Raw genomic sequence first — 108,568 nt, 5'->3', positions numbered from 1 at the left:
TCCTCGGCATTCGAGATGACCCAGTCGATGTTGCTCTCGAGGTCATCCGAGCCGTCCACGAGCCCCGCGGCGAGCTGGCGCCCGAGCGGTGTGAGCTGGCCGTCGATCTCGACGCCCTCGTCCTCGTTCACGATCGCGGCCGACATGTTGTCGAGCCGGTCGGTCGGGTGCGCGAGCGCCGCGACGAGGATCCCGCCGATGAGGGCGGGCAGCAGCAGCACGCCCAGCACCGTCACCCAGGTCACGGGACGCTTCGTCCCTGCGCGTTCGATGTGCGTTGTCATGCGATCACCTCAGGAGTCGTCGCCGCGACCCGCGGCGTGACGTCGAGAACGTCGGCGCCGGGCCATCCGGCGTCGGCGAGGAGCTGTTGAGCGTCGGGAGCGTCGGCCGCCGAGGCGACGACGGTGAGCGGATGCGCGGAGTCCGTCGCCGCCTGTCGCAGCAGCTCTCCGACGGCTGTGCGCTGGATCGGCGCGATCTGGTCGATCCCGTCGATCATGACGAGACGCGTGCCGTCCGCCAGCGCGGAGCGCACGGTGCCGACGGGATCCGGTGCCCCGTCGAGGAGGGCGACGCCGACGTGCGCGCGCACCCAGGAGCCGCGCCCGGGAAGCAGGTGCCCGGCGACGCGGAGGAGACTGTCCTCGTCGGGCGTGATGCGGCCGGCGAACGCCAGCATCGTCAGGCGCGCGGAGCGGGCATCGTCCGCCGACACGACGAGTGCCTCGCCGGGCTCGACGCGCACCGCGACGTCGCGGGCGACCGGTGCGCCGTCGAGCGTGATCGAGAGCTTCTCGGCCGCGATCTGCGCCGTCGTGTGCGGCTCGGGCCAGTCGGCCAGCTGATCCTCTCGCTCGACGGCCTCGCCCTCGATGTCGAAGTGGGGGAGCCGCTTCGCCAGCCATCGCGGCAGCCACCACGCCTTCGCGCCGAGCAGCGCCATGACGGCGGGGACGAGCGTCATGCGCACCAGGAAGGCGTCGACCGCGATGCCGACCGCCAGCGCGAGTGCGATGGGCTTGATGTTGCTGTCGCCCTCGGGGACGAACGCCGCGAAGACGGCGAACATGATGACGGCGGCGGCGGTGACGACGCGGGCCGAGGCGGCATAGCCCGAGCGGACTGCGTCGACCGCGACGTCCCGTGTGGCGCCGAGCTTGCGCGACGCATGCACGAAGTCCTCGCGCATGCGGGACACGAGGAACACCTCGTAGTCCATCGCGAGCCCGAACAGCACGCCCATGACGACGATCGGCATGAATGCGATCACCGGTCCGGTCTTGCTCACGTGCAGGAGGTCGGCGCCCCAGCCCCACTCGAACACCATCGTCACGACCCCGAACGCGGCGAGGATCGACAGCAGATATCCGAGCGCCGCCTTGAGCGGCACCCAGATCGACCGGAACACGATCATCAGCAGGAGGAAGGAGAGCCCGACGACGAAGACGCCGAAGGGCAGCAGCGCGTCCTGGAGCTGGTCCGCGATGTCGATCGACACTGCGGTGAAGCCCGTCACGCTGAGATCGACGCCGAACTCGTCGAGCCACTCGTCGTGGTGGGCGCGCAGCTCGCGCACGAGCTCGCTGGTCGCCGGATCGGACGGTCCCGTCTCGGGCACGATCTGCACGATCCCGGTGTCGGCGGTCTCGTTGGGCGTCGCGAGGGCGACCTCGGCGACGCCGTCGATCTTCTCGACCTCCTCGCCCAGGTCCTCCATGAGCGTCAGCGGATCCTCGCTGGTCACGATCGTCCCCGTGAGGATCAGCGGGCCGTTGAAGCCGTCGCCGAAGTGCTCGCCCGTGAGGTCGTAGGCCTGGCGCGCCTCGCTGTCCTCGGGGAGGACTCCGGCGTTGGGGAGGGCGAGCTGCAGCTGCGCCGCGGGGATCGCGACGATGCCGAGGCCCAGGACGACCGCGACGGTCGTGACGACCGGATGCTTCGTGACGAGGCCGACCCAGCGGCGGGCGAAGCCGACCTTGCTCTCGCCGTTCTTCGCCGGTCTCGGCGGGCGCCCCGCGGCGCGGCCCTTCACGAACCCGAGCAGTGCAGGCGTGAGGGTCACGGCGATGGCGACGGCGATGGCGACGGCCACGGCGGCCGCGATGCCCATGGTCGTGAGGAACGGGATCCCCGCGAACCCCAGCCCGATGAGGGCGATGAGCACGGTGACGCCCGCGAAGACGACGGCGGATCCGGCGGTTCCCGTGGCGCGCGCCGCGGCGTCCTCGGGTGCCACGCCGTGGCGCACCTGATCCTGGTGGCGGGCCGCGATGAAGAGCGCGTAGTCGATGCCCACGGCGAGGCCGAGCATGAGCGCGAGCATCGGCGTCGTCGAGCTGACGGTCGTGAACGCCGTCGCCGCGACGATGCCGAGCATCGAGACGCCGACGCCGATGAGCGCGACGGCGAGCGGGAGACCGGCCATGACGAACGCGCGGAACGTGACGATGAGCACGAGGAGTGCGATGACGACGCCGACCACCTCGACGATCGAGAGCGCCGGAAGCTCGGTCGCGTAGAGGTCGCCGCCGAGCTTCGTCGCGGATCCCTCCGGCAGCTCGTCGCCGAGCGCGTGCACCTCGTCGGAGATCGCGTCCTTCACGTCGTCGCCGATGTTCGTGGCCTGGCCGTCGAGCTGCATCTGGACGATCGCGGCGGACCCGTCATCCGACACGAGGCCGTCGACCGTCTCGCTGTAGGGCGATGTCGTCGCCGCCATCTGGTCGAGCTCAGCGACCTCGTCGACGGCCGCGTCGATCGGCTCGCGGTAGGCGGCGTCCTCGATGCTGTCGCCGTCGGCGGCGACGACGATGAACTGCGCCGCGGTGCCCGAGACCTGCGGGAACGTGCGGTCGAGCTGCTCGAGCCCCTCCTGCGATTCGGTGCCGGGGATCGAGAACGAGTTGTCGAAGCCCTTGTTGAGGGCCGCGGCGCCGCCTCCCACGATCACGAGGATGAGCAGCCAGGATCCGAGCACCCGCCAGGGGTGACGGTACGACCAGCGACCGAGTGAGGACAGCAGAGTGGACACGGACAGGCCTCCGGACCGGGGACGACGGGAAGGGGAGTTCGATACGACTCTGTATCCGATACAGGAGTGTATCGTAACGCGGGTGAGCACGAGTGGCGCGCCGGAGGCGCAGAGTTCCCCCCAGGTCCGCAGTCGAGAGGCGACGACGTCGCGTCTGCTCGATGCCGCCGCCGAGGTCTTCGCTGAAGTGGGTCTCGGTGCCGCCTCGGTCGAGGCGGTCTGCGAGCGAGCCGGGTTCACGCGCGGCGCCTTCTACTCGAACTTCGGCTCGAAGGACGAGATGTTCCTCCGGCTCGCGAGCCGTTTCGCGCGCGAGCGCACGGCGGCGGTGCACACGCGCATCGCGGAGAGCGACGCAGAGATCGATGTCGAGAACGCCGAGGCGCTCGTCGCGATCCTCGGCGGGGCTGGCGACGACCGGTTCGGGGCGCTGCTCACGGCCGAGATCTCGGCGCACGCGATGCGCGACGCGCAGTTCGCCGCGACCCTCCGTGTCGAGCAGGAGCACATGGTGGCGGAGGTCGCGACCATCGTCGACGAGCTCGCGGGGCGCGGCGGGCTGCGCCTGCGGCTGGCGCCCCTGGAGGCCGCGCGCCTCCTCCTCGCCGTGTGGGGTGACGCGAGTCAGCGTGCCGCGATGGAGCACCTCGATGCCGACGCGATGATGGCGATGTGCGCCGCCGAGATGGGGCGCATCGTGCGCCTCATCGTCGAATAGTCGACGACTCTCCCGACGGGCCGAGCGGATGGATCCGCTCGGCCCGTCGTCATGCGTCAATGTGTGAGTTGCAATACTGTGTGACGCACAGTATTGTTTTGGGCATGGACCAGAGCTTCGACACGCACCGGCAGGAGCTGCGGCGCGGCACCGTCGTGCTGGCCTGCCTGCTCCTGCTGCGCGCTCCTGGCTACGGCTATGGCCTGTTGGAGCAACTCGCGGCGCACGGCTTCGAGACGGACGCGAACACGCTGTACCCCCTGCTGAGGCGCCTGGAGAAGCAGGGGTTCCTCACGAGCGAGTGGGACACGGGGCAGTCGCGCCCGCGGAAGTTCTATCGCACCTCCGAGGCGGGGAAGCGCCTCGCCGACACACTTCTGCAGGACTGGCATGCGCTGGCTGACGCCTTCGCGGCCGTTGACGACTGATTCGGGGGATCAGCCATGATCACCAAGGACGACTTCACAGAGCGCTACGTCGAAGCCGTGATCCGCTCGCTTCCGGTCGACCAGCGCGTCGACCACGCCGAGGAGCTTCGGGCGTCGATCGCGGACCAGATCGAGGCGCGCGTCGAGGACGGGGAGAGCGAGGCGGCCGCTGAGCGGGCCGTGCTCGCCGAGCTGGGCGATCCCACCCGTCTCGCCGCCGGGTACGCGGGGCGGCCGATGCAGCTGATCGGCCCCGCGGTCTATCCCGATTGGAAGCGCCTGCTCGTGCTGCTGCTGTGGATCGTCGTGCCGATCGGGATGGTCGGCGGAGCGATCGGTCCGGCGATCGACCGCGAGATGGGCGGCGCCATCGCCGGCGCGGTCGTGACGGGCATGATCGCCGGGCTGCACGTCTGCTTCTGGGTCACCCTGGTGTTCGCGATCGTCGAACGAACGGGCGGCACGACCTCCTGGAAGGTCGAGCTCCTGCCGCTGCGAGAGAGGCGTCGCGCGGGGATCAGCGAAGCGATCGTCGGGTTCGCCGTGATGGCCGTGTTCGTGCTGGCGGTCGTGTGGGACCACCTGATCGGGTTCGTCCAGCTCGACGCCGAGCCGCTGTCGATCCTGTCGCCGGAGATCTGGCCCTGGTCGGCGATCGGCGTCGGTGTGCTGATGGGCCTGCGGGCGCTGATCGAGACGATCGGCCTCACCGGGCGCCGCACGGCGCTGCTCGCGAGCCTCGCCACGATCGTCACGGCGATCGGTGCCATCACGATCGTGTGGCTGATCGCCGAGGGGCGGGCGATCAACCCGGCGTTCGTGGAGTACACAGGGATCCCGGACGACGCCGCGCATGTGATCGCCGTTCTGCTGATCGTCCTGACGATCGGTCTGGCCGTCTGGGATGTGATCGACACCCTCCGTCGCATCCGCCGCCGCGCGTGACGCGACGGTGAATTCCCTCCCGGCCGCGCCCGTCCCCGCGGATCCGCAATAGCCTGGCGCCATGCCACTTCTCGAGACTCCCGTGCGCCTCGGCGTCCAGCTCCAGCCCCAGCACTCGTCGTACGAGACGATCCGCGATGCCGTCTTCCGCCTGGAGGACATGGGCGTCGACGTGCTGTTCAACTGGGATCACTTCTTCCCGCTCAGCGGCGAGCCCGACGGCCTCCACTTCGAGGCCTGGACGATGCTCTCCGCCTGGGCCGAGCAGACCGAGCGCGTCGAGTTCGGGTGTCTCGTCAACTGCAACAGCTATCGCAACGCCGACCTGCAGGCCGACATGGCCCGCACGATCGACCACATCTCCGCGAAGGGCACCGGCACGGGCCGATTCATCTTCGGCACGGGGTCCGGTTGGTTCGAGCGCGACTACGACGAGTACGGCTACGAGTTCGGCACGTTCGGCACGCGCCTCGATGCACTCGGCGAGGCGCTGCCGCGCATCGAGGAGCGCTGGGGGCGGCTGAACCCCGCGCCGACGCGTGAGATTCCCGTCCTCATCGGCGGCAAGGGCGAGCAGAAGACGCTGCGCTTCGTCGCCCGACATGCCGACATCTGGCACAGCTTCGTCGGCGCGGACGAGATCGGGCACAAGCTCGACGTCATCGCGAAGTGGGCCGACACCGACGGCGTCGACGCGTCGGACCTCGTGGTCTCGAGCGAGCTGCGCGGCCGCGAGATCGCCGACGCCGACGCGCTCTACGACGCGGGCGCGCGCCTGTTCACCCTCGGCATCACGGGACCCGACCTCGACTTCGGGCCCGTGCAGCGCTGGCTCGACTGGCGCGACGGCAAGAACTGACGCGAGCTCAGACGAGCTCCGCGTAGCAGTTGCGGATCCGGGCGAGCCACCAGTCGCGGCGCTCCGCGCTCGCCGCGTGGCGGGCGAGCAGATCCGGATCCGGCGTCACCCGCGCGACGGGAAGGGATCCGTTCGCCGCGACGAGCGGCGTCGACGTGACGTCGGCGGCGAGGAGCGAAGCGGTCGCGAGTCCGCAGTCATAGCGGAGTCCCGGCAGCGCGGCCGCGAGGTGGGCGCCCTGGGCGAGGCCGACGCTCGTCTCAAGCGCCGACGAGACGACAGCGGGCAGCCCCGCGTGCTCGACGATGTCGAGCACGCGGCGGACACCGCCGAGCGGCTGCGCCTTGACGACGAGGAGATCGGCGGCCCCGGCCCGGGCGACGGCCAGCGGATCCGATTCTCTGCGCACCGACTCGTCGGCAGCGATCGGGATGTCCCAGTCGCGCAGACGCGCACGGATCTCCGCGAGCTCGTCGATCGTCGCGCACGGCTGCTCGGCGTACTCGAGGTCGAACTCGGCGAGAGCGTGGAGCGCGTGCTCGGCCTCGTCGACGTTCCAGCCGCGATTCGCGTCGACGCGCACCCGGCCCTCCGGCCCCATCGCCTCGCGCACGGCGGCCACGCGCGCGAGGTCGTCGGCGAGCGTCTGGCCGCGCTCGGCCACCTTGACCTTGACCGTGCGGCAGCCGTCGTAGCGGTCGAGGATCTCGGGCACGCGTGCGGCCTCGACCGCCGGCATCGTCGCGTTGACGCCGATGCGATCGCGATGCGGCAGCGGCTGCGGCTCGTACGCGAAGTCGATCGCGGCGGCGAGCCACGCCGACGCCTCGTCCGGCTCGTACTCGACGAAGGGCGAGAACTCCGCCCACCCCTCCGGCCCCTCGAACAGCGCCGCCTCGCGGACGTCGACGCCGCGGAAGCGCGTCGCCAGCGGCAGCGACACGACGTGGACGGACTCGAGGATCTCGCTCAGCGGCGGGGGAGGCAGGCGGGTCATGGACCCATCATGTCGTGCGCGAGCGCGGCTCGCGAGCCCCGCAGAATCGGGTGATCACGGGGTGAAAACGAGCGTCGGTGCTGACATCGCGCCCACAGCGGGACAGGATATCGGTGATGATCACCGGAATGACGAGCACGGTCGCGCCCCGAGCGGTGCGCGCACCGGCGAGCCGCCTCGGTCTCGCTGTGCTCGGCGCGGTCTTCGTCCTCGTGCTCGTCTGGACGATCCTCGACCTGTTCTTCGGGATCGCGGGCGTCCAGGACGAGGAGGGGGCGACCGTCTCGCTCCTCAATCCCGGGCTCTGGCCCTTCGGGCTCGTCGCCGGCCTGATCGGGATCCTCGTCGTCGTCGCGATCACCTTCATCGCCGTCCATCGCGGCGGGTGGACCGCCCGGCTCGCGGGCTGGCGCGCCGCCGTCACCCTGACGACGAGCATCGCCGCCTCGATGGCCCTGTCTGCCGGATTCGTCTTCAATCCCGCGTTCGTCGACATCGTGCTCGCGACCGCCGATCACGTCGCCATCCGGCTCGTCGGCATCGGGATCGGCGCGGTCACGATCGCGGGCGGGATCGCCGTCGCCGCGCTGCCGTACGCGCGCATGCACCGCGCCGAACGCGAGGCGGCCGCGGCGTAGGGTGGAGCGCGTGACCGACGCATTCGTCTCCGAGCTGTTCGACGCCGACCTGTGGGATCCCGCGCCCGGATCGAGCGAGTACCGCGACATCACGTCGCACGTCTCGACGGACGGCCGCATCGCGCGCGTTGCGTTCCACCGGCCCGAGGTGCGCAATGCGTTCCGGCCGGCGACAGTCGACGAGCTGCACCGCGCCCTCGAGATCGCCCGCACGGACCCGCGGATCGGCTGTGTGCTGCTCACAGGCAACGGCCCGAGCCCCAAGGACGGCGGCTGGGCGTTCTGCTCGGGCGGCGACCAGCGGATCCGCGGGCGGGACGGGTACAAGTACTCCGACGACGACGCGTCGGTGTCGGATCCCGCGCGTGCCGGTCGCCTCCACATCCTCGAGGTGCAGCGCCTGATCCGCTTCATGCCGAAGCCGGTGATCGCCGTCGTGCCCGGGTGGGCGGCCGGCGGCGGGCACTCGCTGCACGCCGTGTGCGATCTGACCATCGCGTCGCGCGAGCACGGCAGGTTCAAGCAGACCGATGCGGATGTCGGCTCGTTCGACGCGGGCTACGGCTCCGCGTACTACGCGAAGCAGATCGGCCAGAAGCTCGCGCGCGAGGTGTTCTTCCTCGCCGAGGAGTACTCGGCCGAGCGCGCCTACGAGATGGGCGCGGTGAACCGCGTGGTCTCCCACGAGGATCTCGAGATCGAGGCCGTGCGGATGGCGCGCACGGTGCTTACCAAGTCGCCGACGGCGATCCGCATGCTCAAGTACGCCTTCAACGCGACCGACGACGGCATGGTCGGCCTCCAGCTGTTCGCCGGCGAGACCACTCGCCTCGCCTACGGCACCGATGAGGCCGTCGAGGGCCGGGATGCGTTCCTCGAGAAGCGCGATCCCGACTGGTCCGGGTTCCCGCACCACTACTGATGAAGCTCGAGCGCGTCGCGAGCGAGGATCCGCGAGAGCTGCTGCGGGCGCTGCGCGGGGCCGTGCTCGGCGCAGGCCCTGCGGTCGCGCTCGGATCCGCGCCCGAGCTGCCCGAGGAGGTGCCCGCGGGAACGGGCGTCGTCCTGACGACGTCGGGGTCCACGGGGACCCCCAAGTCCGTGGCGCTCTCGCGGTCGGCCCTCACGGCGTCGGCGATGGCGACGGCCGCGCGGATCGGAGAGGGGCACTGGCTGCTCCCGCTGTCGGGCGGGTACATCGCCGGCGTCCAGGTCATGGTGCGGGCTCTCGTCGCGGGCCGTGAGCCGGCGATCCTCGCCGGGCGCTTCTCCGCGCAGGCCTTCGCGCATGCCACGTCGGGCATGCGATCCTTCGCCGACGGCGCGGCCGTGCCGCGGTTCACGTCTCTTGTGCCCGCTCAGCTGCAGACGCTCGTCGACGCAGGCGAGCAGGATCCGCGCGCCGCCCGTGCGCTCGCCGCCTTCGAGACGATCCTCGTCGGCGGACAGCGCCTGCCCGAGCCGCTGCGTGAGCGGGCGCTCGCCCTGGGCGCGCGCGTCGTGCGCACCTACGGATCCACCGAGACGAGCGGCGGATGCGTCTACGACGGCATCCCGCTCGATGACGTGCGGGTCGAGGCACACGACGGCGAGCTGCGGATCCACGGCCCGAACCTCGCCGACGGCTACCTGGGCGACCCCGAGCGCACGCGGGCGACGTTCGTCGTGGATGCCGACGGATCCCGGTGGTATCGCACGGGCGACACGGGCACCGTGATCGATGGCGTCGTCTCGGTGGCGGGCCGCATCGACAACGTCATCGTCTCCGGTGGCGTCAACGTCTCGCTCGACCGAGTCGAGCGCGTCGTGCAGGGTGTGCCCGGGTTCGCGGACGCCGTCGTCGTCGGCGCCCCGCACGAGCGGTGGGGTGAGGCGCCGGTGATCGTCGCGACCTCGCCGGCATCCCTCGACGAGGCGCGGGCCGCCGTCGAGCGCGAGATCGGCGCGCCCGGCCGGCCGGATCGCGTGGTGCGGGTGCCCGAGATCCCGCGTCTCGCCAGCGGGAAACCGGATCGTCGCGCGCTCACGGAGCTGGCCGTCCGAGAAGACTGACGCCGCGCAGAAGACCCGCGCCGACGGAACGATGGCGAGAGCGGAGCGGATCGACACGGACGTGCACGGCGTGGGAGCCGCGTCAGTCCCTCCTCGACACGATCGCCGTGAGCAGGCGACGCAGCTCGGCGCGGTCGGCCTCGCCGAGACCGCCCGTGACGATCGTCTCGATCGACTCGACGCGCGGACGCAGGGTGCGCAGGACCTCGGATCCACGGCCGGTCAGCGTGAGCATCTTGCGGCGACGGTCGCCGGGATCCGCCTCGCGCGCGATGAGGTCGTTCCTGACCATGCGCGCGACGAGGTCGGCGATCGTCGAGCGGTCGAGATCGAGCTGCGTGCCGAGCTCGGCCTGACTCGCTCCGGGGGCCGCCTCGAGCACGGTCAGCGCCGCGAACTGCACACTCGACACATCGCGCGAGACGTGCGCGACCCACGCCGCCACGTGCACCTGCTGCGCGCGCCGGATCAGGTGCCCGGTGTAGTGGATCGGGGTGGCGGGTTCGGTCACGCCGTCACGCTACCGGCTGACGAAGACGGATCCGAAGAACTCCGCGATCGCGTCGAACGCGTCGAGCGGGAGCACCTGCGCGATGTACTGGTCGGGTCGCACGATCACGAGCGCGCCCTGCGTGCGATCGATGCCCCGCAGATCGAAGATGTCGACGCCGCGGTGGTCGGGCGCGAACGCCTTCGCATAGTCGACGAGCCCAAGGCGTCCCGTGCGGGGGCGCAGGATGCCCGGCAGCTCGCTGAATTCCACGTCATGCAGGTGGTCCTGCAGGACGCCGCGCACGTCGATCAGTGCATCGACGTCCCTGCTTGCACCGAAGCGTACGACGGGTGACGTCTGGTCCTCTTCGAACCACGTGCACAGCGCGCGCAGTCTCTCCTGCGACGCGTCGGAGAATGCATAGGCACGCCAGCGTCCGTCGGCGATGTGGCAGTGGCCGAGTTGCAGTGGCTTCGCATCACCGACCCGCACGACGGGAGCCGAGTGGAAGCGCATGCCGACGTCGAAGCCTATGGCGAGGTGCTGGTGATCTGAGCACCCCGTGAGCGTCGAGACCTCTGATGTGTACTGCGCGGCGACGCCCGCCGTGTAGCGGCCCTGGCGCTGGAAATAGGCGGAGAGCTCCTCTGGCGAGATGCCGCCGTTCTCAGGGTGCGCTGGGTCGAGGGCCGGCTTCGCGAGCATCGCCGACCACTCCTTGTCGAAGTCGATGAGCTCACGTGCGATGGGGCGGCGTTCGGCGTCGTAGGTTTCGAGCAGCGACGCGGGTGAGCGCCCCTCGACGACGGCGCCGAGCTTCCATCCGATGTTGAAGGCGTCCTGCATCGACACGTTCATGCCCTGGCCCGCCTTTGCGGAGTGCGTGTGGCAGGCGTCACCCGCGATGAAGATGCGCGGGCCATCGACGCCGTCGCGCCCGGTGGCGTCGTCGAAGCCGTCGGCGAGGCGCTGCGCGACCTCGTAGACGCTGAACCACACGGTCTCCGCCGACTCGATCGCAAACGGATGCAACACGTCGCGTGCGACGTCGAGGACGTCCTCCTGCGTCATGGCGCGGATCCGGTCACGGTTCTCGTCGGTCACGGTACCGAGGTCGACGTACAGGCGCACGAGGTTCCCACCCTCTCTCGGGATCGTGACGATGGATCCCTTGCCCGCCGACTGGATCGCGTTCTTGAGCCGGATATCGGGGAAATCGGTCACCGGGAGGACGTCCATGACGCCCCACGCGTGGTCGGCGCGGTCGCCCGAGAGCGAGCGGCCGATGGCCGTTCGCACGCCCGACCGAGCCCCGTCGCCGCCCACGAGATAGCGCGCGGCGACCGTTGTGATCTCGCCGTCCGTCGTCTTCAGAGCCGCGGTGAGCGGTCGCTCGGCGCTGTCGTCGCGCTCGACGCCGACGAACTCGTATCCATAGTTCACCGGGAGGCGCGAGGGCGCCCTCCTCATCGCTTCGGCGAGGTAGGCGTGCACACGCGCCTGGTTCATGATGAGGTGCGGCATCTCGCTGATGCCCTCTTCGACGTCGTCGATGCGCTGCGTGCGCGTGATCTCGTCGCGGTTCTCGGGATTCGGGCGCCAGAATGCCGTCTCCGTGACGTACGCCGCTTCGTGGAGAATCTTGTGGGCGAAGCCGAACGCCTGGAACATCTCGACCGTGCGGCATGCCACGCCGTCGGCCTGGCCGAGCGCGAGCGGTTCGGTTCTGCGCTCGACGACGGCAGTCGTGACGTCTGGGAACTGCGCGAGCTGCGCGCCCGCCACCAGGCCGGCGGGGCCGGCGCCTACGACGAGCACGTCGACCTCGGCGGGGAGCTCGGATCGACGGGCGTTCGGGTGGGCTGGGGAGATGGAAGGGTCTCCGGCGTGGAAGCCGTCGCGGAAGAACTGCATGCCGAACTCCTTCGTTGGGGTACGTACAGAATATGGTTCGTACTCCAATGAATGCAACGGCGCATCGTCTTCCGCTCAGCGCCCCCGCGGCCTAGCCTGTCCGGACACTGCGCAGCGACGCGAAGGGGGATCACGGTGCGGCTCATCATCACGCAGAACGTCACGCTCGATGGATCCATCGAGATGCTGGACGACTGGTTCGATCCGGTCATCGACGACGGCGTCGATCAGTCCGACCTCATCGCCGAGAACCGGCGGCAGGACGCCGAGTGCGATGCGGTGCTGCTCGGCAGGCAGACGTTCACGGATTTCCGCGGGTACTGGCCCCATGCGGATCCCGCCGGCGATCCCGTGGGCATCTCGGACTTCCTGAACGGCGTGCAGAAGCACGTCGTCAGCGGAACGCTCACGGATCCGGAGTGGGAGAACAGCACGATCGTGTCGCAGAACCCGCTCGGCCGCATCGCGGCGCTGAAGCGCAGGCCCGGTCGGAACCTCGTCGTCACGGGGAGCATCACACTCTGCCACCACCTCATCCACGCGGGTCTCGTCGACGAGTACCGCCTGTTCACGTACCCCGCCGTGCAGGGGCGCGGCCGGCGGCTGTTCCCCGACGGCTACGCGATCCCGTCGCTGCGCCTCCTCGACGCGAAGCACTTCGCGCGCGGCATCACGTACACGGCGCACGAGCCGGTTCCTGTGGAGGGCTGACGCCGCCCTCGGGATCCGCCGTTCAGCCGCGGGCGCGGTACGCCTCGCGCACGGACTGGGGGATCGCGCCGCGCTCCGAGATGGCATAGCCGTTCTGCTTGGCCCACTTGCGGATCCGGGCGTTCTCGCCCCGCGGGCGCGTCGTCGGCAGGTGCGTGACCGTGTATTCGGCCGTGCGGCTGCTGTCCTCCGACCGCCGCGCGGCGGCGATGAAGGGCTCCAGCGCCGTGCGCAGCGCCGCGGCGTTCTGCGCGCTGAGGTCGATCTCGTAGTCTCGCCCGTCGAGGCCGAACTCGAGCGTCTCGCCCTCATCGGCAGGAAGAGCGGATCCGTCGAGGTCGTCGACGAGCAGGTGCACCGTGCGCTTCATGCGGCCAGCCTAGGCGCGAGCACCCGCCGTCGAGCGCACCCGCGTACGATGTTCCATCGTGGCGAAGGCGAAGCAGAGCAAGAATGTCCCCGGGAATCCGGCGAAGCGCGGCGGACCATCGTCCCCGGCGCCGAAGCCCGTCACGGTCGGCGACTGGATCGGCGCGGCACGCCTGCGCACGCTCCCGCTGGCCGTCACGCCCGTCGTGATCGGCACGGGCGCCGCGGTGCTCGCCGACGCGGACCGCGTCTTCCACTGGGTCCTCGCCCTGTGCTGCCTCGTGGTCGCGGTCGCCCTGCAGATCGGCGTGAACTTCGCGAACGACTACTCCGACGGCGTGAAGGGCACCGACGACTTCCGTGTGGGTCCGGCCCGCCTGACGGCCTCGGGACGGATCCCCGCTCAGCGCGTCCTGTACGTTGCGCTCGCGTTCTTCGCGCTCGCCGCACTCGTGGGGCTCGCGATCGTGATCCGCACGCAGCAGTGGTGGATGCTCGCGGTCGGCGCCGTGTGCATCGTGGCCGCCTGGTTCTACACGGGGGGCCGGCGCCCGTACGGGTACAACGCGCTCGGCGAGGTCTTCGTCTTCGTCTTCTTCGGCCTCGTCGCGACGCTCGGGACCACGTGGGTCCAGGCGTTCTATCTGCCGCAGGAGGCGTGGTTCGGCGCCGTCGCGGCCGGGTTCTTCGCGTGCGCGGTCCTGCTCGCGAACAACCTGCGCGACATCGACCAGGACCGGCAGGCGGGCAAGCGCACGCTGTCCGTCGTCATCGGCCCGCTCGCCACGAAGATCCTGTACACCGTGCTCGTGCTGGCCGCGTTCGGCATCGCGGGCTGGCTCGCGCTGTTCTACCCGTTCGCGTGGCTGTCGTTCTTCGCTCTGCTCGCGGCGGGGCCCGCGATCGTCATCGTCTGGGCCCACAGGACCCCGCGCGAACTGATCACGGCGCTCGCGCTGACGTCGATCAGCTCGCCGATCTACGGCATATTCCTCGCCTGGGCCTTCGTCGGCTGACCTGCGTGCCGCGGGTGCGCACCCCGCGGCGGATCAGTCGTTCTGCGCGGCCTCGTTGGCCTCGTCCTCGATCTCGGCGTCGACCTCGCGCGCCGACTTCGTGCGCTTCGCCTGCTGGCGCTCGTGGATGCTCTCCGACACGTCGCCGAGCGGCTTCCGCAGGAAGATGATCGAAAGGCTCAGGCCGATGAGGGTCGCGAAGATCACGGCCAGCCACCACAGGTTCCAGAACACGGGGAACAGCAGCATGATGCCGAGCGGCACCACGAAGAACGCGAGGCGCAGCAGCGAATAGACGACCAGGGAGCGGATCTTCACGGGTCCGATCCTACGGATCCGCGCCTACGTCACAGCTGACAGGAAGTCCTTCGTCCGCTGTTCCTGCGGGTTCGAGAACATCTGCTCGGGCTCGCCCTCCTCGACGATGCGCCCGCCGTCGAACATGAGCACGCGGTTCGACACGTCGCGCGCGAACTGCATCTCGTGCGTGACGATCAGCATCGTGACGTCGGTGTTCTCGGCGATGTCGCGCAGGATGCCCAGCACCTCGCCGACGACCTCGGGGTCGAGGGCGCTCGTCACCTCGTCGAGCAGCAGGATCTCGGGATCCATCGCGAGGGCGCGGGCGATCGCGACGCGCTGCTGCTGACCGCCCGACAGCGACGACGGGTGCGCATCGGCCTTGTCGGGGAGCCCGACCTGGGCGAGCAGCTCGTGCGCCCGCTTCCTGGCCTCCGCCTTCGGGACGCCGAGAACGTGCACGGGCGCCTCGATGATGTTCTCGATCACCGTCATGTTCGGGAACAGGTTGAACTGCTGGAACACCATGCCGATCCGCTTGCGCATCTCGGTGCGGTGCTTGTCCTTCAGCGCGACCCGCTTGCCGCCCTGCTCGATATGCGTGAGCGGCTTGTCGTCGATGAGGATGTAGCCGTCGTTCGACTCCTCGAGTGTCATGACGAGGCGCAGGATCGTCGTCTTCCCGGATCCGCTGGGACCGATGAGCGTGACGCGGTCGCCCTTGCGCACGGTGAAGTCGAGTCCGTCGAGGACGACGTTGTCGCCGAACTTCTTCACGACCTGCTCGAACCGGATCGCGGGGACATCGCCCTCCGCGAGCTCGATGGCACCGGTGTGGGTATCAATATGACTGGGCAAGGCGCTTCTCCAATCGCCCGATGAGCAGAGAGGTGGGGTAGCTGGCGATGAGGAACAGCACGCCGGCGAGGGTGATGACCTCGATGTAGCGGAAGTGGTTTCCGCCGTAGCGCTCTGCTGCCGCGACCATGTCGATCACCGTGATGACCGCCAGGAACGGCGTCTCCTTGAACATCGAGATGACGTAGTTGCCGAGAGCGGGTACCGTCGCGCGCACCGCCTGCGGGATGATGACGGCGACCCACGTGCGCTGCTTGGACATCGACAGCGCGGTGGCCGCCTCCCATTGGCCATTGGGCACCGACTCGATGCCGGCTCGGTACACCTCGGCCATGAAGGTCGCGTAGTGCACGCCGAACACGATGATCCCGATGGTCAGCGGAGGGACGCTCGCGAATGCGTAGTAGATGAACAGCAGCTGCACGACGAGCGGGGTCATGCGGATGAAGTTCATGACGAACGTCAGCACCGCGGCGATCGGCTTCGGCGCCGTCCGGCGCGCGAGAGCGATCAGCAGGCCGAGGACGGCCGCGATCGCGCTGCCGACGATCGTCACGACCAGCGTGACCGTGACGAAGGCGTAGAGCATGTCGGGCAGCGCGGCCCAGACATGGTCCCAGTTCCAGAGGAGGTCCTGTTCGTCTCTCACGCGCCGGCCCCCTTCGTCTCAGCGGCCGGGGCCGCGAGGACACGCTTCGGCTTTCCCCGCCCGAGTCTGTGCTTCGCGCGGGCCTCGAGGCCGTTCATCGCGGCGGCGAGGATCGACGCGAGGATGAAGTAGACGACGAGCCCGAGCGAGTACGCGAAGAAGACGTCGGTGTCGACGCGCAGCCTGTTCAGCTCGGCCGTGAGGTCGACGATCGTGATGAGGTACACGACCGCCGTGCCCTTGAGCAGCTGGATCAGCAGGTTGTTGAGGGACGGGATCATGAGGGCCCATGCCTGCGGGAAGATGACCCGCCACATGCGCTGGGTCCGCGACATGCTCAGCGCCGTCGTGGCCTCCCACTGCCCTCGGGGGACCGAGTTGATGGATCCGCGGACCACCTCGGCGCCGTACGCGCCGTAGTTGAGCCCGAGGCCGACGATGCCCACGAGCACCGGGGGGAGCTCGATGTTCAGCGGCGGAAGGGGCAGCACGAAGAAGAGGAAGAAGAGCTGCACCACGAGTGAAGTGCCGCGGAAGAACTCGATGACGACGCGAGCGAAGCCGCGCAGCCACCGGTTGTCGAACCGGGCGAGGAGCCCGAGTCCGACGGCGATGAGGAACGCCAGGAGGGCGCCGCCGACCGTCAGCTCGATGGTGATCAGGAGGCCATCGAGGATCTGCGGCAGCGCCCGTCCGAGCGTGTCGAGGTTCTCTGTCACGAGAGCGTGAGGTGCCCGTTACTCAAGCTCGCCCGCGCAGAGCTGCTCGGTGGTGAGGTCCTCGGGCGGGAGGTTCTCGGCGGTGAACCCGAACGGCTCGACGAGGCCGAGGTACGCCTGCTCGTCGCCGGTGATCTTCGCCAGCTCCTCGTTGTAGGCCTCGAGGAGATCGGTGTCGTCCTTGTGGAACACGGTGGCGCCAGCGCCGACCTGCTCGACGCCGTCGAGCTCCTGGACGAACGCCTCGGTTGTCTCGAGATCGTCCATGTCCTCGGTCATCCAGTTGAGGGAGACCGCCGTCAGCGCGAATGCGTCGGCGCGTCCGGACTGCACGGCCTCGAGGCCGGAGCTCGCCGAGTCGACCGCGATGGTGTTCTCGATCCCGAGGTCCGACGCGTACCCGTCCTCGATCGCACCCGACTGGATCGCGAGCGTGACGTCGCCGCCTGTCTCGACGACGGAGTCGAGGTCGCTGAGGTCCTGCGGGTTGCCGGTGGGCACCGCGAGCGTGGTGGTGTACATGATCTCGGGGTCGCTGAAGGAGGCCTCGGCGCAGCGCTCGGGGAGGATCGACATCCCCGCGCTGACGGCGTCCCAGCGGCCGGCATTGAGTCCGGGGATCAGGTTGTCCCAGGCCACTTCCTCGACCTCGATGTCGTCGATGCCGAGGTTCCCGAAGATCTCCTCGTGCATCGCGATCGTGGCGCCGGTCGGCTCGCCGTCGTCGCCGACCCACGAGTACGGCTGCTCGGACGCGATCGCGAGGGTGATCGAGCCCTCCTCCTGCAGCCGCTCGAGCGTGCTGCCCGCCTCCTCCTCGCCGCCGCCGGAGCCGCCGCCGGAGCCGCAGGCGGTGAGGCCGAGCGTGAGGACTCCGAGCCCCGCGAGCCCTGTGGTCGTGATGGTGCGTCGGATCATCGTCATGCTTCCTCTCCCTTGAGTGCCGGCGCGCGGAGGTGCACGCGTCGACGAAGAACGCGCCAACCTTGTCACAGGCGTCGATCACAAATCAATCCGACTGTCTGACTGTCGACAATCGAACAGGGGAAGATACGGTGTGACGAGCGCGCGGCGACGAGGCGGCGCCGAGAGAGAGGAAATCGCGGTGAATCCAGTGGCGGACGGTGACGCGATGCGGTCGGTCATCCCGGTCTCGCGCATGTCGACGGTCGACCTGATCGTTATCGAATTGCGAAAGGCGATCCTCGCCGGGGCGCTCCCCACGGGAGGATCCATCGGCGAGGTCGAGATCGCCGCGCAGCTGGGTGTGAGCCGCGGTCCCCTTCGTGAGGCCGCTCAGCGCCTCGTGCAGGAAGGGCTCCTGGTGTCCGTCCCGGGTCGCGGTCTGCGGGTGCGCACGATCGGCCCCGGTGACATCCCCGATCTCTACGAGGCGCGCTGCGCCATCGAGGCGCACGCGGCGCGGCTGCTCGCCGCGGATTCCGACGCGCGCGCCGTGGGGGAGCTGGAGGCGTGCTTCGCTCGGCTCGTCGAGGCGAGCGATGGCGAGGACGCGGTGGCGATCGGCGATGCCGACATCGCCTTCCATCGGCATCTCGTCGACCTGGTCGGCAGTCGGCGGCTGTCGGCCGCGATCGACACCCTGCTCGCCGAGACGCGCATCGCGAGTCTGAGTGACCCGGACGGATACCAGGTGCGGCGCACGGTCTCGCCGACGTACCGCGCTCTGCTCGACGCCATCCGCGCCGGCGACGCCGCTTCCGCCGCGCGCGCTCTCCGTCGGCAGTTCGGCGATGCGATCGCCCGCCTCACAGGAGAGGATGACGGAGTCGAGACGATCGAGTCGTCGCTCGGCGAGGAGCCCCCGGCCTTCCCTCGCATCGAGCCCGCGCACGGCGTCTGACGCGCCGCGTGGCTCGTAGGATGGAGACGTGGCCCGTCTTCTCCTCATCCTCGCCGTCGCGGCCGTCGTGTTCACGGTGTTCACCATCGTCGACTGCGCGACGCAGCCGGAATCTCGTCATCGCGGTGTCTCGAAGGGCACGTGGGTCGTCATCACGCTCGTCCCGGTGATCGGCGGAATCCTCTGGCTGACCATCGGTCGCGCCCGCAAGGGCCAGCAGCGGCCCGCGACCGCATCGGGCCCGACCGGACCCGACGACGACCCGGGCTTCCTGACGGCGTCCGACGAGCGGATCCGCAAGCTTGAAGAGGAGCTCGCGATGCTCGACGCCGAGGAGCAGTTCGACGCGCCCGGCGACGACCGGCCTCGCGCAGCCGATGACGAGAGGAACGGCGATGACGAGGTCCTCGCGGGCCTCGACGCGCAGTTCCACAGCGATCGCGACGACGACTCGTCGGCCGACGAGACATCCGACGACGAGGGCGCTGACACGGACGGCACGTCTGACGGCGACGAGGGCGAGAACGACGACCCGCGCGATGCCCGCGGCTGAATCTCCCGCGACCGAGGCCGCCTGCGCGCTCCTCGACGCGCTCGTCGCGCTGGGTGTGCGGCACGTCGTCGTGAGTCCGGGATCCCGCTCGCAGGCGCTCGCGCTCGCCGCGGCCGACCTCGAGCGGCAGGGCCGCGTCTCGCTGCACGTGCGTCTGGACGAGCGGAGCGCGGGCTTCACGGCGCTCGGCATCGGGCGTGAGACGCGCGTGCCCGCGGTCGTCGTCTGCACGTCGGGCACGGCCGTGGCGAATCTCCTCCCGGCGGCGCTCGAGGCGCACCACTCGGGTGTCCCGCTGCTGCTGCTGACCGCCGACCGGCCGCCGGAGCTGCGCGGCGTCGGCGCCAACCAGACGACGGCTCAGCCCGGCCTGTTCGCCGGCGCCGCGCGATTCGCCGTGGATGCTGAGACTCCCGACGGCTCCGCGGGAGAGGCCGCGCGCATGCGCTCGCTCGCGGCGCGCGCGTTCGTCGCGGCCGCGGGAGAGACGGTGCAGGGCGTCGCACACGTCAACCTGCCGTATCGCGAGCCCCTCGCGGGTCCGCTTCCCCCGTGGTTCTCGGAGGGATCCGCCGACTCCGAGCAGGCGCTCCGGGAGGCGCAGGCGCTGCTGCCGGATCCGCCGGAGCCCGTCACGCTCGCATCGGGACCCCGCACGGTCGTCGTCGCGGGCGCCGACGGCGGCGAGGACGCCGAGCTCATCGCGCGTCAGGGCGGCTGGCCGCTGCTCGCGGAGATCGTCAGCGGATCCCGCTTCGGCCGCAGGGCCGTGCTCGGCTACCGGCAGGCGCTCGCGGATCCGCAGCTCGGCGGGCGCATCGAGCGCGTCGTCGTCGTGGGGCACCCGACGCTCGGCCGCGAGGTCACGGCGCTGCTCGCACGGAGCGACATCGACATCGTCGCGCTGCGGGCGACCGACGAGCCGCTCGACCTCAGCGGCGCGACGCGCTCCGCCGCCGCGGTCGCCGTCGCCGCGGGGGAGCAGGATCGCGAATGGCTGGGTGCGTGGATGCGGTGGTCCCGTGAGCACGCCGCCGACCTCGAGACGCCGGCGCCCGATATCCACGGCCTCGCGTCGACCGACCCGAAGGCCCGTCTCGGAGCGGTCCGCGCCGAGATGGACGCGGTGCGCACGCCGCTCGATCGCGAGCAGCTCGTCGCGGGCGTCTGGCGCGCGACGTGGCCGCACGACCGCCTCGTGTTCGGCTCCAGCCGGCTCGTGCGCGTCGCCGACGACGTGCTCGCCGGCAAGAAGGTGCCCGTGCACGCCAACCGCGGCCTGGCCGGAATCGACGGCACGATCGCCACGGGCCTCGGCATCGCGCTCGCGAGCCAGCACGAGGGATCTCCCGGCGTCACCCGCGTGCTGCTCGGCGACCTCGCGTTCCTGCACGACGTCGGATCCCTGCTCCTCCCCGAGAGCGAGGAGCGGCCGCGCGTCCAGGTGATCGTCGGCAACGACGGCGGCGGCACGATCTTCGACGGCCTCGAGGTCGCGCAGACGGCGTCGGCCGAGGCGATGTCGCGCGTGCAGTACACGCCGCAGGCGGCCGATCTCTCGGCCCTCGCAATCGCCTACGGCTGGGGGCACGTCCGGGTGACGACCCGCTCCGAGCTCGACCAGGCGCTGACCGCAGCCGTCGCCGGACCGCAGATCATCGAAGCGCCGCTCGGGCGCTGAGCGCGCCGCTCAGCGCGCAGGCGGCGGGCCCGTCGTCTCGCGCACGACCAGGGTGGTCGGAAGAGGAGCCACGGTCGGAATCGGCTCGCCCCTCAGCTGCGCGATGAGGAGCTCCGCCGCGAGTCGGCCCTTGAGCTCCACATCCTGGTGAACCGTCGTGAGACGCGGGCGGATGCGGACCGCAATCGGGTTGTCATCGAACCCGACGACGGAGATGTCGTCCGGCACACGCAGGCCGCGGGCGTGCGCGCGATCGATCACGTCGACGGCCGCGAGATCGGAGAACGCGAGGACGGCGGTCGGGGCGTCGTCGAGCATGCGATCGACGCGGTCTGCCAGCACCTGATCCAGGTCGGAGGCCGGGGTGCCGACGTAGCGCGGTTCGATGCCCGCCGCGTCGAGCGCGTCCGTCCAGCCCTCGATGCGGCGAGCCATCGGCGCGTGCGGCGTGGGCGGGGCGTCGCCGTATCGGGCGTCATCGGCGTCGACGCCCGTGACGATGCAGGCGATGTCGCGGTGTCCCAGGTCGATCAGGTGTCGAGCGGCCTCCCGCGCACCGGTGCAGTCGTCCAAGGAGACATCGGCGATGCCTGTCATCGGAAGCCCCTCCACGCGGACGGCGGGGAGCTTGCGTCGGAGCAGGTTCTGCACCGCGTCGCTCTGGGGCGTGCAGGCGTAGACGATCGCACCGTCCATGGCGACGTCGCGCGACGGCACGCTGTCGGCGGTGCCGCCGTGCAGGAGCGCGAGCGAGTAGCCCGCCTCGGCGAGCCGCTCCGTCGCGGCTCGAACGAACCCGATGGCGATGTCGTCGCGAAACGCGTCGCGCGGATCCTCGGTGAGCACCACGCCGATGACCCCCGTGCGCCCGCGGACGAGGGCGCGCGCCGACGGGTCGGGACCCGCGTACTCGAGTCGTCGCGCCGTCTCGAGGATGCGTGCGCGCAGATCATCCGAGAGCTGGTCGGGCCGCGAGAAGGCGTTCGAGACCGTCATCCTGCTCACGCCGACTTCGTCGGCGACGGTCTGCAGCGTCACTCGTGACAGGGGAGCCTCCTCGTCGGGATGGCTCCATTGTGTCGCATGAGCGCGCGCAGGCGTGTCAGCGCTCGGCATCGTCTGCCGGCGGGACGAGGGGCTCGATCGACCGCGCCGCGCGTCTCAGCAGCCGCGCGATCGCTCGGCGCAGGCGACGGCGGGGCGGCGGCATCTCCCAGCCCTCCTCGTGTGCCAGCTGTGTCACGGCGCTGACCATGAACGGATCCATGAGACTCCTTTATCGGTAAAGTCTGTATCGGTACAGTAAAAGACGACCGGGGCGGGGTCAAGGGCTCGCGGTTCCGGAGCGCCTCCGCTTGAATGGCCGCATGACCGCGAAGAGCCAGGTGAAGTGGAAGCAAGACGCGTGGGAGTCCCTGCGGGCGGGACCCGACGTCCTGATCGCCCGCGTGGACCCTCACTCGACGCCCGGCTACGACGGCGACAAGAAGGACGGGCGCGCCGATCTCGACGCGGGGCTCGCCGAACTCGCCGAGTACCAGGAGCGCCTGTTCGCGGCAGGGCAGCGGGGTGGTCGTGACGCCGTGCTGCTGGTGCTGCAGGGCATGGACTCGGCGGGCAAGGGCGGTGTCGTGCGGCACGTCGTCGGCGGCGTCGATCCGCAGGGCGTCGAGCTGGCGGCGTTCAAGGCGCCGACCGACGAGGAGCGCGCCCACGACTTCCTCTGGCGCGTCGAGAAGCGTGTCCCGAAGCCGGGGTTCATCGGCGTCTTCGACCGCTCGCACTACGAGGACGTCCTGATCGGCCGTGTGCGCGAGCTCGCGGACCGCGACGAGATCGAACGTCGCTATCAGGCGATCGTCGACTTCGAAAAGCGGCTCGTCGATCAGGGCACGCGGATTATCAAGGTGATGCTGCACGGATCGTACGAGGAGCAGGGCGAGCGCCTCATGGAGCGCCTCGAGCGACCGGACAAGCACTGGAAGTACAACCCGAGCGACGTCGACGAGCGCGCTCTGTGGCCGGCGTACCAGGACGCCTACCAGGTGGCGATCCAGCGCACGTCGACCGACCATGCACCGTGGTTCGTCGTCCCGTCCGACCGCAAGTGGTACGCGCGGCTCGCAGTGCAGGCCCTCCTCCTCGAGGCGCTCGAAGACATCGACCCGCAGTGGCCCCCGGCCGACTTCGACGTCGAGGCCGAGAAGGTGCGGCTGCGCGCGACCATGTGACGAGGTCCGTGTGCGGCAGGATGGATCCCATGACTCGCCGCATCGTCGTCGCCCCCGACAGCTTCAAGGGATCGATCACCGCCGCTGACGCGGCCGTGGCGATCGCGGAGGGCTGGGTGCGCACGTCTCCGGCCGACAGCTTCGCGCTGCGCCCCATGGCCGACGGCGGCGAGGGCACGCTCGACGCGTTCGAGAAGGCGGTACCCGGCGCGAAGCGCATGCGCGTGCGCGTGACGGGGCCCGCGGGCTTCGGCGTCGACGCGACGTGGCTGCGCCTCCCCGCCACCGACGACCTTCCGGGCGGCACGGGCGTCGTCGAGCTCGCGAGCACGTCCGGCATCGAGCTGCTCGGTGACGAGCGCCGCCCCTTCACCGCGTCCACGCTGGGCTTCGGTCAGGCGATCGCCGCGGCGCTCACGGCGGGCGTCTCGCGCCTCGTGCTCGGCATCGGCTCGAGTGCGTCGACCGATGGAGGCGCGGGAATGCTCACGGCGCTCGGGGCGCGCGTGCTGAACGACTTCGGCGCCTCTGTCACGCCGGGAGCGGGCGGGCTCGACGAGATCGCGTCGGTCGACATCTCGGGCCTCAGAGGGCTGCCGGACGGCGGCGTCACGGTTCTGACCGATGTGACGAATCCGCTCACGGGCGACGAGGGCGCGGCTCGGATCTTCGGCCCGCAGAAGGGGCTCGACGAGGCGAGCGTCGCGCAGGCGGACGCGGGGCTCCGGGCGTTCGCGCGCGTGCTCGACGCGGAGGCGCTCGCCGCGGTGCCGGGCGCGGGTGCGGCGGGCGGCACCGGCTTCGGTCTTCTGCTGTGGGGCGCGGAGCTCGTGCCGGGAGCGGCCGCGATCGCCGACCTGACCGGGCTCGCCGCCGACATCGAGGGCGCCGACCTCGTCGTGACGGGGGAGGGGCGCTTCGACGGCCAGTCGGCCGCGGGCAAGGCACCCGCGCACGTCGCGGCTCTCGCGCGCGAGGCAGGGGTGCCCGTGGCGCTCATCGCGGGGGCGATCGACGGCGACACGAGCGCCTTCGCCGGGAGCGTCTCGCTCACGGAGGTCGCGGGGTCGACGGATGCCGCCCTGGCGGATCCGGGGCGCTGGCTGCGCGACGCCGGCGCGCAGCTCGCCGGCTAGAGGTCGAGGGCGTCGAGCACGTCGAACCAGGAGCGTGTCGTCTCCTCGTTGAACGGCGGAGTGCGTTCCGTCACCCGCTGCGTGAGGTCCTCCGTGACCTTCTCGAGCCGATTCACGACGTGCAGGGGGTAGCCGTACTCGACGCGGTGCTCTTCCCACTCGTCTTCGTCGTCGACGTAGATGCCGCGCTGGTCGGTGCGGCGGACGACGTCGAGGTCCATGTCGATCGCCGACGGCTCCTCGCCGTCCCACTTCGCGTCCCACGCGACATCGATGTAGACGCGCGTGCGCTGCGGCGGCGCGTTCACGGTGAGGATCCACTCCGCCCCGTGATCGCTGGCCGGGGCCGGATCCGGCAGGAGCATGACGCACGACGTCTTGAGGAGGGTGTCGCGACCGGGGCGGTGGCTGCGCCACCCCGGGCGCTGGCCGAACCACGCGCCCCACTCGTCCCGACCGAGGTACACGACCTCGTGCACCCAGTGCGGCCCGCCGTCCCATTTGCGCCAGTTGATGTGCATCTTGGTGCCGGGACGGGTCGAGGTGGTCATCACTCGACCATATTCCGTCGCACGACCTCCCAGCCGGAATGAACCCCGCCATCAATAGGATCGGAAGCGTGACTGAATCGCTCTCGCTGCCGCGTCTCGTCGCCACGACGCGCGAGATCGCCGCCGCCGACGCGCTGCCGTTCGCCGATCCCGCGTCTCCGCTGGCGTGGACCCGCAAGGGCGACGGGCTCGTCGCCGCGGGGCCCGACCTCCTGCACATCGACGTCGCCGAGGAGGGGCGCATCGGCGCCATCGCCGACCTCTGGCGCGCGATCTCGCAGGCGACCGACGTCGACGACGAGGTGCGGATCCCCGGCACCGGTCTCGTGGGATTCGGCGCTCTCGCCTTCGACGACACGTCCGCCGCGCCCAGCACGCTCATCGTCCCGACGACCGTCCTGGGGCGTCGCGGCGACCGCGCGTGGATCACCAGGATCCGCATCGCCGACCGTCCGGATGAGCTTCCCGCCGCCGTGAGGATCCCACTCGGACCGTCGTGGTCGGCGACCCTCGGCCCCGGCGCCATGGACCCCGAGGCCCACGATGCGGCCGTGAGGGATGCGCTCGCCGCGATCGAGTCGGGCGAGATCGGCAAGGTCGTGATCGCGCGCGATCTCGCGGGCACGGTTCCCGCACAGGCCGACCTGCGCCGACTCGTGAGCTCGCTGGCGAGCGAGTACCCCGACACGTGGACGTACGCCGTCGACGGCCTCATCGGCGCGAGCCCTGAGACGCTCGTCACGGTGCACGGCGGCGAGGTGTCGGCGCGTGTCCTCGCCGGCACCCGGCCGCGCGGAGCGAACGTGTCCGAAGACGATTCCGTGCCATTCGAGCTGTCGACGAGCGACAAGGACCGCGCCGAGCACGCCTTCGCGGTCGACAGCGTGCTCGATGCGCTTCGTCCGCACACGAGCGAGCTGACGGCGGCCGGCGATCCCTTCACACTCGAGCTTCCGAACCTCTGGCACCTGGCGACCGACGTGCGCGGCACGCTGAACGACGGGGCCTCGGCACTTGACATGGTGCGGGCGATGCACCCGACGGCCGCCGTCGCGGGAACTCCCACCGACCGCGCGCTCGATGTCATCCGCCGGATCGAGCCGTTCGATCGCGGCCGCTACGCCGGCCCCGTCGGCTGGATCGACGGCGACGGCGACGGCGAGTGGGCCATCGCACTCCGGGGCGCTCAGTTCGCGCCGGTGGCCGACGGCGCCGCGACGCGCGCCGTCACGGCGCACGCGGGCGGCGGCATCGTCCGGGGCTCCGTTCCCGAGGCGGAGCTTCTCGAGACGCGCGTCAAATTCCGTCCCATCGTCGACGCTCTGGCGTAGATCGCTCACGATCCGGCCCATCGTCGTGCGCGCAGGCTCCCGTCCTTCCGCGCGGAACGCCGACGTAGACTCATCGCGTGACTTCGCACAACCGCGCTGACCTCAGCAAGGACCCGACCACTGTGAGCGGCATGTTCGATCAGGTCGCCGAGCGATACGACCTGACGAACGTGGCGATGACGTTCGGAATGGACGCGCAGTGGCGCGCGGCGACGACGCGCGCGGTGAGCCCGCAGCCAGGGGAGCGGATCCTCGATCTGGCGGCGGGCACCTGCCGTTCGTCGGCCTCGCTGGCGCGATCGGGTGCCGAGGTCGTCGCGGCCGACTTCTCCCCGGGCATGCTCGCGGAGGGACGCCGGAACTTCGGCGACGTGCGCGGCCTGAGCTTCGTCGAGGCCGACGCGACGGACCTGCCCTTCGACGACGGCGAGTTCGATGCCGTCACGATGTCGTACGGCCTGCGCAATGTGAACGAGCCTCGGAAGGCGCTCGTCGAGCTGCATCGCGTGACGAAGCCGGGCGGGCGCATCGTGATCAACGAGTTCTCGACGCCGCCGGATCCGCGCTTCCGTCGCCTCTACCGGTTCTACAACGACCGGGTGCTGCCGAAGGTGGCGCGCATCGTCGGGTCCCACGGCGAGGCGTACGACTACCTCAACGAGTCGATCCAGGCGTGGCCGGACCAGCCCACACTCGCGGCGTGGATGCGCGAGGCGGGATGGAGCGATGTCGCCTACAGGAACCTGTCGTTCGGCATCGTCGCGCTGCATCGCGCGCGGCGTCGCACAGCGTAATGGCCGGTGCGTGCGCGGGTAGGGTAGACGAGTGACTTCGAGCCCCGCCGCCTCGGGCTCGCAACTGGCGAGCCGATTCGGTCTCAGCGACCGCATTTTCGCCGGCCCCGCCGCGCGAAAGCTCGCGGCGACCCTGGAAAAGGGGCTGATCGAGGTCGAAGAGGCTCTCGCGGCCGAGCTGGGATCCGCGGATCCGCTCGTCGACGCGATGAGCCGGTACCTCTACGAGGCAGGCGGCAAGCGGGTGCGCCCGATGCTCGTGCTGCTGACGGCGCAGCTCGGCGAGGGCATGACGCCCGCGGTGCGCGACGCGGCCGTGTCTCTCGAGCTCATGCACATCGGATCGCTGTACCACGACGATGTCATGGACGGCGCCGACCGTCGCCGTGGTGTTCCCGCGGCGCACAAGGTCTGGGACAACTCGACGGCCATCCTGGCGGGCGACCTGCTGCTGGCGCGCGCGAGCCGAGTCATGGGGCGCAACGGCGATGTCGCCGTCGACCTGCAGTCCGAGACGTTCGAGCGGCTCGTGCTGGGTCAGCTGCACGAGACGGTCGGCCCCGGCGAGGACGACGACCCGATCGAGTTCTACATTCAGGTGCTGGCCGACAAGACCGGATCCCTCATCGCGGCCGCGGCGCAGGCCGGGGCGTTCTTCGGCAACGCCGAGGAGGACTTCCGCCCGGCGCTGCGCGAGTACGGCGAGAGGGTCGGCGTCGCGTTCCAGCTCGCCGACGACGTGATCGACCTCTCGGCGAACCCCGAGGACACGGGCAAGGTGCCCGGCACCGACCTGCGTGCAGGCGTCGTCACGATGCCGTACCTGCTGCTGAAGGCGAGCGATGCGCCCGCCGATCGCGATCTCGCGCAGCGCATCGACGATGGCGTGGTGCGCATCCGCGCGGGGGAGGATCCTGCGATCCTCGACGGCCCGCTCGCCGAGCTGCGCGATCACGCCGTGACGAACCGCACCCATGAACTCGCGCTCAGCTGGACGAAGGAGGCGACCGACGCGCTGTCGGTCCTGCCTCGCGGCGCCGTGCGCGAGGCGCTCACGCGCTTCGCACGTCAGCTCGCCGATCGCTCCGGCTGAGCCTCGACGACGACCCTCGAGAGAAAGATCCGCACCACATGACCAAGCTCCGCCTTGCCATCGTCGGCGCCGGCCCCGCCGGCATCTACGCGGCTGACATCCTCCTCAAGACCGAGCGCAGCTTCGAGGTCTCGATCGACCTGTTCGAGCACCTCCCCGCGCCGTACGGTCTCGTGCGCTACGGCGTCGCCCCCGATCACCCGCGCATCAAGGGCGTCGTGAACGCGCTGCGTGATGTGCTCGACCGCGGTGACATCCGGATCTTCGGCAACGTGCACTTCGGCGAGGACATCACTCTCGACGACCTGAAGAAGCACTACAACGCGGTGATCTTCGCGACGGGTGCCGTGCGCGACGCCGATCTCGACATCCCGGGCATCGACGCGAAGGAGTCGTACGGTGCGGCGGACTTCGTGAGCTGGTACGACGGTCACCCCGACGTCCCGCGCACGTGGCCGCTGACGGCGCAGCACGTCGGCATGATCGGCAACGGCAACGTCGCGCTCGACGCGGCGCGCATGCTCGCGAAGCACGCCGACGACCTCCTCTCCACCGAGGTGCCCGGCAACGTCTACGACATCCTCAAGGCGTCGCCGGTGACCGACGTGCACGTCTTCGGGCGCCGTGGTCCGGCTCAGGTGAAGTTCACGCCGCTGGAGCTGCGCGAACTGGGCGAGCTGCGCGACGTCGACATGGTCGTCTACGACGAGGACTTCGACTACGACGAGGCCTCGAAGGAGGCGATCGCGTCGAACAAGCAGGTCAAGGTCATCGACCGCGTCCTGCAGAAGTGGCGCGACCGCCCGAGCGCGAACGGCGCCGGCGGCGAGGCGTCGCGTCGGCTGCACCTGCACTTCTGGGCCAGGCCCATCGAGGTCAGGACCGACGACGAGGGCCGGGTCGCCGCGCTGGTCTACGAGCGCACGAAGGCCGATGGCGCCGGCGGCGTCGCGGGCACGGGCGAGATCCGCGAGATCCCGATGGGGCAGCTCTACCGCGCGGTCGGCTACTTCGGGTCGCCGCTCGAGGGCGTGCCGTTCGATGATCACCACGGTGTGATTCCGAACCATGAGGGTCAGGTGCTCGAGCAGGATTCGAACGAGCGCGTCCCCGGCGTGTACGCGACGGGCTGGATCAAGCGCGGCCCCGTCGGCCTCATCGGCCACACGAAGTCCGACGCCATGGAGACGATTCAGCACCTGGTCAACGACCAGGGCGACTGGTGGCAGCCCGAGGACGCCTCCGACGGCGCGATTCCCGCGCTTCTCGAGTCGCGCGGCGTCGCGTGGACGGATCTCGCGGGCTGGCACCGCCTCGATGCTCACGAGGTCGCGCTCGGCGCGCCCGAGGAGCGCGAGCGCGTCAAGGTCGTCCCGCGTGACGAGATGGTGAAGATCTCGCGCGGCGAATGACCGCCTGACGAAGAACGGCCCCGACCTCGTGAGAGGTCGGGGCCGTTCTTCGCGATGGGTGTCAGCGGACGTTCGTCCCCGGTGCCGACGCGCGGCGGGGACGACGGCGGCGGCGCGCGTTCGGGGCGTCGGACGACTGCTGCTTCTGCGGCTGGCCGCCCTGACGGGACTGGCCCTGGCCCTGCTCGCGGGCGGCGCGCTTGCGGCGCGCGTTCGCCCCCTGCGACGTTCCACCGCCGCCGGCCGGTGCCGCGGCGGGCGCGTTGCCCGCACCGGGGCCGCCCGGGCGCGGTGCGACATGCTCGGCGACCTCGCCGACGAGCGCCGCCACGGCGGGGCTGTCGGCGGTCACGGTCTGCGGGCGCACCTGGATGCCGGCACGACGGAGGAGCTGCTTCACGTCGCCGCGCTCGTCCGGGGTCATGAGGGTGACGACATCGCCCGAGGCGCCGGCACGCGCCGTGCGGCCGGAGCGGTGCAGATAGGCCTTGTGGTCGGCCGGCGGATCCATGTGCACGACGAGATCGATGCCGTCGACGTGCACGCCGCGCGCCGCGACGTCGGTGGCGACGAGCACCTTGACCTCGCCCGACGTGAGCTGGGCCAGGTTGCGGTCGCGCGCATTCTGCGACAGGTTTCCCTGCAGGTCGACGGCGGGGATCCCGGAGGCGGTCAGCTGCTTCGCGAGGCGCTTGGCCTGGTGCTTGGTGCGCGAGAACAGGATCCGCTTCGAATTGCCCGCCGCGAGCATGCGGATGAGCGCCTTCTTCGCGTCGGGGTCGGCGGCCTCGAAGACGTGGTGCGTCATGTCGGGCACGTGCGACTCGGCCGAGTCGATCGCGTGGCTGACGGGGTTCGAGAGGAACCGCTTCGCGAGCTTGTCCACGCCGTTGTCGAGCGTCGCCGAGAACAGCATGCGCTGGCCGTCGGCGGGCGTCTGCGAGAGGATCCGCGTGACGCCGGGCAGGAAGCCGAGGTCGGCCATGTGGTCGGCCTCGTCGAGGACGGTCACGGCGATGCGGTCGAGCGAGACGACCTTCTGGCCGATGAGGTCCTCGAGGCGACCGGGGCAGGCGACGACGATGTCGACGCCCTTGCGGAACGCGTTCTCCTGGGGCTTCTGCGAGACGCCGCCGAAGACGGTCGTGACGCTGAGGCCCGCGGCGCGGGCGAGGGGGGTGACGACATTCGCGATCTGCGTCGCGAGCTCGCGCGTCGGCGCGAGGACGAGGGCGCGCGGGTGGCCGGGGCGCGTCTTCTGGTCGGCCGCGGCGAGGCGCGCGACGAGCGGGATCGCGAAGGCGAGGGTCTTGCCGGATCCGGTCTTGCCGCGCCCGAGGACGTCGCGTCCCGCGAGCGTCGACGGCAGCGTCTCGCGCTGGATCGGGAACGGGGTCGGGCGGTCGACGGCGACGAGCGCGTCGACGAGGTAGGCGGGAACGCCGAGATCGGCGAACGAGGAGGTCTGCGTGTCGGCAGAGGTCATGGAGTATCTCTCGGTGAGCACCGGCGGGAATCGCTCAGGACAGCACGACGAAAGGCGTGCGGGAAACCGGTGAAAGGGGGCGAACGCGGCGGGTGCCGAATCCGATTCGCCACGGAAAGCGGAGCGGGCAGGAGCCCGAGACAGCCGCGACGACGAACGCACGAATGCGTTCCCGAGCAAGTCTAGTGGGTCTTGTTGTGTGCTGCGTGCACGGGCACACTGGCCGGGTGGCGCATCCGCCGATGTTCGATCCCGATGAGCCGGATCTCGCGAGGGTCCGGGATCTCTGCCGCGTGTTCCCGGGGGCCGACGAGAAGGTGTCGCACGGACGTCCGGCCTTCTTCACGAAGAAGGTGTTCGCGTACTACGGGTACTCGGTGAAGGTCGGGGCCGAGTGGGTGCAGCACCCGAGGTCCGTCGTCGTCCTCCCGGCCGACGGCGAGCGCGACGCCGTGCTGTCGCTCCCGAACGTGTCCGTACCGGCCTACCTCGGCCCGACCGGGTGGATCGGATACGACCTCGCCGAGCCGCCGGGCGCGACCGACTGGGACGAGGTGTGGGAGCTCATCGCCGACTCGTTCGCGCGCACCGCCCCCGCCGCGCTGCGTCGAGAGTGGGAAGGGCGCTGAGCCGCGCCGATCCCCCTCCCGACGACACCGGCCAGGCGCTCAGCCCGCGGGCGCGCTCTCGGTCACGAGCGGATACACCCCGTTCTCGTCGTGCACTTCGCGCCCCGTGATCGGCGGATTGAAGACGCAGACGCAGTGGATCTCCTCGCGGACGCGCACCCGGTGCTTGTCGCTGTCGTTGAGGAGGTACATCGTGCCGGGCCGCAGGGGGTGCACCTCGCCCGTGGCGAGATCCTCGATCTCGCCGTCGCCGGCCGTGATGAAGACGGCCTCGATGTGGTTGGCGTACCAGAAGAAGCTCTCGGTGCCCGCGTAGAGCGTGGTCTCGTGCAGCGAGAAGCCGACGCCCTCCTTCGCGAGCACGATGCGCCTGCTGCGCCACGTCCCCGATCGGATGTCGGACTCGGTGTCCGAGATCTCGTCCAGTGTGCGCACGATCATGGTGATCTCCTCTCGTGTCAGTCGGCCAGAGCCACGGTCGTGGAGGCGTCGATGATCTCGATGCCGCGGTTCAGCTCATCGTCGGTGATGGTCAGCGGCGGGAGCAGCTTGAGCACCTCGTCCTCCGGTCCGGAGGTCTCGACGAGCAGCCCCTGGGCGAAGGCGAGCGCGGCGACCTGACCCGCCGTCTCGCCGTCGGAGAACTGCAGACCGCGCGCGAGGCCGCGCCCCTTCGGCACCAGGCCGGCGACCGGGTGGGCCGCAGCGATCGCGTTGAGGCGGCTCTCGATGTAGGCGCCCTTGTCGCGGGTCGAGTTCTGCAGCGCGTCGTCGCTCCAGAAGGTGCGGATCGCCTCGGCGGCCGTCACGAATGCGGGCGCGAGGCCGCGGAAGGTGCCGTTGTGCTCGCCCGGCTCCCACACGTCGAGCTCGGGGCGCACGAGCGTCAGCGCCATCGGCAGCCCGTACCCCGAGATCGACTTCGACAGGCACACGATGTCGGGGACGATCCCCGCCTCCTCGAAGCTGAAGAAGCCGCCCGTGCGTCCGCAGCCCATCTGGACGTCGTCGAGGATGAGGAGGATGTCGTGCGCGCGGCAGAGCTTCTCGAGACCGCGCAGCCACTCCGCTCGTGCCGTGTTGACGCCGCCCTCGCCCTGCACGGTCTCGACGATGACCGCAGCCGGCTTGTTGAGCCCGCTGCCCGTGTCCGTGAGCAGCTTCTCGAAGTAGAAGAAGTCGGGATAGTCGCGGTCGAAGTAGTCGTCGAAGGGCATCGGCGTCGCGTGCACGAGGGGAACGCCCGCCCCGCCGCGCTTGAGCGAGTTGCCCGTGACCGACAACGCCCCGAGCGTCATGCCGTGAAACGCGTTCGTGAAGTTGACGACCGACTCGCGCCCCGTCACCTTGCGGGCGAGCTTGAGCGCGGCCTCGACCGCGTTCGCCCCACCCGGTCCGGGGAAGATGACGCGGTAGTCGAGGTCGCGCGGTTCGAGGATCTGCTCGCTGAAGGTGTCGAGGAAGTCGCGTCTGGCCTCCGTGAACATGTCGAGCGAGTGGACGATGCGGTCGCTCGCGATGTAGTCGACGAGGACCTGCTTCAGTGCGGGGTGGTTGTGGCCGTAGTTGAGCGCGCCCGCTCCCGCGAAGAAGTCGAGGTACGAGGTGCCGTCGGTGTCGTACAGGTGCGCGCCCTGCGCGCGATCGAAGACGACGGGCCAGGAGCGCGAGTAGCTGCGCACGCCGGATTCCTGGCTGGTGAATGCGGAGATGGACGGGTCTTCTGCGATGGACATCTGTGTCCTCCTTCAGAGTCGCCCCGGCCGGGGCACGTTCACGGGACGCGCTCGCGTCTCGCGGCTGGGACCGTCGGCCCCAGACTTGCGCACGTCTATCCGGTCCTCAGCGGACCGATGACGTGCACGGGTTCGGGATCGTGATCGTCGGGGAAGTGCGCCGCCTCGAACAGCGGCTCGACGCGCTCCTGGGCGTCCCAGCGTCGCGCGAACGACGCGAAGAGCCGCTGCGAGGCGACGTTGTCGTCGGTGATGGTCGTCTCGAGCCAGGTGACCGGCTCGTCGTCGGCACGCAGCCCCGCGACGAGGTCGTCGAGGAGGCGTCCGGAGAGGCCGCGGCCGCGCTGATCGGCGTCGACGGCGACCTGCCAGATGAACAGGTGGCTCGGGGAATCCGGACGGCGGAAGCCGAGGACGAACCCGACGACGTCGCCGGACGCGAGGGCGACGCGGCACGTCGCCGAGAAGTCGCGGGCGAACAGCGCGTACGCGTACGACGAGTTGAGGTCGAGCGTGCCCGAGTCACGCGCGACGCGCCACATGCCGCCGGCGTCTTCCAGGAAGGGCGCGCGGATCGACAGGGGTGCGGCCTTCGCCGCGGAATCCGATGTGCTGAGAGGTTCCATACGCCCCGGACGATAGCGACCTGAGCGAGGAGGGCAAGCCTTTTTCTCTCGCAGGGATCGTGCTATATGGGCGCGACGCCTACTCCCGGATCGAGGCGCCCAGCACCTGCAGCACGGCCGCGCGCGCGTCGCGTCCGCGCTCGCCGCGGCGGGTGAGGAGAGCGTCGACGAGCGCCTCGGTCACGAGCATCAGCGCGGCGCGCGAGGTGTGCACGAGCTCGTCGCGGAACGAGTCGTTCACGGGCGGCACGATGAGCACCGTATCGGCGAGGTGTGCGACGGGGGAGCGGGCGAAGGAGGTGATCGCGAGCAGTTCGGATCCGCTCTGCTGCGCCGCGCTCATGACGGACAGCGTCTCGTCGTTCGCGCCGGATCCCGACAGCACGAGGCAGACGGATCCGCTCCCGAGCTGGCGCGCCGCGATGCGCTGGGCGAGCGGGTCGTTCAGCAGCTCGGCCGGACGGCCAGCGGCGTTGAGGCGCAGGAGCAGGTCGAGGCCGAGCGGCGACGAGAGCCCGTTCGCGACGACGAGCACGCGCGCGGCGTCGTCGAGGGAGGCGATGAACTCCTGCAGCGCCTCCTCCGTCAGGCCCGACAGGGTGTGCCCGAGGCGTGCCGCGAAGCGGTCGCTCGCGGCGCGCAGGGTGCCGAGCATCGTGCCGTCGGCGGCGAGGTCGCCCGACGAGGTCTGGAGCGCGAGCTCTCGGGCGACGGCGACGCGTAGCTGCGGATACCCGTCGTACCCGAGGGTCTGGGCCGTTCGCACGACCGTCGCGCGTCCCACGCCCACGGCGTCGGCGACCTCCTGGGCGGTGCGCTCGACGGTTGCGCCGAGATCTGCCGCGACCGCCTCGGCGACGCGCCGCTCGCCCTGGTGAAGCGATGGCGCGAGCGCGACGATCCGCGCGGTGGGAGGGGCGTCAGCGGATCCGGTCCATGCCACGGCGTCGCGGTCCTTCCATGATGCGGCGGCGCAGGGCGCCCGAGACGGCGTCGATGATCATCGTCGCCGCGATGACGACGATGAGCAGCATGCCCACCACCGACCACTCACGATAGTTCGTGTAGTTCGACAGCATGCTTCCGATCCCGCCCGCGCCGACGAGGCCCAGGACGGCCGACGTGCGGATGTTGATCTCGAAGCGGTACAGCGCGAAGGACATGAGCGACGGCAGCGCCGCCGGCCAGAGGGCCCAGCGCAGCACGGCGAGACGCCCGCCCCCGGCCGCGCGCACGGCCTCCGAGGTGCTCGCGTCGAGCGACTCGATCGTCTCGTACACCCACTTTCCCTGCGTGCCGATGCCGGCGATCGCGAGGGCGAGCGCCCCCGTGAACGGGGTGAGGCCCGTGACGGTGAGGAGGATGAGCGCGATGATGACCTCGGGCACGGCGCGGATGATGGCGAACACCCCACGGAGGAGCGCCCGCAGCCACGCGGGGGAGACGTCGTGCGCCGCGAGCATGCCGAGGGGGATCGAGAGCACGACGCAGCCGATCGCGCCGAGCCAGGCCATCGAGATCGACCGCCACATCTCGAACAGGGCTCGGGGCAGCTTGTCCCACGCCGGATCCGCGAACATCAGCGCGCCGTACTCGCCGATCGCTCGGGGCAGGTCGAGCAGCTTCGACCAGTCGATTCCCATGCCCGCGGTGGCGGCGACGATCACGGCGCCGACGACGATCGCGGCCACCGTGGGGACCACGCGTGACGGCGGGGCGGGAAGATCGAGGCCCGTCTGGCGGGTGAGTGCGGTGCGGGTCATGTGAGCCTCCTCCGCAGCCAGTTCGAGAACACCTCGATGAGGATCACCACGACGAGGATCTCGAGGATGATGATCGACACGTCGTCGTACGCGTAGAAACCGAAGCGCTCGTCGAGCAGGCGCCCGATGCCGCCCGCCCCGACGATGCCGAGGATCGCCGAGATGCGCACGTTGAGCTCGAGCGCGTACAGCCACTGGTTCGCGAACAGGGGAAGGCTCTGCGGGAGCGCGAGGCTGCGGTTGAGGCGCCCCTGCGTCGCGCCCGCCGCGCGGCCTGCCTCGAGATACGGGTGCTCGTGCGAGTCGATCGCCTCGGAGACGAGCTTGACGACGATGCCGATGTCGAAGAGGAACAGCGTGAGCAGGCCGGGCAGGGCGCCGACGCCGACGAGCGCGACGAGGATCGTCGCGTAGACGAGATCGGGCACCGAGCGGATGACGTTGATGATCGCCCGGACGATCCCGCGCGAGAGCGCATTCGGGTTCGTCGGACGCGCGGCCCAGAGCGTGAGGGGGACCGACACGACCGCCGCCGCGGCGGCGCCGACGAGCGCCATCTGTAGCGTCTCGAGCATCGGCTGCAGGGTGCGCGGGAGGAACGCCCAGTCGGGCTGCAGCAGCTGCAGCATCTTGTCGGCGCCGTTGCGCCAGTTGCGGGCGATCGACGCGAAGTCGAGCTCGACGCCGCCGATCGCAGGGAGGCACGTGAGCACCGTGAACAGCGCGAAGCACGCGGCCGCGACCGCTGTGCGCGGCCACGTGCGCGGGCGCGGCGGGACGGCGAGATCCGTCACGCGGTCGCTCCCAGCCGGTCCTCCGGGCGGATCCGGCGGCCGTAGATCTCCTCGAAGTCGGCGTCGGTCGCGTCTGCCGCGGGTCCGTCGTAGACGAGCTCGCCCGCACGCAGGCCGATCATGCGCGTCGTGTAGTCACGGGCGAGATCCATGAGGTGCAGGTTGACGAGCACCGTGAGCCCGCGCTCGGCGCCGAGCGCGACGAGCTCGGCCATCACGGCGTGCGCCGTGGGCGGATCCAGGCTCGCCACGGGCTCGTCGGCCAGCATCACGCGGGGGTCCTGAGACAGGGCCCGCGCGATCGCGACGCGCTGCTTCTGGCCGCCAGACAGGGATCCCGCCCGCGTCCAGACCTTGTCGAGCATGCCGACCGCGTCGAGGGCGCGCAGGGCGATCTCGCGGTCCTCGGCTGAGGAGATCCCGAGCAGCGTGCGCAGCGCGCCCGCGCGGGCGAAGCGCCCGACGAGCGTATTGCGGTAGACATCGACGCGCTCGGCCAGGTTGAAGCCCTGGAAGATCATGCCGACGCGCCCGCGCAGCTCGCGCAGGCGCCGCCCGCCGAGGCCGGAGACGGCGTGCGGGCCGACCTGGACGGATCCGCTCGTCACCGGCACGAGGCCGTTGATCGTGCGGATCAGGGTCGACTTCCCGGATCCGGAGAGGCCGACGACCGACACCATCTCGCCGGGCTCGATTGCGAGCGAGACGTCGCGGAGTGCGGCGGTGCCGTTCGGATACGTGACCGAGACGCCGTCGAGGCGGATCGGCCAGGAGGCGGAGGCCGGGGCGAACCCGGCCTCCGCGCGGGGCGCGTCAGAGGTCATTGCGCGGTGTGCTCCGTGGATCAGCCGGCGAACTGCTCGAGGATCTCGCCGTAGCGGGTGATCTCGTCTTCGGCCGTCTCGTCGGTCCAGTCCGACAGTCCGACGAGGTCGAACATGACGTCGGCGGCCTCGTCGGACGAATCGGCGTACTCGTCCATGAGCGTCGTGAGCTCGGCGGTGAGGTCGTCGGGCAGCGCGCTCGACGCGGCGACGCCGCCGTTCGGGATCATCTCGGTGTAGGCGAAGGCGACCGCCTTCTCGGCGATGTCGGGGACCTCCTCCGAGACGGTCGTCCGGGCGTCCCAGTAGGCGAAGCCGACTTCGGCGTCGCCGTTCGCGACCGCGAGAACGGCGTTGTTGTTGCCCTCGACGGGGATCTGCTCGATGTCGGCGTCGGTGTCGAGGCCCTGCTCGCGCATCGCGACGACCGGGTACTGGTACCCGGCGGGCGACGTGGCGGCCTGCAGCGCGACCTTCGCGCCGTCGGCCTCCGCGAGCATCTCGATGCCCTTCGGTCCCTGGCCCGTCGCCGAGGCGCCGTCCTCCTCGAGGCCGTTGCAGTACGACAGCTCGATGTCGCTGGCGTCGTACATCGACATCACCGGCTCGTCCTCGCAGTACGTGTCGGGGTCGTTCGTGTAGGCGACCGCCGCGTACGACGTCGCGCCGAAGCGCACGTCGCGCAGGATGAGGTCGGCGTCGTACTGCTCCGTCGCCTGGTACAGGGATCCGGCGTCGGTGATGATGACCTGGGCCTGGTCGGCGCCGAGTGCTTCGACCGTCGCCGCGTAGTTGGTGGCGACCGTGCCCGTGACCTCGATGCCGAGGCCGTCCGCGAGGTACGACGAGAGCGGGTCGAGCGCCTCCGCGAGGTCCTCGCCCTCGACGGAGGGGACGAGCGAGATCGTGATCGACTCGGGCCATTCGCCGTCTGCTGCGGCGTCGTCACCGGCGCTGCAGCCGGCGAGGCCGAGAGCGAGCGTCGCGGCGGCGCCGGTCGCGAGGAGGGTCTTCGTGCGCATGTCGGGTGTCGCCTTTCCAGAGAGGGGGTGCTGCGGGGGGGTCAGGGGGTTGGGGAAGCCGGGTCGCGGTCATCCGCACGGCGGGCCCACGCGAGGATCGCGGGGGCGAGGTCCGCGAGCATCGGTGCGCGCATCGTGACGTCGGCGGGCGACGCGGCAGCCGTGGCGCCGACGAGTGCGGTGTCGGCGCCGAGGGCCGCCGCGGGCGCGATGTCGTTCTCGACGATGTCGCCGACGGCGAGGACCGGTCCTCTCCGGAGGGCATCGCGCACGAGGGCGGTCAGGCCGGCGGGCTTGCCGACGCTGTCGCGGATCTCGTCGAACGCGTCTCCCAGACCCCACGCGGCGAGGGTCTCGTCGATTCCGTCGCGGGGAGCGTTCGTCGCGAGCACGACGCGCGTGCGGTCGGGGAGTGCGCGCAGCAGGTCGACGAGGCCGGGGGCGGGCTCGGCGCCGGAGGAGGCGAGGGATCCGCGGCTCGCGAGATACGCGCGCTGCCGCGTCTCGGGGTCCAGCCCCGCGTCGGTCGCGAGCGAGCCGACGACGTCGTATCCGTCGCGGAACGTCGTGTCGACGCCATCGTCGAAGGCTGCGAGCTCTGCGTCGACACGGACGAGGTAGTCGCCGCCGACGTGCGGGGCGACCTCGCGCGCATAGGCGAGCACGGGGCCGTTTCCGACGGCGACCGTGCCGTCGAAGTCGAAGACGATCGTCGATGTCACGCGTTCTCCTCGCTGTTGTGGACGATGCGTCCACCGTATGGGGAGTGCGTGAACGGATGGGTCACGGTTGGGTGAACATCCGGTGTCGCGCGCCGGCTCCTCGGGCACCGAAGCGACGGTGGCGCGTCGATAGACTGGTCGAACGCGTGGGAAAGGCGAGCTTTGGCAGAACGCAACGAGATGAGATCGCTGTCGCGAGCACTGTCGGTGATCGAAGTGCTCACGAGGTCGGCTCACCCGCTGAGCTTGTCCGAGGTGGCCGAACGCTCGTCACTCACGCCATCGACGGCGAAGCGCATCCTGCACACGCTCGAGGCGTTCGCGATGGTGAGACAGACCCGGCGACGTTACGCGATCGGCGAGATGGCCGCCCCGATGGCGCAGAGCTTTCTCGACAATGACCCTGTCCGACGCGTCGCTGCGCCGGAGCTCGAGAGGTTCGCGCGCTCAACGGGGCTCACCGCCTCTCTGTACGTGCGTCACGGCAGCGAGCGGATTCTCGTTGCGAGGGTCGAGGGCGAGGAAGACCTGCCGTATCGTCTCCAGCTCGGCAAGCTCATGCCTCTCACGCGCGGAGCGGGCAAGATCCTGCTCGCGGCTGAGGACGACTCGGAGATCGCCTCGGTTCTCGCCGACGCCCGCACGTTGGGTCACGAGCCCGACAGCACCACGATCGACGATATTCGCGCACGCATCGGTGACGCGCGAGATCAGGGATTCAGCCTGTCTGAGGGCGAGCGCGTCGCGGGGATCCTCGCGATCGCCGTGACCCTGCCTGCCCCGGCGTCGGAGCGAGGGCTCCCGCTCTACGCGCTGTCGGCATCGGGGCCTCAGCGTGCCGTGTCGCGTGATCGCATCGTCGAACTCGTCCCGTCGCTGCAGAACCTCGCGCACGCGCTCAGCGTGAACCTCGTCGGCTGACCGGGCGCCGCGACCGAGAGAGGCCGCGACGCCCGACCTCCCCTCACTCCTGATCGCTCGTCGCCGGGAGCAGGTAGGAGTACGCGAAGCCGGAGCCGCCCATGCCGATGGCCAGGTAGAGCGTCCACGGCATCAGGGCCGAGTTCGCTCCTGATACGAGTGAGCCCGACAACGCGAGGAACCCCGCCACCTGCAACGCGACGAGCAGCGTCGCTGCGGTGAGGAAGAGCGCTGTGCAAGCGCAGAAGATGACGAAGACGGTGCGTCTGACAGTGTTCACGAGAGGGCGCCTTTCACGTGAGGATCGGAAGCACGCCGAGGCCGATGAGCACCGCGATGGCGGTGATCGGCACGACGTAGTAGATGACCAGCGGGAGGAATGTGCGCTCGGGCCTCGCGCCGACGAGCGCCGATGCGACGAAGATCGAGCCCGACGCGGGCGGGGATGCGCCCTCCGAAGACGCGAGCGTGAGGAGGACGACGGCTGCCACAGCGGGATCGATGCCCACGTCGACGAGCGTGAGGATCACGACCTGCCCGATCGTCGTCACCGTGGCGGTCGACGACAGCGGGCCGGCGATGACCACGACGAAGATCGACACGATGATCAGCAGGAGCCAGGTCGGCAGCGACGCGCGCTCGAGCAGGTCGGCGACTTCCTGCGACAGCCCGAGTTCGCTCAGGATCTCGCTGGCGGCAATGGCGAAGAAGATGATCACCACGATCGTTGAGTAGCGCGTGATCACTCCCTGCGCGAACTCCCGCGCCGCGGGAGCGCTTCGCGGAAGACTGCGCCAGGCGATCGCGACGACTGTCGCGATGATGAACACGGGGATCCAGACGATGAGCGAGGCATCTCCCACCGCCTCGCCGAGGGGCGTCGACTCCTCGAGCCAGATCGCTCCCGGACCGGCCGTGAAGACGATGGGCAGAGCAGCCGCCAGGAAGATCAAGAGCGTCGGCCACCCGGAGGAGAGAGCCCGGACGAATGGGGGGATCTCATCCGCGTGCATGCGCGGGATTCGGTCGATGCGTGTGAACGCGAACGTGACGACGACGCGATGGAGCACCTGATAGAGCCCCGCGCACAGCAGGCCGATGTAGATGCTCTCGAGCGTGGTCATGCTCGCGACCAGGCCCGCGACGATCACCATCGATGCGCTTGGCGGGATGCCGGCACCGAGTCCGGCGTTGCCGGCGATGACCGTCGCGGCGCGTTCCCGACTCCACCCGGTGCGTGTCATCCAGGGGCCGGTAATGGATCCGCTCGCCGCCGCATTCCCGGTGTTCGATCCTCCCGCGATCGCCCCGAGTGTGCCCGACACGATCGCGTCGACGTACGCAGGTCCTCCGCGCAGACGGCCGAACACCGAGGACAGGATGTCGGTCAGCCGCGTGATCACGCCCGTCTTCTCGACCAGGTAGGCCATGAAGATGAAGGCCGCGGCGGCGTAGACGACGACAGACGTCGACGCCTCGATGATCGCCGCCCAGGCGATCGGGAGCATCTCCTGTCCCGCGAAGAGGGCCGTGCCGATGAACCCGAGGATCATGGCCTCGCCCATATTGCGCTTGACCGCGACGCTCCACGTGATGATGATCGTGATGAACACCGCGAGTGCGATGAGAGCCATATGCCTCAGTCCTCGCTGCTGTGGGCGATCGCGCCCGTGATCGACGCGCGGCGGCGCTGCTCTTCGTCCGCGACGCGGCGTGCGCCTGCCGCGGCATCGGGGACATCGGTCGGTGCGAGAACCATGATGCCGTCGTCGTCCGCCACGACGATGTCACCGGTCTGAATGACGACGGAGCCGATCGCGATGGGCCTGCCGACATGTCCGCCAGATGTCTTGTACGGGCCCGCAGGCGTCACGGCTGTCGACCACGTGGAGATTCCGGCCTGCTGAAGATCGTCGACGTCGCGGATGGCGCCGTCGACGATCAGGCCGACGACGCCCGCCGCCTGGCTGCGGAAACCGATGAGCTCTCCGAGCATGGCGCGATCCGGTGTCGTTCGGGCCGACACCACGAGGAAGTCGCCCGACCGTGCGATCTGCAGAGCGCGGTGAAGCGCATCATTGCTCCCTGCGGTGCATTCGATCGTCAGCGCGCGTCCCACAACGATGCCCTCGCCAGAACGCCGCGAGATCTGAGGTGGCAGGATCCCTGTGTGACGATCGAGTGCGTCGCCGACGTTCGCGACGGGAAGTGAGCCGAGCTCCGAGAGTGCGCCGCCACTGTTCACCTCAAGTCCTGAGATCGCTGTCTTCCTCGCGGTGGCGGAGGCCATCGTCGCGTCGATCCCGCGGGACGTCAGGAGATCGGCCGCCGCCGTCGCCTCGACGGATCGGCGGACCGCATGGGTGCGCGTGCCGTCGTACAGCCGCTCCGCACCTGCGGCACCGTCCGTCAGCTCGCGCGCGATCTCGCCGCGAACCCAGCTCTCGACGTCGAGCTCGCGGCCCGCGTCAATCGCCTCGACGATCGATGCGCCGAGGGTCTTCATGAATGCCGATCGTACGAGTTTCATGGTCGAGGCATCGCCGACCTGCTCACCGACGACCTCGACTTCGCCGCCGAGCGTGTCGAGCAGCGCGACCGCCTCAGACGTCTCCGCGCCGGAGAGGAGGATTCGGGCGCGCGCGCCGAACTTCCTGATCGATCCGAGAATCGCTCCGTCGACGAGGTGCGTCTTCTCCGGGAGCAACGCCTGCACCTGACGCTTGATATCTGGATGCGCCGCATTGAGGTCGATATACGTCAGACGATCGTGCGCGAAGGGGGCCACGTCTGCCGCGATCCGCACGGCCGTCGAGGCCGACGTGGCGACGAGTACCGCGTCTGACCCGCCCACACAATCCGCCAGAGCGTGCACACGCTCGACTCCCGTCGGTGTGACGTCCGTGAACGGGTCGAAGCCGTAGACGTGGTGATCGACGGAGGCCAGTGCCTCGCTGAACACGGATCCGACTTCACCCAGGCCGACGACGGTCACGGTGAATCTCTTCATTCTCAGCCCCTTTGCTTACCTTGTGGCATACATTGCCGCACAGTGGTAAGTAGTGTGCATGAAGTGACGGTTTCATTGCAACTTCCGTCGTTGAGATGCGCGCTTGTGGACCGCACAGGCTGACGAGTCGCTGAGTGGGGCACACAGCGGAGCCGTCGCTTCCCGCATGACGGGCTCTCGACGCGTGTGTGGACGGGGGCGGCCGCTCGGTGATGCTCCGACGCGCGGAGCCGAGCGTCAGGCGTCGAACGGAGCTCGTGCCGCGTTCCAGCGCAGCCGCGGGGGCTGCGCGGCGGCTGCGCGCGCGAAGGCGCGCGCGTCGGCCACGGGGAACGCCGTGATGAGGCGGAACCCGCGGCCCGTGTCGATCCCCGAGATGAGGGCCCCGGAGCCGTCGGGTGACGGACACGTCACGACGGCGCGGGTCGTCGCGCCGTCGACGCACTGATCGATGACCCCCGCGGCGTCAGCGGGCGGAGCGAGCAGTAGGGGAAGCGCGGCGTCCGTCACCCGCTGCAGCGACGTCTCCTCGGTGCTGTCGCCCAGGCGGAAGGCGCCGCTCGGCAGCCCGAGAGTGCGCGCGAGGATGCCGTCGTTCCACCGGTCCCGCTTGTAGCCGTGCGGGGTCGCCACGGTCGAGAAGAGGTAGCCGTAGACATGGACGACCCCGGCGTTGCCGATCGGAAAGTCGGTTGTGATGCCCGCTGTGTCATGGAGCTTCTCGAACAGATCCCGTTCGACGACCGGCGCGCCGACGTGCTCATCGACCACGGTCGACCAGCCCCACTCGTCGAACAGCCCGGCGAACGCATCGGCCTCGACGCAGCGCAGCACGGTCTCGAGGGCGGGGATCATCGTGGCTCCGTGAGGGGGGCGGGCCCGATCGACCGGGTCCGCTGCGGATGTGCGCTGTCTCGTCGTGCGCATCGAATCAATGGCCCAGGGTACTTGGCAGTCGACGAGGAGAGTCCTACCGTGAGCACATGAACATCTTTCTGTGGGTCATCATCATCGTCGCCGTGGTCCTGCTGATCGTGGGCGGTCTGATGGAGGCCGTTCGCTTCCTTCTCTGGGTCGGCATCGTTCTCGCCATCATCGCCATCATCGTCTGGCTGATGCGCAAGATCTCCGCCAACAAGCGGTAGCCGCCCACGCGCTGTGCGCCCCTCCTGCTCCTGAGCAGGAGGGGCGCCGTCGTCATGTGCGCGAGGCGCTGGGCGCGCGCTGCCACGCATTCTCGTACGTGGTTCCACGCACACATGTCGTCGGCGTCGACGTTCGGGTGTGAACTCGAGTCAAAAGAGGACACGGAGGACGCGATGATTCGGTGGATGCAGCGCTCACGACGGCACGTGCTGCTGTCGGTTGGAGCAGCGGTCGCGGTGGCCGCCGGATTCGTCGGAGGAACGGCCTCGATCGCCGGTCCGACGGCTCTCGTGCAGCAGACCGATGCGGCCTGGACGACGCAGGAATCCGGCGTCGTCAGCGCGTCGGCGGGGTACGTCGCGGCTCCACTGACCACCTGTGATGGAAATACAGGCGGCAGTCCTCATGTACTGCGCTTCGACGCGGCCGAGGAAGGGGTCGAGGTCAGTGCATACCGGGTGACGGTGATGCTGGGAGACGGCGACGACTGGGGCGAGGAAGTCGATGACGTGCCCGCTGGGTGGGCGACTGGGGCGACCCCGGACGGTGCTTCGTATATTGCGGCGAACACGCCGACGGTCGTGTCGGCCGATACGACCGCGCTCGCATGGGGGATCGGAGGGGGCTGGTCGTCCACGTGGCGCGGGACGGCGACGGTGACGGCGCTCGGCCCTGGTGGCTGGGAGTCCGACGCGATCGAATTTGCCTGGTCGATCGGCTACGACCTGCTCGGAATGGCGTACTCGAGCTGCACGGCGAGCTGAATCATTGGCCGACGTCAGCGGTGTCGCGACCGTGGCGGGCTGCGGGGCCGGCAGTCGGCACGGACGGACGACGTCGACCTCGACAAGGCAGCCTGTGATCGATCGGGCATGATCAGATCATGCACGCTGTTCCGGACGCCCCAACGGCGCGCGAAGGTGTGGGTCGCTACGCGCTCGCCCTCGGGATCGTCGCTGTGCTGTGCCTGGTCGTGCCGATGATCGGCGACGTCCTCGCCGCTCTGCCGGCGCTCGCCGCGGTCATCCTCGGGATCATCGCTCTCCACCGATACGAGGCCCGCCGCGATGCGCGCGTGTGGCCAGCGATCATCGGTGCTGCTCTCGGCGCGATCGTGCTCTTCGTGATCGTGACGATGTTCGTGGTGACGACGCTGTTCCGGTGACGGAGCTCGGTCGCACCGACCGTTTCTGATCTCGATCAGAAGAGTCGTTCGTCACGTCGAACGCGTGCCGCGTTCACCATCGCCTTCTGCGCCAGCGTCGCCCTCTGCGCAGTCCCACCCGGGCCGGTGAGGTTTAGCGAATACGCACACGCCTGGCAAGCCCCTCGATTCCCGGACGTCGGCCGCATAGGGTCTCGGCAACCGGGTAGGCGAGATCCGATTGGAGGCGGTGGTGCTCGGCGAACGCTACGTGGAGACATTTCGTCAGCTCTCGGCGGAGGCCAACGACTCCGGGCTGATGCGTCGCAGGTACGGGTTCTACTGGGCGATGCTGCTGTTCTGGACGACGGCCGCGGTCGCGATCCTGGTCGGTGTCGTCCTGCTGGGCGAGACGTGGTTCCAGCTGATCCTGGCCGCGCTTCTCGGCGTCGTGATGGCGCAGTTGGGATTCCTCGCGCACGAGGCCGCCCATCAGGAGATCTTCGCCACCCAGGGATGGAATGAATGGGTCTCGCGCGTCCTGGCCGGGCTGTTCATGGGTCTCAGCTACGGCTGGTGGATCGACAAGCACGGACGCCATCACGCCAATCCCAACAAGGAGGGACAGGACCCGGACGCCGCGCCTGGCGTCCTCTCCTTCACGCCGGAGGGCACCGACAAACGCACTGGTCTCGTGGCCAGGCTCGGCCGCTATCAGGGCTACTACTTCATCCCGCTGCTGTTCTTCGAGGGCTTCTCGCTGCACGTGGACTCTGTCAAGGCGATCCTCACCGACAAGAACGTGAAGTATCGCTGGACGGAGATCGTCTTCGTCGGCATTCGGATACTCGGGTACGTGGCGCTGCTGTTCCTCGTGCTCCCGCCCATGATGGCGATCTCGTTCGTTCTGGTGCAGATTGCGATCTTCGGCTTCCTGCTGGGTGGTGCGTTCTCGCCGAACCACATCGGGATGCCGACCGTCCCGCGCGACGCCGACATCGACTTCCTGCGTCGACAGGTGCACATGTCCCGCAACGTCCGAGGGGGCCCGGTGGTGCACTTCTTCATGGGAGGCCTCGAATACCAGATCGAGCATCACCTGTTCCCCATGGCTCCGCGCCCGAACCTCCCCGCCCTGCAGAAGCTGGTGCGAAGGCACTGCGCCGAGAACGGGATCCCCTACACCGAGACGACGCTCGGCGAGGCGTCCCGGACGATCATCGCCTACCTCAACCAGGTCGGGCTGAAGAACCGCGATCCGTACACCTGCCCCCTCGTCCGGCTGTACCGCGGCTGAGCGACGATACGCAAGGAGAGCCCATGAAGGTCACCGTCAATCCCACGACGTGCATCGCGTCCGGCAACTGCGGGCGCACTGCGCCGCGCGTCTTCGCGAACCGAGACGAGGACGGCGGGTTCGTCAGCGTCCTCGATGAGAACCCGCCCGAGTCCGAATGGAACGCCGTCCGGGAGGCCGAAGACCTGTGTCCATCCGCGACGATCCAGGTCGAGGAGGACTGAGGCCTGGAACCACGGCCGCGCACGCACCAGCGGCCGGTCACGCCGCCACGCGGATGAACGCGTGCGCTACCGGTAGTTCTGGAACAGATGCCCGAGAACCGGGGGCTGTTGCGACTTGTGGTTGTTTACCGTCTGATCGGGCATTAATCCTCCAGGTGTGCCCGTCTGGCGATGGGCAGAGTTGACACTTCTGCGGACTCAGCGCGGACCCGTATCTGCCCCGGGAGGCGGGGTGGAGCACTGGTCACCTGCGGCCGCCCTCCGGGGTGTTTCCTGTCGGCTACCGCACTCCCTCGATCTGCAGCATCTTGTCTCGCGCTTCGCGCCTCGAGGCTCCACTAAGGAGGATCAGGTTCTCTGTCACGACCTCGGCAAATTTTGGGCAGCCTGAAGCCTTCAGGGCGTCGGCGAGTGGTTTCGTGTCAGCGGAACTGTTCAGGGCTTTCTGGTAGAACTTCAGATTCTCCCGGGTCGCCATCAGAACTCGCTCTCGGGACTGTTCGTTGGCGAGCATCAGGAAATCATCGGGGGTGTATACCTCGTACGGGAGAGCGTCGGCGTCCTCGATCGTGTGGAAGCCGGTGTCTGCCGTCACCAGGTAGCCAGCCCGAGCCTCGACTGCTGCTGAGTGCACATGAGAGTCGTTTACGTCGTCTCCCGGGAACCGCAGGCTCCCATCAAAGTCCTCCTGAATCGTGCACACCTCGCGCAGCTGCCTAGCGATCTTCGTGATCACCCCACCATCGAGGTCGGGGTATCGATCCCTGATGCGGGCGATTGCCTCGGCGTTGATGTCCTCCGTTGAGACCAGTGAGAACGATGGTGGGGATCCCTGCGTTGCAAGGTTGAAGAACCACGAACGTAGCGTGCGCGAGAACAAGACGTTCGCGTCGACGACCACAACTGGGAATGTCACAGCGGCCTCAGTCGGTGATGCCGTGGTCGATCTCGAGTTGCTGCAACTCTTCGAACGCCTGTCGGCTGGCGGTGAGCTTGGCGTCGCGGTATGCGTAGAGGTCGCTCGTCAAGATGCGGGTGTGAGTGCCGACCCTGTGCGAGGGGAGCTCGCCGCTCTTTACAAGCTTCATGAGGGTTGGACGGGAGATTCCGAGCTGCTGCGCGGCCGTGGTGGTCGTCAACTCCTTGGGGAGTGAGACCGTTCCGATTGTCGCCCCATCTGAGAGCTGATCGATTATGCTCACGATGAACTGGGACAGATCGTGGCCGGCGCGGATGCGGTGCCCGTCGACGACCACCTCGACATCGACGCCCTGGTGGTCTCGGACGCCCTCCACGACTCCAGAGGCCTGCTGTTGGATGACCACTTGGTCAGCACGCGACAACGTTTGCGTTGGCATGAGTTCCTCGTTCTAGTGAGACATTGCAGCGACAGTAGACATCGCGCTTGCAGATTAAGTGTAACCCTGGTTGTCACTCTAGGAGCTGAGCGAGGTGTTGTCCACCGGGCAATGAAGCACGTCGTGCAGTTGCTTGCCTCGCCTTGCCCCACTCTGTCCCACCTGTCCCACTTCGTCACGCGTCGCGTCACGCCGTGTGGTCGGGGATCCGCGCGACGGTGCGGATCCCCGACCACAGGACGTGGGACAGGTGGGACATCGAAGGTGGGACATTGGTGTCCGGAGGGGGACAGATCACTACCGGCGCACTGCTCTGGGGTACGGCGCCAGCAATCCGAACGCCCCTACCCGTAGGACGGGTGCTGCACCGGCTACGGTTGCCGCATGTCGGAGGAAGTCATCGCTGCTCTCGTGGGCGCCGTCATTGGTGGTCTGTTGTCGTTCGGTGCCACGATCGGGCTTCAAGCGTGGAACGAGCGCCGCGCTCGTCTGGGTGAGCGCGCCGAGTGGGTCGAGAAGATCGTCGACGAGAAGGTGATCGAGAGTCTCGACGGCAAATTGGATCGTCCTCCCAATGTTCCGCGTGTGCCGTATGCGGTGGACGTGGTACACCGTGGCTCGTTCCGTAAGGTTGAGCGCCGGTTGCGGAACGTGCTGGCGAAGATCTACTCGATGCGCGCGAGGTATGAGCTCGAGCAGAAGCCAATGCCTGAGGAGTACTTCGGGCTCGCCGACGCGGTCTACGACGAACTCGATTCATGGGCGCGCGGCAGGAAGTGGTCGAAGCGCGTGTTCAGGAAGATCGACGTCGAGTTGACCCGGATGTCTCACGCAGAGGGCGAGGCGTCACCTGCGAGCCAGGAGAAGAAGACTCGCAGGTGACGCCTCTGTGGCGCGTGCTCCCTGATTCACGCGTCCCGCCGTGCCCCGCTCAAGAAGAGGCACGGTGGTCTGGTTACGCTCCCGTGAGAGTGACCTCGACGAAGCTGACGGGCTTCTTGACGCGGAAGCCGTAGCTGCCCTCGTACATCAGCAGGAACGTGTTGTTGTCGGTGCGCTTCTTCGTGTCGACCACGAGCTCGTCGTCGCCCTTCGGGATGAGGTCGGCGCCCTGTTCGAAGTTGCCGACGAGCGCCGTTCCGGCCGGGATCCCCTGCGAGAGGGCGATGGGTGCGCCGAGGAACGCGGCGATCTCGGCGCGGGACTTGAACAGGAACGGACCCGTGGTGCCGCCCTCGCGGAGCAGCTCGAGCGCCTGGAGGTCGGTCGGGTTCAGTACCCAGCCGTCGAAGGCGAGTTCCTGGCCGAGGAGCTTGTACTTCGCGTTGCTGAGCGTCGTGAGCCGGTCGGTGTCGAACGGCTGCGCCTGGATTCCGGACGTGTTGAGGATGCCGGTCAGCTCCTCGCCGGTACCGGCGCCCGACAGCGCGTCTTCCTCGATCGCGAGGAGCGTGTCCTCGGCGAGCTGTTCGCGGATGACGTCGGTCAGCGTCGCGTGATCCGAGAGGTAGCGGTAGGGCAGATCCTCGGTCTTGTTCGCGTAGACGCGGAAGTGATCCTTGACCTCGCCGAACGTGTACGTCGACGTCGGCTTGGGGTCGAGGTCGGCGACCGCGCCGGCCTGGCTGTCGCGTGCGGTCTGGCGGACGTACTGGAACTCGTTGCCCTGCCGGTTGCCGTCGGGCTCGCCGCGAGCGATGAGGTCGAGCACGGTCGTCTGCACGGTGTCGATCGTGACGGGCTGCCCCTGGTCGAGCGCGCTCGGGACCGAGATCGATCCGGAGACGAGCGCCTTCATGCCGACCGTGTCGCCGACGATCTTCTGCGACATCGAGTCGATGCGGTCGGCGACTCCCTTGGACCACATTGCCGAGCGCTTCGTGCGCTTGGCGCCCTTGGCGCGCGGCGACATTGCGTCGTCCGGGTTCGACCAGGGGTTGATGCCGATGCTCTTCAGAGCTCGGCCGGTCTCGCTGTCTTCGCGGATGAAGTTCTGTCCCGGCGTCGCCGTGAGGCTGGTCTTCGCCGATTCGTACGCCTTGAGGTGGGTTGTGGCCTGCTCGACTTCGTCGGGCGTGAGGTCTCGGTTTTCGCTCTCGGCCTTCTCGGCGATCGCGCGAGCTGCCTTCAGTTCGCGATGCATGGTCTCGTTGGATTCCATGATGGTTCTGCTTTCTGGATCTGTGGCGCGGCCCGAGAATGGGCGGATGCGCGCCAATGGCGGTGGATCACAGGTCGTCGGGCTATGTGCTCTCCGCGTGCGCTGACGCACTGACCGGAGAGGGGTTCACCCTCGTCTGTGTTCGCTCGTGTCCGAAAGAGTTCCTCGACCTTGGCCCCGGCGGGCTCCTCGGTCTTGACTCTGCGACTGATTCCTGCCGACCCCGTCCGCATGGGCTCCTCGGTGCGAGACCTTGGCCGGTTCGTGCGGGGCGACTACAGCGCCGTCAACTTGCTGTCTCGATTCTACCGGGCCGTCGTCGCGTTCTGCCGAAACTCGCGTCGAGGCGAGATAGGCGACCTCGTCGCTGGCGGCGAGGAATCCGTCCGGGCCGCGCAGGCGCTCCGCGGGCGACGTCGTGCGCGAGTCGAACGGGTGCGGGGGCAGGGGCTTGTCGAACGGGTTGTCACTCCGCGGCATCGGTTGTCTTCTCGTCGAGGGATCCGTCGAGCAGGGCGAGCTGCAGCGCCTCGCGCCAGCGTTCGCCCGCGATGGTCTTCATGCACTCGGTCGCCGTGCCCACGAGCGCCATGATCAGGGCGAACGTCGCCGTCGGGTCATCGTCGAAGTGCGCGAGGACATGCCGCGCTTCCGGCTCGTCCTTCGCGTCGATCGCGAGGACGAGCTGCCCCGTGAGGCTCTTCACATCGGTCGTCGTCATGTCGGTTCCTTCCTGTCAGGCGGCGTCGGCGATCACGAGCGCCCACAGTCCGTCGTCGTCGGTGTCGTTGCGTTCCCACTCGCACGAGCTGCACACGTACCACTCGGGCACGCCAGCGCGGGCGGGCGGGATGCGTCGGAGCATGCGCAGGTCGCAGCCGGGGCACGGGAGCGCGGCCCATCCGCTGCGGTCCTCGAGCGGCCATCGCGCGAACGCTCGGGCGATGGTCCAGAACTCCGGCCAGTCGGGGAGCTGCGTGGGCATCGTGACTTGCCACCAGGTCGCGAACGCGCCGGCGTCGTTGACGATGGCGTCGTAGTCGGCGAGGACCGCGCCGGCCGCGCCGAGCGCGATCTCGTGCACCTCGTCGGGCGTGGCATCGGCGGTGGCGGTCGCGTTGAGCGTGTCGAGCACGTCGCGCAGCGCGTCGAGCACGTCGGGGTCGACGGGCGCCATGCGGCGCGGCATGCGGCCGTGGGACTCGCGGTCGTAGCGCTTGGCGCTCCCGCCGGTGCGGGCGAGGCGTCGCAGGTGCGCGGCGATCTCGGGCGCGGTCTCGAGGCGGCGGCGCAGTTTGCCGTAGCAGCGGTGGCAGACGAGGGCGCCGTCGCGGGCGTCGACGGGAGCGCACCCGGTGCACGTGCCGTCGGGGTCGTCCGCGCCGTACGCGGGGCAGGTGGCGAAGTGCACGCCGCGCCTGGCGCAGCCGCGAATGCATCCGCGTGATGTCACTGGGGAGCTTCCTTCCTCGGGTACGACGTCCCGGCCCACACGCCCGCCGCGGGGCGCGACGCGGCCGCATAGGCGCGGCACTCGGCGAGCGCCGGGCACGTGCCGCAGATGGCGCGCAGCGCGGCGACGTCGCCACGGGCGAGGGTGTGCGCGTCGGCCGTGAACCGGTCGTCGCCCTGGCACGCCGGGGCGTGCTGGTCGAGGACGCGCTGCAGCGCCTGGTGTTCGCGGGTCGCGGCGCGCGAGGGCGGGATCGACTCGACGTGGTCGGCGTGCACCTCGCCGAGTCGATCCCGGATCCGCGCCGGCGGGAGAACGCTCATCGTGTGGCCTTCCGTCCGGCTGCGGCCCATGCGGGCGAGCCGACCGCGAGCTCGCCCGTGTCGCGCGTTCCGCAGTCGCACCAGCCCGACTGTTCATCGAAGCGGTGAACGTGCGCCAGACGGCCGCGTGCGCTCGTCTGAGGCGTGCGGGGCGGCGTGAGGGTGTCCGCGCGACGGACTCCCCGCGCGGTCGTGTCCTCGCGGGGGATCCCGCCGCCGAGGTCGGCGTATGCCTCCGACGCGTTCATGCGACGGCTCGATCCCACTCGAGATTCATCGCGTGCGAGATCCACTCGGGATCCTTCGCCGCGCGGAGGACGTAGGCCGTCTCGTCTCGGACCTCGCCGCGCGCTCGGCCGAGCGTCTCGTTCGCGACCCTTCGCAGCGTCTCGTCGCTCAGCATGCGCAAGTCGGGAGACTCGGCCCTGAATCGTGTGAGGTCGAAGCGGTCGAATCTTCGGACGTCGCGCGCGCGGTCGTGAGGTTCTGTAGAGGACTGACTCTCCTCCTTCTCCTCCCTATTCCTCTGCCCCACGTTGAGCGTGGGGTGTTCGGCACGCTCAGCGTGGGGTGTTGTCACGTTGAGCGTGGGGTGTTCCGAGTTATTCACACCCTGCTCAGCGTGGGGTGATTCGGATTCTCCCCACGCTGAGCGTGGTGTGTTCGGAGTCAGCGGCGCGCCCCGGCCATTGAGGATCCGGTACCGTGTCGGCCTCCCCGGCACGCCTTTCGCCGCGACATCGATCAGGCCGCGCCCGACGAGAGTGCGCACGGCACGTTCGGCCGCGGCGTAGCCGGCACGGTCACGGCGCGCTGCCAGAGCCGCGACGAGTGCGTCTCGACCCCCGTAGAACGTCGGCTGCGCGTCTCTGTCGAGCGCCGTCAGCGCCATCGCGAAGTAGATGCGTGCGGGGGCGTGCTCACGCAACTCGAGCGCGTCAGCGACCGCGATAGCGGCCTTGGCGAGTCCTGCGCCCATCATGTCCATGCCCTCTCGGTCGTCATGCGCTGACCTCCCGCTTCTCGTCGCCGGCGGCCACGAGGTGGCGCGTCGTGTCGATGTTCAGGTGTCGCGTGATCTCGTTGAATGCCGCGAGTTCGTCGATCCGATACCCGGCCCGTGTTCTGCGTGCTTGCGTGCCGTCCGGTCGCGGGTACGGCTCCCAGATCGGGAGATCGTCGGCTGCGCCCTCGGCGGTCTGCTGTACCCAGTGGATCCCCGACGCGACGTGCTCGAGCGTCGCGTTTCGGAACAGGACGCAGCGCACGAATCGGCGGTCATAGTTCTGGACGAGCGTGCCGAACATCTCGGCAAGCGCCGGCGCGGGGTACTCAACACGGTCGAGGTAGACGGCCGTGGGGTGATCCTCCGGCGCGATGACCTGGATCCGCCATCCGTGTTGCTCGCGGTCGAGGAGCGTCGGCCACGGGCGCGCGCCGCCGCTCACGCTGCGGCCTTCTCGTCGAGCAGTGCCGCGGCGGTGATGAGGTCGACCGCGATGCGGCGGGCATGCGCGGCGAGAGCGCGCCCTGTGTTCTCGTGGAGCTCGTGCGCCGGGAGCCACAGCGAGAATGCGTCGTCGGGCGCGAGCGCTGCGCCCTCCGGGGTGTGGTCGCCGGAAGCGATGATCTCGATGCTGCCGACCGTGCGCCGGCCCATGAATGCGACGTCGTCGGGGTCGTCGAGATCGACCTCGAGCTCATCGGCCCAGCTGGGCACGGCCGCGCTGATCTCGGGATGCTCCGCGACGTAGCGTGCCTCGCGGTCTTCCTCGGTCTCTGCGATCATGGTCATGATCGGCTCCCCTTCTTGAGCGTTGGTGTCCTGGTCTTCGCCCTCATCTGCCGTTGCCGCGGCGGTGAGGGCTTCTTCGTGCTCGGCGAGCGCTTCGCGCGCCGAAGTCCGGGTCGGGAAGCCGCCGAACGTGATCGCGCCGCAGGTCTCGCAACGCGCCGCGTACGTGTCGCGGCCGGCCTCGTCATGACCGCGCCGGACGGCGACTACGCGGTGACGCGCGCTCATCGGGTAGCCCTGGCGAACGCCTCGTCGATGTACGCCTCGACCTCAGACTCGCGGAACACGAGTCGGCCGCCGATCTTCGCGTGCTTCGGTGCGGTGCCCTGGTGGACCATCCACCGGATCTGCGCTGGCGAACGTCGGAGTCGGTCGGCGACCTCGTCGATGAACAGCAGTCGATCGCGCTGTGCGGGGCTTGTGGTCGACATCTGTTGGCCTTTCCTAGTGGGTTATGACTACGAACGCTAGTTGACCATGAATGTAGGTTGCACGCAACTAGAAAAGAATCGTGTTGGCTCTGACTAGAACCCGCTGTATCGTCACGGTCATGCTCGATGACAAGCAGATCGGCCAGAACCTCGCCCGCATGCGTGGGGAGATGAGCCAGAAGGACCTGGCGGACGCGATGCGTGAGATCGGTTTCAAGTGGTCGCAAGCGACGGTGTGGAGCGTCGAGAAGGGCGAGCGCCCACTACGGCTCACTGAGGCCGAAGCAATCGCGAGAGCTCTGGGAACCGGCACATGGAAGCTCACAGCCGTTGAGCCCGAGTCTGTCGCGATGCTGTGGGGTCACCAGGCGCGCCTGGCGAGCGACGCACTGAAGGAGGCGATACGCGTCTACGACGACGTGCGGCTTCAGTTGGCCTTGGCTCTCGATGCAGTTCCGCCGACTGACCAGACGAACCGCACCGCCGGACTTGGTGAGAGCTGGATCGAGCCAGGCGCGAAAGATGTTGTCGATGAGGTGCATCAAGAGGAACCCGAGGCGGCATCCGCCGGCGCCGACGACACACCAAGTCAACGACTCTCAGGGCCGTGGCTCGAGCGTTGGAGCGCCAATTCCACGTGGCACGAGGTGACAGGCAATGGCGAGCATCCGGCAGCGCCCTAATGGCTCGTGGCGCGCCCGCTACCGCGACGCCGCGGGCAAGGAACACGCGCGCCACTTCCCGCTGAAGCGCGACGCGCAGCGCTGGCTCGACGAGCAGACGGCCGCGATCGTCACGGGGCAGTACGCGGATCCCGCCGCAGGCCGCATCACCTGGTCGAAGTGGGTCGAGATGTGGCGCGGGCGCCAGATGTGGACCGATGGCACGCACGAGGCCGCGAAGACGGCGTGCAAGTCGGTGCCGTGGGGCGATCGACCGATCAAGGCGATTCGCGCGAGCGACGTGCAATCGTGGGTCGCGGCCGAGCGGAAGCGCGGCCTCGCGGCGTCGACGATCAAGACCCGCCTCAACTACGTGTCGATGGCGCTCGGCGCGGCCGTCGCCGACAAGCGCATCCCCACGAACCCTGCCGCAGGGGTCTCTGCGCCCCGTCAGCGCCGCACCGAGGCGTCGATGCGCCTACTCGATGCCGAGCAGCTGCGCGCCGCTCTCGCGGCCGCTGACGGCTTCCGGCCGTATGTCGCGCTCTGCGCGTTCGCAGGGCTCCGGCTTGGCGAGGCCGCCGGCCTCCGCGTGCGCGATATCGACTTCCTGCGGCGCACGATCCGCGTCGAACAGCAGGTGCAGGGCTCGACGCTCAAGACCGCGAAGCTCGTGCCGCCGAAGTACGGCGAAGAACGCACCATCTACGTGCCCGACGAGCTCCTCCGGCTCCTGTCCGCGCACCTCGCCGAGAACGGCGGGCAGGGCGACGACCTCGTCGTCGTCGACCCGCTCGGCCGCATGTTCAACCGGAACACGGCCGGGGGAGAGTGGCGACGGATCCGCGCGGCCGCGAAGCTCCCCGACGAGATCACGCTGCACGCGCTCCGACACACGTTCGCGTCGAACCTCATCGCCGCCGGCTGCGACGTCGTGACCGTGCAGCGCGCGCTCGGCCACTCGCAACCGTCGATCACGCTCGACACGTACTCGCACCTCTGGCCGTCCGCCGAGGACCGCACGCGCGCCGCGACCGCGGACTTCGCGCGCGAGATCCTCGATTCTGCGGACTCTGCGCGGACTGGAACATGAAAACCCCAGGTCGGGGGCGTTCGCTACCGGTAGTTCTGGAACTGCAGCGCGAGGTCGAGGTCCTTGCCCTTGAGGAGCGCGATCACGGTCTGGAGGTCGTCGCGGCTCTTCGAGCTGACGCGGATCTCCTCGCCCTGGATCTGGCTCTTCACGCCCTTCGGGCCCTCGTCGCGGATGATCTTGCCGATCTTCTTCGCCATGTCCTGGGCGATGCCCTCTTTCAGGGTCGTGACGATCTTGACCTGCTTGCCGCTTTCGAACGGGTCGCCGCTGTCGAGGCTCTTGAGCGAGATCCCGCGCTTGATCATCTTCGACTGGAGGACGTCGAGCGCCGCCGTCGCGTGATCCTTGCTGTTCGCGACGATGAGGATCTGCTCGCCCGACCACGACACGTCGGTGTCGGTGCCGCGGAAGTCGTAGCGCTGACTGACCTCCTTGCGTGCCTGGTTGAGGGCGTTGTCCGCCTCCTGGCGGTCGATCTCACTGACGATGTCGAAACTGCTGTCGGCCATGCCGAGATCCTACGTCGTCTCCGCCTCTAAACTGGCGGGATCATGCAGGAGCTCACCGCCGAGGCCATTCGCGCGTCGTTCGTCAACGCCGAGGAGCGCGATCTCGAGCTCCTCGACATCCCGCTCGACCACATGCTGATCGACTGGTTCCCCCTCGATTTCCTCGGCTGGAGGGATGCGTCGACGCGCAGCCGCTGCTATGTCGTCGTCGAGCTCGACGGCGTCGCGACCGGGCTCGTGCTGCGCGCGGCGCAGTCGACCGCGCGTGCGCACAACGGCATCTGCAACATCTGCCGCACGATGCAGCCCGGCAATCAGGTGACGATGATGAGCGCGCGCAAGGGCGGCGAGGCGGGCCGCCGCGGGGAGAGCATCGGCACGTACATGTGCGCCGATCTGTCGTGCCACAGCAACGTGCGCCTCGCGCATCCGCTGGCTCCGGGGGAGTTCCGCGCGAGCGTCGACTTCCGCATCGACAGCACGGCTCGCCGCATGCGCGACTTCGTGCGCCGGGTCCGCGACGCGGAGTGATCCTTGCGCGGTGGGTCGGCTGTCGCCGGTAGCCTGGGAGGGTGACCGACTCGCCGCGCATGAACGTCGAATCCTTCAATCTCGACCACACCCTGGTGGCCGCGCCGTACCTGCGGCTCGCCGACCGCAAGCAGCTGCCTGCCGGAGACGTCATCGTCAAGTACGACGTGCGCTTCACGCAGCCGAACGTCGATCACCTGGACATGCCGGTGATCCACTCGCTCGAGCACCTCTTCGCCGAGAAGAGCCGCAATCATTCCTCCCGGGTGGTCGACTTCTCGCCGATGGGCTGCCAGACCGGCTTCTACCTGATCCTGCAGGGCGAGCACACGGTCGACGAGGTGGCCGATCTCGTCCAGCAGACCCTGCTCGACGTCGCGAATGCGACGGAGGTTCCCGCCGCCAACGAGACGCAGTGCGGCTGGGGCGCCAACCACACGCTCGACGGTGCGCAGCAGGCGGCCCGCGACTTCCTCACGAAGCGCGGCGAATGGCTGATGGTGTTCGCCGACGGATCCGTCGAGGGCTGAGGCGTGACGGCGATCATCATCCAGGTCGCGATGGAGGAAGAGGCGCAGCCCTTCCTCGATGCGGCCCGCGAGGTCAGCGACCCGATCCCGGTCGGAAACGCCGTGCATCGAGGCATCGTGCTCGGCGACGCCACGGTGGTGCTCGTGCGCTCGGGCATCGGGATGGTCAACGCGGCGGCCGCGGCCGCCGCCGCGATCCTCCGCTACGGACCCGAGGGCGTCGTCCTCGTGAGCGCCGGATCCGCGGGGGGACTCGCCGCCGAGGTGAACGTGGGCGATGTCGTCGTCGGCTCGCAGACGGTCAACGTCGAGGCCGACGCGCGGGCGTTCGGATATGCCCTCGGCCAGGTGCCGGGGATGCCGGAGACGTTCGACGCCGACGTCGAGCTGAGCACGGCGCTCGCCGCCGTCGACGTGCCGGGTGTGCCCGTGCGCCTCGGCGCAATGGGCGCGGGCGACAAGTTCGTGACCGCCGACCTCGCCCGCCGCCTCCGCAAGGACTTCCCGCCGCTGCTGACGGTCGACATGGAGACCGCCGCCGTCGCGCACACGGCTCACAACCACGGGGCGCGCTTCGCGGTCGCCCGCGGCGTGAGCGATCTCTGCGCGCCGACGGCCGATCAGTTCGAGACGCACGTCGACGACGCCGCCGCGCGCTCGGCCCGCGTCGTCATCGACGCCCTCGCGCGCCTCACCTCATAATGGCCGGCCAGCCCGCGCATCGGATCCGCCTCGACATCGCGTACGACGGATCCAGCTTCAAGGGATGGGCGAGGCAGCCGGGAGATCTGCGCACGGTGCAGGGCACGCTCGAGGATGCGCTGGCGCGGGTGATCCGCAGCGGCGTGCGGCTCGTCGTCGCCGGGCGTACCGATGCGGGCGTGCACGCGAGTGGACAGGTCGCCCATCTCGACCTCGACGAGGAGCAGTGGGAGCGTGCGACGCAGGCGCGGCGCGGCGGACCAGCCCCCGCGGATCCCGCGACCGAGCTCGCGCGGCGCGTCCAGGGCGTGCTGCGGCCGTACTCCGACGTCGCGGTCCTGCGCACGGCGACGGCGCCGGCCGGCTTCGACGCCCGGTTCTCGGCGACGTGGCGTCGGTACGCGTATCGCCTCGCCGACGAGGTCGCCGGGTACGACCCGCTGCGCCGTCGCGACACGACGTCCGTGCGCGCGACGCTCGACGCGGAGGCGATGGACGAGGCCGCGCGCAGCCTCATCGGCCTGCACGACTTCGCGGCGTACTGCAAGCCGCGCCCGGAGGCGACGACGATCCGCACGCTCCTCGAATTCGGGTGGCGCCGCGATGATCGCGGTGTGCTCGTCGCGAACGTCAAGGCCGACGCGTTCTGCCACTCGATGGTGCGCGCCCTCGTCGGCGCCTGCGTCGCGGTCGGCGGGGGCCGGCTCGAGATCGCCGACGTCGCCCGCCTGCGCGACGAGCTCGACCGCACAAGCGCCTTCGCCGTGCTCGACGCGCGCGGCCTCACGCTCACCGAGGTGGGCTATCCGGCCGACGAGCAGCTCGCCGCGCGCGCCGAGCAGACGCGCAGTCGGCGCGACCCGAACGAGGTCACAGGATCCGCATAGGACCCCGCTATCGGGGCACCAGTGCACGGCTCTAGTGTGAGGAGCACGATGCGAATTCTCTCCTACAACCTGCGCAAGCACGCCGCGGCCGCCGAGCTCCACGCGCTCGTCGAGCGCTGGGAGCCGAATGTGGTCTGCCTGCAGGAGGCGAAGGTCGAGGACCTTCCGACGCGGGTCGAGGGGCTGCGCCTCGCGGCGGCGACCGATCGCAACCGGCTGGGCCTCGCCCTGTACTACCGCGAGAACACGTACCGGTTCGTCGACTCCGTCTCGCTCGGGCTCAAGAAGTCGCTGCATGACATCGTGCTGAAGCCCGCGCATGAGCGCCTGCTCGGCGTGCAGCTCCACGACATCGACGCGGGGCGCGAGGTCACCATGGCCTCGTTCCATGCGGCACCGCTCACGGCGCTCAATTCGCTGCGCCGCACCCAGATCAAGGCGGCGCTGCAGGCGCTCGAGCAGCTCGGCCCCGGCACGCCCACGCTCATGGTCGGCGACTACAACTATCCCGTGTTCAAGGAGCGCCTCGGCGACCGGATCCGCGAACACGGCTACGACATGACCCTCAGCAGCTCACGCACCTACACGCGGTACCGCTTCTTCAAGGGCCACTACGACTTCGTGACCTCGCGCGGCCTGTCGATCGGCGACGTCGCGACCCTGCCGCAGGGATCCAGCGACCACCTGCCGATCCTCGTCGACGCCGAGTACCGCCGCGACGCGCGCTGAGCTCAGCCGCGCACCGGCAGCGTCGGGATGAGCGCGTCGAGCTTCTCGGCGGTGTCCTCCCAGCCCGTCACGGCGACGCACGCGACGCCCATGTCGAGAACGGGGCGGTCGTTGCCGCCGACGTCGAGGCGGTCGCCGTAGAACACCATGTCGTCGAGGGAGATGCCCGTCTGGTCGACGAGCTGGTTCATGCCGTAGGCCTTGTCGATGCCCTTGCGGGTGACGTCGATCGACGTGGATCCGCCCGAGCGCACCTCGAGGTCGGGGACGCGCGCGGCGACGGCGTCGCGCAGGACCGACTTCTTCTCGTTCGCGGGGTCCCATACCTTCTTCGCGTCGACCGGAGCCGACTGACCGAGGGCGGAGAAGGTGATCTGGGATCCGCGGTCCTCGAGGATCGGGCCCCAGGTCTCGGACTCCCAGAAGCCGAGGCGCTGCGCCTCCTCCTCGATCGCCGTGAGCGCCCGCTGCTTCTCGTCGTCCGTGAGGTCGCGCGAATAGAGCGCGCGGAAGTCGGAGCCGTCGTGCCGGTAGTACTGCGTGCCACACGTCGGCAGCAGGTGAACGTGCGCGAGCGCGTCGCGTGCGTCGGGCAGGCGGTCGACCAGCTGGGCACGGAACTGCGCGATCTGACCTCCCGAGATCACGGCGACCTCGACGCGGCGGGCGAGATCGACCAGCTGCTGCGCGACGCGCGGGTCGACGGGCGATTTCGACGGGGCGAGGGTGTCGTCGAGATCGAACGCGACGACGAGCGGGGAGGAGGCGGTCATAAGACCATCCTGCCGGATCCGGCGAGTCGACTCGTGTCGGATTCCCAGGCTGACGGGGCGGATCCGGTCGCGCCGACGCGCCCGATCGGGTATCCTCGATCTTTGGTGCGCGCACGTGTGTGCACCGCGAACGTGAGCCCTCCACCGGCTGTGTTGGCCAGGCATCGTCTGACAACCGCCCCGGAGTGGGATTCACGAACACCTCCGTTCGACAAGAAAGCAGCACTATCGTGACGCGCACTTACACCCCGAAGGCCGGTGACGCTCAGCGCGAATGGCTCGTGATCGACGCCACCGACGTCGTTCTCGGACGCCTCGCCTCGCACGCCGCAGCCATTCTCCGCGGAAAGCACAAGACCACCTTCGCTCCCCACGTCGACATGGGCGACTTCGTCGTCATCGTCAACGCCGGCAAGGTCGCCCTCACCGGCAAGAAGGCGCAGCAGAAGCGCGCCTACCGTCACTCGGGCTTCCCGGGCGGCCTCAAGTCGGTCAACTACGAAGAGCTCCTCGAGACCAACCCGGTTCGCGCCGTCGAGAAGGCCATCCGCGGCATGCTCCCCAAGAACTCGCTGGGTCGCCAGCAGCTGTCGAAGCTCAAGGTGTACGCAGGTGCCGAGCACCCGCACGCCGCTCAGCAGCCCCAGACGTACACCCTCGACCAGGTCGCCCAGTAAGCGCCGCGGCGAAAAGGATCCAACTCGTGACTGAAGACATTCAGAACTACACCACCGAGACCGCGGTCGAGACCGAGGTCGCCCCCGAGCGTCCCGTCGTGAGCGTGCCCGGTGCCGCTGTCGGCCGCCGCAAGCAGGCCATCGCGCGTGCGCGCCTGGTGCCCGGCTCGGGCAGCTTCACGGTCAACGGCCGTCCGCTCGAGGAGTACTTCCCGAACAAGCTGCACCAGCAGCTCATCACCGACCCGTTCACGCTGCTCAGCCTCTCGGGCGCGTACGACGTGATCGCGCGCATCAGCGGTGGCGGCCCCTCGGGCCAGGCCGGCGCGCTCCGCCTCGCGATCGCTCGCTCGCTCAACGAGATCGACCGCGAGAACAACCGTCCTGCCCTCAAGAAGGCCGGATTCCTCACGCGCGACGCTCGCGTCATCGAGCGCAAGAAGGCCGGTCTCAAGAAGGCCCGCAAGGCGTCGCAGTTCTCGAAGCGCTGATCGAGGCCTGATGCCTCTCTTCGGCACGGATGGCGTTCGAGGGCTCGCCAACGGCACCCTCACCGCCGACCTTGCTCTGTCCCTGGCCCAGGCGACTGCCGTCGTCCTGGGCCAGGGGCGTTCCGCCGAGGCGCGTCGCGCCGAGGGCCGCCGAGCGAAGGCGGTCATCGCGCGCGATCCGCGCATCTCGGGGGACTTCCTCGGAGCGGCGGTCGCGGCGGGACTCGCATCGAGCGGCGTCGACGTCTACGACGCGGGAATGATCCCGACGCCCGCTCTGGCGTTCCTCGTGAACGACTTCGACGCCGATTTCGGCGTCATGATCTCGGCGTCGCACAATCCCGCACCGGACAACGGGATCAAGATCTTCGCGCACGGCGGCATCAAGCTGCCCGACGTCGTCGAGGAGCGCATCGAGAAGTACCTCGAGGAGCCGAAGCTGCTGCCGACCGGCGGCGACGTCGGCCGCATCGCGCGCTTCGCCGACGCGGAGGATCGCTACCTCCTGCACCTGCTCGGCACGCTGCCCGCGAGACTCGATGGCCTCCACGTCGTCATCGACTGCGCGCACGGCGCGGCCTCCGGCGTCTCGCCTCAGCTCTTCGCCGATGCCGGCGCGCAGGTGACCGTCATCGGCGCCGACCCGGACGGCCTCAACATCAACGAGGGCGTCGGCTCCACGCACCTCGAGGTCCTGCAGCAGGCCGTGCTCCAGCACGGTGCCGACGTCGGCATCGCCCACGATGGCGACGCCGACCGCTGCCTCGCCGTCGACGCCGACGGCAACGCCCTCGACGGCGATCAGATCATGGCGATCCTCGCCGCCTCCCTCCACGAACGAGGGCTGCTCGCCGAAGACACGCTCGTCGTGACGGTCATGAGCAACCTCGGTCTCAAGATCGCGATGGAGGAGCGCGGGATCCACGTCGTCGAGACGTCGGTCGGAGACCGCTACGTCCTCGAGGTCATGAACCGCGACGGCTTCTCGCTGGGAGGCGAGCAGTCGGGTCACGTCATTCTGCGCGATCACGCCACGACGGGAGACGGCCTGCTCGCGGGCCTGCAGATCGTCGGCGAGATGGCGCGCACGGGGAAGAGCCTCGCCGAGCTCTCTTCGATCATGCGGGTGTACCCGCAGACGCTCATCAACGTGACGGGCGTCGACAAGACGCGCGTCGCCGCCGACGAGGTCGTGCAGGCCGAGGTCGCCGCCGTCGCGGCCGAGCTGGGCGATTCGGGACGCGTGCTGCTGCGCCCGTCCGGCACCGAGCTCCTCGTGCGGGTCATGGTCGAGGCCGCTGACGAACAGACGGCGCTGGCCGCGGCCGAGCGTCTCGCTCAGGTCGTGCGCGAGCGCCTCTCGCTCGACTGAGCGCGCCCGGCGGGGCTGGCTACCAGCCCATGTCCTCGATGTAGCGCAGGAGCACACCCTCACGGAGCGCCCACGGGCTGACCTCGAGCTCCTCGATGTCGAGCGCCTTCATCGCCTCGTGCAGCACGACCGCGCCCGCGGTGATCTGGAACGTGCGGTCGGCGGTGATGCCCGGCAGCTCCTGGCGCGCCGACGCCGGGATCCGCGCGAGCACCGGGATCCACGCGCCGAGCGCCGCCCGCGGCAGCATCCAGCGCTCGATCCCCGACCAGCCGGGGCGCTTGTACCCGGCGAGGCGGGCGAGCGATCGGATCGTCTTCGAGGATCCGACGACGTGGTCGGGGCGGGGGAGACGCGAGAACCGGGCCGCCAGCGGGGCGAGCACCTCCTCCGCGTGGAACGCGAGCCGCTCGACGTCCGCGTCGCCGGGCGGGTCGTCGGGCAGATAGCCGATCGTCATGCGCCCCGCGCCGAGCTGGACCGACTCGGCGAGCTGCGGGAGCTCCTCCGAGCCGCCGGCGACCTCGAGGGATCCGCCGCCGATGTCGAACAGCAGGATCTGACCGGCTGACCAGCCGAACCAGCGGCGCACGGCGAGGAACGTGAAGCGCGCCTCGTCGGATCCGCCGAGGACCTGCAGGCTCTGGCCCAGCGTCTCCTCGATCTGCGCGATCACCTCCGGTCCGTTCACCGCCTCGCGCACGGCCGACGTCGCGGTCGCGAGGAGCTCGACGACGCCCTCCTTCGCGGCCACCTTCTTCGCCTTGCGCACGGCCTTCAGGAGCGCTTTGACGCCGTCTTTCGAGATGGCGCCGTCGTCATCGAGGTAGCGCATGAGGCGCAGGGTGCTCTTCTCGCTCGTGGCGGCGAGCGGCCGGCCCCCCGGCTGCGCATTGGCGACGAGCAGGTGGACGGTGTTCGATCCGATGTCGAGGACCCCGAGACGCATGCGCATCACACTAGGGCACGCCGGCCGACCTGCCCGCCCCGAATCGAGGTGCACGCCGCGCGATCGGTATGATGGCGCGGATGACGCCCGCCAGCAGCTCTCTGCAGCTCTCTCTGTACCGCGATATCCCCCGTGCAGAGTGGGCACGTCTGGCCAAGGGCATGGACCAGCCGCTCACCGAGAGCGAGATCGTGCAGATCCGAGGCATCGGCGATCGACTCGATGTCGACGAGGTGCGCGACGTGTACCTCCCCATCAGCCGCCTCCTCAGCGCATGGGCGCGCGGCACGCGCCAGATCGGCGGCGAGGTCGGCGAGTTCCTCGGCGAGGATCAGCCGCGGATCCCGTTCGTCGTCGGCGTCGCCGGATCCGTCGCGGTGGGCAAGTCGACCGTCGCGCGTCTGCTCCGCGAGCTGATGGCGCGGTGGAGCGACACCCCGCGCGTCGAGCTCGTGACGACCGACGGGTTCCTGTACCCGAACGCCGAGCTCGAGCGTCGAGGGATCATGAGCCGCAAGGGGTTCCCCGAGTCGTACGATCGCCGCGGCCTCGTCGACTTCGTCACGCGCGTGAAGTCGGGCGAGCCCGAGGTGCGCGCGCCGTTCTACTCGCACATGAAGTACGACATCATGGCCGACGCGTCGGTCGTCGTGCGCCAGCCCGACGTCCTCATCGTCGAGGGACTCAACGTGCTGCAGCCGCCGCCTGCGCCCAACGACATCGCGGTGAGCGATTTGTTCGACTTCTCGATCTTCGTCGATGCCGACACCGCCCACATCGAGCAGTGGTTCATCAGCCGCTTCCTCGCGCTGCGTGCGGGGGCGTTCTCGAACCCGGCGTCCTACTTCAACGTGTTCCAGCACCTGTCCGACGACGAAGCGATCGACACCGCTCGCGGTATCTGGAACGAGATCAACCTGCCCAACCTCACCGAGAACGTCGAGCCGACGAAGCATCGCGGCACGCTCGTGCTGCGCAAGAGCGCCGACCACACGGTCGAGAGCGTTCTCCTCCGCAAGATCTGAGCTCCGGTGCGCGGCGGGTCCGCGCCGCTGGCGAGTTTGTCAGGCCCGCGCGCCTACGATGAAACGCATGTGCGGAATCGTCGGATACGTCGGTCCTCGGGAGAGCCAGGACATCCTCATCGCGGGCCTCGCCCGACTCGAGTACCGCGGGTACGACTCCGCGGGGATCGCCGTGATCGGCGGCGACGGGTCGCTCGGCATGCGCAAGAAGTCCGGCAAGCTCGCGCGCCTGCGCGAAGCGCTGGAGGACAGCCCGCTCGCGGCGGGCACGACCGGCATCGGCCACACGCGATGGGCGACGCACGGCGGGCCGACGGACGCGAACGCGCACCCGCATCTCGCCGACGACGATCGTCTCGCCGTCATCCACAACGGCATCATCGAGAACTTCTCCGAGCTGCGCGCCGAGCTCGAAGCCGGCGGCGCGACGTTCCGCAGCGAGACCGACACCGAGGTCGCGGCGGCGCTCATCGCTCGCGAGTACCGGGCATCGGGCGGCGACCTGGAGGCGGCGTTCCGCGCGGTCGTGGGCCGGCTGGAGGGCGCGTTCACGCTGCTCGCGATGCATGAGGACCACCCGGGGCTCGTGGTCGGCGCGCGTCGCAACTCGCCCCTCGTGATCGGACTGGGCAAGGGAGAGAACTTCCTCGGATCCGACGTCGCCGCCTTCGTCGAGCACACGCGTCAGGCGCTCGCAGTCGGCCAGGACGAGATCGTCTCGATCACTCCCGACTCCGTCACCATCACCGACTTCCACGGCAACCCGGCCGAGGCGACGCCGTTCGAGGTGTCGTGGGACGCCGCGGCCGCCGACAAGGGCGGCTGGTCGAGCTTCATGGCGAAGGAAGTCTCCGAAGAGCCGGAGGCGGTCGCCAACACCGTGCGCGGGCGGATCCGCGACGGTCAGATCGTGATCCCCGAGCTCGAGGGCCTCGACAGCCTCTTCACCGGCATCGAGCGCGTCGTCATCCTCGCGTGCGGCACGGCCTACTACTCGGGCCTCGTCGGCAAGTACGCGATCGAGCGGTGGGCTCGGGTCCCGGTCGACGTCGAGCTGGCGCACGAGTTCCGCTACCGCGACCCGATCGTCGGATCCTCGACGCTCGTCGTCTCGATCAGCCAGTCCGGCGAGACGATGGACACGCTCATGGCCGTTAAGGAGGCCGCGCGCCTCGGGGCGAAGACCCTGTCGATCTGCAACACGCAGGGGGCGACGATCCCGCGCGAGTCCGACGCGATCGTCTACACGCACGCGGGCCCCGAGGTCGCCGTCGCCTCGACGAAGGCCTTCGTCGCGCAGATCACGGCGCTCTACCTGCTGGCGCTGCACATGGGGCACGTCCGCGGAGCCCTGCCGGCGGATGTCGCGGCCGAGAGCATCGAAGAGCTCGAGACGCTGCCGGAGAAGATCCGGTGGATCCTCGAGAACGAGCAGGATCGTGTCGAGCAGCTCGCGCACTGGATGGCCGACACGCGATCCGTCCTCTTCCTCGGACGCCACGTGGGCTTCCCGATCGCGCTCGAGGGCGCGCTGAAGCTCAAGGAGATCTCGTACATCCACGCGGAGGGCTTCGCCGCGGGCGAGCTCAAGCACGGCCCGATCGCGCTCATCGAGCCGGGCCAGCCGGTGTTCGTCGTCGTGCCGTCGCCGCGCGGGGCCGCGACGATGCATGCGAAGGTCATCTCGAGCATCGAGGAGATCCGCGCGCGTGGCGCTCGCGTCATCGCGATCGCCGAGCAGGGCGACTCCGCCGTGCTCCCGAAGGCCGACGAAGTGCTGCGTATCCCTCTCGCGAGCCCGCTGTTCGAGCCGATCCTCGCGGTCGTGCCCCTGCACATCTTCGCGATGGGCCTCGCGACGGCGAAGGGCCTCGACGTCGACCAGCCGCGCAATCTCGCGAAGTCCGTCACGGTCGAGTGATGGCGCGCGCAGGGGATCCGTCGTGATCGTCGGCATCGGCGTCGACATGGTCGACGTCGAGCGGTTCGAGGGGCAGATCACGCGCTCGCCGCAGCTCATGGAGCGCCTGTTCACGGCTCACGAGCGCGCGCTTCCCCTGCGTTCGCTCGCGGCGCGCTACGCGGCGAAGGAGGCGCTCATCAAGGCGCTCGGCGGATCCGACGGTGTGCGCTGGCAGGAGATCGAGGTGCCGCGCCTCGGCGAGCGGCAGGCGCCGGCCTATGTCGTGACGGGTGAGACGGCCCGCACGCTCGATGCCCGGGGCGTCACGCGCCCGCACCTCTCGCTGTCGCACGATGGCGGGCTGGCGCTCGCCTATGTGGTCCTGGAGGACGACGGATGAGCGGGTCCTTCCCGACGGGAGTGATGCGCGAGGCGCTCATCGACCGCGGCGCGATCGAGCACAACGTGCGCCAGCTGCGTGCGGTCGCGAAGACGCGCGAGTTCATCGCCGTCGTGAAGGCGGACGGCTACGGCCACGGCGCGCTGACGGCGGCGCGCGGTGCGATCGCCGGAGGCGCGACGCGACTCGGCGTCGCCGACGTCTCGGAGGCGCTGGCGCTCCGTGACGCGGGTGTCGATCATCCGCTCCTCGCGTGGCTGCACGCGCCCGACGCCGACTTCGCGCCGGCGCTGGCCCGCGACGTCGAGCTCGGCGTCTCGAGCGTCGCCGAGCTGCAGCGGATCGCGGCGCAGGCGGGGGAGCGGCCCGCCGTCGTCCACCTCAAGTTCGAGACCGGGCTCGGGCGCAACGGCATCGCGCAGAGCGACTGGCACGTCGCGCTTGCGGAAGCCGCGCGTCTCGAGGCAGAGGGGCGCGTGCGGGTCGACGGGCTCTTCAGCCATGTCTCCGGCACGAGCCGCGAGGACGACCTCGCGCAGGTGCGTCTGTTCGAGGACGCGATCGCGGCGGCGGCGGCGGCGGGGCTGGATCCGTCTGTCCGGCACCTCGCCGCGACGGCCGCGACGATCGACCTGCCGGAGGCGCGCTTCGACGGCGTGCGCGTGGGCGTCGGCGTCTACGGGCTCTCGCCGTTCGAGGATCGCTCGTCGGCCGCTCTCGGCCTGCGCCCCGCGATGACGCTCCGGGCGCCCGTCGTGGCCGTGCGCCGTGTGCGCGCGGGCCACGGCGCCTCCTACGGCTATGAGCATCGCGCAGAACGCGACACGACGTTCGTGCTCGTCCCGCTCGGCTACGCCGACGGCGTGCCGCGCCAGGCGTCGAACAGGGGGCCCCTGCGGATCCGCGGTCGCCGCTTCCAGGTCGCGGGCCGCGTGGCCATGGACCAGTTCGTCGTCGACGTCGGCGACGTCGACGTCGCGGTCGGCGACCAGGTCGTGCTCTTCGGCGACCCACTGCGCGGAGCTCCGACGGCCACCGACTGGGCGGACGCCGCCGGCACGATCAACTATGAGATCGTCACGCGCATCGGCGCGCGCGTCCGCCGCTCCGTCGTCGAGTGAGCATGCGCACGGCGACCAGCCGAGAGAATGGATCCATGATCCCCGACGACATCCTGGGCACGCGCGACGTCGCGACATCGGCTGAGATGGAGGCTCTGGGGCGCCGCATCGGCGCGCAGCTCGTCGCCGGCGACGTCCTCGTCCTCACGGGTCCGCTCGGCGCGGGCAAGACGACCCTGACGCGCGGCATCGCCGAGGGCCTCGGCGTGCGCGGCCCCGTGCAGAGCCCGACGTTCGTGATCGCCCGCACGCATCCGTCCCTCACCGGCGGTGCCCCCCTCGTGCACGCCGACGCCTACCGTCTCGGCGACGCCTCGGAGCTCGAGGACCTCGACCTCGACCTGGACGGATCCGTCACGATCGTCGAGTGGGGTCGGGGCGCGATCGAATCCGTCGCCGACGAGTGGTGGGACATCGAGATCGCTCGCCCGACCGGCGACGCCGAGGAAGATCCGGAGAACCTGGATCTCGACGCGCCTCGCACCGTTGTCGTAACGAAATGCACGCTCAGGGATACCTGAGTCCCGCGAGAATACGCTGTTACCGATGATTCTCAGTGTGGACACCTCCCTCGCCTCGTCCGTCGCCGTCGTCGACCCGGCGACGGGAGACGTGCGGGCGCAGGCCGACAGCGAGGGCACGCGCGGGCACGCCGAGGTGATCGGCGCGCTCATCGAACGCGCGCTGGAGCAGTCCGCACTGACGCCGCGCGACATCACGTATGTCGCGGCGGGCATGGGCCCCGGTCCGTTCACGGGGCTGCGCATCGGCATCGCGGCGGCGCGCGCCTTCGCGATCGGACGCGGGATCCCGGTGATCCCGGTCGTCAGCCACGATGCGCCGGCCCTCGAGCGGCTGAGCGCCGCCCCCGGCGCCTCCGTCGAGATCATCACCGACGCGCGTCGCCGCGAGCACGCCGTCTCGACCTACGCCGGACTCGACGACGCTGGGCTCCCTGTGCGCGTCACCGGTCCCGACCTCCGCGCGCAGGGCGAGGGGGAGACTCTGGAGGCCCGCATCTCGGCCGGATCGCTGGGCCGGGTCGCCGCGCGGCAGCTTGCGGCAGAGCGCGTCGTCGATGTCGGCGAGCCGCTGTACCTTCGGGCCCCGGACGTGCGGCTTCCCGCGCCGCGGAAGCGGGTGAGCACATGACCATCCGTCGCGCCGTCGCCCGCGACCTCGACGCGATCATGCGCATCGAGCGGGCGTCGTTCCCGTCCGATGCGTGGAGCGACGAGATGATGCGCGCCGAGCTCGAGAGCGCGCACGGCCGCTACGTCGTCCTCGAGCAGACCGGACGCGTCGTGGGGTACGCGGGTCTCCGGCACCTCGCCGGCGGACGGGACGCCGACGTGCAGACGATCGCCCTCTCGGAGGAGGCGCGCGGACGCGGACAGGGGCGTGCGCTCCTGCGCGAGCTGCTCGATGAAGCGGCGGGTCGACGCGCGCGCGAGGTGTTCCTCGAGGTGCGCGAGGACAACCCGGTCGCGATCGCCCTGTACGCCTCCGAGGGCTTCGCCGAGCTCGGGCGGCGCCCGCGCTACTACCAGCCCGACGACGTCGACGCGATCGTCATGCGTCTCGATCTCGCGGCGTGGCGCGCCGCGCAGACCCCGGACCCCGCTGACGCAGGAGCGTGCGCATGAACCGCGATGAGCCTCTCGTGCTGGGCATCGAGACGAGCTGCGACGAGACCGGCATCGGGATCGTGCGCGGCCGCACGCTGCTGAGCAACACGATCGCGAGCAGCATGGACGAGCACGCCCGCTTCGGCGGCGTCGTCCCCGAGGTCGCGGCGCGCGCGCACCTCGAAGCGCTGCAGCCCGCGATCGAGGCGGCGACGGCCGAGGCGGGCGTCGCGCTCAGCGACCTCGACGCCGTGGCCGTCACGAGCGGGCCGGGCCTCGCGGGCGCGCTCATGGTGGGCGTCGGCGCGGCCAAGGCGCTCGCGCTCTCGCTCGAGCGACCGCTGTACGCCGTCAACCATCTCGTCGGCCACATCGCCGCCGACGTCGTCACGCCCGATTCCGAGCCCCTCGAGCATCCGACGATCGCGCTGCTCGTCTCGGGAGGGCACACGTCGCTCCTGCAGGTGCGCGACCTCACGACAGACGTCGAGCTCCTCGGCGAGACGGTCGACGACGCCGCGGGCGAGGCCTTCGACAAGGTGGCGCGGATCCTCGGGCTCCCGTACCCCGGCGGCCCGCAGATCGACCGCGCGGCGGAGGGAGGGGATCCCACCGCGATCCGCTTCCCGCGCGGCCTCTCGCGCGCGAGCGATCTCGAGAGGCATCGCTGGGACTTCTCGTTCTCGGGTCTCAAGACCTCCGTCGCCCGGTGGGTCGAGCAGCGCGAGAGCTCCGGGGGAGAGATCCCGCTCGCCGATGTCGCCGCGAGCTTCCGCGAGGCCGTCGTCGACGTGCTCGTGACGAAGGCGCTCGACGCGTGCGCCGAGCGGGGCGTGCCGCGCCTGCTGCTGGGCGGCGGCGTCATCGCCAATCGGCGCCTGCGCGAGGTCGCTCTCGAGCGCGCCGCCGCGCAGGGAGTGACGGTGCGGATCCCGCCGCTCAGCCTCTGCACCGACAACGGCGCCATGATCGCGGCGCTCGCCTCGCAGCTGATCATGAGCGGGCGCGAGCCGTCGACGCTCGCCTTCGGCGCCGACTCGACGCTTCCCGTCACCCAGATCCAGGTGGCCGAACGGGAGACCGTGACGACATGACGTCGACGCGTGAGAACCCGGCGGTCTCCGATGAGGAGGCCGGCGGTCGCGCGCATGGAGGACAGCCGACCGAGGAGCAGAAGCTCCTGCACGCGGCCGCGTCCGGCCCGATGTCGGTGGTCGCCTCTGACACGTTCGGGTGGATCGACCCCGAGGTCGCCCATCGTCCGCTCACCCGACGCGACCTGCGGCCCCACATCACGCACCTCGGCCTCGTCGCCGTGACGCTGTCTGCCATCGGGCTCATCGTGTCGTGGTTCGGGCCGTGGGGCTTCGCCCCCGGCTTCATCGGTCTCGTGCTCGGCGTCATCGCGCTCTTCCGCAAGAGCGAGAGGCGCCGCTGGTGCTGGTCGAGCATCGTGCTCGGCGCCGTCTCGATCCTCTTCAGCGCGTACTGGCTCACGTGGATCCTGCCGCGCTTCGCGATGCTGGAGGCTCTCACCCCGTGACGCGGAACGGGCCCCGATCCGACTGGATCGGGGCCCGTTCACGGGTGAGGGCTCAGCCCTCGTACGGTGCGTAGGTGTTGTCGGCGCCGTACTCGTAGATGTTGATGAATCCCTCGGTCGGGTCGCCGACGTCGTCGAAGGTGACGGGGCTCGAGACGCCGTCGTAGTCGGCGATGCCGCCGCCGAGGATGATGTCGGCGCAGTCGGCGAAGGACTCGCACTTCTCGCCCTCGCCGGATCCGCCCGAGACCTCCTGGAGGTACTTGGCGATCTCGGGGCCCTCGGTCGACTGGGCGCGCAGGGCGGCCAGGGCGATGAGGTTCGTCGCGTCGTAGGACTCGGGGCCGTACGTGAAGTCCTTGAGCTTGTCGCGGCCGTCCTCTTCCACGAACGCCTCGAGGTCGTCGACCCACTGCTGCACCTGCTCGGGCGTCGGGCCCGGGTACGTGCCCTTGGCTCCCTCGAGGGTGCCCTCGGGGAAGTCGGCCGAGTAGTCGGCGAGGTTGCCGTCGACGAAGTACATCTGGTCGGCGGTCACGCCCTCGTCGACGAGGTTCGGGACGATCGTCTTGGCCTGGTCGAAGGTCAGCACGACGATCGCGTCGGGATCTTCTGCGAGCACTTCGGAGACCTGCGACGTGAACGTCGTGTCGCCCGGGTTGAACGTCGTGTTCGCGACGACCTCGCCGCCCGCGGCCTCGAAGGACTCGGTGACGTACTTCGCGAGTCCGGTGCCGTAGGCGTCGTTGAGAACGATCATGCCGAGCGTCTGGTGGCCCTCGCTGGCGATGAAGTTGCCGAGGACCTCGCCCTGCAGCACGTCGCTGGGCGCCGTGCGGAAGTAGAGACCGTTGTCGTCTGCGGTGGTGAACGCGTCGGACGTGTTGGCCGGCGAGAACTGGATGACGTCGGCGCCCACGACCTGATCGAGGAACTGCAGGGACACGCCGGACGATGCGGCGCCGACGATGGCCGAGACGTCTTCGCCGAGAAGGCGAGGGATCTCGGTCTCGAATGCGCGATTGACGAGGTCGCCGGAGTCGCCCCACACGACGTCGAGGTCGAGGCCCGTCTCGCCGGTGTAGTCGTTGATCAGCTTCTGTGCGTAGGCCACGCCGGCTTCCTCGGGCGGGCCGAGGAACGCGAGGTCGCCCGTCTGGGGGAGCGCCGTTCCGACCTTGAGGGAGACGTCGCCGAACTCGGTCGTGGGCTCGAGGGCCGCCGTCTCCTCCGATGTCGTCTCTTCTGGGTCCGCGGCGTCGTCTGATCCGGAGTCGCTTGAGCATCCGGCGAGGGCGAGCGCGGCGACGCCGGTGAAGGCGGCGGCGCCGAGGAGCGTGCGGGATCGAACCATCATGGTTCCGTCCTTTCATGTGGTCCGCGGGTCGGGTGTGTCAGCTGTGCTACCGCGGTCCCCGCGACGTTATCCCGGGCGTGTTTCCAGCATGTTTTCAGACTCGCCGTAATTTGCCATGTTGTTAGTCAAGTGTTACGTGCAGGGCGCCCGCGGCGTCGGGTGCGCTCGGCCCCGGCGACATCGACCATGAGCACGGCGCACGCGACCCAGATGAGCCCGAAGCCGATCCACCGCTCGGGAGGCATCTCCTCGCCGAGCAGGAACGCCCCCGTGATGAACTGCAGAATCGGCGCGGCGAACTGGAGCAGACCGACCGTGGTCAGCGACACGCGACGCGACGCCGATGCGAACAGGAGCAGCGGAACCGCCGTCACGAGACCCGCGAGTCCGAGGAGCAGCGCGTGCGTCGCGCCGTGCTGACCGAATGTGATCCCCGTCGTCGTGCCGACGATGACGAGCTGCACCGCGGCGATCGGGGTGAGCCAGGCGGATTCGAGCGTCAGTCCGCTCACGGCGTCGACGCGCGCGCCGAGGTGCTGCTTCTTCACGAGCCCGTACGTCGCGAACGACGCGGCGAGGATCAGCGAGATCCACGGCACGGATCCGTAGAACACGATGATCACCACGACCGCGAGCGCCGCGATCCCGACCGCCGTCCACTGCAGGGGGCGCATGCGCTCGCCGAGAACGAGCACCGCGAGCAGGACGGTCGCGATGGGGTTGATGAAGTAGCCGAGGCTCGCCTCGAGCACGCGATCGTTCAGGGCGGCGAGAAGGAACGCCTGCCAGTTGATGTAGATGAGGACGCCCGCGACGGCGCTCCAGAGCGCCAGGCGCGGTGACCGGAGGACCACGAGCAGTCGGCGCCACCCGCGGGTGGCCGTGAGGAGGATGGCGCAGACGACGAGCGAGAGGAGCACGCGCCACGAGAGCGTCTCCCAGGCGCCCGTCGGCGCGAGCAGGACGAAGTACAGGGGGAGGAATCCCCACAGCACATACGCGCCGAGCCCGTACGCGACGCCCGACATCTGCTGCCGGGTGTGCGGCGCGGGGATCGGGCGTGCGGGGATCTCGGTGGTCACCGACTCAGACTAGGCCTCCCGAGCGCGGGAATCGGGCGCGGCGACCGCCGAGGAGGGGCGGAATCCTGTCAGTCGTCGGCGCCCATCTCGATGCGCGTGCGTGAGAGATCCTGCGGGCGCTGCGTGCCGAGGAAGGCGACGAGCTGCTCGCGGACGTCGCAGCGCAGCACCCAGATGTCGTCTCCGTTGGCCGCAGTCATGGTCGCGCGGAGCTGGACTGTGCCGCCCGTCGCATCGGAGACGATGAGGCCCCAGCTGCGGCGATCCCACTCGGGGGCGGCGTCGAGGATGCGCTCGAGTTCGGCGCGCACGGCCGGGACGTCGACCGTGTAGTCGGCCTCCACGAAGACGGTGCCGGTGACGGCGGTCTGGTTGCGCGTCCAGTTCGTGTAGGGCGTCGTCGTGAAGTACGTCGAGGGCAGGACGTGGCGCCGGTCGTCCCAGATCTGCACGACGACGTAGGTGAGAGTGATCTCCTCGACCGTGCCGAACTCGTCGTCGACCTCGACCGTGTCGCCGACCTTCAGCGCGTTGGAGAAGGCGAGCTGCATGCCGGCGATCACATTGCCGAGCGTGGTCTGGGCGGCCATACCGGCGACGATCGAGGCGAGACCCGCGGAGGCGAGGAGCGAGGCCCCGAACGTGCGGGCGCCGGGGATGGTGAGCAGCATCGCCGCGACCGTGAGGATGGCCACCAGGGCGATCACGAGGCGGCGGATCATCCTGATCTGCGTGCGGCGGCGGCGCACCGTGAACTCGTCGGCGTTCGACTCGTCCTGCTTCTGCATGGCCCCATCGACGAGGAACATCAGGATCTTCGCGATGATCCAGCCGACGATCCCGATGATCGCGAGCGTGAAGCCGTAGTCGAACGCGCCGCGGAGGTGCGCGAAGTCCTCGGGGAAGAACGGGGGGATCGTCGCCTTCCACCCGACGGTCGTCACGATCCAGAACACGGGCTTCGGGAAGCGCGCCGCGAGCTCTGTGAAGACCTGGTGGTGGCGCCCCAGGCGGGTCATGCTCGTCCGGAAGATCCAGGAGATGACGAACCCGAGGACGACCGCGCTCACGGCCGCGACGGCGACCGCGAGCCAGGCGGTCCACATGTGCGTCGACACGGTCTCGGCGATCTCGGTGACGTCGTCTTGGATCTCAGAGGTCATGCTTCCCAGGGTAGGGAACAAGGTGCGGACGCAGAGAACCCCGGATGCGATGCATCCGGGGTTCTCAGGGAGTTGCGCAGATCAGCGCTCGACGACCGCGAGGACGTCGCGTGCCGACAGCACGAGGAACTCGTCTGCGCCGAACTTGACCTCGGTTCCGCCGTACTTGCTGTACAGAACGACGTCGCCGACGGTCACGTCGAGCGGGATGCGGTTGCCGTTGTCGTCGATGCGACCCGGCCCGACCGCCACGACCTCGCCCTCCTGGGGCTTCTCCTTGGCGGTGTCGGGGATGACGAGACCGCTCGCCGTGGTCTGCTCAGCCTCGACCTGCTTGATGACGATGCGGTCTTCGAGCGGCTTGATGGAAACCGACACGGTGTACCTCTGCTTTCCTGTCCTGACAGAAGACGTAAGGTTCGCACTCTCAACCCGAGAGTGCTAATCGTCAGTCTAGGGCGGCGATTGGCACTCGTGCAACGTGAGTGCCAACGGATTTCTCCTGCCTACGCTGGACGCATGGATCACGCCGAGCTCGACGCCCTGCTCACGCCCGAGGCCATGGAGCTGCTCGAATCGCTCGACCCGGTCACGACGGCCGCCGACGTGGCGCGGGCGGTGACCAGACTCCGTCGCGACGGGCACGACCCCGACCGCGTGTCGGCCGTCGTCGGGCAGGTGCGGCTGCGCCAGCGCGCCGAGACGAAGTTCGGATCCTTCTCGCACCGCATGCTCTTCACGCGGGCGGGTCTCGAGCAGGCGACCCGCATGTCCGTGTCGGCGCACCACGCGGGCCGCTTCGCGCACGCGGAGATGAGGCTCGTCGCCGACCTCGGCTGCGGCATCGGCGGGGACTCCCTCGCCCTCGCGTCTCTCGGTCTCGGGGTGCGGGCCGTCGACGTCGACGAGGTCACGGCGGCGCTCGCGGCCTACAATCTCTCGCCGTTCCGATCCGGCGGAGCGGTCGTCGACGTGCGCCACGGACGTGCCGAGGGCGCCGATCTGACGGGCGTCGACGCCGTCTGGCTCGACCCCGCGCGGCGCACGTCCGGGCACAGCGAGACGCGCCGCGTCTCGGCCGACGACTACTCGCCATCGCTCGACTGGGCGTTCGACCTCGCGCGGCGCCTGCCCGCGGGCATCAAGCTCGGCCCCGCCCACGACCGCGACCTCATCCCCGCCGATGTCGAGGCGCAGTGGATCGGCGTGGACGGCTCGACCGTCGAGCTCGTGCTGTGGTCGGGTTCGCTCGCGCGAGAAGGTGTGCGACGCGCCGCCCTCGTGATCCGAGGAGACCGCGTCCACGAGCTCACGGCTCCGGGCGACGCCGACGACGAGCCGGTGCGGGAGCTCGGATCGTTCGTGCACGAACCCGAAGGTGCCGTCATCCGCGCGCGCCTCGTCGGCGAAGTCGCGCGGGCGCTCGCGGCAGGGCCGGTCGCCGAGGGCATCGCGTATCTGACGGGCGACGCGGAGCTCACGAGCCCGTTCGTGCAGACGTTCCGTGTGCGCGAAACGCTTCCCACGGACCCCAAAGCGCTGGGAAAGGCTCTGCGAGAGCGGGGCATCGGCACTCTCGAGATCAAGAAGCGCGGCGTCGACATCGATCCCGCGATGCTCCGCAAGAAGCTGAAGCTGCAGGGCGACGGATCCGCGACGCTCATCGTCACGCGGATCGAGGGGCGCCGCGTGGCGATCCTCGCCGATCGCGTGCGCGCTGTCTGAGCTACGCCTCCGCGGTGCCGGGCGCGAGGCGGTAGAGCACCTCGGGGCGGCCCCGCCTGCCGTAGCGGTGCGCGCGGTCGATGCGGCCGGCATCGACGAGGTGGTCGAGATAGCGTCGGGCCGTCGCGCGGGAGATCTCGCTCCGCGCCGCGAGCTCCGCGGCAGTGAGCGGCTCGATCGGATCCAGCTCCGCGAGCACCCGACGCAGGGTCACCTCGGAGATCCCGCGGGGGAGCTCGCTCGCGGGGGCCGGCGTGCGTGGCGCGACGTCGCCGCCCGCGCGAGCCGGTGCGAGCAGGCGGTCGATCTCGCCCTGGGCGAGCGGCCGGTCGCGTTCGCGCTCGTCATTCCGGGCCGCCCGATCTGCGCGGTAGGCGGCGAGACGGTCGTGCAGGCGCTCCTGTGTGAAGGGCTTCACGAGATACCCGATCACGCGGCCCGCGAGCGCCTGCCGGACCGTCACCTGGTCCTGCGAGGAGCTGATGACGAGCACGTCGGTGTGCGCGAGCCCGTGCGTGCGCAGCCGGTTCAGCACCTCGACGCCGCTGATGTCGGGGAGGCGCATGTCGAGCAGCACTAGGTCGACGTCGTGGTGCGCGGCGAACTCGATCGCCGCGAGCCCCGTGCCGACGCGGCCGACGAGGGCGAACCCCGGCGCCTCGTCGACGTAGCGGCCGTGCAGGAGCCGCGCGCCCCGGTCGTCGTCGACGACGAGCACGCGAAGGGCGTCTGCGGTCACGGGGCCACCTGCATCTCGAAGCGGAACCGGGCGCCACCCAGCTCCGAGCGTCCGACCTCGAGCGACCCTCCTCGCGAGGCCACGGTGCGGCGCACCATGTCGAGCCCGACGCCGCGCACGGTGTCCGCCCTGTCGGTCTTCGTCGAGAATCCTCGCGCGACGACGCGGTCGACATCGGCCTCGGCGATCCCCGGCCCGTCGTCCTCGACCGTCCCGCGCAGGCGGTCGCCATCCTGCACGAGGTGCGTGCGGACGAGCGTCGCGCCCGCCTCGGCGGCGTTGCGGCACAGATTTGCGAGCACGAGCGTGACGTCGCCGTCGATGTCGGCCGCCGCATCGCCTGTCACATCGAGCGCGGCTCCCTGCGCCCCGAGCTCGGCGCGCAGGGCGTCGATCGTCGCGCGCGGGAGCGGTGGCAGGCCGGTCTCGCCGGCGCCGCCCGTGCCCCGCCGGGGCGCGATCTCCTCGACGTAGTCGAGCGCGTCGGCCGTGTCGCCGTGCGCGAGGAGGCCGCGGATGACGTGGATCCTCGTGTCGAACTCGTGCGACTGCTCGCGCAGGGCGAGCGTGACCCTCCGCGTCGCGTCGAGCTCGCGGGCGCCGTCGTCCGCGCGGCGGAAGCGGCGGAGCAGCGCGACGGAGATGAGTGAGCTCGCGAGCATCCCGACGACGAGCGCGCCGATCTCCCAGGGCAGGAGCTCGCGCAGCGCCTCCTCGTATCGAGCCGCGAGGCGCTCCTCGAGCACGCCGACGGCCACCATGCCGATGACCTCGCCGTCGTCGTCGAAGACGGGCACCTTGATCCGCAGCGTCGGTCCGACGGGCCCGGTGTCGGTTCCGACGTACACCTCGCCGGTGCGCAGCGGCGAGGTGTCCGTCTGCACGCGCTGCCCCCGCTCCGACGGCTGCGGATGCGTGAGCCGCGTTTCGTCGAGACCTGCGACGACGACGTACGCGACGTCGGACGCGCGCTCGATGAGCGTCGCGAGCGACTGGAGACTGTCGAACGCGGGGTCGGCGACGGTCGCGCGTTCTGCCACCTTGCTTGCGGGATCGGCGTTCGCCTGCTCGAGCGCGTCATGCACGGAGTCGAGGTGGGCCAGGCTCGTCGCGACATCGCGCACCCGCGCCGTGGTCGACTCGCGGATGCTCTCGATCTGGACCGACGCGGCGACGATCGTGGTCGCGACGACGCTGAGGAGCACGATGAGGCTCGGCATCAGCAGGAGGAGGGCCCGTCGGGTCTCCGGCCTGGACCATGCGTGCACGCGATGCTCCTCCTGATGGGCGTCTCCGGCCAGACTGAGCATCATAGAGCACAATCCCGCCGCGGCTTGTCGCGATCTCGCGGCGCCGAGAGGCTGATCCCCACTGTGTCGATGACGGAGTCGCACAGGAAGGAGATCACGTGACCGATGCGTCCACGAATCACTCGGCCGGTCCCGACGGCTCTCGCAGGAGGCGCCTCGTCATGCGCCTCGTCGGCGGCACGGTCGCGGCGTCCCTCATCGTCGTCGCCGGGTACGGGTCGATCCGATCGGCCTCGGCGGGAACCGACATCCGGTCGTCGATGACGATCATCGCGCCGGCCGCGGCCGGCGGCGGCTGGGACACGGTCGCCCGCGAGATGCAGCAGGCCCAGAAGACCAACCGGCTCGTCAACAACACGCAGGTCGTGAACATGCCGGGCGCCGGTGGCACGATCGCGCTCGGCAACCTGTCGGTGCTGGACGGCGAACCGGGCAACCTGCTCGTCGGCGGAACGGGGCTGCTCGCCGCGACCATCCAGTACGGCACGGCGGCGACGCTCGACGACGTCACGCCCCTGGCGGTCGTCGTCGAGGAGTACGACGTCATCGTCGTGCCCGCCGACTCGCCGTACGAGACGCTCGACGACCTCGTCGAGGCGTGGCGAGAGGACCCGGGCGCGGTCCCCTGGACGGGAGGAGGCTCCTTCGATCAGCTGGTCGTGACCGACCTCGCGCTCGCCGCGGGGATCGATCCCGTCGACACCACCTACATCTCGTCGGACGGCGGCGGCGAGGCGATCCAGGCCCTCCTCAACGGGACCGCGGCCGCGGCCGCGGGCGGATATCCCGACAACATCGACCAGATCGAGTCGGGGCGCCTGCGCCCGCTCGCACTCGTCGCGAAGGACCCCGTCGACGGCATCGAGATCCCGACGGCGGCCGAACAGGGCTACGACATCTCTCTGACGAACTGGCGCATGCTCGCCGCCCCCGCCGGCCTCCGCGAGGAGGACGTCGAGGGGCTTCGAGAGCTCGTCGTCGACACCACCTCGACCGCCGAATGGCAGGGCGCCATCGATCGATACCACTGGACGGAGCAGGTCATCACCGGAGACGAGCTCGACGTGTTCCTCGACGAGGAGACCACCCGTATCGAAGCGCTGTACGAGGAGATGGGCCTGTGAGCGGATCGAACAACCCCACGGCCGTGTCGGCGGTCGTCGGCGAACGGCTCGAGTTCGGCTCGCGGTCGGGACGGGGCTCGGCGCTCGCGGTCGCGCTGCTCATGCCCGTGCTGCTGGTCGCCTTCGCGACATATCTCGCCGTCGGCATCGCCACGATGCAGATCCCGCCGGGCACGGCGTTCCCCGGGCCGCGGTTCTTCCCGGCGATCATCATGACGGGCCTCTACGCCTTCGCGGCGATGCTCGTCGTGAGCGCGGTCCGCGGCTGGCGCGCGCCGGCACCCGCCTCGGATTCCCCGGACGATGACGCGCCGACCGACGGCACGTCGACGCTCGTCACGCGCCGCGTCGGCATGGACTGGCGCTCGTTCGCGTGGATCGTCGGATCCGTCCTCGGGTTCACGCTGTCGCTCCAGATCCTCGGGTGGATCGTCGGCGCCGGCCTGCTGTTCTGGTGCGTCGCGCGCGGCTTCGGTTCGCCCCGTCCGCTCTTCTCGCTCATCGTCGGGTTCGCCATGAGCTCGGCGACGTACATCGCGTTCGACATGGCGCTCGGACTGTCGCTGCCGTCCGGGATCCTCGGAGGGGGTTTCTGACATGGAATCGCTGCAGCTTCTCGCCGACGGCTTCACCGGAGCCCTCACCTGGCAGAACCTCGTCTGGGTGATCTTCGGATGCCTCATCGGAACGGCCGTCGGCGTCATGCCCGGCCTCGGCTCCTCCATGGCGGTCGCGCTCCTCCTGCCCGTCACGTTCTCGCTCGAGCCGACGGCGGCGTTCATCATGTTCGCCGGCGTCTACTTCGGCGGGCTCTTCGGCGACTCGACCATGGGGATCCTCATGAACACCCCGGGGCAGGCGTCCGCCATCGCCTCGACGTTCGAGGGGCACCGGATGGCAAAGCGGGGGAGGGCGTCACAGGCTCTCGCGACCGCCGCGATCGGCGCCTTCATCGGCGGGTTCGTCGCATCGATCCTCGTCGTCTTCCTCGCGCCCGCGCTCGCCGAGTTCTCGACGCAGTTCGGACCGGCGGAGTTCTTCGCCCTCGCGGTGTTCGCGTTCGTCGCGACGTCGTCGGTCGTGACCGACAGCCCGGTCAAGGGGCTCTCGTCGCTCTTCCTCGGTCTCGGCATCGCCGTTATCGGCATCGACGGCGTCTCGGGCGCTCCGCGCTTCACCGCGGGATCCCCGCAGCTCTTCGACGGCGTCTCGCTCGTCACCGTCACCGTCGGCGTCCTCGCGCTCGGCGAGGTCATCTACGTCGGCTGCCTCGAGCGGCACCGAGCGGGGTCGGAGCTCATCCGGCCGACGGGGCGTTCGTGGCTGAAGTGGAAGGATGTCAGGGAGGCGGCGCCGGCATGGGCGCGCGGGACGGCGATCGGCCTGCCGTTCGGAATCGTCCCCGCGGGCGGTGCCGAGATCCCGACCTTCCTTGCCTATGGGCTCGAGAAGCGCCTCGACGCGCGGCGGCGGAGCCCGCAGTTCGGCCACGGCGCGATCCGCGGGCTCGCCGCGCCCGAGGCCGCAGGCAACTCGACGACGGGCATGGCCATGGGGGCGCTCCTCGCGCTCGGGCTTCCGATCTCGGCGACGGCCGCGATCATGCTCGCCGCGTTCCGCCAGTATGGCCTGCAGCCGGGACCGCTCCTGTTCGAGCGCGCACCCGATCTCGTGTGGGCGCTTCTCGCGAGCTTCTTCATCGCGATGATCGTGCTCCTCGTGATCAACCTGCCGTTCGCGATGGTGTGGGCGAAGCTGCTGCTCGTGCCGCGACCCTATCTCTACGCCGGCATCGCGATGCTGTGCGCCCTGGGCATCTACGCGACGTCGGGGTCGACGTTCGACCTGCTGATGCTCCTCGGCGTCGGCATCGCGGGCTTCCTCATGCGCGCGGCCGACTTCCCGGTCGCTCCGCTGATCATCGGCATGGTGCTCGGCCCGGTCGCCGAGACCGGGCTCCGCGACGCCGCGATGAGCGCCGACGGCGACTTCTCGGTGCTCGTGCAGAGCCCGATCTCGCTGACGCTCTACGGCGTCCTCGTCATCGTGCTGTTCTTCACGGTCCGCGGGCGGATCCGCGCAAAGCGGCGCTGACCGCGGGACCGCGAGAAGGCGGGTGCGCCGATCCGAGTCGGATCAGCGCATCCGCCTTCCGGCGCGCGTCAGTCGGCGACGTGCTTGTGCGTGCCCGTCTCGGCGTTCTGCTCGGATCCGAGTGTCCCGAGATACAGCTGCATGACCTTCGGATCGTGCATCAGCTCGCGGCCCGAGCCCGTATAGGCGTCGTGGCCCTGATCGAGGACGTAGCCGCGATCGCAGATCTGCAGGCAGCGCCGCGCGTTCTGCTCGACCATGATGCAGGTCACCCCCGCCTTGTTGATCTCGCTCACGCGGATGAACGCCTCGTCCTGGCGGACGGGGGAGAGGCCCGCGGAGGGCTCGTCGAGAAGCAGCACCTTCGGGTCCATCATGAGCGCGCGGCTCATGGCGACCATCTGGCGCTCACCGCCCGAGAGCCCGCCTGCGCGCTGCTTCAGGCGCTTCTTGAGATCGGGGAAGATCTCGGTGACGAATGCCACGCGCTCGTCGAACAGCGACGGCTTCTGGAAGACGCCCATCTGCAGGTTCTCCTCGATCGTGAGCGAGGGGAACACGTTGTTGGACTGCGGGATGAAGCCGACTCCTCGGGCGACGAGCTGGTTCGCCTTCAGGTTGGTGATGTCCTCGCCCTCGAGCGTGATCGAGCCGTCGCGCACGTGCACGAGACCGAAGATCGACTTGAGCAGGGTCGACTTGCCGGCGCCGTTCGGGCCGATGATGCCGATGAGCTCGCCCTGGTACGCCGTGAGGTTGCATTCGGTGAGGATGTTCACCCCCGGCAGGTACCCGGCCGTGACACTGTCGACGTTCACGACGAGCGTGCGGTCCTCTGTCGTGCTCATCGGGGGTCCTCCTCTTCGGCTTCCGCCTGACCTGCCGCGGTGATGTCCTCCGCGCTGAGCGTCGGCGCGTCCTCGGTCCTGACGACCTGGATGCGCCCGGTGACGACGCCGAGGTCGACGTCCTGGTGGGCGCCGAGGTAGGCGTCGATGACGGCCTTGTCCTTCATGACATCCGCCGGGGGCCCTTCGGCGACGATTCGGCCCTCGGCCATGACGACGACCCAGTCGGCGATGTGCTGGACCATGTGCATGTCGTGCTCGACGAACAGCACGGTCATGCCCTCGTCCTTGAGGTCGAGGATGTGCTCGAGCAGGCTCTCGGTGAGGGCGGGGTTCACACCGGCCATCGGCTCGTCGAGCATCACGAGGGTCGGAACCGTCATGAGCGCGCGAGCCATCTCGAGGAGCTTGCGCTGACCGCCGGAGAGGGACGCCGCGAAGTCGTCCTTCTTGGTGTCGAGCTTGAAGCGCTCGAGCAGCTCGAGCGCTCGCTCCTCGATCGCCTGGTCCTGCTCCTTCCAGAGCGCAGGGATCAGGCTCGACCAGAATCTCTCGCCGCGCTGGCCCGTCTGACCGAGCTTCATGTTGTCCATGACGGTCATGAGGCCCAGCGCCTTCGTGAGCTGGAAGGTGCGCACGAGACCGCGGCGGGCGACGCGGTGCGCGGGGACGTTCGCGAGCGACCGGCCCTCGAACGACCACGTGCCCGTGTTCGGCTGATCGAAGCCCGTGAGCAGGTTGAACAGCGTCGTCTTGCCCGCTCCGTTGGGGCCGATGAGCGCCGTGATCGCGCCGCGGGGGACCTCGAGATGCGCGACGTCGACGGCGGTCATGCCGCCGAAATGGCGGGTGACGCCGTCGGCGACGATGATCGGATCCTTCTTGGCCACGCCGGCCGCGGCATCGCCGATGTGCAGCCCCGTCGTCTTCGGACGCGCGACCGGGCTGGTCTGAGGTGCGTCATTGCTTGACAAAGGTCAGCTCCTTCTTGTTGCCGAGGAGTCCCTGCGGCATGAAGATCACGAGCAGCATGAGCGCGACGCCGATGAGGATGTCTCGGAACGTCGCCGCCTGGATGGAGCTCATGAAGGGGAGGTAGCCCGCTTCGACCATCTGCGGGAGGAGGACTCCGAGCAGCGTGCGAACGAACCAGAACAGGACGGCTCCAAGGAGCGGGCCGAACACGGTGGCCGCGCCGCCGAGGAGCAGCGCCGTCCAGACGAAGAACGTCGTCGACGTCATGTACGTGTTCGGGTTGACCGCGCTCGGCAGAGCCCAGATGACGCCGCCGAGAGAGGCGATGACGCCGCCGACGACGAGCGCCTGCATCTTGTAGGCGAAGACGTTCTTGCCGAGCGCGCGCACGGCGTCCTCGTCCTCGCGGATGCCCTTCAGCACGCGACCCCACGGGCTGCGTGTGAGCAGCCAGATCACGAGCACGGCGATCGCGACGAGGATGATGCCGGCGATCCGCACCCACCAGCCGTTCGCGTTGTATGTGAACGGGCCGAAGCCGTACGTTCCGGGCGGGATCGGGTTCATCTCGCGGAACGACCCGTGGTAGCCGCTGAGGCCGTCGGCGGATCCGGTCACCGCGTCGAACGCCGTCGTCAGGAAGAACAGGCGCACGACCTCGGCGGCCGCGATCGTGGCGATCGCGAGGTAGTCCCCGCGGAGTCGAAGCGTCGGGATCCCGAGGATGAGGGCGAACAGCGCCGCGGCGATCATGCCGATCAGCACACCGGCCCACCAGGGGAACCCGAACGTGAGCACGCTGATCGCGTATCCGTATGCGCCGAGCGCCATGAATCCGGCGACGCCCATGTTGAGCAGGCCGGTGAATCCGAAGTGGAGCGCGAGGCCCAGGGCGGCGAGCGCGAACGCCATCGTGGCGGGCGAGAGCAGCGACGACAGCGACTGCTCGATGATGAGATTCCAGTCCATGTCCGGCTCCTAACCGATCCGCTCTCGTCGACCGAGCAGCCCCTGCGGTCGGACGAGGAGGACGATGATGAGAACGAAGAGCGCGCCGACGTATCGGAGGTCTGCGGGGATCCACAGGCTCGAGACCTCGACGAGGACGCCGACGATCAGGGCTCCGACCAGGGCGCCGTACGCCGTGCCGAGACCGCCGAGCGTGACCGCCGCGAACACGAGCAGCAGGATGTGCATCCCCATGTCGAAGCGGATCCCCGGGCGGTAGTACGCGTAGAGGATGCCGGCAAGCCCGGCCAGGGCTCCCGACAGGATCCACACGATGCGGACGACGCGATCGACGTCGATTCCGGTCGCGCTCGCGAGGGACGCGTTGTCGCTGATCGCTCGCGTCGCCTTCCCGACCCGGCTGTACGTCAGCCAGGCCGCGAAGGCGACGAGCACGACGAGCGAGATCGCCATCGACATCATCTCCATCGGGCTGATGGCGACGGCGCCGAACAGCGGGATCTTCGCGGTGTCGGCGAGAGGCGGGAGCTGGAGCGTGCCGCCGCCGATGAAGAACTGGAAGATGAAGCGCATCGCGAGTGAGAGGCCGATCGAGACGATCATCAGCTGCACGATGCCGGCGCCGCGTCGGCGCAGGGGCCGCCACAGCATGGCGTCGAGGGACAGTCCCATCAGCGCCGAGAGCGCGACCGTCAGGATCAGCGCGATCCAGAGCGGCAGGCCGAGCGTTGCGGTGCTCGACAGGCCGTACGCGACGACGGCTCCGAACGTCACCATCTCGGCATGTGCGAAGTTCGACAGCTTCGTCGTGCCGTACACGAGCGAGATGCCGACGGCCGCCAGCGCGAGCATGAGGCCGAAGTTGATGCCCTTGAAGACGCGGTCGACGAGCTGATCGACGAAGCCGACGGTGTTGCGCTCTCCTTCGCCGATGAAGAAGTTGACGGCCAGTCGCCCGCCCGCGCCCATCTCGGCCTCGACGATGTGCGGGGTGTCGTTCTCGCCGGACTCGTCGATGACGGTGATGCCGTCGGGGAGGGTGTCCTCGTCGAGGGTGACGATGTAGGTCACGTTGCGCTCTGGGACCTTGACCTGCCACCTGCCCTCGTCGTCGGTGACGACCTGCTGCTCACCCCCTGGGCCGTCGATCGCCAGCTCGATCCCTTCGAGCGGTTCGCCCTCGTGGTGCACATTGCCCGAGAGCGTGTAGGGGTCTCCGTCGGCTGCGGACGCGGGCTGCGGTGCCAGCGAGAAGCCGAGGAGCGTGACAAGGAACGCGGCGAGGAGCGCGAGCGTCGCGCTGATCCTCGCCCGCCCGCGTGGGGCGGTGGCGTGATTCATGAATCCTCCGGTCGACGCCGTCTCCGACGATCGGGTGGCGTCGGAGTTGGGTATCGAAAGTAGGAGCTTAATGTGAACTGAGTGTTTCCTGAAACCCTTCTTCGAGACGTCATCCGGGCGTGGCGTGTTCGACGGCAGTGGATCCGGCGCCCAGCGGGCGGGAATAGAATCGACGAGCGGGAGTTCTCACGGCGTGCGTCGTGCGCCCGCGGCCACGAGCACACGAGCGTCACGCAGGAGACCCGACTCATGACGGAACACGACCCCTTCGGCTTCACCGGACTCACCTACGACGACGTGCTGCTCCTCCCCGGGCACACCGACGTCATCCCCAGCGAAGCCGACACGTCCTCGCAGCTCACGAAGCGGATCCGCGTCGAGCTGCCGCTGCTGTCGGCGGCCATGGACACCGTCACCGAGAGTCGTATGGCGATCGCGCTCGCGCGTCAGGGCGGCATCGGGATCCTGCACCGCAACATGTCGATCGACGACCAGGCCGCCGCCGTGAACCGCGTCAAGCGCAGCGAGTCGGGCATGGTGACCGACCCGATCACGACGAGCGCCGACGCGACGATCGCCGACGTCGATGCGATCTGCGGCGAGTACCGCATCTCCGGCCTCCCCGTGGTCGATGACGACGGCATCCTCGTCGGCATCATCACCAACCGCGACATGCGCTTCGTCCACGACGACGTCAAGTCCACGACGCTCGTCAGGGACGTCATGACGAAGGACGGCCTCGTCACGGGCACGCGCGGCATCTCGGGCGACGAGGTGCTCGCGCTGCTGGCGAAGCACCGCATCGAGAAGCTGCCGCTCGTCGACGCCGAGGGGCGCCTTGAGGGCCTCATCACGATCAAGGACTTCGACAAGACCGAGCAGTACCCGCACTCGACGAAGGACGACACCGGCCGGCTGCGCGTCGGCGCCGCGATCGGCTTCTTCGGCGAGGCATGGGAGCGCGCGGAGGCCCTGCGCGATGCGGGCGTCGACCTCATCGTCGTCGACACGGCCAACGGCCAGTCGCAGGGCGTCGTCGACATCGTCCAGCGGCTGAAGGCCGATGCGTCGTTCTCGCACATCGACATCGTGGGCGGCAACGTCGCCACGCGAGAGGGCGCTCAGGCGCTCATCGATGCGGGCGTCGACGCCGTCAAGGTGGGCGTCGGCCCCGGCTCGATCTGCACGACGCGCGTCGTCGCGGGTGTGGGCGTGCCCCAGGTCACCGCGATCTACGAGGCGTCGCTCGCGTGCCGCGCGGCGGGGGTCCCGCTCATCGCCGACGGCGGCCTGCAGCACTCCGGTGACATCGCGAAGGCGCTCGTCGCGGGCGCCGACACGGTGATGCTCGGATCCCTCCTCGCCGGCACCGACGAGTCGCCGGGCGAGCTCGTGTTCCAGAACGGCAAGCAGTTCAAGCTGTACCGGGGCATGGGATCCCTCGGCGCGATGCAGACGCGCGGCAAGAAGACCTCGTATTCGAAGGACCGCTACTTCCAGGCCGACGTGCCGACCGACGACAAGCTCATCCCCGAGGGCATCGAGGGCCAGGTCGCCTACCGCGGCCCGGTGTCCGCGGTCGCCTATCAGCTGACGGGCGGGCTGCGTCAGTCGATGTTCTACGTCGGCGCGCGCACGATCGACGAGCTCAAGAGCAAGGGCAGGTTCGTGCGCATCACGCCGGCCGGGCTCAAGGAGTCGCATCCGCACGACGTCCAGATGGTCGTCGAAGCGCCGAACTACAAGCGCTGAGTAGGCTGTCCTGGTGAGTATGGAGATCGAACTCGGCCGCGGCAAGCGAGCCAGACGCGCGTACACGTTCGACGACATCGCGGTCGTGCCGTCGCGGCGCACACGCAACTCGTCTGACGTCTCGACCACGTGGTCGATCGACGCCTTCACGTTCGACACGCCGATCATCGGCGCGCCGATGGACTCGGTCGTGAGCCCGAAGACTGCGATCGCCCTCGGCCGGATGGGCGCGCTCGGCGTGCTCGACCTCGAAGGGCTGTGGACCCGCTACGAGGATCCCGAGCCCCTGCTCGCCGAGATCGCGTCGCTTCCCGCCGTCTCGGCCACGCGCCGCATGCAGGCGCTCTACGCGCAGCCGATCCGGCCGGAGCTCATCACGCAGCGCATCGCGGAGATCCGCGAGGCGGGCGTCGTGGTCGCGGGAGCCCTGTCTCCGCAGCTTACGCAGGAGCACTACGAGACGGTCGTGAAGGCCGGCGTCGACCTGTTCGTGATCCGCGGCACGACCGTGTCGGCCGAGCACGTGTCGAGCGCCGCCGAGCCGCTCAACCTCAAGCAGTTCATCTACGACCTCGACGTGCCCGTCATCGTCGGCGGCGCGGGCACCTACCGCGCCGCGCTGCACCTGATGCGCACGGGCGCGGCGGGAGTGCTCGTCGGCTTCGGCGGCGGAGCCGCGTCGACGACGCGCGCATCGCTCGGCATCCACACTCCGATGGCGACGGCCGTGGCCGACGTCGCGGGTGCGCGCCGCGACTACATGGATGAGTCGGGTGGCCGCTACGTGCACGTCATCGCCGATGGCAGCATCGGCACGTCGGGCGACATCGTCAAGGCCATCGCGATGGGCGCCGACGCCGTCATGCTCGGCGTGGCCCTCGCCCGCGCGACCGATGCGCCGGGGCTCGGCTACCACTGGGGTGCCGAGGCGCACCACCCGTCGCTTCCGCGCGGCCGCCGCGTGGCCGTCGAGCAGGTCGCCACGATGGAGGAGGTGCTGTACGGCCCCGCACAGGTCGCGGACGGCACGACCAACCTCGTGGGCGCGCTGCGTAAGTCGATGGCGACCACGGGTTACTCCGACATCAAGGAGTTCCAGCGCGTCGACGTCGTCGTCACTCCCTACGAATGACGCACGACATCGCAGAGCTCGACCCTCAGGAGTTCCCTCCGACGCTCCGCGAGGTCATGCTGCGTCCGCGGTGGATCGGCATGCTGGTGCTGTGTCTGGCGGTCGCGGCGATCTTCGCGTGGCTGCTCCAGTGGCAGCTCGTGCGCGCCATCGACACGGACCCGCTGCCCGAGGGAGCCACCGAGCAGGTCCTGCCGATCGACGAAGTGGTGTCGCCCGCGGACTACCTGCCCGGGCCGCTCGTGGGGCAGCAGGTCGACGTCGCGGGCACGTGGAGTCCGAACGACTTCCTCGTCGTGACCGATCGCATCAATGACGGCGACGACGGCTTCTGGGTCACCGGGCGGTTCGTGACGGAGGCCGGATCGTCGCTCGCAGTCGCGATCGGCTGGACGCCCGACCGCGAGCAGGCCGATCAGGCGGCCCGCGCGCTCGGCGACGCGGTGACCGGCGACACGGTCGCGCTCACGGGCCGGGTGATCCCCGACGAGGGTCCCCGTCCCGCGACGGGCGACGACCCGTTCGAGATCACGCGCATGTCGCCCGCGGCGATGCTCGCTCAGTGGGCGGACGTCGAGGGCGACGTCTACCGCGTCTTCCTCGCGTCGTCGGATCCGACGGGGCAGATCGACGACACGGGCCTCGAGACGATCTCCTCGCCCGCGCCGGCCGAGGACAGCAGCGTCAACTGGCTGAACCTCTTCTATGCGCTCGAGTGGGCGGTCTTCGCGGCCTTCTCGTTCTATCTCTGGTATCGCCTCGCGAAGGACGCCTGGGAGCGCGAGCTCGAGGAGCTCGCCGGCGTCGATCCCGACGAGATCGACTGAGTGGAGCGGACCGGGGCCGTGACGGATCGCCCAGTTTCGCGGGCATAGAATTGTCACCATGCCTCAGCCACGGATCTCGACGTTCCCCCGGATCCGCGCAGCCCTCCGCTTCTACCAGATCACGAGCATCATCACGGGCGTTGGCCTGCTGCTGCTCGTCGCCGAGATGGTGCTGAAGTACTCGCCCCTTCACGTCGAGCTCTTCGCCGGCGGATCGGGTGGCTTCCTCTGGTTCGCGCCCGTGATCCCCGCAGGCGACTGCCTCTGGTACTCGCAGTTCGCGATGGGCGCCGGCGGGTGCGAGATCGTGTCGACGGGCGAGAGCTCCGGCGGGATCAACCTGTCGCTCGGCATCCTCATCGCGCACGGCTGGCTCTACGTGGCCTACCTCGCCGCGTGCTTCTGGCTCTGGAGCCTCATGCGCTGGGGCCTCGGCCGCTTCCTCATGCTGGCGGGCGGCGGCGTCGTGCCGTTCCTGTCGTTCATCATGGAGGGCATCGTCGCCCGCGAGGTGAGGGCCTACCTGGCCGAGCGCGAGGAGCGCGCGGCCGAGAAGCGCGCCGCGAAGCAGGCATCAGCACCGACCGATCCCACCCAGGAGGCCGCTCTTGAGCAGTGACACCGCCCAGCGACCGGTTCTGGTCGTCGACTTCGGCGCCCAGTACGCCCAGCTGATCGCGCGCCGCGTGCGCGAGGCCCGCGTGTTCAGCGAGCTCGTGCCGCACACGATCACGGCCGCGGAGGTGCGCGAGAAGAACCCCGTCGCGATCATCCTCTCCGGCGGCCCGTCCTCCGTGTACGCCGAGGGCGCGCCGCAGTTCGACGCAGAGGTGTTCGAGCTCGGCATCCCGACGCTCGGCATCTGCTACGGCTTTCAGGTCATGGCGCAGGCGCTCGGCGGCGAGGTCGCGCACACCGGACAGCGCGAGTACGGCGCGACCGACGCGACGGTCAAGGCGAACGCGAGCGTGCTCCTCGAGGGCACGCCCGCCGCGCAGAACGTGTGGATGAGCCACGGCGACTCCGTCGCGAAGGCTCCGGCGGGCTACGACGTGCTCGCCTCCACCGCGTCGACGCCCGTCGCGGCGTTCGGCAACGCCGAGGCGTGCTTCTACGGCGTGCAGTGGCACCCCGAGGTCAAGCACTCCGACCACGGCCAGAAGGTCATCGAGAACTTCCTGCACCGCGCCGCGGGCCTCGCCGGCGACTGGACGAGCGGATCCGTCATCGACGAGCAGGTCGCGCGCATCCGGGAGCAGGTCGGATCCGCCCGCGTCATCTCCGCGCTCTCCGGCGGCGTCGACTCGGCCGTCTCGACGGCCCTCGTGCACCGGGCGATCGGCGACCAGCTCACCGCCGTGTTCGTCGATCACGGCCTCCTCCGCAAGGGCGAGCGCGAGCAGGTCGAGCAGGACTACGTCGCGTCGACGGGCGTGCGCCTCATCACGGTCGACGCGGAGGAGACGTTCCTCAGTCACCTCGCGGGCGTCACGGATCCCGAGACCAAGCGCAAGATCATCGGGCGCGAGTTCATCCGCGCGTTCGAGCAGGTCCAGCGCGAGCTCGTCGACGAGGCGAAGGCCTCTGGCGAGCCGATCAAGTTCCTCGTACAGGGAACGCTGTACCCGGACGTCGTCGAATCGGGCGGCGGATCCGGCACGGCGAATATCAAGAGCCACCACAACGTCGGCGGTCTCCCTGACGACCTCGACTTCGACCTGATCGAGCCGCTGCGCACCCTCTTCAAGGACGAGGTGCGGCAGATCGGGCGCGAGCTGGGTCTGCCCGAGGCGATCGTCGGCCGCCAGCCGTTCCCCGGGCCGGGCCTCGGGATCCGCATCATCGGCGAGGTCACGCACGACCGGCTCGAGACGCTGCGCGAGGCCGACGCGATCGCGCGCGAGGAGCTCACGGCCGCCGGTCTCGACGGCGAGATCTGGCAGTGCCCCGTCGTGCTGCTCGCCGATGTCCGCAGCGTGGGCGTGCAGGGCGACGGCCGCACGTACGGTCACCCCGTCGTGCTGCGCCCTGTCTCGAGCGAGGACGCGATGACGGCCGACTGGACGCGGCTGCCCTATGACGTGCTCGCGAAGATCTCGAACCGCATCACCAACGAGGTCTCCGAGATCAACCGCGTCACCCTCGACGTGACGAGCAAGCCGCCGGCGACCATCGAGTGGGAGTGACGGAGTCGCTTCCACTCGCAGACGGCACAGTGTGGCACTTGGCCGCGTCAGCGGGCGAGTGGGAGTGACGGAGTCGCTCACCCCTCACCGCTGACGATCTCGCCCCACCTCGCATGAGCGGTGTGGGGCGCTGTCGTCAGCGCGGTGCGCCGCGATGTCGCCACCGCAGGGCTGTGGCGGACATGTAGGCGGCCATGACGCCGCCGAAGGCGAGGAAGGCCGCGGGGAGCGAGAGAGCGGCGAGCCCGCCGAAGGCGGCCGTCGCCGCGGGCATCAGGCCGTCGTCTCCGAGGCGCTGGATCGAGACGACGCGGCCGATGCGGTCCGGAGCGATCTCACGCAGGAACAGCCCGGCGAGGATCGTCGACGCGCCGCCCGCGGTGATCCCGATGATCGCGCACGACGCGAACGCGGTGCCGGCGTGACCGAGAGCGAGGGACGCGACCGCCGCACCCTGCAGGACGAGGAGCAGGAAGCCGGCGAGGGCAGGGCGGGGCGGTCGGACGCGGATGAAGATGAGCGCTCCCGTCATGGCGCCGATGCCGAACGTCGCCTCGAGCGCGCCGAGAAGCGCGGGCCCGGAGCCGAGGTGCTGCACGAGCAGGGCGAGCCCGATGCTCAGGGCCGGCGAGACGCAGAGGTTGAGACCGAGCAGCGACAGAACGAGGCTCCGGGCCAGCCGGTCACGGTGCAGGTAGCCGAAGCCCTCGGCGATCGACCGCAGGAGCGGCGCGGCCGGTGCGGGTGTCCGCGGAAAGCGCACCCGCAGCAGGACCAGCAGGTAGAGCAGGACCCCCGTGTACGAGATCGCGTTCGCGAGGGCGGCCGCCACGAGGCCGCCCCCGGCGACGAGCAGGCCGCCGGCCGCGGCGCCCAGCATGGCGCCGATCCGCGATGCCGTCTGGCTGATTCCGGCCAGCGCGCCGAAGTCTCGCTCGTGCACCAGCTGCCGCGTGAGCGAAGCGCTCGACGGCTCGAACAACGCGTCGCAGATGCCGAACGCGATGGCGACGGCGAACAGGATCGGGATCGTCTCACCGACGGTGCTGAGCGCTGCGAGGGCGGCGGTCAGGACGGTGAGCCGTGCGATCGTCGTCGCGACCATCATGCGACGTGCGTCGAAGCGGTCCGCGAGGACGCCCCCGACGAGCAGCGTCAGCGCGCGGGGGATGGTCCCTGCGGTGACGATGAGGCCGGCGACAGCGGGGGAGGATGCGGTGACGGCGGACCAGGCGACGGCGAGGATCCACGCGGCGTCGCCGGCGTCGGACACCGCCTTGAGGGCGATCCAGCCGTGCACTGTGCGGTCGCGGCGGAACGGCGGGGCGATCGCGCTCATGCGCTCATCGGGAAGGCGTGCATGAACACGCGGACCGCCTCGCGCCTCTGGTCGTCCTCGCGGTCGATCGCGGTGGACCACGCGCGGACGGTCGCGACGAGGGCGTCCCCCAGTTCCGCGAGTTCGGCGGGGGTCGCGACCGTCACCTCGTCGAGACTGAACGCCGCTCGCCGCCAGGCCTCCGCCGCTCGGGGCGCGTGCCGCTTCCACTCGGCGAGCCGATCGACCTGGTACTGGATGTTCGCCCGCTCCGCGTCGCGGGCGAGCGCCTCGTGCGAGCCGTCGCCCGCGAAGTCGTCGACCGACCAGCTGATCGTGCGTCTCGCCGAGCGCCACCAGCTCGTGCGACCGTCCGTCTGGAGGTCGGGAGCGCGCTCCACGAGCTCCTCGCGCTCGAGCATCCGCAGGTGGTGGCTGACGCTTCCGACGGGCATGCCCAGTGCGGATGCGATGTCGCCGACGCGGGCGGCGCCGTGTGCCATGAGGTGATCGGCGATGCGTCGTCGTGCGGGGTGATACAGGACGCGCAGGGTGTCGGTGGTGACCATGCGACGACGCTAAGCGCGTCGCGAAAAACCGACAAGACTTCTTGTATAAATGTCGACGCGGGCGGACTCAGTCCCTCGGGATGATGATCCACGCCGCGATGTAGGCGGGGATGGCCCAGCCGAAGAAGAACACGCCGACGACCGTGAGCACACGCACGAGCGTGGTGCTGATGTCGAAGCGGCGGGCGACGGCGCGGCAGACGCCCGCGATCATGCGGTCGTCGCGGGAGCGGACAAGTGGTGTGGTCATCTCGCCAGGCTATGTCGGGGCGCGAGGGAACGTCTCTGGGGCCATCCCGACGATCAGTCGTCCGGTTCTCCCGCACCCTGTTCTGCTCTGGGCGGAACGGGGTGCGGGCCGAGCCGGCCCGGCCTACCGTGAGTGCCATGGCCGACCTGCTCCCGCTCCCTTCGAGAACCGACGAGCCCGACCCGCTGTGGCGGCACCTGGTCGGCGAGCGACTGCGACGCATGCGACACGGGCGGGACGAGACGCTGGCCGAGGTCGCGCGCCGCGCGGGCGTCTCGGTGCAGTATCTCTCGGAGGTCGAGCGCGGGCTCAAGGAGCCGTCGAGCGAGATCGTCGCCGCGGTTCTCGGGGCGCTGGGCGGCACGCTGCTCGATCTGACGAGCGGCATCGCCGACGACCTGCGCACGGCCGCCGCCCCGGCGTACGGAGGCGTGGCACTGGCGCTCGCCGCGTGAGCCGCCGCCCCGCTCAGCGGGCGTCGAGCATCCGGTCCGCCAGGCCGTAGTCGACGGCCGCGGCGGCCGTGAAGACGCGGTCGCGGTCGGTGTCGCGGCGCAGGGCCTCGACGGCCTGGCCGGTGTGGCGCGCCAGCACGCCCTCGATCTCTCCCCGCACCCGCACGAGCTCGTCGGCGTTCACGATGAGATCGGGGATCGCGCCGCGTCCCTGCCCCGAGGGCTGGTTCAGCACGACGCGCGCGTGGGGGAGCACGCCGCGCTTTCCCTCGGCGCCGGCGGCGAGCAGCACGGCGCCGACGCCGATCGCCTGCCCCACGCACGTCGTCGCGACGTCGGACGAGACGTACTGCATGGTGTCGTAGACGCCGAGCATCGCGGCAGGATCGCCGCCCTCGCAGTTGATGTAGAGCTGCACGTCGGTGTCGCGGCCGGTCGCCTCGAGATGCAGGAGCTGCGAGATCAGCGCGTTGGCGACGCCCGCGTCGATGGGCGTGCCGAGGTAGACGACGCGCTCCGACAGCAGGTGCGAGTAGACATCCATGATCCGCTCACCGCGGCCGTCGCGCGAGATGACGTTCGGAATCGCGTATGTGCTCATGCCGCCTGCTCCGGTCCGAGTCCGAGCCGCGAGCGCCGCTCGGGCATCACCTCGTGAAATCGCTCCACGATCCCGTCGATGAATCCATAGTCGAGCGCCTCGCGCGCCGTGAACCAGTTGTCGTGCAGCGAATCCTCGAAGATCCGGCCGATGGGCTGCCCGGTGTCGTCGCTCGTGAGCCCGAGCACGGTGTCGCGCAGCTCGCGCAGATCGTCGGCCTGCAGCTCGACGTCGGCCGCAGACCCACCGATCCCCGCGGATCCCTGGTGCAGCAGGACGCGTGCGTGCGGCAGGGCACGACGCTTGCCGGGCGCGCCCGCGGAGAGGAGGAACTGCCCGGCGCTGCAGGCGAGGCCGATCGCGAGCGTCGAGACGTCGCAGGGCACGAGCCGCATGACGTCGCGGATCGCGAGCATCGACGGCACGGATCCACCGGGCGAATGGATCCAGAGGGAGATGTCGCTCTGCGCATCCTCGGCGGCGAGCGCGAGCAGCTGGGTCGTCAGGAGCATTCCGTTGTCGTCATCGAGGACGCCGTCGAGCACGAGCACGCGGCGCAGGAAGAGTTCACGGCGGACCTCCGCCGTGAACTGGGGGACCTTCGCATCATCTGTCATGCCTTCAGCGTGCGCGCGCCGGGGCCTGCAGCCGAGCGAATCCGCCGCCAGCAGATCTGCTCGGAGCAGAGACCCCTCACAGCCCCACCCCGTCGCGGGTGAGTGAAACGGCACTCGGTCCGTAACACGGCGGCACGACGCGCGAAATGGACGGCGGTCATCCTGTGGGGACACCACCCGAGGAGCCGTCATGTCGTATGTGAAGCCCGCCGAGCTCGTCTCGAGCATGATCGATGCCGGCGAATCGAAGGTCCTGATGTCGACGCGCGACATGCTGATCCGGGCGTTCATGGGCGGCGCGATGCTCACGCTGGGCGCCGCGTTCGCCGTCACCGTGTCGACGCAGACCGGCAGCCCGCTCTTGGGCGCGATGCTGTTCCCTGTGGGCTTCGTGCTGCTGTACCTGCTCGGCTACGACCTGCTGACCGGCGTGTTCACGCTCACGCCGCTCGCGCTGTTCGACAAGCGGCCCGGCGTGACGGTCGGCGGCATCGGACGCAACTGGGGGCTCGTGTTCCTCGGCAACTTCGCGGGCGCGTTCCTGATCGCGCTGTGCATGGCGATCTGCTTCACGTACGGATTCATGACCGAGCCGAGCGCCGTCGGCGAAGCCATCGCGGAGATCGGCCACGGGCGCACCGTCGGCTATGCGGACCACGGCGCGGGCGGCATGCTCACGCTCTTCATCCGCGGGATGCTCTGCAACTGGATGGTGTCGACCGGTGTCGTCGCCGCGATGATGTCGACGTCCGTCCCCGGCAAGGTCATCGGCATGTGGCTGCCGATCATGCTCTTCTTCTACATGGGCTTCGAGCACTCGGTCGTCAACATGTTCCTCTTTCCGGCGGGCCTGCTGCTGGGCGCCGACTTCACCGTCGTCGACTACCTCGTCTGGAACGAGATCCCCACCGTCCTCGGCAACCTGGTCGGCGGCCTGACCTTCGTCGGGCTCATGATCTTCGCGACGCACGGTCGCACGGCTCCGAAGCGCGTCGTGATGACGCGTCCCGACGGCAGGACGTTCGCGGCGTCGCCCACGAAGGTCCCGGCGCACCTCGACGCGAAGGACTGACGTCCCCCTCGGCCGCGTGAGCGAGGATGGAGGGATGACGACGCACGAGTACAACATGCGCGGTCTCGTCCTCCGGGACCACACGGTGCGAGCGCCGCTCGACTGGGCGGATCCCCTCACCGACCGGCACATCGAGGTCTTCGCCCGCGAGGTGATCGGTCCGGCCGGCCCGGACGCGCCGATCCTCGTCTTCCTGCAGGGAGGCCCCGGCGGCAAGGGGCCGCGGCCGGAGCCACGCGGCGGATGGATCCACGAGGCCCTGAGCACGCACCGTGTGCTGCTTCTCGACCAGCGCGGCACAGGCCGCTCGACGCCCATCGAGCGGTCGACGATCGCGGGGATGACAGCCGGTGAGGCCGCCGACTTCCTGCGCTGCTTCCGCGCCGAGCAGATCATCGCCGATGCCGAGCACATCCGCCGCGAGATCTTCGGCGGCGTGCGCTGGCAGACGCTGGGACAGAGCTACGGCGGCTTCCTGACGCTGAGCTACCTGTCGTTCGCCCCCGATGCGCTTGAGGCGAGCTATGTGACGGGTGGCATCACGTCGATCGATCCGTCGCTCAACGACATCTATCGGAACACGCTGCCGCGCGTGCAGCGCAGGACCGCGGAGTTCTACCGCCGCTACCCGCACCACGTGGAGACGCTCCAGACGATCGTCGACGTCGTCGAGAACGACGAGGTGCTGCTGCCGAGCGGCGACCAGCTCACCGCGCGCCGCCTGCAGACGCTCGGCATCGACTTCGGCATGGGCCCCGGCATGGAGCGACTGCTGTGGCTGCTCGACGAGGCATTCCTGTCCTCGGGTCGGCTCAGCGACACATTCCTCGACGGCGTCGACCAGCGCACGCAGTACTGGGGCGGGCCGCTCTATGCCGTGCTGCAGGAGGAGATCTACGCTGACGGACCGGGCGCCACCCGCTGGGCCGCGCACCGCATGCGGCACGAGCTCGGGGGCTTCGATGCGGCCGTCGAGGTCGCCGCCGGACGGCCCATGCCGTTCACGGGCGAGATGTTCTTCCCCTGGCAGTTCGACGAGATCGCTTCGCTGCGACCGTTCCGCGACGCGACGATGGCCCTGCACGAGCGCACGGACCACCCTGAGCTGTACGACCGCGCGCAGCTGGCGCGCAACGAGGTCCCGGTCGCGGCCGCGATGTACCACGGCGACATGTTCGTGCCGATCGAGTTCGCCGAGGCCACGCGCGACGCGGTGCCGAACATGCACCTCTGGATCACGAACGAATACGAGCACGACGGGCTCCGCCAGGATCCGCGGGTCGTGCGCCGCCTCATGGAGCGTGTGATCGAGGAGGGCGGCCCGCGCCGCTGACCGACATGTCCACAGGTCCCCCGTCGAGTCCGCGATGCGCGAGCTCGACGGGGACCGGTGGAGGCCGGATTCAGCCCTGCGGGCCACCCATACCGCCTGCGAGGGCCTCGCCCGCCGTCGCCCTGACAGCCTCGGAGCCGTCGACCGTGACCGTGTAGGTCTCGCCGGCGACGACGTCCTCGCCCGAGTAGACGACGGCGCCGAAGGCCTTCTCAGCCTTGCCGGAGTACAGCACGGTGCCGTCGTCGGCGACGATCTCGATCGTCGCATCGGCGTCGCCCGAAGCGGTTGCCGCCACCCACGCCTGCGCGGAGTCTGCGGACGGCGTCTCGCTCATTCCGCCCGCGTCGAGCGCGAGCAGCGTGCCGCCCGACACCGTGATCTCGCCGTTCGCGTCGAGGGCGCCGTTTCCGCCGTTCGACGGCCCGTCGACGATGGTCGTGCCGCCCGTGATCTCGAGGGATCCGTTCGAGTCGAGCCCGTCGCCCTCGGCGTCGATCGTGATGTCGCCGCCGGCGATGAGCACCCATTCGCCGGTGTCCTGCATCCCTCCTCCTCCGGGCATGCCGCCGCCCTCTGGCATCTCGCCGTCCGCGGGTGTCTCGCCGCCGGGGAACCCGCCGTCGGGCATCTCACCCGAGGGCGGATCCGCCGGGGCGGCGGCGGAGGATCCGGCAGCCGTATCCGCTTCGGACGGCGTCTCGTCGGTATCCGTCGTCGCCGTGTCCGTCGCAGCGGAGTCGGCGGTCCCCGCCGATCCGTTGATCCCGTCGTCCGACGCGACGATGTCGATCGTGCCGCCGCCGATCGCGACGGTGCCCGCCTCGATGCCCTCCTCCGACGCGATCGCGAGCTCGCCGTCGGTGATCACGACGTCCGTGAACCCGTCGAGGCCATCGCTGCCGGCCGTGATGTCGAGGGATCCTCCCTCGATGAGCACCCATCCCTGCGTCTCGTCGTCGTCCTGGTCGGAGGTGAGGCCGTCGCCGCCGGCGTCGACCGTGATCGCCGCGCCGCGCACGGTGAGCGAGTCCTTGCCGCGCAGGCCGTCATCGGTCGCCGTGACGTCGATCGTGCCCGACAGCACGACGAGATCGTCCTTGCTGGTGATGGCGTCGTTCGCCTCGCCGTCGACGGTGAGCGCTCCGCCTCCCGAGAACGTGAGGTCGTTGTCGGCGAAGATCGCGGCGTTCGCCTCGGCGTCCTCGTCGTACGTCCCCGTCGAGGAGACGGCGTTGGTGGAATCGCTTTCGAGGAAGATCGCCACGTCGTCGGCCGACACCGACTGGATCGCCGGCACGCCGTCGGCGTCGATGGTCACGCCGTCGAGGATGAGCACGACCTGCGCCTCCTCGTCGGCGTCGATGACGACGGATCCGTCGTAGTCACCCGAGAGGCGATACACGCCGGCCTCGGTGATCGTGACGGATCCGTCATCGGCCCTGACGCCTGAGGCGTCCGTCGCGGCATCCTCACCGGACAGAGCGATGGCCTGCGCGTCGGCGGCCGACCATTCGTCGTCGTTCACGACGGTCTGGTCGGCGTTCGCCTCGACCACGGCGGCCACGCTCTCGGGCTTCGTCTCGGTGGAGGTCGCCGCCTCGGTGCTCGACGTGGACTCGGACGAGGCCGCTTCGGCGATCGCCGAGCAGCCCGTCAGCGCGGCGATGCCGAGCGAGAAGGTCAGGCCGAGGCCGGCGGCGACGTGGCCGAGGGAGCGGGAGCGGGGGCGGCGGGGAGGGGTCGTGGTCATCTGCGTGTTCCTGTTCTCGGGTGTCATGCGGCACGCGCGATGTGCGCGCCGTCGGCGAAGTGGGTGCGGAGCACGCGGCTCCACCTGTTGGAGGACAGACCGGGCCGCAGCGCGGCCAACCCCGTCGCGAACTTGCTGATGCGCGCGGGGCGGATCCCCGCCCGCCACAGCAGGCGGTCGACCGTCGACGGTCGCGACGACGACTTCGTCTCGACGATGACCAGGTCGGGGCGGGTCATGCGTCCGCCCCAGGCATCTGCCCACTCGAGCTCGGTGTCGACGGTCGAGCGCGTCCCCTCGGGCAGCAGGAGGGTCGTGCGCCGGTAGCCCGTGTGCAGTGTCGGCGCCAGGGCGTCGACCAGCGCGTCATCGAAGCCGAGGGCGGCGATTGCCTCGCCGGCATACGCGCGTCCCTCATCCGTCAGCGATTCGACGGCATCCGTCGGGTGCGCGATGCGTTCCTTCACCGTCGTGCCGCGGGCGCCCGCGGTCTTCATCTCGAGGAACGCTGCATCCGTGTCGACGTAATGGCGCGAGCGCAGCTTGAAGCGGCGGCGCCGGCCCCGTGCGGCCAGATGGTAGCTCGTGAGGTCGGGGGTGTCGAAGTACATGGATCCGTACCGAGATCCGCGCTCGCCGTCGATCTCGAGCACGCGGGTCGCGTCGTCGAGCTGCGCGATGACGGGAGCGAGGCGCGCGGCCGGCAGCAGGTACTTGCGGTCGACCCGGGTCAGGAGCTCGGCCTCGGTGACGAGGCCGTCGAGCGAGATCGGCGAGAACCGTCGGGTGAGGTCGTCGACGCGGACGGTCATGCCGCCACCTCTTCGCGGGGCGCGGTCGTGCGGACGGCGCGCCCGCGCAGGACGCGATAGCGCACGTCGACGAGCGTCGTGTCGTTGACGAAGTCGATGTGCTGCACCTGGAGCGAGCGCACCTCGCCGCCCACGCGGTCGCCGATCGTCGATCGCAGCTCGTCTTCGTCGACGATGGCCTCGTCGAGCTGCATCGTGCGGTGCCGGGTCGCGGCGAACAGGGCGGGGTGGTCCACGATCGCGAGCGCCGCGACGAGGAGGGCGATGAGGGCCGTTGACGCGACGTCGAAGGCCGGCGTGAGACCCGCGATGAGTCCGATTGCGAGCGCGGCGAAATAGTAGGCCACCTCGCGCTGCGAGATCTCGCTCGAGCGCAGGCGGATGATGGAGAGCACACCGAACAGCCCGAGGCCGAGGCCGACGGCGACGTCCGATGCGCCGAGGACGTAGGCGACGGCGAAGACGCCGATGTTCACCCCGAAGAACGCGACGACGAGGTCGCGGCGGCGATGGCGGTGGAAGTATACGGCGATCGTGAGGATCGTGATCGCGGCGAGGTCGATGAGGAGCATCGTGAGATCCGGCATGGGTGTTCACCTTTCGTTCACTTCGAGTGAAGCGAGCGCCGCTATGCGACTTCTATGGCGAGGTGAAGCGCCGGACCTGAGTTCTCGCGCGACGCGAAGAGGCCCGCCCCGGAAAACCGGGACGGGCCTCTTCGCGTCGTCTGCGCGTCAGTTGCTGCGCAGGATCGCGATCATGCGGAGGATCTCGATGTAGATGAACACGACGGTCGCCATGATGCCGTAGGCCGCCGTCCAGGCGAGCTTCGCGGGGGCGCCGTTGCGCACGCCGCGCTGCACGGCATCGAAGTCCATGACGAGCATGTATGCGCCCATGAGCACGACGACGACGCCGAGGATGAGTCCGATCGGGATGCCCATGATCGTCGCGGAGCGGAGGCCGAAGGCCATGCCCTCGGGCAGGACGCCGAACATCATGAGGCCGACGTTGAGGAGCGAGAAGACGGCGTAGCCGATCATCGCGATCATCACGATCTTCGTCATCTTGGCCGAGGCGCGGATCTTGCCGCTGGCGAAGAGCGCGAGGGTCGTGCCGATGACGGCGACCGACGCGATCGCCGCCTGGATCACGATTCCTTCCATCACGAACTCGAAGTACGCCGAGATCCCGCCGACGAAGAGCCCCTCGACGGCCGCGAAGGTGAGCGCGAGTCCGACGGGAAGCGCGCGCTTGAACATCGCGATGAGGCTGATGACGAGGGTGCCGACGGCGCCGATGATGGCGGGGAGGAGGGTGACCTGGGCGACCGACGCGACATTCGACGGCGACAGCGTGCCGCCGAGCGTGAAGAACCACGCGGCGACGCTGACGGCGAGCATGATCGCGAACATGATGACCGTCTTGACGATCGTGTCCTCGTAGGTCATGCGGCCGGTCTGCGGCGTGCCGGCGGAGGGCGCGGTGTACATGCCCTCCATCTCGGCCTGCTGGCCGACGCGCGGCGCCTGCGCCGCCTGGGGAGATGCCGTCGCCTGGCCCGGGGTGAGCGGCGTCGCATAGCCGCCCTGTCCGGGGGCGCGGTCCTGAGTGAAGTAGGGGTTGCTGAATCCGGCGCTGGCCATGGCTGTGGTCACACTCCTGGTTCCTGGTGTCCGCGCGTGTGCGCGATATGTCCACGATATCCGCGAAACGCTATGCCTGCGCTGAGATCCTGCGGATTTCACCTCACCGTTCTACGCTCGTCCGATGAGCTCGTCTCGGCCCCTCGTCATCGGCCACCGCGGCGCTCCCGGCTATCGGCCCGAGCACACGCGGTCGTCCTACGAGACCGCGATCTGGCAGGGCGCCGACGCCGTCGAGCCCGACGTCGTCAGTTCGCGCGACGGCGTGCTCGTCGTGCGCCACGAGAACGAGATCTCGGGCACGACGGACGTCGCCGACCGCCCCGAGTTCGCCGACCGCCGGACGACGAAGGCGTTCCTCGGCCACGAGATCGAGGGCTGGTTCACGGAGGACTTCACGTGGGCCGAGCTCCAGACGCTGCGGTGCCGGGAGCGGATCCCGGCGATCCGTCGGGCGAACACGGCCTACGACGATTCCGAGCGGATGCTCTCGCTGCGCGAGGTCCTCGGCATCGCGCGGCGCGGGAGAGCGGGCGTGGTGATCGAGATCAAGCATGCCGCCTACTTCGCCTCGATCGGCATCGACCTGGCGGCGCTCGTCGCCGAGGAGGTGCGGGACGCGGGCTGGCAGTCGGACGACCTCGCCCGGCAGCTCGTGATCGAGTCGTTCGAGCAGACCGCGCTGACGCGGGTGCGCGAGCGAGGAGTCCGTGCGACGTTCGTGTATCTCATCGAGCAGGTCGGATCTGCGGTCGATCTGCTCCTGGCATCCGCGGACGACGCCCCGACCTACCGCGCGCAGCTCCACGATCTCGGGGCGCTCGCGGGTGAGGTGGACGGGATCAGCGTGCACAAGTCGCTGCTGCTCGCGCCGAATGCACAGGGACGCGCGACCGGGCCGGCACCGTTTGCACGGACGGCGCGCGACCTGGGCCTGCTGCTGTTCACCTGGACGTGTCGGCCCGAGAACGGCTTCCTCGCCCCGCAGTTCCGGAAGGGGCGGAGGAAAGCCGTGCGCGGGGACTGGCGAGGCGAGTGGCAGATCCTTCGGCAGGCCGGCGTCGACGGCGTCTTCGCCGACCATCCCGACCTCGCCGTGGAGTTCTTCGGTCAGTCGTCCCAGAGGTCGGACACGGCCGCGCCCGGTCCCGGCTGATCGCGGCCCAGCAGGAACACGGACCGGAGGGTCGCCTCGGCGCCCTCGGCGTCGGCCCTCTCGATGAGGTCGGCGAGATGTGCGAACTCATCGCGCATCTCGGCCGGATCCTTGATGAGCGGAAACTGACCACGCAGGTTGCGCGTGAGGACGAGCCAGGCATCGTCGAGCATCGTCTGGAAGAGCGGGTTGCCGCTCTGCGCGGCGAGGGAGGCGCCGAGCCGGCGCCCGACGGCGTAGGCCCCGCGCGGATCCTGAGTGACGGCGACGGCGAGCTCGCGGACGAGGGCGGCGGTCAGCGCGCGCTGGTCGGCATCCAGCAGGGGCACCGCGAGGCGCAGGGCGATGCCGAACTGGTACCCGATGAACTCGAGCGACTGCGCCGGCATGTCTGGTGTCACGGGGGTGACGCGCGTGAAGCGGCTCGCGACCATCTCGATGAGGCCCTGGCGTTCGAGGCGCTGCAGGGCCTCGCGGACCGGCATGCGGGAGACGCCGAGCGTCTCGGCGAGCTCTGCGTCGCGGATCCGCTGACCCGGCGTGTACGTGCCGTCGACGATCGCGTCGCAGAGGCGCTCGTAGACGACGTCGGCCAGTCGCTTCGACGGCGTGGAGATGTCTTCGGCGGGAGTCGACATCTGGGCCCCTCTCGATTCTTCGACGTATGGATCTGCGCGCACGACGCGTGCGGATCGTGGGAAGTATGCCCCATGGTCCAGAGAATCGCGTGCAGTTCGGGCATCGGATGTCGTGGTGCGACGGCTGCGATTCCCGTCTGACCTCGGGATCGCGCGAATATCGACAGAGGCCGGCGGTGCGCGGAGATCCGCACGGAGGGCATCCCGGGCTGGCTTCCTCCTTTGTCAGGGGTACCTCTTAGGCTGGTCGGGCCATGCCTGATGCTCCTGACGCGCCCCTCATCCCTTCCGCCGCCGATCCTCTCCTCGACGGCCTCAACCCCCAGCAGCGCGAGGCGGTCGAGTACCGCGGCCCCGCACTGCTCATCGTCGCGGGTGCCGGGTCCGGCAAGACGCGCGTGCTCACGCATCGCATCGCCTCGCTCCTGCGATCTCGGGAAGCCTGGCCCAGTCAGATCCTCGCGATCACCTTCACGAACAAGGCCGCGGGCGAGATGCGCGAGCGCGTGGGCGAGCTCATCGGCGAGCAGGCGAAGGGCATGTGGATCTCGACGTTCCACTCGGCGTGCGTGCGCATCCTGCGGCGCGAGGCCGAGCAGTTCGGCTTCACGAAGGCCTTCACGATCTATGACTCCGGCGATGTGCGCGCGCTCATGAAGCGCCTCATCAAAGAGCACGAAGCCGACTCCTACGGACTGACGCCGGCGGCGACGCAGAGCCGCATCTCGAAGCTCAAGAACGAGCTGCACGACGCCGACTCCTACGCGCGTCAGGCCAACATGAGCGATCCGGCCGAGCGGATCTTCGTCGAGATATTCCAGGACTACGCGCGTCGCCTGCGGTCGGCGAACGCGTTCGACTTCGACGACCTGCTGGCGCAGACGGTCTTCCTGTTCCGCGCGTTCCCTCACGTCGCCGACGTCTACCGGCGCCGCTTCCGCCACATCCTCGTCGACGAGTACCAGGACACGAACCACGCGCAGTACCAGCTCATCCACGAGCTCACGCGGCCCGTGCAGGGCGAGACGATGGACGTCGGCGGCGGCATGGTCGCGCTGATGCCCGACAGCGCGGATGAGCCCGCGTCTCTCACGGTCGTCGGCGACTCCGACCAGTCGATCTACGCGTTCCGCGGCGCGGACATCCGCAACATCACGGAGTTCGAGCGCGACTTCGCCGGGGCGAGGGTCGTCATGCTCGAGCAGAACTATCGCTCGACGCAGAACATCCTCGACGCCGCGAACGCGGTGATCCGGAACAACTTCGACCGCAAGGACAAGAAGCTCTGGACGGATCAGGGGTCGGGCGCCGCCGTCACGGGCTTCACGGGCTACTCGCAGCACGACGAGGCGCAGTTCATCGCCGACGAGATCGAGGTGCTGCGCCGCGACGGCGTCGCGTACGGCGACATGGCGATCTTCTACCGCACGAACTCGCAGTCGCGTGCGCTGGAGGAGATCCTGATCCGCTCGGCTGTGCCGTACAAGATCATGGGCGGCACGAAGTTCTACGACCGCGCCGAGATCAAGGATGCGCTGGCGTACCTGGTCTCCGTGGCGAACCCGGCCGACGAGATGGCCGTGCGGCGCATCCTCAACCGACCGAAGCGCGGCGTCGGCGCCGTCACCGAGACGCACATCGCGCAGTTCGCGGCCGACAACGACATGACGTTCCGCGACGCCCTCGCGCACGCCGAGCAGATCGGCCTCGGTCCGAAGCAGCAGAAGGTGCTGGGTCACCTCGACGGCGTTCTGCGCGAGGCGAGCGAGATCCTCGCACCGGCCTCGGGCGAACAGGCGCCGCCCGTGGCCGTCACCGAGGCGCTGCAGGTGCTGCTGAACAAGTCGGGCTACCTCGACGCTCTGCGCCTGTCGAAGGATCCGCAGGACGAGGCGCGCGTCGAGAACCTCGACGAGCTGGTCGCGGTCACGCGCGAGTTCGCGCGCAACAACCCCGAGGGCACGATCGTCGACTTCCTCACCGAGGTGGCGCTCGTGGCCGACACCGACGACCTCGACGACGCGTCCGGCACGGTCTCGCTCATGACGCTGCACACGGCGAAGGGCCTCGAGTTCGACACCGTGTTCCTCACGGGTGTCGAGGAGGACCTCATCCCGCACCGCATCTCCGCGGGCGAACCGGGCGGCCCTCAGGAAGAGCGGCGCCTGTTCTACGTCGGCATCACGCGCGCTCGCCAGCGCCTCTATCTCTCGCTCGCCATGACGCGTGCGCAGTTCGGCGAGGTGTCGGTCGCGATGCCCAGTCGCTTCCTGCAGGAGATCCCCGCCGATCTCATCGAGTGGCGGCAGGCGCCGGGCGACGTCAACTCGCGTGGGGGCACGCAGTCGCGCGCGCTCAACGCGCGGCGTCCCCGTGAGAGCCGCTGGGGCGTCACGCCGCTCGAGTCGGGCGGCGGTCTGAAGCCGAAGTCGCTCGACAGCTTCGCCAACCGCGTCACGGGCAAGGTGCGCGACAACGGCGACCTCGAGCTCGCGGCGGGCGACCGCATCCTGCATGACGACTTCGGCGAGGGAACGGTCGATGCCGTCACGGGAATCGGGGCCAAGCGCATCGCGCACGTGCGCTTCGAGCAGGCGGGCGCGAAGAAGCTGCTCATCAAGGTTGCGCCGATCGCGAAACTCTGACGGAGGGATGTCAGCGCACCCGTAGGCTGGGCGCATGGGTCTGTTCTCTCGGAAGAAGAAGTCCGACCGTTCGAACGATGAGGCGGTCACGCCGCCGAGCGAGGAGTCGTCGGCGGCCGCAGAGACGCCCGCCGAAGCCGCACCGGAGCAGCCCGCGGAGGACTCGCCCGGTGTGAACATCTCGTTCTCGTCGTTCCAGGGCGTCGGCGCGACGTCGGGCCCCGAGATCGACGCCCCGACGAACGAAACGGCGAAGGCCCCCGACGCGACCGCGGGGCCGCACGCCTTCACGAAGCCCGCCGCGCCCGCCGGCGATCAGCCGCCGCAGCCGCGCGAGCTTCCTCTCGCACCCGCGGCTCCGCCGACCGAGCTCGAGACCGTCAAGGGGCTGCGCGACAACACGCTCGTGCGCGACGCCCTGCGCGCTCTCCCCGAGAAGCCCACACCGCAGCAGCTGCTCGGCGTCGCGCGACAGCTGCTGCAGGGCCACCTCTTCCTCCGCGTCACGGGCGACGTGCGCGAGCAGGTGCAGGCCGACGGCAAGGCGACGCTCTCGTTCGGCGTCGCGAAGAACGGCGACAAGAGCTACATGCTCGTCTTCAGCTCAGGCAAGGCGCTGCGCGACGCGGTCCAGAACGACGGCAACGCGCAGACCTCGGCCGTCGCGCAGCCCGTTCCGCAGATCCTGAAGCACATGGTCGACAACGGCTTCGACGGGATCATCGTCGACAACGCCTCAGCGCCCAACCGCATCGTGCTGCCGCGCGAGGTGCTCGAGCGGGCGATCGACCAGGCCGACGCGTCGCTGCGGCTCAAGACCCTCATGGCTCAGCCGCGCGACACCGACACGCAGAAGAAGGTCGCGGCGCTTCTCGCCGACCAGCCCCCGCTGTGGGTCGCTGTCGGCCCGTCGCCCAAGGACGAGCAGAAGATGGGCATCGCCGAGGCGCGCCTCGCCAACGGTACGCGCCTGCTGCAGGTGTACTCGCACCCGCTCGAAGTCGTCGCGCAGGGCCGCAGCGAGCGCGCCTTGCCATTCGGCGCCCCCAAGATCGCGAAGGTCCTCACCGATCACCCCGAGCTCGGCGGCGTGCTCATCGACCCCGCCGGCCCCCTCATCACGCTGACGCGCGACGAGCTGGATCCGGTACTGGCGCTGGCCGACGAGGCCGAGAGCCAGACCGAGGAAGCGGGCGACTGACGTCCGACTAGCTGTGATGTCCGGGCAGGTTGTTGAGTCTGCTGAAGGGCGGGCCACCGATCGCGGAGTGGTGCCGGTGATGATTGTAGAAGTGCAACCAGCCCGGCAGCGCGTCGCGCCGCTCACCTTCTGACGAGTA

Annotated in this window: 122 protein-coding genes and 1 pseudogene (1 of these 123 cut by a window edge); 60 read left to right on the top strand and 63 right to left on the bottom strand. The window is 69.6% G+C overall.

Annotation, left to right across the window (positions count from 1 at the left end):
* Both KOL93_RS14535 and KOL93_RS14530 read right to left on the bottom strand, forming a co-directional pair.
* Positions 1 to 284 carry the start of a YhgE/Pip domain-containing protein gene (locus KOL93_RS14535; protein ID WP_221586118.1) on the bottom strand. Its footprint begins 2,434 nt before the window's first position, so 284 of the gene's 2,718 nt are visible here — the first part of the coding sequence; its start codon is at positions 282 to 284; the stop codon falls past the left edge of the window.
* Positions 281 to 3,034, bottom strand: a complete 2,754-nt coding sequence (locus tag KOL93_RS14530) for an MMPL family transporter (RefSeq protein ID WP_221586117.1) — start codon at positions 3,032 to 3,034, stop codon at positions 281 to 283. Before KOL93_RS14530 ends, KOL93_RS14535 begins: the two co-directional genes overlap by 4 nt.
* Positions 3,035 to 3,116: 82 nt before the next feature.
* Here KOL93_RS14530 and KOL93_RS14525 point away from each other — a divergent pair, with 82 nt between their 5' ends.
* The 4 genes from KOL93_RS14525 to KOL93_RS14510 all read left to right on the top strand — a co-directional run bounded on the left by KOL93_RS14525 (position 3,117) and on the right by KOL93_RS14510 (position 5,984).
* Complete coding sequence (locus tag KOL93_RS14525) at positions 3,117 to 3,752, top strand: TetR/AcrR family transcriptional regulator (RefSeq protein WP_308291652.1); 636 nt, start codon at positions 3,117 to 3,119, stop codon at positions 3,750 to 3,752.
* A gap of 104 nt (positions 3,753 to 3,856) precedes the next feature.
* Positions 3,857 to 4,180 (top strand): PadR family transcriptional regulator, encoded by a 324-nt coding sequence (locus KOL93_RS14520; protein WP_221586116.1) that lies wholly within the window; start codon positions 3,857 to 3,859, stop codon positions 4,178 to 4,180.
* Between the two features lie 15 nt (positions 4,181 to 4,195).
* Entirely contained in the window at positions 4,196 to 5,125 is a 930-nt protein-coding gene (locus KOL93_RS14515; RefSeq protein ID WP_221586115.1) for a permease prefix domain 1-containing protein, read from the top strand.
* Positions 5,126 to 5,186: 61 nt separating this feature from the next.
* Positions 5,187 to 5,984, top strand: coding sequence for an LLM class F420-dependent oxidoreductase (locus KOL93_RS14510; protein ID WP_221586114.1), 798 nt, complete (start codon positions 5,187 to 5,189; stop codon positions 5,982 to 5,984).
* A gap of 7 nt (positions 5,985 to 5,991) precedes the next feature.
* On the opposite strand, the gene KOL93_RS14505 is transcribed toward KOL93_RS14510, so the two are convergent.
* Entirely contained in the window at positions 5,992 to 6,981 is a 990-nt protein-coding gene (locus tag KOL93_RS14505; RefSeq protein WP_221586113.1) for an o-succinylbenzoate synthase, read from the bottom strand.
* A 116-nt stretch (positions 6,982 to 7,097) separates the two neighbouring features.
* Between KOL93_RS14505 and KOL93_RS14500 the strand changes: the two genes are divergently transcribed.
* From KOL93_RS14500 to KOL93_RS14490, 3 genes are read left to right on the top strand one after another with little or no spacing between them, the layout of a single operon-like run.
* Positions 7,098 to 7,619 carry a hypothetical protein gene (locus KOL93_RS14500; protein ID WP_221586112.1) on the top strand — a complete coding sequence of 174 codons (522 nt, stop codon included), beginning with the start codon at positions 7,098 to 7,100 and terminating at the stop codon, positions 7,617 to 7,619.
* A gap of 10 nt (positions 7,620 to 7,629) precedes the next feature.
* On the top strand, positions 7,630 to 8,541 hold the full coding sequence (locus KOL93_RS14495; protein ID WP_221586111.1) for a 1,4-dihydroxy-2-naphthoyl-CoA synthase: 912 nt from the start codon (positions 7,630 to 7,632) through the stop codon (positions 8,539 to 8,541).
* Entirely contained in the window at positions 8,541 to 9,671 is a 1,131-nt protein-coding gene (locus tag KOL93_RS14490) for an AMP-binding protein (RefSeq protein WP_221586109.1), read from the top strand. The genes KOL93_RS14495 and KOL93_RS14490 overlap by 1 nt, the downstream gene beginning before the upstream one ends.
* A gap of 82 nt (positions 9,672 to 9,753) precedes the next feature.
* Here the strand turns inward: KOL93_RS14490 and KOL93_RS14485 are convergent, their stop codons facing one another.
* Positions 9,754 to 10,182, bottom strand: a complete 429-nt coding sequence (locus tag KOL93_RS14485; RefSeq protein WP_221586108.1) for a MarR family winged helix-turn-helix transcriptional regulator — start codon at positions 10,180 to 10,182, stop codon at positions 9,754 to 9,756.
* 9 nt (positions 10,183 to 10,191) lie between these two features.
* Positions 10,192 to 12,078, bottom strand: a complete 1,887-nt coding sequence (locus tag KOL93_RS14480; RefSeq protein WP_221586106.1) for an FAD-dependent monooxygenase — start codon at positions 12,076 to 12,078, stop codon at positions 10,192 to 10,194.
* A 135-nt stretch (positions 12,079 to 12,213) separates the two neighbouring features.
* On the opposite strand from KOL93_RS14480, the gene KOL93_RS14475 reads away from it, so the two are divergent.
* Complete coding sequence (locus KOL93_RS14475; RefSeq protein ID WP_221586105.1) at positions 12,214 to 12,789, top strand: dihydrofolate reductase family protein; 576 nt, start codon at positions 12,214 to 12,216, stop codon at positions 12,787 to 12,789.
* A gap of 22 nt (positions 12,790 to 12,811) precedes the next feature.
* Here the strand turns inward: KOL93_RS14475 and KOL93_RS14470 are convergent, their stop codons facing one another.
* Positions 12,812 to 13,159, bottom strand: a complete 348-nt coding sequence (locus KOL93_RS14470; RefSeq protein WP_221586103.1) for a histone-like nucleoid-structuring protein Lsr2 — start codon at positions 13,157 to 13,159, stop codon at positions 12,812 to 12,814.
* A gap of 58 nt (positions 13,160 to 13,217) precedes the next feature.
* On the opposite strand from KOL93_RS14470, the gene KOL93_RS14465 reads away from it, so the two are divergent.
* Positions 13,218 to 14,174: a 1,4-dihydroxy-2-naphthoate polyprenyltransferase gene (locus KOL93_RS14465; RefSeq protein ID WP_221586102.1), complete on the top strand. Its 957-nt coding sequence runs from the start codon at positions 13,218 to 13,220 to the stop codon at positions 14,172 to 14,174.
* A gap of 33 nt (positions 14,175 to 14,207) precedes the next feature.
* On the opposite strand, the gene KOL93_RS14460 is transcribed toward KOL93_RS14465, so the two are convergent.
* The 5 genes from KOL93_RS14460 to KOL93_RS14440 are packed head-to-tail and all read right to left on the bottom strand — an operon-like array spanning position 14,208 to position 17,624.
* Positions 14,208 to 14,492 carry a DUF4229 domain-containing protein gene (locus tag KOL93_RS14460; protein ID WP_221586101.1) on the bottom strand — a complete coding sequence of 95 codons (285 nt, stop codon included), beginning with the start codon at positions 14,490 to 14,492 and terminating at the stop codon, positions 14,208 to 14,210.
* Between the two features lie 24 nt (positions 14,493 to 14,516).
* Positions 14,517 to 15,299 carry an ectoine/hydroxyectoine ABC transporter ATP-binding protein EhuA gene (gene ehuA, locus KOL93_RS14455; protein WP_308291657.1) on the bottom strand — a complete coding sequence of 261 codons (783 nt, stop codon included), beginning with the start codon at positions 15,297 to 15,299 and terminating at the stop codon, positions 14,517 to 14,519.
* 16 nt (positions 15,300 to 15,315) lie between these two features.
* Positions 15,316 to 15,921: an ectoine/hydroxyectoine ABC transporter permease subunit EhuD gene (ehuD, locus tag KOL93_RS14450; RefSeq protein WP_260406625.1), complete on the bottom strand. Its 606-nt coding sequence runs from the start codon at positions 15,919 to 15,921 to the stop codon at positions 15,316 to 15,318.
* A 56-nt stretch (positions 15,922 to 15,977) separates the two neighbouring features.
* On the bottom strand, positions 15,978 to 16,700 hold the full coding sequence (gene ehuC / locus KOL93_RS14445; protein WP_221586098.1) for an ectoine/hydroxyectoine ABC transporter permease subunit EhuC: 723 nt from the start codon (positions 16,698 to 16,700) through the stop codon (positions 15,978 to 15,980).
* Positions 16,701 to 16,718: 18 nt separating this feature from the next.
* Positions 16,719 to 17,624, bottom strand: a complete 906-nt coding sequence (locus KOL93_RS14440; protein WP_221586097.1) for a transporter substrate-binding domain-containing protein — start codon at positions 17,622 to 17,624, stop codon at positions 16,719 to 16,721.
* A 208-nt stretch (positions 17,625 to 17,832) separates the two neighbouring features.
* On the opposite strand from KOL93_RS14440, the gene KOL93_RS14435 reads away from it, so the two are divergent.
* Genes KOL93_RS14435 through menD form a run of 3 tightly spaced genes read left to right on the top strand, consistent with a single transcriptional unit; the run spans position 17,833 to position 20,798 of the window.
* Positions 17,833 to 18,564: a GntR family transcriptional regulator gene (locus tag KOL93_RS14435; RefSeq protein WP_221586096.1), complete on the top strand. Its 732-nt coding sequence runs from the start codon at positions 17,833 to 17,835 to the stop codon at positions 18,562 to 18,564.
* A 28-nt stretch (positions 18,565 to 18,592) separates the two neighbouring features.
* A complete protein-coding gene (locus KOL93_RS14430; protein WP_221586095.1) occupies positions 18,593 to 19,117 on the top strand; it encodes a PLD nuclease N-terminal domain-containing protein in 525 nt (174 codons plus the stop codon).
* Entirely contained in the window at positions 19,104 to 20,798 is a 1,695-nt protein-coding gene (menD, locus tag KOL93_RS14425) for a 2-succinyl-5-enolpyruvyl-6-hydroxy-3-cyclohexene-1-carboxylic-acid synthase (protein ID WP_221586094.1), read from the top strand. Before KOL93_RS14430 ends, menD begins: the two co-directional genes overlap by 14 nt.
* 9 nt (positions 20,799 to 20,807) lie before the next feature.
* Here menD and KOL93_RS14420 read toward each other — a convergent pair whose 3' ends face one another.
* Positions 20,808 to 21,836, bottom strand: coding sequence for a LacI family DNA-binding transcriptional regulator (locus tag KOL93_RS14420; protein ID WP_308291651.1), 1,029 nt, complete (start codon positions 21,834 to 21,836; stop codon positions 20,808 to 20,810).
* Positions 21,837 to 21,900: 64 nt separating this feature from the next.
* Entirely contained in the window at positions 21,901 to 22,065 is a 165-nt protein-coding gene (locus KOL93_RS14415) for a hypothetical protein (RefSeq protein ID WP_221586093.1), read from the bottom strand.
* Between the two features lie 100 nt (positions 22,066 to 22,165).
* Between KOL93_RS14415 and KOL93_RS14410 the strand changes: the two genes are divergently transcribed.
* Positions 22,166 to 23,029, top strand: coding sequence for a PPK2 family polyphosphate kinase (locus tag KOL93_RS14410; protein ID WP_221586092.1), 864 nt, complete (start codon positions 22,166 to 22,168; stop codon positions 23,027 to 23,029).
* A 29-nt stretch (positions 23,030 to 23,058) separates the two neighbouring features.
* On the top strand, positions 23,059 to 24,165 hold the full coding sequence (locus KOL93_RS14405) for a glycerate kinase (RefSeq protein ID WP_221586091.1): 1,107 nt from the start codon (positions 23,059 to 23,061) through the stop codon (positions 24,163 to 24,165).
* On the opposite strand, the gene KOL93_RS14400 is transcribed toward KOL93_RS14405, so the two are convergent.
* Positions 24,162 to 24,716: a DUF402 domain-containing protein gene (locus tag KOL93_RS14400; RefSeq protein ID WP_221586090.1), complete on the bottom strand. Its 555-nt coding sequence runs from the start codon at positions 24,714 to 24,716 to the stop codon at positions 24,162 to 24,164. The genes KOL93_RS14405 and KOL93_RS14400 overlap by 4 nt on opposite strands.
* Before the next feature lie 68 nt (positions 24,717 to 24,784).
* Between KOL93_RS14400 and KOL93_RS14395 the strand changes: the two genes are divergently transcribed.
* From KOL93_RS14395 to KOL93_RS14380, 4 genes are all read left to right on the top strand, one after another.
* Positions 24,785 to 26,047 (top strand): isochorismate synthase, encoded by a 1,263-nt coding sequence (locus KOL93_RS14395; protein ID WP_308291650.1) that lies wholly within the window; start codon positions 24,785 to 24,787, stop codon positions 26,045 to 26,047.
* Positions 26,048 to 26,124: 77 nt separating this feature from the next.
* Positions 26,125 to 26,841: a class I SAM-dependent methyltransferase gene (locus KOL93_RS14390; RefSeq protein ID WP_308291649.1), complete on the top strand. Its 717-nt coding sequence runs from the start codon at positions 26,125 to 26,127 to the stop codon at positions 26,839 to 26,841.
* A gap of 31 nt (positions 26,842 to 26,872) precedes the next feature.
* The gene (locus KOL93_RS14385) at positions 26,873 to 27,934 is read left to right on the top strand and encodes a polyprenyl synthetase family protein (protein ID WP_221586088.1); all 1,062 of its coding nucleotides are present in this window, start codon (positions 26,873 to 26,875) and stop codon (positions 27,932 to 27,934) included.
* Between the two features lie 38 nt (positions 27,935 to 27,972).
* A complete protein-coding gene (locus KOL93_RS14380) occupies positions 27,973 to 29,346 on the top strand; it encodes an FAD-dependent oxidoreductase (protein ID WP_221586087.1) in 1,374 nt (457 codons plus the stop codon).
* A gap of 61 nt (positions 29,347 to 29,407) precedes the next feature.
* Here KOL93_RS14380 and KOL93_RS14375 read toward each other — a convergent pair whose 3' ends face one another.
* On the bottom strand, positions 29,408 to 30,832 hold the full coding sequence (locus KOL93_RS14375; protein ID WP_221586086.1) for a DEAD/DEAH box helicase: 1,425 nt from the start codon (positions 30,830 to 30,832) through the stop codon (positions 29,408 to 29,410).
* 227 nt (positions 30,833 to 31,059) lie between these two features.
* On the opposite strand from KOL93_RS14375, the gene KOL93_RS14370 reads away from it, so the two are divergent.
* Entirely contained in the window at positions 31,060 to 31,461 is a 402-nt protein-coding gene (locus KOL93_RS14370) for an MmcQ/YjbR family DNA-binding protein (RefSeq protein ID WP_308291648.1), read from the top strand.
* Between the two features lie 39 nt (positions 31,462 to 31,500).
* Here KOL93_RS14370 and KOL93_RS14365 read toward each other — a convergent pair whose 3' ends face one another.
* The 9 genes from KOL93_RS14365 to KOL93_RS14325 form a co-directional block, all read right to left on the bottom strand.
* Positions 31,501 to 31,902: an ectoine synthase gene (locus KOL93_RS14365; protein ID WP_221586085.1), complete on the bottom strand. Its 402-nt coding sequence runs from the start codon at positions 31,900 to 31,902 to the stop codon at positions 31,501 to 31,503.
* Positions 31,903 to 31,919: 17 nt separating this feature from the next.
* The gene (ectB, locus tag KOL93_RS14360; protein WP_221586084.1) at positions 31,920 to 33,197 is read right to left on the bottom strand and encodes a diaminobutyrate--2-oxoglutarate transaminase; all 1,278 of its coding nucleotides are present in this window, start codon (positions 33,195 to 33,197) and stop codon (positions 31,920 to 31,922) included.
* A 95-nt stretch (positions 33,198 to 33,292) separates the two neighbouring features.
* Positions 33,293 to 33,823 carry a diaminobutyrate acetyltransferase gene (gene ectA / locus KOL93_RS14355; protein ID WP_221586083.1) on the bottom strand — a complete coding sequence of 177 codons (531 nt, stop codon included), beginning with the start codon at positions 33,821 to 33,823 and terminating at the stop codon, positions 33,293 to 33,295.
* A gap of 79 nt (positions 33,824 to 33,902) precedes the next feature.
* The gene (locus KOL93_RS14350) at positions 33,903 to 34,766 is read right to left on the bottom strand and encodes a MurR/RpiR family transcriptional regulator (RefSeq protein WP_221586082.1); all 864 of its coding nucleotides are present in this window, start codon (positions 34,764 to 34,766) and stop codon (positions 33,903 to 33,905) included.
* Positions 34,744 to 35,586 (bottom strand): phosphonate ABC transporter, permease protein PhnE, encoded by an 843-nt coding sequence (gene phnE / locus KOL93_RS14345; RefSeq protein WP_221586081.1) that lies wholly within the window; start codon positions 35,584 to 35,586, stop codon positions 34,744 to 34,746. The genes KOL93_RS14350 and phnE (KOL93_RS14345) overlap by 23 nt, the downstream gene beginning before the upstream one ends.
* Positions 35,583 to 36,380: a phosphonate ABC transporter, permease protein PhnE gene (phnE, locus tag KOL93_RS14340; protein WP_308291647.1), complete on the bottom strand. Its 798-nt coding sequence runs from the start codon at positions 36,378 to 36,380 to the stop codon at positions 35,583 to 35,585. Before phnE (KOL93_RS14340) ends, phnE (KOL93_RS14345) begins: the two co-directional genes overlap by 4 nt.
* The gene (phnC, locus tag KOL93_RS14335; RefSeq protein ID WP_221586080.1) at positions 36,377 to 37,204 is read right to left on the bottom strand and encodes a phosphonate ABC transporter ATP-binding protein; all 828 of its coding nucleotides are present in this window, start codon (positions 37,202 to 37,204) and stop codon (positions 36,377 to 36,379) included. Before phnC ends, phnE (KOL93_RS14340) begins: the two co-directional genes overlap by 4 nt.
* Before the next feature lie 20 nt (positions 37,205 to 37,224).
* Positions 37,225 to 38,226 (bottom strand): PhnD/SsuA/transferrin family substrate-binding protein, encoded by a 1,002-nt coding sequence (locus tag KOL93_RS14330; protein WP_221586079.1) that lies wholly within the window; start codon positions 38,224 to 38,226, stop codon positions 37,225 to 37,227.
* A 41-nt stretch (positions 38,227 to 38,267) separates the two neighbouring features.
* A complete protein-coding gene (locus KOL93_RS14325) occupies positions 38,268 to 38,948 on the bottom strand; it encodes an HAD family hydrolase (RefSeq protein WP_221586078.1) in 681 nt (226 codons plus the stop codon).
* A 180-nt stretch (positions 38,949 to 39,128) separates the two neighbouring features.
* Here KOL93_RS14325 and KOL93_RS14320 point away from each other — a divergent pair, with 180 nt between their 5' ends.
* A complete protein-coding gene (locus KOL93_RS14320; protein ID WP_260406619.1) occupies positions 39,129 to 39,869 on the top strand; it encodes an IclR family transcriptional regulator in 741 nt (246 codons plus the stop codon).
* A gap of 43 nt (positions 39,870 to 39,912) precedes the next feature.
* On the opposite strand, the gene KOL93_RS14315 is transcribed toward KOL93_RS14320, so the two are convergent.
* The 4 genes from KOL93_RS14315 to KOL93_RS14300 all read right to left on the bottom strand — a co-directional run bounded on the left by KOL93_RS14315 (position 39,913) and on the right by KOL93_RS14300 (position 43,734).
* Positions 39,913 to 40,149, bottom strand: a complete 237-nt coding sequence (locus KOL93_RS14315; RefSeq protein WP_221586076.1) for a hypothetical protein — start codon at positions 40,147 to 40,149, stop codon at positions 39,913 to 39,915.
* 13 nt (positions 40,150 to 40,162) lie between these two features.
* Positions 40,163 to 41,503, bottom strand: coding sequence for a TRAP transporter large permease subunit (locus tag KOL93_RS14310; RefSeq protein ID WP_221586075.1), 1,341 nt, complete (start codon positions 41,501 to 41,503; stop codon positions 40,163 to 40,165).
* A 5-nt stretch (positions 41,504 to 41,508) separates the two neighbouring features.
* Positions 41,509 to 42,879, bottom strand: a complete 1,371-nt coding sequence (locus KOL93_RS14305; protein ID WP_221586074.1) for an RraA family protein — start codon at positions 42,877 to 42,879, stop codon at positions 41,509 to 41,511.
* Between the two features lie 237 nt (positions 42,880 to 43,116).
* Positions 43,117 to 43,734 (bottom strand): amino acid deaminase, encoded by a 618-nt coding sequence (locus KOL93_RS14300; RefSeq protein WP_221586073.1) that lies wholly within the window; start codon positions 43,732 to 43,734, stop codon positions 43,117 to 43,119.
* A gap of 128 nt (positions 43,735 to 43,862) precedes the next feature.
* On the opposite strand from KOL93_RS14300, the gene KOL93_RS14295 reads away from it, so the two are divergent.
* The 5 genes from KOL93_RS14295 (at position 43,863) to KOL93_RS14275 (ending at position 46,690) form a co-directional block, all read left to right on the top strand.
* Positions 43,863 to 44,024, top strand: a complete 162-nt coding sequence (locus KOL93_RS14295) for a hypothetical protein (RefSeq protein WP_221586072.1) — start codon at positions 43,863 to 43,865, stop codon at positions 44,022 to 44,024.
* Between the two features lie 186 nt (positions 44,025 to 44,210).
* A complete protein-coding gene (locus KOL93_RS14290; protein WP_221586071.1) occupies positions 44,211 to 44,789 on the top strand; it encodes a hypothetical protein in 579 nt (192 codons plus the stop codon).
* 119 nt (positions 44,790 to 44,908) lie between these two features.
* On the top strand, positions 44,909 to 45,190 hold the full coding sequence (locus KOL93_RS14285; protein WP_221586070.1) for a hypothetical protein: 282 nt from the start codon (positions 44,909 to 44,911) through the stop codon (positions 45,188 to 45,190).
* Between the two features lie 232 nt (positions 45,191 to 45,422).
* Positions 45,423 to 46,466: a fatty acid desaturase family protein gene (locus KOL93_RS14280; RefSeq protein ID WP_308291646.1), complete on the top strand. Its 1,044-nt coding sequence runs from the start codon at positions 45,423 to 45,425 to the stop codon at positions 46,464 to 46,466.
* A 23-nt stretch (positions 46,467 to 46,489) separates the two neighbouring features.
* Positions 46,490 to 46,690 (top strand): ferredoxin, encoded by a 201-nt coding sequence (locus tag KOL93_RS14275; protein WP_221586069.1) that lies wholly within the window; start codon positions 46,490 to 46,492, stop codon positions 46,688 to 46,690.
* A 280-nt stretch (positions 46,691 to 46,970) separates the two neighbouring features.
* Here KOL93_RS14275 and KOL93_RS14270 read toward each other — a convergent pair whose 3' ends face one another.
* Together KOL93_RS14270 and KOL93_RS14265 are read right to left on the bottom strand one after the other, a co-directional pair.
* On the bottom strand, positions 46,971 to 47,591 hold the full coding sequence (locus KOL93_RS14270; protein WP_221586068.1) for a PIN domain-containing protein: 621 nt from the start codon (positions 47,589 to 47,591) through the stop codon (positions 46,971 to 46,973).
* A gap of 22 nt (positions 47,592 to 47,613) precedes the next feature.
* Positions 47,614 to 48,015, bottom strand: coding sequence for a helix-turn-helix domain-containing protein (locus KOL93_RS14265; protein ID WP_221586067.1), 402 nt, complete (start codon positions 48,013 to 48,015; stop codon positions 47,614 to 47,616).
* Between the two features lie 417 nt (positions 48,016 to 48,432).
* On the opposite strand from KOL93_RS14265, the gene KOL93_RS14260 reads away from it, so the two are divergent.
* Positions 48,433 to 48,930, top strand: coding sequence for a hypothetical protein (locus tag KOL93_RS14260; RefSeq protein ID WP_221586066.1), 498 nt, complete (start codon positions 48,433 to 48,435; stop codon positions 48,928 to 48,930).
* 73 nt (positions 48,931 to 49,003) lie between these two features.
* Here KOL93_RS14260 and KOL93_RS14255 read toward each other — a convergent pair whose 3' ends face one another.
* The 9 genes from KOL93_RS14255 to KOL93_RS14215 form a co-directional block, all read right to left on the bottom strand.
* On the bottom strand, positions 49,004 to 50,209 hold the full coding sequence (locus tag KOL93_RS14255) for a phage major capsid protein (RefSeq protein WP_221586065.1): 1,206 nt from the start codon (positions 50,207 to 50,209) through the stop codon (positions 49,004 to 49,006).
* A 466-nt stretch (positions 50,210 to 50,675) separates the two neighbouring features.
* A complete protein-coding gene (locus tag KOL93_RS14250; RefSeq protein WP_221586064.1) occupies positions 50,676 to 50,930 on the bottom strand; it encodes a hypothetical protein in 255 nt (84 codons plus the stop codon).
* A gap of 15 nt (positions 50,931 to 50,945) precedes the next feature.
* Positions 50,946 to 51,620, bottom strand: a complete 675-nt coding sequence (locus KOL93_RS14245; RefSeq protein WP_221586063.1) for a hypothetical protein — start codon at positions 51,618 to 51,620, stop codon at positions 50,946 to 50,948.
* 38 nt (positions 51,621 to 51,658) lie between these two features.
* Positions 51,659 to 51,985 (bottom strand): WhiB family transcriptional regulator, encoded by a 327-nt coding sequence (locus tag KOL93_RS14240; protein ID WP_221586062.1) that lies wholly within the window; start codon positions 51,983 to 51,985, stop codon positions 51,659 to 51,661.
* Positions 51,982 to 52,233 (bottom strand): hypothetical protein, encoded by a 252-nt coding sequence (locus tag KOL93_RS14235; protein WP_221586061.1) that lies wholly within the window; start codon positions 52,231 to 52,233, stop codon positions 51,982 to 51,984. The genes KOL93_RS14240 and KOL93_RS14235 overlap by 4 nt, the downstream gene beginning before the upstream one ends.
* Positions 52,230 to 52,877 carry a hypothetical protein gene (locus tag KOL93_RS14230; RefSeq protein ID WP_221586060.1) on the bottom strand — a complete coding sequence of 216 codons (648 nt, stop codon included), beginning with the start codon at positions 52,875 to 52,877 and terminating at the stop codon, positions 52,230 to 52,232. The genes KOL93_RS14235 and KOL93_RS14230 overlap by 4 nt, the downstream gene beginning before the upstream one ends.
* A 109-nt stretch (positions 52,878 to 52,986) precedes the next feature.
* Positions 52,987 to 53,433 carry a hypothetical protein gene (locus KOL93_RS14225; protein WP_221586059.1) on the bottom strand — a complete coding sequence of 149 codons (447 nt, stop codon included), beginning with the start codon at positions 53,431 to 53,433 and terminating at the stop codon, positions 52,987 to 52,989.
* Entirely contained in the window at positions 53,430 to 53,780 is a 351-nt protein-coding gene (locus KOL93_RS14220; RefSeq protein WP_221586058.1) for a hypothetical protein, read from the bottom strand. Before KOL93_RS14220 ends, KOL93_RS14225 begins: the two co-directional genes overlap by 4 nt.
* A gap of 224 nt (positions 53,781 to 54,004) precedes the next feature.
* Positions 54,005 to 54,211 carry a helix-turn-helix transcriptional regulator gene (locus KOL93_RS14215; RefSeq protein ID WP_221586057.1) on the bottom strand — a complete coding sequence of 69 codons (207 nt, stop codon included), beginning with the start codon at positions 54,209 to 54,211 and terminating at the stop codon, positions 54,005 to 54,007.
* Between the two features lie 119 nt (positions 54,212 to 54,330).
* Between KOL93_RS14215 and KOL93_RS14210 the strand changes: the two genes are divergently transcribed.
* The gene (locus tag KOL93_RS14210; protein ID WP_221586056.1) at positions 54,331 to 54,894 is read left to right on the top strand and encodes a helix-turn-helix transcriptional regulator; all 564 of its coding nucleotides are present in this window, start codon (positions 54,331 to 54,333) and stop codon (positions 54,892 to 54,894) included.
* Complete coding sequence (locus tag KOL93_RS14205) at positions 54,869 to 55,966, top strand: tyrosine-type recombinase/integrase (RefSeq protein WP_221586055.1); 1,098 nt, start codon at positions 54,869 to 54,871, stop codon at positions 55,964 to 55,966. The genes KOL93_RS14210 and KOL93_RS14205 overlap by 26 nt, the downstream gene beginning before the upstream one ends.
* A 23-nt stretch (positions 55,967 to 55,989) precedes the next feature.
* On the opposite strand, the gene KOL93_RS14200 is transcribed toward KOL93_RS14205, so the two are convergent.
* The gene (locus KOL93_RS14200; protein ID WP_221586054.1) at positions 55,990 to 56,478 is read right to left on the bottom strand and encodes a YajQ family cyclic di-GMP-binding protein; all 489 of its coding nucleotides are present in this window, start codon (positions 56,476 to 56,478) and stop codon (positions 55,990 to 55,992) included.
* 42 nt (positions 56,479 to 56,520) lie between these two features.
* Here KOL93_RS14200 and KOL93_RS14195 point away from each other — a divergent pair, with 42 nt between their 5' ends.
* The 5 genes from KOL93_RS14195 to KOL93_RS14175 are packed head-to-tail and all read left to right on the top strand — an operon-like array spanning position 56,521 to position 59,857.
* Positions 56,521 to 57,009 (top strand): FBP domain-containing protein, encoded by a 489-nt coding sequence (locus KOL93_RS14195; protein ID WP_221586053.1) that lies wholly within the window; start codon positions 56,521 to 56,523, stop codon positions 57,007 to 57,009.
* A gap of 59 nt (positions 57,010 to 57,068) precedes the next feature.
* Positions 57,069 to 57,539 carry an S-ribosylhomocysteine lyase gene (locus KOL93_RS14190; protein ID WP_221586253.1) on the top strand — a complete coding sequence of 157 codons (471 nt, stop codon included), beginning with the start codon at positions 57,069 to 57,071 and terminating at the stop codon, positions 57,537 to 57,539.
* Between the two features lie 3 nt (positions 57,540 to 57,542).
* Positions 57,543 to 58,241 carry a 5'-methylthioadenosine/S-adenosylhomocysteine nucleosidase gene (gene mtnN / locus KOL93_RS14185; protein ID WP_221586052.1) on the top strand — a complete coding sequence of 233 codons (699 nt, stop codon included), beginning with the start codon at positions 57,543 to 57,545 and terminating at the stop codon, positions 58,239 to 58,241.
* Complete coding sequence (gene truA / locus KOL93_RS14180) at positions 58,241 to 59,128, top strand: tRNA pseudouridine(38-40) synthase TruA (RefSeq protein WP_221586051.1); 888 nt, start codon at positions 58,241 to 58,243, stop codon at positions 59,126 to 59,128. The genes mtnN and truA overlap by 1 nt, the downstream gene beginning before the upstream one ends.
* 48 nt (positions 59,129 to 59,176) lie before the next feature.
* Positions 59,177 to 59,857, top strand: coding sequence for an endonuclease/exonuclease/phosphatase family protein (locus tag KOL93_RS14175; protein ID WP_221586050.1), 681 nt, complete (start codon positions 59,177 to 59,179; stop codon positions 59,855 to 59,857).
* A 2-nt stretch (positions 59,858 to 59,859) separates the two neighbouring features.
* On the opposite strand, the gene KOL93_RS14170 is transcribed toward KOL93_RS14175, so the two are convergent.
* Positions 59,860 to 60,630, bottom strand: a complete 771-nt coding sequence (locus tag KOL93_RS14170) for an HAD-IIB family hydrolase (RefSeq protein WP_221586049.1) — start codon at positions 60,628 to 60,630, stop codon at positions 59,860 to 59,862.
* A 230-nt stretch (positions 60,631 to 60,860) separates the two neighbouring features.
* On the opposite strand from KOL93_RS14170, the gene rplM reads away from it, so the two are divergent.
* Genes rplM through glmM form a run of 3 tightly spaced genes read left to right on the top strand, consistent with a single transcriptional unit; the run spans position 60,861 to position 63,170 of the window.
* On the top strand, positions 60,861 to 61,307 hold the full coding sequence (gene rplM, locus KOL93_RS14165) for a 50S ribosomal protein L13 (RefSeq protein WP_221586048.1): 447 nt from the start codon (positions 60,861 to 60,863) through the stop codon (positions 61,305 to 61,307).
* A 26-nt stretch (positions 61,308 to 61,333) separates the two neighbouring features.
* Positions 61,334 to 61,798: a 30S ribosomal protein S9 gene (rpsI, locus tag KOL93_RS14160; RefSeq protein ID WP_374107122.1), complete on the top strand. Its 465-nt coding sequence runs from the start codon at positions 61,334 to 61,336 to the stop codon at positions 61,796 to 61,798.
* A gap of 10 nt (positions 61,799 to 61,808) precedes the next feature.
* Positions 61,809 to 63,170, top strand: a complete 1,362-nt coding sequence (gene glmM / locus KOL93_RS14155; RefSeq protein WP_221586047.1) for a phosphoglucosamine mutase — start codon at positions 61,809 to 61,811, stop codon at positions 63,168 to 63,170.
* A 19-nt stretch (positions 63,171 to 63,189) separates the two neighbouring features.
* On the opposite strand, the gene KOL93_RS14150 is transcribed toward glmM, so the two are convergent.
* Positions 63,190 to 64,119: a Ppx/GppA phosphatase family protein gene (locus tag KOL93_RS14150; protein WP_221586046.1), complete on the bottom strand. Its 930-nt coding sequence runs from the start codon at positions 64,117 to 64,119 to the stop codon at positions 63,190 to 63,192.
* 71 nt (positions 64,120 to 64,190) lie between these two features.
* Between KOL93_RS14150 and coaA the strand changes: the two genes are divergently transcribed.
* From coaA to KOL93_RS14105, 9 genes are all read left to right on the top strand, one after another.
* Positions 64,191 to 65,144, top strand: a complete 954-nt coding sequence (gene coaA / locus KOL93_RS14145; RefSeq protein ID WP_221586045.1) for a type I pantothenate kinase — start codon at positions 64,191 to 64,193, stop codon at positions 65,142 to 65,144.
* Between the two features lie 67 nt (positions 65,145 to 65,211).
* Positions 65,212 to 67,065, top strand: coding sequence for a glutamine--fructose-6-phosphate transaminase (isomerizing) (glmS, locus tag KOL93_RS14140; protein WP_221586044.1), 1,854 nt, complete (start codon positions 65,212 to 65,214; stop codon positions 67,063 to 67,065).
* A gap of 22 nt (positions 67,066 to 67,087) precedes the next feature.
* Entirely contained in the window at positions 67,088 to 67,447 is a 360-nt protein-coding gene (locus KOL93_RS14135) for a holo-ACP synthase (protein ID WP_221586043.1), read from the top strand.
* On the top strand, positions 67,444 to 68,568 hold the full coding sequence (alr, locus tag KOL93_RS14130; RefSeq protein ID WP_221586042.1) for an alanine racemase: 1,125 nt from the start codon (positions 67,444 to 67,446) through the stop codon (positions 68,566 to 68,568). Before KOL93_RS14135 ends, alr begins: the two co-directional genes overlap by 4 nt.
* Before the next feature lie 35 nt (positions 68,569 to 68,603).
* Complete coding sequence (tsaE, locus tag KOL93_RS14125; RefSeq protein WP_221586041.1) at positions 68,604 to 69,089, top strand: tRNA (adenosine(37)-N6)-threonylcarbamoyltransferase complex ATPase subunit type 1 TsaE; 486 nt, start codon at positions 68,604 to 68,606, stop codon at positions 69,087 to 69,089.
* 25 nt (positions 69,090 to 69,114) lie between these two features.
* Positions 69,115 to 69,720 (top strand): tRNA (adenosine(37)-N6)-threonylcarbamoyltransferase complex dimerization subunit type 1 TsaB, encoded by a 606-nt coding sequence (tsaB, locus tag KOL93_RS14120; RefSeq protein ID WP_221586040.1) that lies wholly within the window; start codon positions 69,115 to 69,117, stop codon positions 69,718 to 69,720.
* Positions 69,717 to 70,214 carry a ribosomal protein S18-alanine N-acetyltransferase gene (rimI, locus tag KOL93_RS14115; protein ID WP_221586039.1) on the top strand — a complete coding sequence of 166 codons (498 nt, stop codon included), beginning with the start codon at positions 69,717 to 69,719 and terminating at the stop codon, positions 70,212 to 70,214. The genes tsaB and rimI overlap by 4 nt, the downstream gene beginning before the upstream one ends.
* Positions 70,211 to 71,290: a tRNA (adenosine(37)-N6)-threonylcarbamoyltransferase complex transferase subunit TsaD gene (gene tsaD / locus KOL93_RS14110; protein ID WP_221586038.1), complete on the top strand. Its 1,080-nt coding sequence runs from the start codon at positions 70,211 to 70,213 to the stop codon at positions 71,288 to 71,290. The genes rimI and tsaD overlap by 4 nt, the downstream gene beginning before the upstream one ends.
* Positions 71,287 to 71,739, top strand: a complete 453-nt coding sequence (locus tag KOL93_RS14105; RefSeq protein ID WP_221586037.1) for a hypothetical protein — start codon at positions 71,287 to 71,289, stop codon at positions 71,737 to 71,739. The genes tsaD and KOL93_RS14105 overlap by 4 nt, the downstream gene beginning before the upstream one ends.
* Before the next feature lie 52 nt (positions 71,740 to 71,791).
* On the opposite strand, the gene KOL93_RS14100 is transcribed toward KOL93_RS14105, so the two are convergent.
* The 4 genes from KOL93_RS14100 to groES form a co-directional block, all read right to left on the bottom strand.
* Positions 71,792 to 73,096, bottom strand: a complete 1,305-nt coding sequence (locus KOL93_RS14100) for an ABC transporter substrate-binding protein (RefSeq protein WP_260406602.1) — start codon at positions 73,094 to 73,096, stop codon at positions 71,792 to 71,794.
* Positions 73,097 to 73,221: 125 nt separating this feature from the next.
* Positions 73,222 to 74,124: an EamA family transporter RarD gene (gene rarD, locus KOL93_RS14095; RefSeq protein WP_221586250.1), complete on the bottom strand. Its 903-nt coding sequence runs from the start codon at positions 74,122 to 74,124 to the stop codon at positions 73,222 to 73,224.
* A gap of 122 nt (positions 74,125 to 74,246) precedes the next feature.
* On the bottom strand, positions 74,247 to 75,341 hold the full coding sequence (locus tag KOL93_RS14090; RefSeq protein WP_221586036.1) for a mechanosensitive ion channel family protein: 1,095 nt from the start codon (positions 75,339 to 75,341) through the stop codon (positions 74,247 to 74,249).
* Between the two features lie 81 nt (positions 75,342 to 75,422).
* The gene (gene groES, locus KOL93_RS14085; protein WP_221586035.1) at positions 75,423 to 75,719 is read right to left on the bottom strand and encodes a co-chaperone GroES; all 297 of its coding nucleotides are present in this window, start codon (positions 75,717 to 75,719) and stop codon (positions 75,423 to 75,425) included.
* Positions 75,720 to 75,860: 141 nt separating this feature from the next.
* On the opposite strand from groES, the gene KOL93_RS14080 reads away from it, so the two are divergent.
* Positions 75,861 to 77,066, top strand: coding sequence for a class I SAM-dependent methyltransferase (locus tag KOL93_RS14080; protein ID WP_221586034.1), 1,206 nt, complete (start codon positions 75,861 to 75,863; stop codon positions 77,064 to 77,066).
* A 1-nt stretch (position 77,067) separates the two neighbouring features.
* Here KOL93_RS14080 and KOL93_RS14075 read toward each other — a convergent pair whose 3' ends face one another.
* Both KOL93_RS14075 and KOL93_RS14070 read right to left on the bottom strand, forming a co-directional pair.
* Positions 77,068 to 77,805, bottom strand: coding sequence for a response regulator (locus KOL93_RS14075; RefSeq protein WP_221586033.1), 738 nt, complete (start codon positions 77,803 to 77,805; stop codon positions 77,068 to 77,070).
* Positions 77,802 to 79,073, bottom strand: coding sequence for an ATP-binding protein (locus KOL93_RS14070; protein WP_308291644.1), 1,272 nt, complete (start codon positions 79,071 to 79,073; stop codon positions 77,802 to 77,804). Before KOL93_RS14070 ends, KOL93_RS14075 begins: the two co-directional genes overlap by 4 nt.
* Before the next feature lie 203 nt (positions 79,074 to 79,276).
* Here KOL93_RS14070 and KOL93_RS14065 point away from each other — a divergent pair, with 203 nt between their 5' ends.
* From KOL93_RS14065 to KOL93_RS14055, 3 genes are read left to right on the top strand one after another with little or no spacing between them, the layout of a single operon-like run.
* Positions 79,277 to 80,239, top strand: a complete 963-nt coding sequence (locus KOL93_RS14065) for a tripartite tricarboxylate transporter substrate binding protein (protein WP_221586248.1) — start codon at positions 79,277 to 79,279, stop codon at positions 80,237 to 80,239.
* Positions 80,236 to 80,835, top strand: coding sequence for a tripartite tricarboxylate transporter TctB family protein (locus KOL93_RS14060; protein WP_221586032.1), 600 nt, complete (start codon positions 80,236 to 80,238; stop codon positions 80,833 to 80,835). The genes KOL93_RS14065 and KOL93_RS14060 overlap by 4 nt, the downstream gene beginning before the upstream one ends.
* A 1-nt stretch (position 80,836) precedes the next feature.
* Positions 80,837 to 82,333 carry a tripartite tricarboxylate transporter permease gene (locus tag KOL93_RS14055; protein ID WP_221586031.1) on the top strand — a complete coding sequence of 499 codons (1,497 nt, stop codon included), beginning with the start codon at positions 80,837 to 80,839 and terminating at the stop codon, positions 82,331 to 82,333.
* 68 nt (positions 82,334 to 82,401) lie between these two features.
* On the opposite strand, the gene KOL93_RS14050 is transcribed toward KOL93_RS14055, so the two are convergent.
* From KOL93_RS14050 to KOL93_RS14035, 4 genes are read right to left on the bottom strand one after another with little or no spacing between them, the layout of a single operon-like run.
* Entirely contained in the window at positions 82,402 to 83,181 is a 780-nt protein-coding gene (locus KOL93_RS14050) for an ABC transporter ATP-binding protein (protein WP_221586030.1), read from the bottom strand.
* On the bottom strand, positions 83,178 to 84,155 hold the full coding sequence (locus tag KOL93_RS14045) for an ABC transporter ATP-binding protein (protein ID WP_221586029.1): 978 nt from the start codon (positions 84,153 to 84,155) through the stop codon (positions 83,178 to 83,180). Before KOL93_RS14045 ends, KOL93_RS14050 begins: the two co-directional genes overlap by 4 nt.
* Entirely contained in the window at positions 84,142 to 85,125 is a 984-nt protein-coding gene (locus KOL93_RS14040; protein ID WP_221586028.1) for a branched-chain amino acid ABC transporter permease, read from the bottom strand. Before KOL93_RS14040 ends, KOL93_RS14045 begins: the two co-directional genes overlap by 14 nt.
* 9 nt (positions 85,126 to 85,134) lie before the next feature.
* Positions 85,135 to 86,466, bottom strand: coding sequence for a branched-chain amino acid ABC transporter permease (locus KOL93_RS14035; protein WP_221586027.1), 1,332 nt, complete (start codon positions 86,464 to 86,466; stop codon positions 85,135 to 85,137).
* Between the two features lie 249 nt (positions 86,467 to 86,715).
* Here KOL93_RS14035 and guaB point away from each other — a divergent pair, with 249 nt between their 5' ends.
* The 5 genes from guaB to guaA are packed head-to-tail and all read left to right on the top strand — an operon-like array spanning position 86,716 to position 92,363.
* A complete protein-coding gene (gene guaB, locus KOL93_RS14030; RefSeq protein ID WP_221586026.1) occupies positions 86,716 to 88,218 on the top strand; it encodes an IMP dehydrogenase in 1,503 nt (500 codons plus the stop codon).
* A 19-nt stretch (positions 88,219 to 88,237) separates the two neighbouring features.
* Positions 88,238 to 89,350, top strand: a complete 1,113-nt coding sequence (locus KOL93_RS14025) for a GuaB3 family IMP dehydrogenase-related protein (protein ID WP_221586247.1) — start codon at positions 88,238 to 88,240, stop codon at positions 89,348 to 89,350.
* On the top strand, positions 89,347 to 90,177 hold the full coding sequence (locus KOL93_RS14020; protein WP_260406601.1) for an SURF1 family protein: 831 nt from the start codon (positions 89,347 to 89,349) through the stop codon (positions 90,175 to 90,177). Before KOL93_RS14025 ends, KOL93_RS14020 begins: the two co-directional genes overlap by 4 nt.
* A gap of 58 nt (positions 90,178 to 90,235) precedes the next feature.
* Positions 90,236 to 90,796 carry a DUF3817 domain-containing protein gene (locus tag KOL93_RS14015; RefSeq protein ID WP_221586025.1) on the top strand — a complete coding sequence of 187 codons (561 nt, stop codon included), beginning with the start codon at positions 90,236 to 90,238 and terminating at the stop codon, positions 90,794 to 90,796.
* Positions 90,786 to 92,363, top strand: a complete 1,578-nt coding sequence (guaA, locus tag KOL93_RS14010) for a glutamine-hydrolyzing GMP synthase (RefSeq protein WP_221586024.1) — start codon at positions 90,786 to 90,788, stop codon at positions 92,361 to 92,363. The genes KOL93_RS14015 and guaA overlap by 11 nt, the downstream gene beginning before the upstream one ends.
* 136 nt (positions 92,364 to 92,499) lie before the next feature.
* On the opposite strand, the gene KOL93_RS14005 is transcribed toward guaA, so the two are convergent.
* From KOL93_RS14005 to KOL93_RS13995, 3 genes are all read right to left on the bottom strand, one after another.
* Positions 92,500 to 93,702: an MFS transporter gene (locus KOL93_RS14005; protein WP_221586023.1), complete on the bottom strand. Its 1,203-nt coding sequence runs from the start codon at positions 93,700 to 93,702 to the stop codon at positions 92,500 to 92,502.
* Positions 93,699 to 94,250, bottom strand: a complete 552-nt coding sequence (locus KOL93_RS14000; protein WP_221586022.1) for an ArsR/SmtB family transcription factor — start codon at positions 94,248 to 94,250, stop codon at positions 93,699 to 93,701. The genes KOL93_RS14005 and KOL93_RS14000 overlap by 4 nt, the downstream gene beginning before the upstream one ends.
* Before the next feature lie 67 nt (positions 94,251 to 94,317).
* Positions 94,318 to 94,500, bottom strand: coding sequence for a PspC domain-containing protein (locus KOL93_RS13995; RefSeq protein ID WP_221586021.1), 183 nt, complete (start codon positions 94,498 to 94,500; stop codon positions 94,318 to 94,320).
* A 137-nt stretch (positions 94,501 to 94,637) separates the two neighbouring features.
* Here KOL93_RS13995 and KOL93_RS13990 point away from each other — a divergent pair, with 137 nt between their 5' ends.
* On the top strand, positions 94,638 to 94,955 hold the full coding sequence (locus KOL93_RS13990; RefSeq protein WP_221586020.1) for a helix-turn-helix domain-containing protein: 318 nt from the start codon (positions 94,638 to 94,640) through the stop codon (positions 94,953 to 94,955).
* 13 nt (positions 94,956 to 94,968) lie between these two features.
* Here the strand turns inward: KOL93_RS13990 and KOL93_RS13985 are convergent, their stop codons facing one another.
* Both KOL93_RS13985 and KOL93_RS13980 read right to left on the bottom strand, forming a co-directional pair.
* Positions 94,969 to 95,556: a ClpP family protease gene (locus KOL93_RS13985; protein ID WP_221586019.1), complete on the bottom strand. Its 588-nt coding sequence runs from the start codon at positions 95,554 to 95,556 to the stop codon at positions 94,969 to 94,971.
* Positions 95,553 to 96,173 carry a ClpP family protease gene (locus KOL93_RS13980; protein ID WP_221586018.1) on the bottom strand — a complete coding sequence of 207 codons (621 nt, stop codon included), beginning with the start codon at positions 96,171 to 96,173 and terminating at the stop codon, positions 95,553 to 95,555. Before KOL93_RS13980 ends, KOL93_RS13985 begins: the two co-directional genes overlap by 4 nt.
* A 190-nt stretch (positions 96,174 to 96,363) precedes the next feature.
* Here KOL93_RS13980 and KOL93_RS13975 point away from each other — a divergent pair, with 190 nt between their 5' ends.
* Together KOL93_RS13975 and KOL93_RS13970 are read left to right on the top strand one after the other, a co-directional pair.
* Positions 96,364 to 97,245: a formate/nitrite transporter family protein gene (locus KOL93_RS13975; RefSeq protein WP_221586017.1), complete on the top strand. Its 882-nt coding sequence runs from the start codon at positions 96,364 to 96,366 to the stop codon at positions 97,243 to 97,245.
* A 34-nt stretch (positions 97,246 to 97,279) separates the two neighbouring features.
* Positions 97,280 to 98,578: an alpha/beta fold hydrolase gene (locus KOL93_RS13970; protein WP_221586016.1), complete on the top strand. Its 1,299-nt coding sequence runs from the start codon at positions 97,280 to 97,282 to the stop codon at positions 98,576 to 98,578.
* Positions 98,579 to 98,648: 70 nt separating this feature from the next.
* Here KOL93_RS13970 and KOL93_RS13965 read toward each other — a convergent pair whose 3' ends face one another.
* The 4 genes from KOL93_RS13965 to KOL93_RS13950 all read right to left on the bottom strand — a co-directional run bounded on the left by KOL93_RS13965 (position 98,649) and on the right by KOL93_RS13950 (position 102,789).
* Positions 98,649 to 100,331 (bottom strand): carbohydrate-binding domain-containing protein, encoded by a 1,683-nt coding sequence (locus KOL93_RS13965; protein WP_221586015.1) that lies wholly within the window; start codon positions 100,329 to 100,331, stop codon positions 98,649 to 98,651.
* A gap of 23 nt (positions 100,332 to 100,354) precedes the next feature.
* On the bottom strand, positions 100,355 to 101,143 hold the full coding sequence (locus tag KOL93_RS13960; protein WP_221586014.1) for a polyphosphate polymerase domain-containing protein: 789 nt from the start codon (positions 101,141 to 101,143) through the stop codon (positions 100,355 to 100,357).
* Positions 101,140 to 101,730, bottom strand: coding sequence for a DUF4956 domain-containing protein (locus KOL93_RS13955; RefSeq protein WP_221586013.1), 591 nt, complete (start codon positions 101,728 to 101,730; stop codon positions 101,140 to 101,142). The genes KOL93_RS13960 and KOL93_RS13955 overlap by 4 nt, the downstream gene beginning before the upstream one ends.
* 147 nt (positions 101,731 to 101,877) lie before the next feature.
* Entirely contained in the window at positions 101,878 to 102,789 is a 912-nt protein-coding gene (locus KOL93_RS13950) for a Bax inhibitor-1/YccA family protein (protein ID WP_221586245.1), read from the bottom strand.
* Between the two features lie 124 nt (positions 102,790 to 102,913).
* Here KOL93_RS13950 and KOL93_RS13945 point away from each other — a divergent pair, with 124 nt between their 5' ends.
* The gene (locus tag KOL93_RS13945; RefSeq protein WP_221586012.1) at positions 102,914 to 103,945 is read left to right on the top strand and encodes a glycerophosphodiester phosphodiesterase family protein; all 1,032 of its coding nucleotides are present in this window, start codon (positions 102,914 to 102,916) and stop codon (positions 103,943 to 103,945) included.
* Here KOL93_RS13945 and KOL93_RS13940 read toward each other — a convergent pair.
* Positions 103,900 to 104,583 (bottom strand): GntR family transcriptional regulator, encoded by a 684-nt coding sequence (locus KOL93_RS13940; protein WP_221586011.1) that lies wholly within the window; start codon positions 104,581 to 104,583, stop codon positions 103,900 to 103,902. The genes KOL93_RS13945 and KOL93_RS13940 overlap by 46 nt on opposite strands.
* Before the next feature lie 254 nt (positions 104,584 to 104,837).
* Here KOL93_RS13940 and KOL93_RS13935 point away from each other — a divergent pair, with 254 nt between their 5' ends.
* Positions 104,838 to 107,228, top strand: coding sequence for an ATP-dependent helicase (locus tag KOL93_RS13935; protein WP_221586010.1), 2,391 nt, complete (start codon positions 104,838 to 104,840; stop codon positions 107,226 to 107,228).
* A gap of 34 nt (positions 107,229 to 107,262) precedes the next feature.
* A complete protein-coding gene (locus tag KOL93_RS13930; RefSeq protein WP_221586009.1) occupies positions 107,263 to 108,429 on the top strand; it encodes an SseB family protein in 1,167 nt (388 codons plus the stop codon).
* A gap of 7 nt (positions 108,430 to 108,436) precedes the next feature.
* On the opposite strand, the pseudogene KOL93_RS13925 reads toward KOL93_RS13930, so the two are convergent.
* Positions 108,437 to 108,568 (bottom strand): annotated as a pseudogene (locus KOL93_RS13925) (IS481 family transposase); the annotation flags it as partial.

Origin of the sequence: Microbacterium salitolerans, assembly GCF_019720895.1 — a bacterium.
Classification (GTDB): Bacteria; Actinomycetota; Actinomycetes; order Actinomycetales; family Microbacteriaceae; genus Microbacterium.
This window is presented reverse-complemented; position numbering and strand designations above follow the sequence as displayed.

Bases quoted from the DNA above. Each gene is read 5' to 3' on its own strand.
- KOL93_RS14520 (WP_221586116.1), top strand. From the start codon at position 3,857: ATGGACCAGAGCTTCGACACGCACCGGCAGGAGCTGCGGCGCGGCACC.
- KOL93_RS14515 (WP_221586115.1), top strand. From the start codon at position 4,196: ATGATCACCAAGGACGACTTCACAGAGCGCTACGTCGAAGCCGTGATC.
- KOL93_RS14510 (WP_221586114.1), top strand. From the start codon at position 5,187: ATGCCACTTCTCGAGACTCCCGTGCGCCTCGGCGTCCAGCTCCAGCCC.
- KOL93_RS14505 (WP_221586113.1), bottom strand. From the start codon at position 6,981: ATGACCCGCCTGCCTCCCCCGCCGCTGAGCGAGATCCTCGAGTCCGTC.
- KOL93_RS14500 (WP_221586112.1), top strand. From the start codon at position 7,098: ATGATCACCGGAATGACGAGCACGGTCGCGCCCCGAGCGGTGCGCGCA.
- KOL93_RS14490 (WP_221586109.1), top strand. From the start codon at position 8,541: ATGAAGCTCGAGCGCGTCGCGAGCGAGGATCCGCGAGAGCTGCTGCGG.
- KOL93_RS14480 (WP_221586106.1), bottom strand. From the start codon at position 12,078: ATGCAGTTCTTCCGCGACGGCTTCCACGCCGGAGACCCTTCCATCTCC.
- KOL93_RS14470 (WP_221586103.1), bottom strand. From the start codon at position 13,159: ATGAAGCGCACGGTGCACCTGCTCGTCGACGACCTCGACGGATCCGCT.
- ehuD (WP_260406625.1), bottom strand. From the start codon at position 15,921: ATGCTCTACGCCTTCGTCACGGTCACGCTGGTCGTGACGATCGTCGGC.
- KOL93_RS14440 (WP_221586097.1), bottom strand. From the start codon at position 17,624: ATGACGATGATCCGACGCACCATCACGACCACAGGGCTCGCGGGGCTC.
- KOL93_RS14435 (WP_221586096.1), top strand. From the start codon at position 17,833: ATGCGGTCGGTCATCCCGGTCTCGCGCATGTCGACGGTCGACCTGATC.
- menD (WP_221586094.1), top strand. From the start codon at position 19,104: ATGCCCGCGGCTGAATCTCCCGCGACCGAGGCCGCCTGCGCGCTCCTC.
- KOL93_RS14415 (WP_221586093.1), bottom strand. From the start codon at position 22,065: ATGGATCCGTTCATGGTCAGCGCCGTGACACAGCTGGCACACGAGGAG.
- KOL93_RS14410 (WP_221586092.1), top strand. From the start codon at position 22,166: ATGACCGCGAAGAGCCAGGTGAAGTGGAAGCAAGACGCGTGGGAGTCC.
- KOL93_RS14405 (WP_221586091.1), top strand. From the start codon at position 23,059: ATGACTCGCCGCATCGTCGTCGCCCCCGACAGCTTCAAGGGATCGATC.
- KOL93_RS14400 (WP_221586090.1), bottom strand. From the start codon at position 24,716: ATGACCACCTCGACCCGTCCCGGCACCAAGATGCACATCAACTGGCGC.
- KOL93_RS14380 (WP_221586087.1), top strand. From the start codon at position 27,973: ATGACCAAGCTCCGCCTTGCCATCGTCGGCGCCGGCCCCGCCGGCATC.
- KOL93_RS14375 (WP_221586086.1), bottom strand. From the start codon at position 30,832: ATGACCTCTGCCGACACGCAGACCTCCTCGTTCGCCGATCTCGGCGTT.
- KOL93_RS14365 (WP_221586085.1), bottom strand. From the start codon at position 31,902: ATGATCGTGCGCACACTGGACGAGATCTCGGACACCGAGTCCGACATC.
- ectB (WP_221586084.1), bottom strand. From the start codon at position 33,197: ATGTCCATCGCAGAAGACCCGTCCATCTCCGCATTCACCAGCCAGGAA.
- ectA (WP_221586083.1), bottom strand. From the start codon at position 33,823: ATGGAACCTCTCAGCACATCGGATTCCGCGGCGAAGGCCGCACCCCTG.
- phnE (WP_221586081.1), bottom strand. From the start codon at position 35,586: ATGACCCGCACCGCACTCACCCGCCAGACGGGCCTCGATCTTCCCGCC.
- phnC (WP_221586080.1), bottom strand. From the start codon at position 37,204: ATGACCTCTGACGCGCCCCGCGCGGAGGCCGGGTTCGCCCCGGCCTCC.
- KOL93_RS14330 (WP_221586079.1), bottom strand. From the start codon at position 38,226: ATGCGCACGAAGACCCTCCTCGCGACCGGCGCCGCCGCGACGCTCGCT.
- KOL93_RS14320 (WP_260406619.1), top strand. From the start codon at position 39,129: ATGAGATCGCTGTCGCGAGCACTGTCGGTGATCGAAGTGCTCACGAGG.
- KOL93_RS14310 (WP_221586075.1), bottom strand. From the start codon at position 41,503: ATGGCTCTCATCGCACTCGCGGTGTTCATCACGATCATCATCACGTGG.
- KOL93_RS14305 (WP_221586074.1), bottom strand. From the start codon at position 42,879: ATGAAGAGATTCACCGTGACCGTCGTCGGCCTGGGTGAAGTCGGATCC.
- KOL93_RS14300 (WP_221586073.1), bottom strand. From the start codon at position 43,734: ATGATCCCCGCCCTCGAGACCGTGCTGCGCTGCGTCGAGGCCGATGCG.
- KOL93_RS14295 (WP_221586072.1), top strand. From the start codon at position 43,863: ATGAACATCTTTCTGTGGGTCATCATCATCGTCGCCGTGGTCCTGCTG.
- KOL93_RS14290 (WP_221586071.1), top strand. From the start codon at position 44,211: ATGCAGCGCTCACGACGGCACGTGCTGCTGTCGGTTGGAGCAGCGGTC.
- KOL93_RS14285 (WP_221586070.1), top strand. From the start codon at position 44,909: ATGCACGCTGTTCCGGACGCCCCAACGGCGCGCGAAGGTGTGGGTCGC.
- KOL93_RS14275 (WP_221586069.1), top strand. From the start codon at position 46,490: ATGAAGGTCACCGTCAATCCCACGACGTGCATCGCGTCCGGCAACTGC.
- KOL93_RS14260 (WP_221586066.1), top strand. From the start codon at position 48,433: ATGTCGGAGGAAGTCATCGCTGCTCTCGTGGGCGCCGTCATTGGTGGT.
- KOL93_RS14255 (WP_221586065.1), bottom strand. From the start codon at position 50,209: ATGGAATCCAACGAGACCATGCATCGCGAACTGAAGGCAGCTCGCGCG.
- KOL93_RS14250 (WP_221586064.1), bottom strand. From the start codon at position 50,930: ATGACGACGACCGATGTGAAGAGCCTCACGGGGCAGCTCGTCCTCGCG.
- KOL93_RS14240 (WP_221586062.1), bottom strand. From the start codon at position 51,985: ATGAGCGTTCTCCCGCCGGCGCGGATCCGGGATCGACTCGGCGAGGTG.
- KOL93_RS14235 (WP_221586061.1), bottom strand. From the start codon at position 52,233: ATGAACGCGTCGGAGGCATACGCCGACCTCGGCGGCGGGATCCCCCGC.
- KOL93_RS14230 (WP_221586060.1), bottom strand. From the start codon at position 52,877: ATGGCGCTGACGGCGCTCGACAGAGACGCGCAGCCGACGTTCTACGGG.
- KOL93_RS14220 (WP_221586058.1), bottom strand. From the start codon at position 53,780: ATGACCATGATCGCAGAGACCGAGGAAGACCGCGAGGCACGCTACGTC.
- KOL93_RS14215 (WP_221586057.1), bottom strand. From the start codon at position 54,211: ATGTCGACCACAAGCCCCGCACAGCGCGATCGACTGCTGTTCATCGAC.
- KOL93_RS14210 (WP_221586056.1), top strand. From the start codon at position 54,331: ATGCTCGATGACAAGCAGATCGGCCAGAACCTCGCCCGCATGCGTGGG.
- KOL93_RS14205 (WP_221586055.1), top strand. From the start codon at position 54,869: ATGGCGAGCATCCGGCAGCGCCCTAATGGCTCGTGGCGCGCCCGCTAC.
- KOL93_RS14200 (WP_221586054.1), bottom strand. From the start codon at position 56,478: ATGGCCGACAGCAGTTTCGACATCGTCAGTGAGATCGACCGCCAGGAG.
- KOL93_RS14195 (WP_221586053.1), top strand. From the start codon at position 56,521: ATGCAGGAGCTCACCGCCGAGGCCATTCGCGCGTCGTTCGTCAACGCC.
- KOL93_RS14190 (WP_221586253.1), top strand. From the start codon at position 57,069: ATGAACGTCGAATCCTTCAATCTCGACCACACCCTGGTGGCCGCGCCG.
- truA (WP_221586051.1), top strand. From the start codon at position 58,241: ATGGCCGGCCAGCCCGCGCATCGGATCCGCCTCGACATCGCGTACGAC.
- KOL93_RS14175 (WP_221586050.1), top strand. From the start codon at position 59,177: ATGCGAATTCTCTCCTACAACCTGCGCAAGCACGCCGCGGCCGCCGAG.
- KOL93_RS14170 (WP_221586049.1), bottom strand. From the start codon at position 60,630: ATGACCGCCTCCTCCCCGCTCGTCGTCGCGTTCGATCTCGACGACACC.
- glmM (WP_221586047.1), top strand. From the start codon at position 61,809: ATGCCTCTCTTCGGCACGGATGGCGTTCGAGGGCTCGCCAACGGCACC.
- KOL93_RS14150 (WP_221586046.1), bottom strand. From the start codon at position 64,119: ATGCGTCTCGGGGTCCTCGACATCGGATCGAACACCGTCCACCTGCTC.
- coaA (WP_221586045.1), top strand. From the start codon at position 64,191: ATGGCGCGGATGACGCCCGCCAGCAGCTCTCTGCAGCTCTCTCTGTAC.
- glmS (WP_221586044.1), top strand. From the start codon at position 65,212: ATGTGCGGAATCGTCGGATACGTCGGTCCTCGGGAGAGCCAGGACATC.
- alr (WP_221586042.1), top strand. From the start codon at position 67,444: ATGAGCGGGTCCTTCCCGACGGGAGTGATGCGCGAGGCGCTCATCGAC.
- tsaE (WP_221586041.1), top strand. From the start codon at position 68,604: ATGATCCCCGACGACATCCTGGGCACGCGCGACGTCGCGACATCGGCT.
- tsaB (WP_221586040.1), top strand. From the start codon at position 69,115: ATGATTCTCAGTGTGGACACCTCCCTCGCCTCGTCCGTCGCCGTCGTC.
- rimI (WP_221586039.1), top strand. From the start codon at position 69,717: ATGACCATCCGTCGCGCCGTCGCCCGCGACCTCGACGCGATCATGCGC.
- tsaD (WP_221586038.1), top strand. From the start codon at position 70,211: ATGAACCGCGATGAGCCTCTCGTGCTGGGCATCGAGACGAGCTGCGAC.
- KOL93_RS14105 (WP_221586037.1), top strand. From the start codon at position 71,287: ATGACGTCGACGCGTGAGAACCCGGCGGTCTCCGATGAGGAGGCCGGC.
- KOL93_RS14100 (WP_260406602.1), bottom strand. From the start codon at position 73,096: ATGATGGTTCGATCCCGCACGCTCCTCGGCGCCGCCGCCTTCACCGGC.
- rarD (WP_221586250.1), bottom strand. From the start codon at position 74,124: ATGTCGGGCGTCGCGTACGGGCTCGGCGCGTATGTGCTGTGGGGATTC.
- KOL93_RS14090 (WP_221586036.1), bottom strand. From the start codon at position 75,341: ATGACCTCTGAGATCCAAGACGACGTCACCGAGATCGCCGAGACCGTG.
- KOL93_RS14080 (WP_221586034.1), top strand. From the start codon at position 75,861: ATGGATCACGCCGAGCTCGACGCCCTGCTCACGCCCGAGGCCATGGAG.
- KOL93_RS14065 (WP_221586248.1), top strand. From the start codon at position 79,277: ATGCGCCTCGTCGGCGGCACGGTCGCGGCGTCCCTCATCGTCGTCGCC.
- KOL93_RS14055 (WP_221586031.1), top strand. From the start codon at position 80,837: ATGGAATCGCTGCAGCTTCTCGCCGACGGCTTCACCGGAGCCCTCACC.
- KOL93_RS14050 (WP_221586030.1), bottom strand. From the start codon at position 83,181: ATGAGCACGACAGAGGACCGCACGCTCGTCGTGAACGTCGACAGTGTC.
- KOL93_RS14040 (WP_221586028.1), bottom strand. From the start codon at position 85,125: ATGGACTGGAATCTCATCATCGAGCAGTCGCTGTCGTCGCTGCTCTCG.
- KOL93_RS14035 (WP_221586027.1), bottom strand. From the start codon at position 86,466: ATGAATCACGCCACCGCCCCACGCGGGCGGGCGAGGATCAGCGCGACG.
- guaB (WP_221586026.1), top strand. From the start codon at position 86,716: ATGACGGAACACGACCCCTTCGGCTTCACCGGACTCACCTACGACGAC.
- KOL93_RS14025 (WP_221586247.1), top strand. From the start codon at position 88,238: ATGGAGATCGAACTCGGCCGCGGCAAGCGAGCCAGACGCGCGTACACG.
- KOL93_RS14020 (WP_260406601.1), top strand. From the start codon at position 89,347: ATGACGCACGACATCGCAGAGCTCGACCCTCAGGAGTTCCCTCCGACG.
- KOL93_RS14015 (WP_221586025.1), top strand. From the start codon at position 90,236: ATGCCTCAGCCACGGATCTCGACGTTCCCCCGGATCCGCGCAGCCCTC.
- KOL93_RS14005 (WP_221586023.1), bottom strand. From the start codon at position 93,702: ATGAGCGCGATCGCCCCGCCGTTCCGCCGCGACCGCACAGTGCACGGC.
- KOL93_RS14000 (WP_221586022.1), bottom strand. From the start codon at position 94,250: ATGGTCACCACCGACACCCTGCGCGTCCTGTATCACCCCGCACGACGA.
- KOL93_RS13995 (WP_221586021.1), bottom strand. From the start codon at position 94,500: ATGACCACACCACTTGTCCGCTCCCGCGACGACCGCATGATCGCGGGC.
- KOL93_RS13990 (WP_221586020.1), top strand. From the start codon at position 94,638: ATGGCCGACCTGCTCCCGCTCCCTTCGAGAACCGACGAGCCCGACCCG.
- KOL93_RS13985 (WP_221586019.1), bottom strand. From the start codon at position 95,556: ATGAGCACATACGCGATTCCGAACGTCATCTCGCGCGACGGCCGCGGT.
- KOL93_RS13980 (WP_221586018.1), bottom strand. From the start codon at position 96,173: ATGACAGATGATGCGAAGGTCCCCCAGTTCACGGCGGAGGTCCGCCGT.
- KOL93_RS13975 (WP_221586017.1), top strand. From the start codon at position 96,364: ATGTCGTATGTGAAGCCCGCCGAGCTCGTCTCGAGCATGATCGATGCC.
- KOL93_RS13970 (WP_221586016.1), top strand. From the start codon at position 97,280: ATGACGACGCACGAGTACAACATGCGCGGTCTCGTCCTCCGGGACCAC.
- KOL93_RS13965 (WP_221586015.1), bottom strand. From the start codon at position 100,331: ATGACCACGACCCCTCCCCGCCGCCCCCGCTCCCGCTCCCTCGGCCAC.
- KOL93_RS13960 (WP_221586014.1), bottom strand. From the start codon at position 101,143: ATGACCGTCCGCGTCGACGACCTCACCCGACGGTTCTCGCCGATCTCG.
- KOL93_RS13955 (WP_221586013.1), bottom strand. From the start codon at position 101,730: ATGCCGGATCTCACGATGCTCCTCATCGACCTCGCCGCGATCACGATC.
- KOL93_RS13950 (WP_221586245.1), bottom strand. From the start codon at position 102,789: ATGGCCAGCGCCGGATTCAGCAACCCCTACTTCACTCAGGACCGCGCC.
- KOL93_RS13945 (WP_221586012.1), top strand. From the start codon at position 102,914: ATGAGCTCGTCTCGGCCCCTCGTCATCGGCCACCGCGGCGCTCCCGGC.
- KOL93_RS13940 (WP_221586011.1), bottom strand. From the start codon at position 104,583: ATGTCGACTCCCGCCGAAGACATCTCCACGCCGTCGAAGCGACTGGCC.
- KOL93_RS13935 (WP_221586010.1), top strand. From the start codon at position 104,838: ATGCCTGATGCTCCTGACGCGCCCCTCATCCCTTCCGCCGCCGATCCT.
- KOL93_RS13930 (WP_221586009.1), top strand. From the start codon at position 107,263: ATGGGTCTGTTCTCTCGGAAGAAGAAGTCCGACCGTTCGAACGATGAG.